At 59.6% G+C, this 115,343-nt stretch carries 81 protein-coding genes and 3 tRNA genes (2 of these 84 only partly in view); 52 read left to right on the top strand and 32 right to left on the bottom strand.

What is annotated here, in order from left to right; genetic code table 11:
- The 21 genes from BLW03_RS19185 to BLW03_RS19285 all read left to right on the top strand — a co-directional run.
- Positions 1 to 305 carry the 3' end of a P-loop NTPase family protein gene (locus tag BLW03_RS19185; protein WP_074655575.1) on the top strand. 916 nt of this gene lie to the left of the window's left edge, so the window shows 305 of its 1,221 coding nt (coding positions 917-1,221); its start codon lies off the left edge, out of view; the stop codon is at positions 303 to 305.
- Positions 305 to 1,828: a DNA polymerase Y family protein gene (locus tag BLW03_RS19190; protein WP_074656172.1), complete on the top strand. Its 1,524-nt coding sequence runs from the start codon at positions 305 to 307 to the stop codon at positions 1,826 to 1,828. The genes BLW03_RS19185 and BLW03_RS19190 overlap by 1 nt, the downstream gene beginning before the upstream one ends.
- The gene (locus BLW03_RS19195) at positions 1,821 to 5,039 is read left to right on the top strand and encodes a DNA polymerase III subunit alpha (protein WP_074655576.1); all 3,219 of its coding nucleotides are present in this window, start codon (positions 1,821 to 1,823) and stop codon (positions 5,037 to 5,039) included. Before BLW03_RS19190 ends, BLW03_RS19195 begins: the two co-directional genes overlap by 8 nt.
- A gap of 248 nt (positions 5,040 to 5,287) precedes the next feature.
- The gene (locus BLW03_RS19200; RefSeq protein ID WP_074655577.1) at positions 5,288 to 7,693 is read left to right on the top strand and encodes a zinc-dependent metalloprotease; all 2,406 of its coding nucleotides are present in this window, start codon (positions 5,288 to 5,290) and stop codon (positions 7,691 to 7,693) included.
- Between the two features lie 168 nt (positions 7,694 to 7,861).
- Entirely contained in the window at positions 7,862 to 11,113 is a 3,252-nt protein-coding gene (locus tag BLW03_RS19205) for an efflux RND transporter permease subunit (RefSeq protein ID WP_074655578.1), read from the top strand.
- Between the two features lie 15 nt (positions 11,114 to 11,128).
- Positions 11,129 to 12,829, top strand: coding sequence for an efflux RND transporter periplasmic adaptor subunit (locus tag BLW03_RS19210; RefSeq protein ID WP_074655579.1), 1,701 nt, complete (start codon positions 11,129 to 11,131; stop codon positions 12,827 to 12,829).
- A 68-nt stretch (positions 12,830 to 12,897) separates the two neighbouring features.
- The gene (locus BLW03_RS19215) at positions 12,898 to 15,003 is read left to right on the top strand and encodes a TolC family protein (protein WP_244502172.1); all 2,106 of its coding nucleotides are present in this window, start codon (positions 12,898 to 12,900) and stop codon (positions 15,001 to 15,003) included.
- A gap of 211 nt (positions 15,004 to 15,214) precedes the next feature.
- Entirely contained in the window at positions 15,215 to 15,958 is a 744-nt protein-coding gene (locus BLW03_RS19220; protein ID WP_074655581.1) for a class I SAM-dependent methyltransferase, read from the top strand.
- Positions 15,951 to 16,727, top strand: a complete 777-nt coding sequence (locus BLW03_RS19225) for a TIGR04282 family arsenosugar biosynthesis glycosyltransferase (protein WP_074655582.1) — start codon at positions 15,951 to 15,953, stop codon at positions 16,725 to 16,727. Before BLW03_RS19220 ends, BLW03_RS19225 begins: the two co-directional genes overlap by 8 nt.
- On the top strand, positions 16,709 to 18,106 hold the full coding sequence (locus BLW03_RS19230) for a glycosyltransferase family 87 protein (RefSeq protein WP_083350665.1): 1,398 nt from the start codon (positions 16,709 to 16,711) through the stop codon (positions 18,104 to 18,106). Before BLW03_RS19225 ends, BLW03_RS19230 begins: the two co-directional genes overlap by 19 nt.
- Positions 18,107 to 18,814 carry a glycosyltransferase family 2 protein gene (locus BLW03_RS19235; RefSeq protein WP_074655583.1) on the top strand — a complete coding sequence of 236 codons (708 nt, stop codon included), beginning with the start codon at positions 18,107 to 18,109 and terminating at the stop codon, positions 18,812 to 18,814.
- A gap of 169 nt (positions 18,815 to 18,983) precedes the next feature.
- Positions 18,984 to 20,513 carry a BON domain-containing protein gene (locus BLW03_RS19240; RefSeq protein WP_212733239.1) on the top strand — a complete coding sequence of 510 codons (1,530 nt, stop codon included), beginning with the start codon at positions 18,984 to 18,986 and terminating at the stop codon, positions 20,511 to 20,513.
- 196 nt (positions 20,514 to 20,709) lie between these two features.
- The gene (locus tag BLW03_RS19245; RefSeq protein WP_074655585.1) at positions 20,710 to 22,701 is read left to right on the top strand and encodes a peptidylprolyl isomerase; all 1,992 of its coding nucleotides are present in this window, start codon (positions 20,710 to 20,712) and stop codon (positions 22,699 to 22,701) included.
- A gap of 66 nt (positions 22,702 to 22,767) precedes the next feature.
- Complete coding sequence (gene malQ, locus BLW03_RS19250; RefSeq protein ID WP_074655586.1) at positions 22,768 to 24,444, top strand: 4-alpha-glucanotransferase; 1,677 nt, start codon at positions 22,768 to 22,770, stop codon at positions 24,442 to 24,444.
- Between the two features lie 75 nt (positions 24,445 to 24,519).
- Positions 24,520 to 25,113 carry a Dps family protein gene (locus BLW03_RS19255; RefSeq protein ID WP_074655587.1) on the top strand — a complete coding sequence of 198 codons (594 nt, stop codon included), beginning with the start codon at positions 24,520 to 24,522 and terminating at the stop codon, positions 25,111 to 25,113.
- A gap of 144 nt (positions 25,114 to 25,257) precedes the next feature.
- Positions 25,258 to 26,259, top strand: a complete 1,002-nt coding sequence (locus BLW03_RS19260) for a VTT domain-containing protein (RefSeq protein ID WP_074655588.1) — start codon at positions 25,258 to 25,260, stop codon at positions 26,257 to 26,259.
- An 88-nt stretch (positions 26,260 to 26,347) separates the two neighbouring features.
- Positions 26,348 to 28,393 carry a M1 family metallopeptidase gene (locus tag BLW03_RS19265; protein WP_074655589.1) on the top strand — a complete coding sequence of 682 codons (2,046 nt, stop codon included), beginning with the start codon at positions 26,348 to 26,350 and terminating at the stop codon, positions 28,391 to 28,393.
- A gap of 228 nt (positions 28,394 to 28,621) precedes the next feature.
- A complete protein-coding gene (locus BLW03_RS19270; protein ID WP_170835088.1) occupies positions 28,622 to 29,122 on the top strand; it encodes a cupin domain-containing protein in 501 nt (166 codons plus the stop codon).
- A gap of 60 nt (positions 29,123 to 29,182) precedes the next feature.
- A complete protein-coding gene (locus tag BLW03_RS19275; RefSeq protein ID WP_074655591.1) occupies positions 29,183 to 29,863 on the top strand; it encodes an MBL fold metallo-hydrolase in 681 nt (226 codons plus the stop codon).
- 198 nt (positions 29,864 to 30,061) lie between these two features.
- Complete coding sequence (locus BLW03_RS19280) at positions 30,062 to 32,308, top strand: transferrin receptor-like dimerization domain-containing protein (protein ID WP_074655592.1); 2,247 nt, start codon at positions 30,062 to 30,064, stop codon at positions 32,306 to 32,308.
- A 95-nt stretch (positions 32,309 to 32,403) separates the two neighbouring features.
- Positions 32,404 to 32,922 (top strand): superoxide dismutase family protein, encoded by a 519-nt coding sequence (locus BLW03_RS19285; RefSeq protein WP_074655593.1) that lies wholly within the window; start codon positions 32,404 to 32,406, stop codon positions 32,920 to 32,922.
- A gap of 52 nt (positions 32,923 to 32,974) precedes the next feature.
- On the opposite strand, the gene BLW03_RS19290 is transcribed toward BLW03_RS19285, so the two are convergent.
- Positions 32,975 to 34,297, bottom strand: a complete 1,323-nt coding sequence (locus BLW03_RS19290) for a hypothetical protein (protein WP_074655594.1) — start codon at positions 34,295 to 34,297, stop codon at positions 32,975 to 32,977.
- Positions 34,298 to 34,353: 56 nt separating this feature from the next.
- Positions 34,354 to 35,787, bottom strand: a complete 1,434-nt coding sequence (locus BLW03_RS19295; protein WP_074655595.1) for a phytoene desaturase family protein — start codon at positions 35,785 to 35,787, stop codon at positions 34,354 to 34,356.
- A 79-nt stretch (positions 35,788 to 35,866) separates the two neighbouring features.
- Between BLW03_RS19295 and BLW03_RS19300 the strand changes: the two genes are divergently transcribed.
- The gene (locus BLW03_RS19300; protein WP_074655596.1) at positions 35,867 to 36,697 is read left to right on the top strand and encodes an ABC transporter ATP-binding protein; all 831 of its coding nucleotides are present in this window, start codon (positions 35,867 to 35,869) and stop codon (positions 36,695 to 36,697) included.
- Positions 36,698 to 36,760: 63 nt separating this feature from the next.
- Here the strand turns inward: BLW03_RS19300 and BLW03_RS19305 are convergent, their stop codons facing one another.
- The 8 genes from BLW03_RS19305 to BLW03_RS19340 all read right to left on the bottom strand — a co-directional run bounded on the left by BLW03_RS19305 (position 36,761) and on the right by BLW03_RS19340 (position 44,894).
- Entirely contained in the window at positions 36,761 to 37,315 is a 555-nt protein-coding gene (locus BLW03_RS19305; protein ID WP_074655597.1) for a GNAT family N-acetyltransferase, read from the bottom strand.
- Positions 37,302 to 38,750, bottom strand: coding sequence for an argininosuccinate lyase (argH, locus tag BLW03_RS19310; protein ID WP_074655598.1), 1,449 nt, complete (start codon positions 38,748 to 38,750; stop codon positions 37,302 to 37,304). Before argH ends, BLW03_RS19305 begins: the two co-directional genes overlap by 14 nt.
- Before the next feature lie 2 nt (positions 38,751 to 38,752).
- On the bottom strand, positions 38,753 to 40,084 hold the full coding sequence (argG, locus tag BLW03_RS19315) for an argininosuccinate synthase (RefSeq protein ID WP_074655599.1): 1,332 nt from the start codon (positions 40,082 to 40,084) through the stop codon (positions 38,753 to 38,755).
- A 96-nt stretch (positions 40,085 to 40,180) separates the two neighbouring features.
- Entirely contained in the window at positions 40,181 to 41,275 is a 1,095-nt protein-coding gene (gene argF, locus BLW03_RS19320; RefSeq protein ID WP_074655600.1) for an ornithine carbamoyltransferase, read from the bottom strand.
- Positions 41,268 to 42,572: an aspartate aminotransferase family protein gene (locus BLW03_RS19325; RefSeq protein ID WP_083350667.1), complete on the bottom strand. Its 1,305-nt coding sequence runs from the start codon at positions 42,570 to 42,572 to the stop codon at positions 41,268 to 41,270. The genes argF and BLW03_RS19325 overlap by 8 nt, the downstream gene beginning before the upstream one ends.
- On the bottom strand, positions 42,569 to 43,351 hold the full coding sequence (gene argB, locus BLW03_RS19330; protein WP_074655601.1) for an acetylglutamate kinase: 783 nt from the start codon (positions 43,349 to 43,351) through the stop codon (positions 42,569 to 42,571). Before argB ends, BLW03_RS19325 begins: the two co-directional genes overlap by 4 nt.
- Positions 43,348 to 44,460, bottom strand: coding sequence for an N-acetyl-gamma-glutamyl-phosphate reductase (gene argC / locus BLW03_RS19335; protein WP_083350668.1), 1,113 nt, complete (start codon positions 44,458 to 44,460; stop codon positions 43,348 to 43,350). Before argC ends, argB begins: the two co-directional genes overlap by 4 nt.
- Positions 44,457 to 44,894: an arginine repressor gene (locus BLW03_RS19340; RefSeq protein ID WP_074655602.1), complete on the bottom strand. Its 438-nt coding sequence runs from the start codon at positions 44,892 to 44,894 to the stop codon at positions 44,457 to 44,459. The genes argC and BLW03_RS19340 overlap by 4 nt, the downstream gene beginning before the upstream one ends.
- A 271-nt stretch (positions 44,895 to 45,165) precedes the next feature.
- Between BLW03_RS19340 and BLW03_RS19345 the strand changes: the two genes are divergently transcribed.
- From BLW03_RS19345 to BLW03_RS19360, 4 genes are all read left to right on the top strand, one after another.
- The gene (locus BLW03_RS19345) at positions 45,166 to 49,695 is read left to right on the top strand and encodes a glutamate synthase-related protein (RefSeq protein WP_074655603.1); all 4,530 of its coding nucleotides are present in this window, start codon (positions 45,166 to 45,168) and stop codon (positions 49,693 to 49,695) included.
- Between the two features lie 284 nt (positions 49,696 to 49,979).
- Positions 49,980 to 51,740, top strand: a complete 1,761-nt coding sequence (locus BLW03_RS19350; RefSeq protein WP_074655604.1) for an AMP-dependent synthetase/ligase — start codon at positions 49,980 to 49,982, stop codon at positions 51,738 to 51,740.
- Positions 51,737 to 52,534, top strand: a complete 798-nt coding sequence (locus tag BLW03_RS19355; protein ID WP_074655605.1) for an HAD family acid phosphatase — start codon at positions 51,737 to 51,739, stop codon at positions 52,532 to 52,534. Before BLW03_RS19350 ends, BLW03_RS19355 begins: the two co-directional genes overlap by 4 nt.
- Positions 52,535 to 52,673: 139 nt before the next feature.
- Complete coding sequence (locus BLW03_RS19360) at positions 52,674 to 52,931, top strand: helix-turn-helix domain-containing protein (RefSeq protein WP_074655606.1); 258 nt, start codon at positions 52,674 to 52,676, stop codon at positions 52,929 to 52,931.
- Positions 52,932 to 53,184: 253 nt separating this feature from the next.
- On the opposite strand, the gene BLW03_RS19365 is transcribed toward BLW03_RS19360, so the two are convergent.
- Positions 53,185 to 54,048 (bottom strand): metallophosphoesterase, encoded by an 864-nt coding sequence (locus BLW03_RS19365; protein ID WP_074655607.1) that lies wholly within the window; start codon positions 54,046 to 54,048, stop codon positions 53,185 to 53,187.
- A gap of 62 nt (positions 54,049 to 54,110) precedes the next feature.
- Between BLW03_RS19365 and BLW03_RS19370 the strand changes: the two genes are divergently transcribed.
- The 4 genes from BLW03_RS19370 to thiE are packed head-to-tail and all read left to right on the top strand — an operon-like array spanning position 54,111 to position 57,843.
- The gene (locus BLW03_RS19370; protein WP_074655608.1) at positions 54,111 to 55,238 is read left to right on the top strand and encodes a M24 family metallopeptidase; all 1,128 of its coding nucleotides are present in this window, start codon (positions 54,111 to 54,113) and stop codon (positions 55,236 to 55,238) included.
- A 40-nt stretch (positions 55,239 to 55,278) separates the two neighbouring features.
- Positions 55,279 to 55,773 (top strand): acetyl-CoA carboxylase biotin carboxyl carrier protein, encoded by a 495-nt coding sequence (accB, locus tag BLW03_RS19375; protein WP_074655609.1) that lies wholly within the window; start codon positions 55,279 to 55,281, stop codon positions 55,771 to 55,773.
- A 2-nt stretch (positions 55,774 to 55,775) separates the two neighbouring features.
- Positions 55,776 to 57,167, top strand: a complete 1,392-nt coding sequence (gene accC / locus BLW03_RS19380) for an acetyl-CoA carboxylase biotin carboxylase subunit (RefSeq protein WP_074655610.1) — start codon at positions 55,776 to 55,778, stop codon at positions 57,165 to 57,167.
- Complete coding sequence (thiE, locus tag BLW03_RS19385) at positions 57,148 to 57,843, top strand: thiamine phosphate synthase (protein ID WP_170835089.1); 696 nt, start codon at positions 57,148 to 57,150, stop codon at positions 57,841 to 57,843. Before accC ends, thiE begins: the two co-directional genes overlap by 20 nt.
- Here the strand turns inward: thiE and BLW03_RS19390 are convergent.
- Complete coding sequence (locus BLW03_RS19390; protein ID WP_074655611.1) at positions 57,827 to 59,176, bottom strand: acetamidase/formamidase family protein; 1,350 nt, start codon at positions 59,174 to 59,176, stop codon at positions 57,827 to 57,829. The genes thiE and BLW03_RS19390 overlap by 17 nt on opposite strands.
- Positions 59,177 to 59,294: 118 nt before the next feature.
- Here BLW03_RS19390 and BLW03_RS19395 point away from each other — a divergent pair, with 118 nt between their 5' ends.
- Together BLW03_RS19395 and BLW03_RS19400 are read left to right on the top strand one after the other, a co-directional pair.
- Complete coding sequence (locus tag BLW03_RS19395; protein ID WP_074656177.1) at positions 59,295 to 60,839, top strand: APC family permease; 1,545 nt, start codon at positions 59,295 to 59,297, stop codon at positions 60,837 to 60,839.
- Positions 60,840 to 60,890: 51 nt separating this feature from the next.
- Positions 60,891 to 62,510 carry an amino acid permease gene (locus BLW03_RS19400; RefSeq protein WP_074655612.1) on the top strand — a complete coding sequence of 540 codons (1,620 nt, stop codon included), beginning with the start codon at positions 60,891 to 60,893 and terminating at the stop codon, positions 62,508 to 62,510.
- A gap of 69 nt (positions 62,511 to 62,579) precedes the next feature.
- Here the strand turns inward: BLW03_RS19400 and BLW03_RS19405 are convergent, their stop codons facing one another.
- The 3 genes from BLW03_RS19405 to BLW03_RS19415 are packed head-to-tail and all read right to left on the bottom strand — an operon-like array spanning position 62,580 to position 67,649.
- Entirely contained in the window at positions 62,580 to 65,381 is a 2,802-nt protein-coding gene (locus BLW03_RS19405; RefSeq protein ID WP_074655613.1) for a hypothetical protein, read from the bottom strand.
- Positions 65,382 to 65,437: 56 nt separating this feature from the next.
- Positions 65,438 to 66,193, bottom strand: coding sequence for an ABC transporter ATP-binding protein (locus tag BLW03_RS19410; RefSeq protein WP_074655614.1), 756 nt, complete (start codon positions 66,191 to 66,193; stop codon positions 65,438 to 65,440).
- 55 nt (positions 66,194 to 66,248) lie between these two features.
- Positions 66,249 to 67,649, bottom strand: coding sequence for an efflux RND transporter periplasmic adaptor subunit (locus BLW03_RS19415; protein ID WP_074655615.1), 1,401 nt, complete (start codon positions 67,647 to 67,649; stop codon positions 66,249 to 66,251).
- A 292-nt stretch (positions 67,650 to 67,941) separates the two neighbouring features.
- On the opposite strand from BLW03_RS19415, the gene BLW03_RS19420 reads away from it, so the two are divergent.
- The 6 genes from BLW03_RS19420 to BLW03_RS19445 all read left to right on the top strand — a co-directional run bounded on the left by BLW03_RS19420 (position 67,942) and on the right by BLW03_RS19445 (position 75,571).
- Positions 67,942 to 69,702, top strand: coding sequence for a GWxTD domain-containing protein (locus BLW03_RS19420; RefSeq protein ID WP_074655616.1), 1,761 nt, complete (start codon positions 67,942 to 67,944; stop codon positions 69,700 to 69,702).
- A 165-nt stretch (positions 69,703 to 69,867) separates the two neighbouring features.
- Entirely contained in the window at positions 69,868 to 71,646 is a 1,779-nt protein-coding gene (locus tag BLW03_RS19425) for a carboxypeptidase-like regulatory domain-containing protein (protein ID WP_074655617.1), read from the top strand.
- Between the two features lie 157 nt (positions 71,647 to 71,803).
- A tRNA-Lys gene (locus BLW03_RS19430) sits at positions 71,804 to 71,879 on the top strand.
- Between the two features lie 326 nt (positions 71,880 to 72,205).
- Positions 72,206 to 73,636: a sensor histidine kinase gene (locus tag BLW03_RS19435; protein ID WP_074655618.1), complete on the top strand. Its 1,431-nt coding sequence runs from the start codon at positions 72,206 to 72,208 to the stop codon at positions 73,634 to 73,636.
- Between the two features lie 4 nt (positions 73,637 to 73,640).
- Positions 73,641 to 74,066 carry a response regulator gene (locus BLW03_RS19440; RefSeq protein ID WP_074655619.1) on the top strand — a complete coding sequence of 142 codons (426 nt, stop codon included), beginning with the start codon at positions 73,641 to 73,643 and terminating at the stop codon, positions 74,064 to 74,066.
- Complete coding sequence (locus BLW03_RS19445; protein ID WP_074655620.1) at positions 74,048 to 75,571, top strand: hybrid sensor histidine kinase/response regulator; 1,524 nt, start codon at positions 74,048 to 74,050, stop codon at positions 75,569 to 75,571. Before BLW03_RS19440 ends, BLW03_RS19445 begins: the two co-directional genes overlap by 19 nt.
- 14 nt (positions 75,572 to 75,585) lie before the next feature.
- On the opposite strand, the gene BLW03_RS19450 is transcribed toward BLW03_RS19445, so the two are convergent.
- From BLW03_RS19450 to BLW03_RS19460, 3 genes are read right to left on the bottom strand one after another with little or no spacing between them, the layout of a single operon-like run.
- Positions 75,586 to 76,446 carry a copper resistance D family protein gene (locus BLW03_RS19450; protein ID WP_074655621.1) on the bottom strand — a complete coding sequence of 287 codons (861 nt, stop codon included), beginning with the start codon at positions 76,444 to 76,446 and terminating at the stop codon, positions 75,586 to 75,588.
- A gap of 5 nt (positions 76,447 to 76,451) precedes the next feature.
- Positions 76,452 to 76,808: a copper resistance protein CopC gene (locus BLW03_RS19455; protein ID WP_074655622.1), complete on the bottom strand. Its 357-nt coding sequence runs from the start codon at positions 76,806 to 76,808 to the stop codon at positions 76,452 to 76,454.
- A gap of 45 nt (positions 76,809 to 76,853) precedes the next feature.
- A complete protein-coding gene (locus BLW03_RS19460; protein ID WP_074655623.1) occupies positions 76,854 to 77,711 on the bottom strand; it encodes a hypothetical protein in 858 nt (285 codons plus the stop codon).
- Positions 77,712 to 78,071: 360 nt separating this feature from the next.
- Here BLW03_RS19460 and BLW03_RS19470 point away from each other — a divergent pair, with 360 nt between their 5' ends.
- The 6 genes from BLW03_RS19470 to BLW03_RS19495 all read left to right on the top strand — a co-directional run bounded on the left by BLW03_RS19470 (position 78,072) and on the right by BLW03_RS19495 (position 86,837).
- Positions 78,072 to 79,778, top strand: coding sequence for a M20/M25/M40 family metallo-hydrolase (locus BLW03_RS19470; RefSeq protein WP_170835090.1), 1,707 nt, complete (start codon positions 78,072 to 78,074; stop codon positions 79,776 to 79,778).
- A gap of 99 nt (positions 79,779 to 79,877) precedes the next feature.
- Positions 79,878 to 80,633 carry an ABC transporter ATP-binding protein gene (locus BLW03_RS19475; protein ID WP_074655626.1) on the top strand — a complete coding sequence of 252 codons (756 nt, stop codon included), beginning with the start codon at positions 79,878 to 79,880 and terminating at the stop codon, positions 80,631 to 80,633.
- Entirely contained in the window at positions 80,630 to 82,141 is a 1,512-nt protein-coding gene (locus tag BLW03_RS19480) for an ABC transporter permease (protein WP_074655627.1), read from the top strand. Before BLW03_RS19475 ends, BLW03_RS19480 begins: the two co-directional genes overlap by 4 nt.
- On the top strand, positions 82,141 to 83,496 hold the full coding sequence (locus tag BLW03_RS20925; protein ID WP_074655628.1) for an ABC transporter permease: 1,356 nt from the start codon (positions 82,141 to 82,143) through the stop codon (positions 83,494 to 83,496). The genes BLW03_RS19480 and BLW03_RS20925 overlap by 1 nt, the downstream gene beginning before the upstream one ends.
- Positions 83,497 to 83,595: 99 nt before the next feature.
- Positions 83,596 to 85,035, top strand: coding sequence for an ABC transporter permease (locus tag BLW03_RS19490; protein WP_074655629.1), 1,440 nt, complete (start codon positions 83,596 to 83,598; stop codon positions 85,033 to 85,035).
- 92 nt (positions 85,036 to 85,127) lie between these two features.
- A complete protein-coding gene (locus BLW03_RS19495; RefSeq protein ID WP_074655630.1) occupies positions 85,128 to 86,837 on the top strand; it encodes a M20/M25/M40 family metallo-hydrolase in 1,710 nt (569 codons plus the stop codon).
- A gap of 211 nt (positions 86,838 to 87,048) precedes the next feature.
- Here the strand turns inward: BLW03_RS19495 and BLW03_RS19500 are convergent, their stop codons facing one another.
- Positions 87,049 to 90,411, bottom strand: coding sequence for a TonB-dependent receptor (locus tag BLW03_RS19500; protein WP_074655631.1), 3,363 nt, complete (start codon positions 90,409 to 90,411; stop codon positions 87,049 to 87,051).
- 514 nt (positions 90,412 to 90,925) lie between these two features.
- Between BLW03_RS19500 and BLW03_RS19505 the strand changes: the two genes are divergently transcribed.
- Together BLW03_RS19505 and BLW03_RS19510 are read left to right on the top strand one after the other, a co-directional pair.
- The gene (locus tag BLW03_RS19505) at positions 90,926 to 92,152 is read left to right on the top strand and encodes a hypothetical protein (protein WP_074655632.1); all 1,227 of its coding nucleotides are present in this window, start codon (positions 90,926 to 90,928) and stop codon (positions 92,150 to 92,152) included.
- Between the two features lie 109 nt (positions 92,153 to 92,261).
- Complete coding sequence (locus tag BLW03_RS19510; RefSeq protein ID WP_074655633.1) at positions 92,262 to 93,173, top strand: LysR family transcriptional regulator; 912 nt, start codon at positions 92,262 to 92,264, stop codon at positions 93,171 to 93,173.
- A 179-nt stretch (positions 93,174 to 93,352) separates the two neighbouring features.
- Here the strand turns inward: BLW03_RS19510 and BLW03_RS19515 are convergent.
- The 6 genes from BLW03_RS19515 to BLW03_RS19545 all read right to left on the bottom strand — a co-directional run bounded on the left by BLW03_RS19515 (position 93,353) and on the right by BLW03_RS19545 (position 97,462).
- Positions 93,353 to 93,427 (bottom strand) — tRNA-Cys (locus BLW03_RS19515).
- 73 nt (positions 93,428 to 93,500) lie between these two features.
- Positions 93,501 to 93,575: transfer RNA gene (locus BLW03_RS19520), tRNA-Gly, on the bottom strand.
- Between the two features lie 173 nt (positions 93,576 to 93,748).
- Positions 93,749 to 95,623, bottom strand: a complete 1,875-nt coding sequence (locus BLW03_RS19530; protein WP_074655635.1) for a type II secretion system protein GspD — start codon at positions 95,621 to 95,623, stop codon at positions 93,749 to 93,751.
- 35 nt (positions 95,624 to 95,658) lie between these two features.
- Positions 95,659 to 95,949 carry a helix-turn-helix domain-containing protein gene (locus BLW03_RS19535; RefSeq protein WP_074655636.1) on the bottom strand — a complete coding sequence of 97 codons (291 nt, stop codon included), beginning with the start codon at positions 95,947 to 95,949 and terminating at the stop codon, positions 95,659 to 95,661.
- 11 nt (positions 95,950 to 95,960) lie between these two features.
- Positions 95,961 to 96,563: a CvpA family protein gene (locus tag BLW03_RS19540; protein ID WP_074655637.1), complete on the bottom strand. Its 603-nt coding sequence runs from the start codon at positions 96,561 to 96,563 to the stop codon at positions 95,961 to 95,963.
- A gap of 5 nt (positions 96,564 to 96,568) precedes the next feature.
- Complete coding sequence (locus BLW03_RS19545) at positions 96,569 to 97,462, bottom strand: phosphoribosylaminoimidazolesuccinocarboxamide synthase (RefSeq protein WP_074655638.1); 894 nt, start codon at positions 97,460 to 97,462, stop codon at positions 96,569 to 96,571.
- Between the two features lie 169 nt (positions 97,463 to 97,631).
- Between BLW03_RS19545 and fucP the strand changes: the two genes are divergently transcribed.
- Entirely contained in the window at positions 97,632 to 98,960 is a 1,329-nt protein-coding gene (gene fucP, locus BLW03_RS19550; RefSeq protein ID WP_074655639.1) for an L-fucose:H+ symporter permease, read from the top strand.
- Between the two features lie 74 nt (positions 98,961 to 99,034).
- Here fucP and smc read toward each other — a convergent pair whose 3' ends face one another.
- Positions 99,035 to 102,907, bottom strand: coding sequence for a chromosome segregation protein SMC (gene smc, locus BLW03_RS19555; RefSeq protein ID WP_074655640.1), 3,873 nt, complete (start codon positions 102,905 to 102,907; stop codon positions 99,035 to 99,037).
- Between the two features lie 475 nt (positions 102,908 to 103,382).
- On the opposite strand from smc, the gene BLW03_RS19560 reads away from it, so the two are divergent.
- Both BLW03_RS19560 and BLW03_RS19565 read left to right on the top strand, forming a co-directional pair.
- Positions 103,383 to 104,711: a hypothetical protein gene (locus BLW03_RS19560; RefSeq protein ID WP_074655641.1), complete on the top strand. Its 1,329-nt coding sequence runs from the start codon at positions 103,383 to 103,385 to the stop codon at positions 104,709 to 104,711.
- 67 nt (positions 104,712 to 104,778) lie between these two features.
- Positions 104,779 to 105,114, top strand: a complete 336-nt coding sequence (locus BLW03_RS19565) for a hypothetical protein (protein ID WP_074655642.1) — start codon at positions 104,779 to 104,781, stop codon at positions 105,112 to 105,114.
- Positions 105,115 to 105,117: 3 nt separating this feature from the next.
- On the opposite strand, the gene BLW03_RS19570 is transcribed toward BLW03_RS19565, so the two are convergent.
- From BLW03_RS19570 to purB, 3 genes are all read right to left on the bottom strand, one after another.
- Positions 105,118 to 105,912 (bottom strand): TIGR00282 family metallophosphoesterase, encoded by a 795-nt coding sequence (locus BLW03_RS19570; protein ID WP_074655643.1) that lies wholly within the window; start codon positions 105,910 to 105,912, stop codon positions 105,118 to 105,120.
- A gap of 49 nt (positions 105,913 to 105,961) precedes the next feature.
- Complete coding sequence (locus tag BLW03_RS19575) at positions 105,962 to 106,573, bottom strand: YkgJ family cysteine cluster protein (RefSeq protein WP_074655644.1); 612 nt, start codon at positions 106,571 to 106,573, stop codon at positions 105,962 to 105,964.
- 177 nt (positions 106,574 to 106,750) lie between these two features.
- Entirely contained in the window at positions 106,751 to 108,070 is a 1,320-nt protein-coding gene (gene purB / locus BLW03_RS19580) for an adenylosuccinate lyase (RefSeq protein WP_074655645.1), read from the bottom strand.
- Between the two features lie 64 nt (positions 108,071 to 108,134).
- On the opposite strand from purB, the gene BLW03_RS20930 reads away from it, so the two are divergent.
- Together BLW03_RS20930 and BLW03_RS19590 are read left to right on the top strand one after the other, a co-directional pair.
- A complete protein-coding gene (locus tag BLW03_RS20930; RefSeq protein ID WP_074655646.1) occupies positions 108,135 to 109,313 on the top strand; it encodes a tetratricopeptide repeat protein in 1,179 nt (392 codons plus the stop codon).
- Positions 109,310 to 111,055: a chloride channel protein gene (locus BLW03_RS19590; protein ID WP_074655647.1), complete on the top strand. Its 1,746-nt coding sequence runs from the start codon at positions 109,310 to 109,312 to the stop codon at positions 111,053 to 111,055. Before BLW03_RS20930 ends, BLW03_RS19590 begins: the two co-directional genes overlap by 4 nt.
- 590 nt (positions 111,056 to 111,645) lie before the next feature.
- On the opposite strand, the gene BLW03_RS19595 is transcribed toward BLW03_RS19590, so the two are convergent.
- From BLW03_RS19595 to BLW03_RS19605, 3 genes are all read right to left on the bottom strand, one after another.
- Positions 111,646 to 111,903 (bottom strand): glutaredoxin family protein, encoded by a 258-nt coding sequence (locus BLW03_RS19595; RefSeq protein ID WP_074655648.1) that lies wholly within the window; start codon positions 111,901 to 111,903, stop codon positions 111,646 to 111,648.
- Positions 111,904 to 111,925: 22 nt separating this feature from the next.
- Positions 111,926 to 112,702, bottom strand: coding sequence for an SDR family NAD(P)-dependent oxidoreductase (locus BLW03_RS19600; RefSeq protein WP_074655649.1), 777 nt, complete (start codon positions 112,700 to 112,702; stop codon positions 111,926 to 111,928).
- Positions 112,703 to 112,801: 99 nt separating this feature from the next.
- Entirely contained in the window at positions 112,802 to 114,232 is a 1,431-nt protein-coding gene (locus BLW03_RS19605) for a glutamine synthetase family protein (protein WP_074655650.1), read from the bottom strand.
- Between the two features lie 277 nt (positions 114,233 to 114,509).
- Here BLW03_RS19605 and BLW03_RS19610 point away from each other — a divergent pair, with 277 nt between their 5' ends.
- Positions 114,510 to 115,343 carry the 5' portion of a threonine aldolase family protein gene (locus BLW03_RS19610; RefSeq protein ID WP_074655651.1) on the top strand. 213 nt of this gene lie beyond the right edge of the window, so 834 of the gene's 1,047 nt are visible here — the first part of the coding sequence; the start codon lies at positions 114,510 to 114,512; the stop codon falls past the right edge of the window.

A 115,343-nucleotide genomic window follows, 5' to 3' on the forward strand; every position in this document is an offset into this window, starting at 1 on the left:
AAATGGCATGGCGAGTACCCATGGCTACATGGTTTCGATTCCGCGCTGCATGCGAGCGCTCGCGCGTCAGTGTACTGCTACTCACACAGCATCCCTGCGCACGCAGCAGTGCGGAGCTTGTGGTTCGAATGGAGGCAGGTGACTTCCAGCATATGGGTGCGGTGATGACCGGTATTGCTTATCGCGGAGAACTGGATCGTCAACGCCAGCATCGGCCTGAGAGCAATGTTGTCTCGATCCGCAAAGAAGCTAAACCTGATCGATATGCAGCATGGTCGGCGCGCGCGACTTGGGCGAGAGCTTGATGGTATCTCCTGTTTACCTGGCGGTGCATGTGCCTGAGTTCTCGGCTCAGGCTCTTCTTCGGCTGCGGCCGGAACTGCGTCGTAAACCCGTTGCAGTTGTGAAGGGAGTTCCTCCTCTCCAACAGGTTTGTAGCGCCAATCCTGAGGCCCGTGCCATGGGCGTAGAGAACGGCATCACGCGAGCGCAGCTGGATGCGTTTGATGGTCTTAGCATCTTTCCCGCATCCAGTGCGGAGTATGCCTGCGCGCGCTCTGCGTTGCTGGAAACTGCGTCGGTGTTCACGCCACGAATCCAGGTGCAACCCGAGTCCGATGCAGCGTTCGCCATACTGCTGGACATGACAGGCACCACATGGATGTGGGGCGAGGCCGCATCCATGGTCCAGCATGTTGCTCATGCCATACGAAGCATTCGCCTCTCAGCCCGGTTTGTTACCAGCAGTAATGCGCATACAGCATTGTGTCTTGCATCGGTGGCACGTCGGGGACCATTGGTTGTGCGTGCGGGAGAAGAAGCAAAAGCACTAGCGCAACTTCCCATGTCCTCGTTACCGCTCACGGCAGAGCAAGCCGAGGCGCTTTCTCTCTGGGGACTGGGCACGCTGGGGGATCTGGCATCATTGTCCGTCCATGCAGTCACGGCAAGGTTAGGCCAGGCAGGGAAGCGTCTGCATGCCATTGCATCCGGATCAGAGCCGCATTTCTTCGTGCCGCAGGAAGCCGAGTTCTTATTGCAGGAGAGTATGGAATTCGATGAGCCGGTCGAATTGCTTGACTCGATCCTGTTCGTGCTCAGTCCTATGCTCCTCCAATTGATCGGGCGCGCCGCCAATCGATCGTATGCACTGGCAAGTGTCACGACGCAACTGAAGTTAGAGGGCGGAGGCGAACATACCCGGGTCCTCCAGCCTGCTCTGCCATCTTCTGAGCGAACTGCTTTACTCAAGCTACTGCATCTTGATCTGCAGGCTCACCCGCCAGCTGCGGGTGTTATTGGCGTCTGTCTGTCAGCACAGCCGGGAGATAGAGGCCAGGTGCAGGCAGGCCTGTTTGCTCCGCAGCTTCCTGAGGCGATGCCTCTAGAGGTGACACTGGCACGCATTGCAGCCATGGTGGGAGAAGAGCATGTTGGTCGTGCAAGACTACTGGACACCCATGCGGATACGACATTTGCCATGGAGAGATTTGTAGCGCCGAAGGTTTCGCATGCCTCAAAAGGCCGGTCGTGTGCATCTGCTGCAATGGCTCTGCGGCGTTGTAGACCCCCTCAAACGCTTCAGGTCGTTACGCGCGACAGGCGTTATTCTCCACGGCCCTTGTCGTTCTACTTTGGCGGCAGGTACTACGTGGTGGTGCAGGCATATGGTCCGTGGCGACGGAGTGGCGACTGGTGGTCCGCGGAAGTGTGGTCCTGCGAAGAGTGGGACGTTTGCGCCCGTTGCGATGGTGCCGATGCATTGTTGTGTGTGCTGAAACATAACCGCCTCAGCAAAGAGTGGACCATGGATGCACTCTATGACTAAGCGCGATGAGGGCTTTGTAGAACTGCATGCCAACAGCGCTTTCAGCTTTCTGGAGGGAGCTTCGCATCCCGAACACTTGATTGACACTGCAGAAGAGCACGGCATGCCAGCAATGGCTTTGCTGGATCGAAATGGACTCTATGGCGCAGCTCGATTTCACCTGCGCGCCAAGGAAAAGGGTATCCAGGCTCACATCGGTGCAGAGATTGCCGCAGACGGCTTCGGGCCAGGGTGTGCTTCTTCGCTGCGCATGGTGCATCAGCAAAAGGAATATCTTCCGCGACTGCCTTTGCTGTGTGCTTCGCAGGAAGGCTATGCCAATCTTTGCCAATTGATTACGCGCTACAAGATGCGGCAGCCAGGCAAGGCTGAAGGCTTTGCCCGTAAAGACGATCTGCAGGAGTATTCCCGCGGCCTTGTTTGCCTTACGGGAGGCGATGAAGGTCTGTTGGCCGCTGCATTGCAGCGTGGCGGCAAGAAGGAAGGCCGCGTGATTCTCCAAGAGCTACAGAGGATCTACGGTTCCGAGAACGTCTATGTCGAGTTGCAACGTCACGGTCTGCGTGAGGAAGAATGGCGCAACCAGGCAGCGGTGGAGCTCGCGGCTTCACTGAAGTTGCCGCTGATTGCGACCAATGGCGTTCGATACGCCACGCAGTACGAGCGTGAGATTCTTGACGTCTTTACCTCGATTCGCAATGGAACCGATCTGCAGCATGCCGGCCGTCTGTTGCAGATCAATTCTCAGCGCCATCTTCGTTGTGCAGCGGCGATGCGCAATCTGTTTGCAGATATACCGGAAGCAATCCAGAACACAGTGCTTCTCTCGCAGCGCTTGGAGTTTACGCTGGAAGATCCTGGTTATGTTTTTCCCGGCTACTCCGTACCTGACGAAGAGAGTATGGAAAGTTTTCTTAGAAAACGAGTGGAAGAAGGGATTTGTGCTCGTTACCGTCCGAAGCGCAGTGCAACGCTTCTCCGCAAAGCCCGGCTTCAGGCAGCGAAAGAACTTGCCTTAATTGAGAAGCTTGGCTTTTGCGGTTATTTTCTGATCGTCTGGAACATCGTCCGGCACTGCAAAGAGAACGACATTCTGATTCAAGGCCGTGGCAGCGCAGCGAACTCTGTCGTTTGCTATGCGCTTGGCATTACTGCGGTTGACCCCGTTGGAATGGAACTCTTGTTCGAGCGGTTCCTGAATGAAAACCGCAGCGAATATCCGGACATCGATCTTGATCTGCCCTCCGGCGATAAGCGAGAGCAGGTAATCCAGTATGTCTATCGGCAGTATGGCGAACTCGGAGCAGCCATGACAGCCAACGTAATTTCCTATCGCGGCAAATCTGCATCACGAGAGGTCGGCAAAGCGCTCGGATTCGATGAAGAGACGACGGGGCGCCTCTCATCGTTGGTCGGCCAATGGGAGTGGCGGCGCAAGGATGAGACGCTGGCAGACAATTTTCGACATGCAGGGTTTGATCTTAGTCATCGCCGTATTGCAAAGTACGTTGAACTATGCCAGCGGCTGCAGGATCTGCCGCGGCATCTTGGGCAGCACTCCGGTGGCATGGTTATCTGCAAGGGGTCGCTGAACAAGGTAGTGCCGCTGGAGCGTGCCTCCATGCCAGGCCGTACGGTGGTGCAATGGGACAAGGATGATTGCAGCCAGATGGGCATGGTGAAGGTGGACCTGCTGGGGCTTGGCATGATGGCGGTGATGAAGGACTGCCTGGACCTGATCCCCGCACACTACGGCGATGCGATCGACCTGGCTCAATTGCCTCAGGACGATGAGGTCTACAAAGTGTTGCAGAGGGCCGACACTGTGGGCATGTTTCAGGTGGAAAGCCGTGCGCAGATGGCCTCGCTGCCGCGCAACAAGCCAAGCGTTTTCTACGACATCGTCGTGCAGGTCGCCATCATTCGGCCAGGCCCCATCGTCGGCAAGATGATGCATCCGTACATGCGAAGACGGCAGGGACTTGAGAAACCCGATCCAGTGGTGCCGGAGTTATATGACACTCTGAAACGAACCTTGGGTGTCCCGCTGTTTCAGGAGCAGTTATTACGCATGGCCATGGTGGTGGGAGACTTCAGCGGCACAGAGGCTGAGGAGTTGCGTAAGGCAGTCGGCATGCGCCGGTCGCGCGATCGGATGAATGTGCTGATGGTGAAGCTTCGCGATGGCATGACGCGCAAGGGATACAGCGAAGAGACACAGAACGACATTGTGCAGAGCATCGAATCGTTTGCACTGTATGGCTTTCCTGAGTCGCATGCGGCCAGCTTTGCGTTGATCGCGTATGCCTCGGCTTACTTCAAGGTGAAGTATCTTGCAGCGTTTCTCTGCGCCATGTTGAACAACCAGCCCATGGGCTTTTATACGCCGGCAGTGCTGGTGAAGGATGCGCAGAGGCATGGGTTACGCGTGCGGCCGATGGATGTGCAGGTATCGCAACGCAAATGCACTGTCGAGCATGACGAACATGGAGTTCTTTCTGTTCGGATGGGTTTGATGTACGTGCGCGGGTTGCATGCGCGGATGGCGGATGCTCTTGTTGCGGAACGTGAGCGTGGTGGTCTGTTCTGTGGCTCGGAGGATCTTGCGCGCCGCGTGTCCTCGTTGAATCGGAGGGACATGGCACAGCTTGCACGTGTTGGCGCGCTGAATTGGATGGATGGCGTACAGCACCGGCGTGATGCCATCTGGCAGGCAGAGCAGTGCAGCCGGCCGGCCGGGCCTCTGTTGCAGGACGCTGGTACCGACGAGATCGAAGCATCCCCATTGAAGCAAATGACGGATGAAGAGCGTCTGGTCGCAGACTACAGCGGTACGGGCCTTACGACGGGTCGTCATCCCATGGCGTTTCGCCGTGCTGAGATGCGGCGTGCCGGCATTCTCTCGGCCATGGATCTACGGAATGCACAGGATGGTGTGTGGGTCCATGCGGCGGGCGCCATCATCGCGCGGCAGCGGCCCGGTACGGCATTGGGCTTCATCTTTCTGTCCATGGAAGATGAGACTGGTATTGCAAACGTCATCATTCATCCGGAACTCTATGAGCGGGACCGTCTGCTGATTAGCCGCGGCAAATTTCTGCATGTGGAGGGGAAGCTGCAGAATCAGGATGGTGTGGTCCATGTGAAGGCCGAACGCGTGAAGCTGCTGGATTTAAGCTCGGCAGACATCCGCTCGCACGACTTTCATTGAGGCATGCTGGATGTGTGCGCCGCAGTGCGCCATGTCAATAGTTAGTTTGCTTGATCAACGAAAGACCGCTACAGTAGCCACAACACCAGCACAATCGAATATCTTCCCTGAGGACATTGATGACCCGGTCTCGCTCCCTGTCTTGCTGCTTTGCGGCTGCCTTGCTCTTGTCTTCATGCTGCGTTGTGACAGCGCAAACACAGCGCCGGCCCGGTGGGGCCGCAAATGGTGATACACCGGCAGCCTCTATGCAGACCATCGCACAGCGCACGGCATCGCTCCAGAAGATGGACGGTTTCTTCCCGGTCTACATGGACACAAAGACCGCGCACCTGTACTTGGAGATCAACGGCTGGAACAAGCAGTTCCTGTACCTGCGGCATACGGAAACCGGCAACGGAGCGGGTGTGAATCGTGGTGCGGTGGCGCAGCCGCTGCTGGTGCATTTCTCACGCATTGGGCCGAAGGTCCTGCTGACTGCAGAAAACACCGCATGGCGTACCACGACAGGGGAGCCGGCACAGGAAGCCGCAGCGCGCGAGAGTTTCGCGCAATCTATCGTGGGCGGTTTCACCGTCTCGGCTGAGGATGCGGACGATCATGTGCTGATCGATGCAACCGACTTTCTGCTACGTGACGTGGTCAACTTTGCTGGTCGACTCGGCGCAGGCTATCGTCTTGATCCGACGCGCAGCACCATTGTGCCGGAGCGTACGAAGAACTTCCCGAAGAACACAGAGATTGAGACAATGCTGACCTTCGCCCGAGAGGGCGGTGGTGCGGCGGGTGGTCCTGGTGGCTTCGGCGGTGCGGCGGGAGGCCCTGTTGCGCCGGACATCTCGTCGATTACGCTGGGTGCGAAACAGTCGTTGATTGAACTGCCGGATAACAACTACAAGCCGCGCCTGTGGGATCAGCGCGCAGGCAATCTGCAAAACACGAGTTACTCAGACTGGTCGAAACCGTTGGGAGACATGCGTGAGACACGCTTCGTCAATCGCTTCCGCCTGATCAAGAAGAATCCGAACGCCGCTGTGTCGGATCCGGTTGAACCGATCCGTTACTACATCGATCGGGGCGCGCCCGAGCCTGTGCGGACGGCATTGCTGGAGGGCACACGCTGGTGGTCTGACGCATTCCTCGCTGCTGGTTTCTCAAATGCCTTCAAGGTCGAAATTCTGCCCGAGGGCGCGGATCCGTACGACATTCGTTACAACATGATTCTGTGGGTTGAGGGTGAGAACCGTGCCTTCTCCAATGGCCTGGATGTCGTTGATCCGCGCACAGGCGAGGTCATCAAGGGCGAGGTGACTCTGACTGCCGGCCGCGAGCGGCAGGACTACCTGATCACCGAAGCTCTGCTGTCGCCTTACAAAAACAGCGACAAGCCTGACCCTGCGCAGTTAGCACTGGTGATGCAGCGAATCCGCCACCTGGCAGCACATGAGACGGGGCATACGCTGGGGCTGGGACACAATCACGCCGCAAGTGCGTTTGGTCTTGGATCCTCAGTGGACGACTATCCTTTCCCGAATATCCAGATCGACAAGAACGGCAAGCTGGATCTGTCGCACGCCTATGAGCCGGGCCTTGGCGAATGGGACAAGCTAGCAATCAAGCACACCTACATGGAGCTGCCACCCGACACCTCTCCTGCACAGGAAAAGGCAGCGCTGGATAAGTTGATCGAAGACGGCATCAAGAAGGGTATGTACTTCATTACCGACTCGGGCGCATCGACCGTGCATCCACACTCGTCGCAGTGGGACAATGGCCCTGACTCTGCAGTGGAACTCGAGCACATACTAAAGGTGCGAGAAGTGGCGATGAAGAACTTCTCAGAGGCGGCCATCAAGCCCGGCACGCCGATGGTGCTATTGCAGGACACTCTTGTGCCGGTGTACCTATTGCATCGCTATCAGGTGGAAGCCGCGGTTCAGTCCATAGCCGGCGAAGACTATCGCTACGCCGTTCGGGGTGATGGTCAGCAAATTGCGCCGATGGTACCTGCAGCGCAGCAGAAAGCTGCTCTGACGGCTGTTCTCAAGACACTCGATCCGCGGATGCTGACGCTGCCGGAGTCGCTGATCCTGAAGTTCCCGCCGCGGCCACCTTCGCTGTCGCGGACGCGTGAGTCTTTCCAGGGAGAGGCTGGCGATGCTTTTGATCCCATGGCTCCCGTCCATGCTGCTGTGAGCATTACGCTCTCCGCGCTGTTCGAGCCCACGCGGGCCAATCGGTTGATTGAATTTCACGCACGCGACGCAAGCATGCCGACGCTATCCGATGTGATCGATGCCACGTTACAGGCCACGTGGATGGCGCCAGCACAGCAAGGCCTGGCGCAGGAGTCAAAGCTGACGATTGATCGCGTAGTGCTTGATGAATTGCAGACGCTGGTTACCAGTCCGCAGGCGTCGGCAATGACTAAAGGTGTGGTGCGTGCGGAACTCGCGAAGTTGCGCAGCTATGCGATGGAGCGATCGAAGGACATGGCACTGGATGCAGACAGCCGAGCCTTCTACGGCAGTGCCTTCGACGCCGCGGGCAGTGGCGGGGCGCCCAGCCGCGGCGGAGCCGTCGCACCGGCTGCTGCAGCACCAGCACGCCGCGGTGGCGATACGGATGCTATTCCCGCCGGCGCACCGATCTAAATTGCCCGCACGACAAACTATGGGGCGGGCGCTCGGTGTCCGCCCTGTTTGCTTTCAGCGCGTGCACATTGACCGACTGACTTTCCAGTCATCGAACGCAGCTTTGCGACACGGAATTCTTTTGCATCGAAAGACGCATCCTAACCTTCACCCGAGGTTAGGACTGGGATGTGGATTGTTCGGCTGGCATTACGCCGCCCGTATACGTTTGTCGTGGTGTCTCTGCTCATGCTGTTGCTGGGCATCGGTACCGCCGTGGAAGCACCGAAGGATATCTACCCGTACATCAACATCCCTGTTGTCACCATCGTGTGGAGCTACGGCGGCCTGCCGCCGTCCGAGATGGAAGGCCGTATCGTAACCGTCTGCGAGCGGGCACTGACAACGACCGTCAATGACATCGAGCACACCAGTTCCGAAAGCTACCAGGGCGTCTCAGTCATTCGCGTCTACTTCCAACCGAATGTGAAGGTTGAGCTGGCGATGTCGCAGATCACGGCTGTGGTCCAGACCATTCTGCGTACTCTCCCGCCCGGAACCTTTCCGCCGAACATCCTCAAGTACGACGCCAGCTCCGTGCCCATTGTGCAGCTTGCACTTGCGGGACAGGGAATCAAAGAAGAAGACCTTTACGACCTTGGGCAAGCCTTCATACGACCGCGGCTTGCAAACGTGAAGGGTGCATCCATTCCGCTACCCTATGGAGGCAAGGTGCGGCAGGTGCAGGTGGATGCCGACCCGAACCTGATGTACTCGCACCATCTTTCAGCTACCGATATCTCCACAGCGTTTAATCAGCAGAACTTGATCTTGCCTGCTGGTGTGGCGCGCATGGGAGATCGTGAATTTATTGTCAAGCTGAACTCATCGCCAACGCAGGTTTCCGCTCTGAACGACTTGCCGATCCGAGCGGCCAATGGTGCGATTGTCTCCGTCAAGGACGTCGCGCAGGTGCGGTTGGGTTACGCGCCGCAAGTCAATGTGGTTCGTCAGGACGGCAAGCGTGCAGCGCTCCTGACCGTTCTTAAAAATGGTGAGACCTCGACGCTCGATATTGTGAAAGGCGTGAAGGATCTCCTACCGCAGGTAAAGGCTGGTCTTCCTTCTGCGCTTACGATCACACCCCTCTTTGATCAATCGGTCTTCGTCTCCGAATCTATCAGTGAGGTAGTGCGTGAAGCCGTCATCGCTGCGGCACTAACTGCATTGATGATCCTGCTGTTCCTGGGGTCATGGCGTTCGACGCTCATCGTCTGCGTGTCGATCCCTCTATCGATCGCGACATCACTCGTGATCCTGGGGGCACTAGGCGAAACCATCAATGTGATGACGCTCGGTGGACTGGCTCTGGCCGTCGGCATCCTGGTTGACGATGCGACCGTTGAGATCGAGAACACTCATCGCAATATGAGTGAAAAGAAACCGCTGGTCCGCGCGATCCTTGATAGCGCCCAGCAGGTTGCTGCGCCGGCTTTTGTCTCAACGCTGTCGATCTGCCTGGTGTTTACACCAGTCGCGCTGCTCAGTGGTCCTGCAAAATATCTCTTCACCCCACTGGCGCTCGCGGTGGTCTTCGCGATGATGGCGTCCTACTTCCTGTCTCGAACGCTGATCCCGACGATGATGCACTTCCTGCTCGACGCGGAGATTGGTCTGTACCAGGATCCCGAAGCTGCCGAGAAGGAGAAGAAAGAGAACTTCATTTGGCGCTGGCACTCACGGTTCGACGAATGGTTTGAGCGTCGTCGTGAGAGTTACAAGAAACTGTTGGAGCATACGCTGGAGGCCCGGGGCCTTACCATCGCCATCTTCGGCCTATTCGTTCTGCTGTCCCTGCCGCTCGTCTTCCTCATCGGCGAAGACTTCTTTCCCTATGTCGATTCTGGCCAGATGCGTCTGCACGTTTATCCGCCTTCCGGTATGCGCCCCGAAGACTCCGAACAGTACTTTGCAGCCATCGAACGAGAGATCCGCAAGGTCATTCCGGTTGAGCAGACTAAGCTGATCCTCGACAACATCGGCCTACCGAATGGTGGTATCAATCTTGCGTTCGGGGATAGCACTGTCATCTCTGATACGGATGGAGATATTTACATCTCGCTGCAGCCGGGCAAGCGCGACACGCAGATGTATATGCGGCAGCTTCGGGTTGATCTGCACAACAAGTTTCCGGACGGTGTCTTTTTCTTCACGCCGGCGAACATTACGAATCAGATCCTTGACTTCGGCCTGCCTGCGCCGATTGATCTGCAGATCTCCGGTCGCAGCCCGCAGAACTACGCAACGGCGCAGCAGATGTTGAAAGAGGTACAGGCAATTCCGGGTGTCGCCGATGCGCACATTCATCAGCTGATTTCTCAACCCACAGTCAACGTGAATGTCGACCGGCTGAAAGCGCGCCAGATTGGACTGACGCAGCAGGACGTTGCGCAGAGTATGCTCATCTCGCTCACAGGCACTGGTCAGACGGCGCCGAACGAGTGGCTGAATACCCAAACAGGCGTGAACTACCAGGTGGTTGTTCAAACGCCGCAATACCGCATCGACAGCCTGCAGGCGCTCTCGCGCACGCCGGTCACATCGCCCGCAGGCAATGCAAGTCAGTTGCTGGGCAATGTTGCTAACTTCGAGCGTGACGTGACACCCGCCATCATCGACCACTACAACATCCAACCGGTCTACGACATTTACGCGGATGTAGACCAGCGTGATCTCGGCGGAGTTGCCAGCGATATTCGTAAGATCATGGCGAAGCACAAGCCGGACCTGGCAGTCGGCTCGCAACTGGCGCTCCGCGGCGAAGTGCAGACGATGAGCGACTCGTTTACACGGCTCGGCATCGGCATCATCTTCGCCATCATCATGGTCTACCTGCTGATGGCGATCAACTTCCAGTCATGGCTCGATCCATTGATCATTCTCATGTCGTTGCCGGTGGCCTTCTCCGGCATCTTGTGGATGCTGTACCTCACGCACACCACATTAAACGTGCCATCGCTGATGGGCGCCATCATGACCATTGGCGTCGCTACGGCTAACAGCATCCTGATGGTGGTCTTCGCGAATGATGAGCGAGCAGCAGGAAAGAGCAGCGTGGAAGCCGCCCTCAGCGCGGGCTTCACTCGGCTTCGCCCCGTCTGCATGACGGCATTGGCAATGATCATCGGCATGTTGCCCATGGCGCTCGCGTTGGGTGAAGGAGGCGAGCAGAATGCGCCCCTGGGTCGTGCCGTGATCGGCGGTCTGCTCCTGGCGACGCTAGGCACTCTTTTTGTGGTTCCCATCATGTACTCGTGGCTGCGTACGGCTGCTCCTCGCGATATGGATAAAGAAATCGATGAGGCGTATCACGAGGGTGAAGACAAGAATCAGCAGGGCAACAAGCAAGGCAACAGCGGCGGACAGCAGCAGCCGGCATAACGAGGCATAGGATCCATGAGCGACGATCTGCAACAACGCGTATACCCCGAAGACGAGCGCCTCCGCAACGTGCAGGAAGACCCTGACCGCCGGATGACGCGCGACGAATGGGAGCGCGAAGAGTCGCTGGCGCGTCAGGCCGCCCACAAGCGTCACGAGAACGTGAAGCATGATCGTGAGGTCCAGGAAGAGTACGACCGCAAGCACCGTGCCCAACATCGCAACTGGGGAAAGATCCTGCTGTGGATTGGCGTTGGCGTCGCTGTGCTGCTGCTCATCTTCCTTGTTGGCTACCTGCCGCATCATGCCGAAGCGAAGAAGGCCGCTGCTGCAGCGCGCGAGCGCGAACAGGACGAGCCACAGGTACCTGTCATTGAGGTCAAGCGGAGTACCAAGCCCGGTCAACTGACCGTGCCTGGCACGACTGCACCCATCACCGAGGCATACATCTATGCACGTGCCAATGGATACCTGAAGAAGCGCTATGTCGATATCGGCGATCGTGTGAAGAAGGGGCAATTGCTCGGTCTGATTGATGCTCCCGATCTTGATCAGAATGTCGAGATGGCTCGACAGCAGTTACACCAGGCTGAGGCGGATGAGGCCCAGCAACAGGCGCAATTGGACTTGAAGCGCGTGACATGGGAGCGCTGGCGCACACTGGTTGCGAAGGGCGTCTTCTCACGGCAGGATGGCGACCAGCGTGAGACGGACTACCGCGCGCAGCTTGCACTTGTGGCATCGTCGCAGAGGAACGTGGAAAGCTTCCGCGCAAACCTTAATCGGGCCATTGCGCTTCAAAGCTATGAGCGTGTGACATCTCCTTTCGATGGGATAGTCACGCAGCGCAACACGGACGTCGGCGCCCTGGTGGGTGCGGGTGGGAGTTCGACACCGCCACCCATGAACTCCGCCAACTCGGGCACCGGTGGCTCGGCGAGCGCGAGCAGTTCCAACACGAGCGGTACCAGCGGCAACGGCAGCAGTACCGCGACACCCTCGACAGGGCAGGCCAGCGGAGGCGCACTCTTTGCGGTCGCACAAGTAGACAAGCTTCGTATCCTCGTAGCCGTGCCCGAGGGCTATTCCACCAGTATCGCAACGGGCATGCAGGCGCAGGTGTTTCTGCAAGAGCGAACGGGTAAGCCAATCTATGGGACCGTAACGCGCACCACGCACTCCATCGACGCGAACACGCGCACCATGCTGACAGAGGTCGATTTTGATAACCGCGACGGCAGCCTCAATCCCGGTATGTATACGGTCGTCACCTTCATTCAGGTTCGCGGTACACCGCCTTTGACTGTGCCCGGCGACGCAGTAATCGTTCGCCAGGACAAGACGATGGTCGCAATCGTGCGTGACATGAAGGTGCAGCTTGTCCCGGTGGAGATCGGGCGTGATTATGGTCCATCCGTCGAGATCCTAAGCGGCTTGCATGTGGGGGACCACGTGATCACAACGGTGACGGATGGTGTGCGGCAGGGCGCCAAGGTGCGGCCCATGCAACAGGGTGGTGAAAACGGCGAAGACGCCAGCGGTAATGGCGGCCAGCAGACCAACCGGGTACCCAACGCCGGTCCGAATGAGTATGGCGATCAGTCCATCGTGAACCAGAAGTCGGAAAGCACAAACAATCAAGGCAAGAAGGGTGGCGGCGGCGGGCAGCAGGGCAGCGGTGGGAAGCAATCGAATTCACAGGATAATAGCAAGTGAAGCTACTCCCTTCAACCCGAATGACAGCGTCTGCAGTGACTGCGCTTGCGTGCATGGGTAGTCTGGTCATGAGCGACGCTGTCGCCCAGCAGGGGCAGCAGCCGCCACCTTACACTGCGCAGCAGCCCGTCCTACCCAGCGTGCAATCACCGTCTGGCCAGCAGGCTATCCCGGAATCGCAACGTCCCACTGCTACTCCCGACGCGCCCCTACCGCAGCCGAATGGCAGCACCATCGACCTTCGCGATGTGAAGCCGTTAAGCGTTCAGCCGACGCGGCCAGCGGAACGTTCAACCATGCAGCAACATGCTCAGGACGATGCGACCAAGCCGAGGGCTGAGGGACTTTCGCCGCTGAAGACTGGGCTGTTTCATATCATCGGCGCATACCATCCAGCGCGTGTCGCGGAGTTGCCGGCAGGCGACACCTCACGGCTTGCCTCGCTCGTGCGCGATGGCAAGCTTTACCTTTCGCTGCATGATGCGTTGGCGCTCGCCATCGAAAACAATTTGGACGTTGAAGTGGGCCGCTACAGTCTTGGCCTTGCGGACACTGACCTGACTCGCGCAAAGGGAGGCGGCACGCTGCGTGGCCTGGATTACACGGTGACGCAGACGGCGCCAGGAGTGGGAGCCGCGACCACCCCGCTGCTGATCACGACCACCACCCAGAATGGCTCGCCAACCAACGCCTCGGTGACGGACCTCTCTCAGGTTACGCAGACCGGCAATACTTCGCAGCAGTCGTTGAGTGAGAGCGGGACGGATACCTACGCACAGGGGCCATCGATCCCTGTCTTCGATCCGACTCTGATCGGCGAGGCGGGGTATCTGAGGCGTTCCAACCAGACGTCATTGATCGAGACGAGCACGACCGGCACCGGCGCGGGCACCGGACCGCTCTCCTTCGTGAGCGCAGGGCTTGACTATCAACAGGGGTTCTCGCCGGGGACGCAGGTCGAGGCGTTCGTAAGCAATGCTCCCTCGGTCCTCTATGGACCTCAGCCGCAGTACGATCCATTCAAGTCGCCAAGCACCTCGCTGACCGTGACCCAGCCACTCCTGCGCGGACGCGGGCGTGCGGTGAATCTCCGCTTTGTGCGGATCGCACAGATCAACCAGAGGGTTTCGCGACTGTTGTTTGAACAGCAAGTGCTGGAGACGGTCTACGGTGTCTCGCGCCTCTACTACGACCTGGTTTCTCTTGGCGAAAACATCGGCGTTAAGGAGCAGTCACTGGCCGCGGCTCAGCGGCTGCTGGACGACGACCGCAATCAGGTCTCTGAGGGGACTCTGGCGCCGATGGAACTCACGCGCGCGCAGGCCCTGGTGTCTTCGTCACGACTCGACTTGATCCAGGCTCGCGGTCAGTATCGTCAGCAGGAGGTCATTCTTCGGCAGCAACTGGTACGCGACATGGCTGACCCCGGCGCGCAAATCCTCTCGATCGTAGCGACCGATAAAATTACCGTGCCGGATGCCGCACCGCAGCTTGATGTCAATGCACTCACTTCAGACGCGCTGGCAAACAGGCCTGACCTTGCGCAGGCCGGATTGCAGGTTCAGGCAAATGAAGCCGCAGCTCGTGGCACCAGCAATGGTGTGAAGCCGCTCCTGAATTTGTATGCGAATGTTCAGACGCGCGGCTCGTCACTGGTGCCATACCAGACATTGGGATCGACTGGAACAGGCCTGGTCCAGGTGCCGACTGCCCTCACGACCGGAGGTCTCCGGCTTTCGACGATCTACCAGGCGGGGATTCAACTGAACCTGCCTCTCCGAAATCGGATCGCACAAGCCGATGCGGCGCGGGATGAAATCCAGCTGCGTCGCGCGCAGGGCCGCACGGCGAAGCTGGAGAACGATATCCGGCAACAGATCGAAAATGCGTCAGTTGCACTTGAAAATGCTCATGAGGCGTACACTGCCGCTGTGGAAAGCCGCGACTACCAGCAGCAGCTGCTGACGGCGGAGATTGATAAGTTCGCCGTAGGTGCGAGCACGAACTACATGATCATCCAGGATCAGGCATACCTGGCTCAGGCGCGGTCCACGGAAGTCGCAGCCCGGTCAGACTGGATGAAGGCCGAGATGGCGCTGGATCGTGCGCTCGGCGACCTGCTGGAGAAGAACCGGATCGAGCTGGATGATGCGATCCGTGCCGATGTCCGGTGAGCGAGGTTGTTCACGTCATTTACAACTTCGCTGCACTGATACATGTGTTGATGTAACTGCGTGTCTTTGCGGGTAACACAGCCGCTTTTCGTTGCGAGCTGTGACACGACGCCGGTATGCTGCGAGGCATCGTATAGGTTGACTTCATCTCTGCGCTTGCGCAGGGGTTGGACCACGCGGCCCAGCCGCCTCACCCCCAACGAGGAACGGTATGGCGATCGAGCAGCAGGCAGCAGACGGATTCGGCGGTTGTTGTCTTTCTGACAGTCTCTTTGAGCGGTACAGCTGGTTCTACGCGCTCTGTCGCGAACATCTTTTCCACGATCACACGTACGACATCTCCCATGCCCTCTGGGATGGGGCCACGCCCGAAGACGGAACGCATGTGGTGGAGTTGGGCTGCGGACCCGGCTTTTACGCCTGCAGATTTGCAGAAGAGTTCCCGCAGATTCGCACGACTGGCGTGGATTTGTCGCATAACCTTTTGACCCGTGCCCGTCGTCGCGCCGCACGCAGGAACCTGGCCAACTGCACGTTTTATAACGCGGATGTTCACGCGCTGCCGGCGGCCATGGAACCGGTCCACGACATCGTCGTGTCGCGACTGTTCCTGATCGTTCCAAACCGCGAGGATGTATTACGCGAAATCTTCCGGGTCCTGCGGCCGGGTGGTCGATGTTTCATCGCGGAGCCAGTCAGCGCCATGCGTACGCAGCTACCACTCTCTGCCATGTGGTTGCTCGCAAAGATCACATCGTTCGGTCGCGTGCCGTATATTGAGCCTCACAAGGTAAAAACGATGTCTGCTCCGGAATTTGAAGCACTGCTGCATACGGAACCGTGGGAAAGCGTGAAGATCACACGCCGTGGCCGCTACCAATTTGGCGTTTGCACCAAACCCCTGACCGATCAGAGCTCCGAAGCACGGGCTTCTGCGGAGATCACCGTTGCCTGATTCGTACCCGATCCTGTCTCCTGACAAACCTTCTGCCGCGAACGCTGGCAAATGCGCACTGGCTGTGATGGCAAAGGCTCCACGACCAGGGAAGGTCAAAACGCGTCTCGCTCCTCCATTGACCCTTGAACAGTCCGCCGCGTTGAACACATGCTTCCTACGCGACACCTTCACGAATATCGATTCGGTTGAAGACGCCCAGGGCATCATCTGTTACACGCCGGTGGGCGACGAGGCGATGTTCGACGGCCTGGCGCCCAAAAGCTTTGCATTGATTGCCCAGCGGGGAGATGGCTTCGGCGACCGTCTATACCTGGCGGCGACCGACCTGCTGGCGTGCGGCTTCAGTTCCGTGTGCCTTATTGACTCTGACAGCCCCACGATTCCGTATGCTGCCTTGCAACAGGCCGTCCAAGCATTGGCACAGCCGGGCGATCGCGTCGTTCTGGGTGGTTCGGACGATGGCGGGTACTACCTGATCGGCCTGAAAGCGGCACATGCTGCAGTCTTCGAGCGCATTACGTGGAGCACAGCTTCTGTCTTTGCCGAGACCGTTGAACGCGCCGCTGAAGCAGACTTGGAATTAGTCGAGCTGCCGGTCTGGTACGACGTGGATGACGGCGCAACCCTCCGTATTCTGGCGGCAGAACTACTGGAAGGGAAGCGGCCATTCTTCGCCGAGACCGACGGTTTTGACGCCGTCCGCACACGAGAGTTTCTGCAGTCACTCGCTGAGGGTGGATCGCCGCCATGGCATACCGCGGGTTGAAGCCAGCAGCAGGCGGAGCTTCGTTCTGGCCCGCCAGCGCGCTCGGTACCAATCTGGCTCTGACGCTGCTCGGCTGCCTGATGCTCTGGCTCTCACGTCACCTGGCGTTCGAGTTCAGACACATCGTCTTCGACTACTCGGAGACATCACTCAGCGCCCTCATCACCTTCCTGGGTGCGGCCCTGCTGGTTACGCGGCAACCGGTGAACCGTGCAACCATACCAATCATCCTGGCGTTTGCACTGCTGTGCAGGCTGGTCTTTCTTCTGCCGCCACCGCATCTGTCCAGCGACATCTACCGATACGTCTGGGATGGGATGATGCAGCATCACGGGATCAACCCCTATCGCTACTATCCCGCCGACCCGCACATCGCGGCCTTTCGCGATAGTTCGATCTACCCGCACATTAATCGAAAAGAATACGCCGTCACGATCTACCCGCCTGTGGCGCAGATGTTCTACTTCATTGCCACAGCCTTCTCGGCGAGTCTGACCGCTATGAAGTTGACCATGTATGCCTCTGAGGCCATCACGGTCTATGCGCTCACCCGCATGCTGACGCTCCTTGGGAGCCGACGGGAGCAAGTCCTCCTCTATGCGTGGAGTCCGTTGCTAATCTGGGAGGTTGGTTCCAGCGGGCATCTTGACGCTTTCCTGACTGCGCTGCTGGCGCTGGCCCTGCTCTTCCGTATGCGCAATCAGCCTGTGTTAACTGGGCTGGCACTTGGGGCGGCAGTGATGACGAAGTTTTACCCGCTCATACTGCTGCCGGCACTCTGGCGTCGGCGCGACTGGCGGATGCCGTTGACTGTGGCCGGCGTGATCGCAGCCAGCTACCTGCCGTATCTTTCCGTCGGAAAGAGAGTCTTTGGTTTCGCGGGCGGTTATGTGCAGGAAGAGGGCATCAGCAGCGGATCGCGGTACTTTCTACTGGAACTGGCACACCATCTGCCAGGCCTGTCGGATCTGCCGGCTGTTGCATACTACGCATTTTGCGTTCTGTGCTTCGTGCCGTTGCTCTGGTGGTGCTGGCGTGTCGGCGATTCCGGGGATGGAGTTGCGTTCCTGCGTCCGGCCGCCGCGCTTGGTTTCGCACTGATGCTGCTGTTTTCGCCGCACTATCCCTGGTACGTCCTATGGCTGGTGCCATTCGTTGTTCTGAGTCCTGGCCTCACGATGGGTGTCTACCTCTGCGTGATCTTCTACGGTTTCACGACCATGTGGGCCGAACCTGGAGCGCACATGTACTTCCTGAGCAAGTGGATGTATGGCACCGTCGCGCTTGCTGCGATCCTTGAAGCGGCCTATAAGGGGTGGCTGCATCGCTTCTTTGCTCCGGGGCGGTTCTGGGCCGTTGCGCAGGAGGGTGGGGCGTAGATGCGAGTTTCTGTGATCATCCCCGCGCTGAACGAGGCAGAGTCTATAGGTTTCGTGGTGGGCGAGATGCCCTGGAGTCTGATCGACGAGTGCATCGTCGTTGACAACGGATCGACGGACGATACGGCAGCTATCGCCATCGCCGCCGGTGCTCGCGTTATCACTGCGCCCCGCGGCTACGGTGCGGCCTGTATGGACGGTGCATCGGCTGCTTTGCAGACAAGCGATGTGCTGGTCTTCCTCGACGGCGATGGAGCGGACATTGCAGCGCATATCCCCGACTTGCTCGCGCCCATCGCGCGGGGCGAAATGGATCTGGTGCTCGGGACGCGACTTGGACCACGCCCCGCGACCCTCAAACGGGAGAAGGGTTCAATGCTTGCCTCGCAGATCTTTGCCGGGTGGTTCGTCGGCACATTGCTGCGTCTGCGTTTTCCTCGAAAGCATCGCTACACGGACATGTGTGCCTTTCGCGCAATTCGACGTACCGCGCTGAACTCCCTGGGAATGAAGGAGCGCACCTATGGATGGAACTTGGAGATGCAGATACGCGCGCTGCAGAAGGGACTCCGGATCACCGAAATCCCCGTCGGATACCGCGCTCGCTACGGCGGTATCTCCAAAGTTTCGGGTGACTTCCGGGCAAGTCTGAAAGCTGCACAACGCATACTTGAAGTGCTCCTCAGGGTCACCGCAGAAAAGGTATAAGGAGCCCTCGGCGAACTGCGGTTCTGCCGCCGCATCTTCGCCCCATCGCACCACAACTTCCCGGACAGGATCGCGTCTTATGGAGTACGGGCCGGCCGCACACGACGATCGGCCAGCTTCCTGGACCGGACTACAGTCAAAGGAGCCGAGGCCCGACGGAGTCATGACGATGCAGTCAACGTTTGGATCGCGCCCCCCTGCTGTTTCTCGATTTGCCGGTTCGCTCGCGCTGGCAGCCATACTGCTTGTTCCGGTCGCGTCTGGATTCGCTCAGTCGACCCAGAAGGGGCCCAGCGACGCTCAGGTTGAAGCCAATGTCCTGAAGGCGTTCGCCTCGGACGGAAAGTTGGCAAACCAGCCCATCAATACCTCCACTGTCTTCGGCACCGTTACGCTCTCCGGCTCGGTGAGTGACGAAGCCGCGCGCGACGCTGCCGAGCAGATTGCCTCGCGCACAGAGGGAGTGAAGAAGGTCATCGACCAGCTCACCGTAGGTGCACCGCAGCAGGCGGACAACGATCCTGCAACTGCGAACAGCCTGCCCAATGGAGCTTCCATGCCAGCCTCTCAGGGGGGGCAGATGGTCGCACGTAATCCTCAGGGCAACGCAGATAATGGCAACATGGGACCGGATGCCCAGGCCGTGCAGCAGGGGCAGGCCGCTCTTCAGGACGGTGGTAGCCAGTACGAGCAACAGCCTGGCTACCCGCAGCAGGGGCAGCCCCAGTATTCGCAACAGCAGCCTGGTTATGGTCAACAGCCGGCATATGGCCAGCAGGGCTACCCCCAACAGCAGGGCGGCTACCCACAGACTGGTTATCCAGCTCAGCAGGGCGCACCGCAGTACGGTGACCCGCAGGCAACTGGCGGTTACTCTCCTTCACTGCAGCAACAAGGACGCCTGTACCACCGCGATTATGAGCGCCAGATGGCGGCTCAGCAGGCCGAGCAGCAGGGATACGGCCAGCAACCGCAGGGCTATGCGGCGCCACAGGGCCAGCCCGGTGGTCAGCCTGTCGTGATTCCACAGGGTACGGACGTCGCAGTGCGCATCAATCGCTGGATCTCGAGCGGCGATGCAGGTCCCGGCTCGACCTTCTCCGCTCTGGTCTCGAATGACGTACTGGCAGGCGGCGCGATTGCTATCCCGCGGGGCGCCACCGTCCAGGGAACCGTAATCGACGCCAAGGGGGCGGGTGCACTCAAGGGACGAGGGGGACTGACACTTGCCTTAACCATGTTGGAGCTTGGCGGGCAGCAGATTCCTTTACAGAGCGAACCATTCACCGTCACCGGTCGCGATAAAGCAGCGCAGTCTGTTGGCTCAACGATTGTTGGCGCGGGTGTCGGGGCACTCATCGGTGCCGCCATCGGTCGTGGGACCGGTGCAGCCATTGGAGCCGGAGTGGGTGGAGCAGCTGGTCTCGGTGCATCCGCTGCTTCAGGCGGTGGCCAGGCAACACTGCCGCCAGAGGCACTGCTTCATTTCCGCCTGACGACGCCGGTGCAGGTCGTGACGGTTTCTGAGGCGGAGATGCAGCGTCTTGGCGGCTATGCAGGTCCGGCCAATGCCTACCGCGGTGGTGGCCCCGTACCGTATCCTGTGCGGCCCTATCCGGCAGTCGTGGGTGTTGGCGTCTATGGATATCCAGCACCGTACTACCGCCGTGGCTATTATCGTGGCGGTTACTGGTACTAACCGAAAGTCAGAGTAAAAGGGAGGCCGTGGCGAATCTGCCGCGGCCTTTCTGCGTTCGCCGTTTCGCCGCTCATTTATACTGAGGGGCAGCGCCGCGCTCTGTGCGCTCGCATGGTTGCGCGCTTCGCGTAGTTCATGCGTGTCATGCACGCGCTGGATCGCACTGAGTTCTCTGAAGGGTCTCCGCAAAAAAGCAATGATTCGTGCTCTGCAAAAGGACAACCGTGTAACAAAGGCGATCTTCGCCGTCATCATCGGCGTGGCTACGCTTTCCATGGTGCTGTATCTCGTCCCCGGTCTGTATGACGGCGTGGTCGGAGCATCGACGCCTCCCGGCGTCTACGCCACGGTAAAGACGCCCGGGCTCGTGGGGCGCCTCTTCGGTGAGACCACCGACATCAAGACGACGGAAGTCACGCAGCTGGCACAGTCTCTGGCGCAGCGGCAGAACCTGCCCGCGCAGTACCTGCCCTTCCTGATGCCACGTTTTGAGCAGCAGGCTCAGCAGGTGCTCATCGCTTCGGCGATTGAGATCCGCGAGGCTGCACGCCTCGGGCTGTCCGCGACCGACGCGGACGTACGCCAGGAGCTGCAGACCGGCCAGCTTGGCCAGTTCTTCTTTCCGGACGGTAAGTTCATCGGCGATGACAAGTACAAGGCATTTGTCACAACCCAGCTCCAGTTCCCCAGCGTTGCCGAGTTCGAAGGCAAGGTGAAGGAAGAGATCACGACTCGTCGCCTGCAGCAGTTTGTTGTTGCTGGCGCGACCGTCAGTGACAATGCGGTTCGCGAGATGGTCCGTAAGCAGGGCGTGAAGGTGAAGTTCGACTACGCGCTGATCTCTGCTGCGGATATCGCGAAGACGGTCAACCCGATTGACAGCGATCTTGAATCCTTCTTCAAGAAGAACGCTCCTCGTTACGCCACGGCCGTGCCGGAAAAGCGCAAGATCACTTACGTCCCAGTCACCCTGGCGAACCTTCCCGGCGGCAAGCCGCAGGTAAGTGATGCAGACCTGCAGGCGTACTACAACGCTCACAAGGCGGACTATCACGTCGACCAGCAGGTAAAAGTTCGTCACATCCTGATCGCTTCCTCGAGCCCCGCGACCGACGCTGCCGCGAAGGCCAAGGCTCAGGACCTGCTGACCAAGATCCGCGCTGGTGGCGACTTTGCTGCACTCGCGAAGGCGAACTCAGACGATCCCGGCTCCAAGGGTTCTGGTGGTGAACTCGGTTACGTGAAGGCAAACGGCGCCATGGTGCCCGAGTTCCAGGCGGCTGCGATGAAGCTGAAGGCCGGCGAGACATCGGACCTCGTCAAGACCAGCTTCGGATATCACATCATCAACGCTGAAGCCCGCGACGAAGCGCATGACAAGTCGCTCGCAGAAGTGTCAGGCGAGATCCGTCCGCTGCTCGAGCAGCAGAACGGTGCCAAGGCTCTTGGCGCGCTTGCGCAGCAGGTTGCACAGGAAGCCGCGAAGAGCGGCATCGACAAGGCAGCGGCCGACCACAATCTGAAGGCGATTACGACTGACTATCTGACCAGCACGGACACCGTTGCGGCTCTCCCGGACAGCGCGCAGATGGTGCAGGCAGCCTTCACCGGCAAGAAAGGTGATGCTGCTCGTTTTGCACCCGCGGGTCAGGGAACGATGGTCGTCTATCAGACGGCTGATGTCCAGCCTGCGCATGCACCTACCTTCGCCGAGTGGAAGGACCACGTTCTGGAGGACTACCGCACTGAGCAGGTGCCTGCGATGTTGCAGGCCAAGCTGGTGAAGCTGTCCGACCGCGCGAAGCAGCTAGGCGATCTGCACAAGGCAGCCGCAGAGATGAACGTGCCGGTAAAGACCTCGGATCTAGTCGACCGCACTGGTAATGTGCCGGAGGTTGGCGCGATGAGCGGAGCTGCTTCCGCAGCATTCGATTTGCCGAAGGGTGGCATCAGCACCGCTCTGAACAATGGTCAGAACGGCGAAGTCTTGCAGATCGTCGACAAGCAGGAACCCTCTGCCGAAGAGATCGCGAAGAACTTCACCACGCAGCGCACGGCTCTGTTGGAACAGCAGCGCGGTCAGGTCTTCGGCGTCTACATGCAGACGCTGATTGATGAATATACGAAGAAGGGTGCAGTCCGCGTCATGGCAAAGCCCGCTCCGCAGACGCTGCCCATGGGCAGCTAACGCTGGCTTCTTCAGACTGCAGTAGAGAACTCTGGCCGGGCGCATTTTGCGTTCGGCCTTTCTCTTTTGAATACCGAGCAAAGACCGCCGCTCCATTGCATCGTGTTTGCGCATCACACATTCGACATGATCTCTGAGCGGCTCTCCGGCGTACTACTTCACGTGACCTCGCTGCCTTCGAATGGCGGCATTGGTGACTTTGGCCCTGCGGCCTATGCCTTTGTGGACTACCTTGCGCAGGCCGATCAGCGTCTTTGGCAGGTGTTGCCGCTGAACCCGGTGGGTTATGGCAACTCGCCTTACTCTGCACTGTCCGCGTTCGCGGGTAACCCGCTGCTTATCAGCCTGGAAGAGCTGCAGAAAGCAGGCTGGCTCTATGCGGGCGAGGCCGATGGGCTCGCCGGGCCCAATGGTCCCGTGGATTTCGGCCGCGCCATCACCGAGAAGATTCCGCTGATCCAGCGCGCCGCGCGCCGCTTCCTAAAAGGCAGTACCAGCCAGCAGTGCCAAGCCTTCGAAAAATTCCGTGAAGCCAGCAAATCGTGGCTGGTGGACTACGCACGCTTCATCATCCTGCGCAGGCAAAACAACTACGTTCATTGGAACGAGTGGCCGACCGAGCTCGCTGCGCACGATCCGGAAGCACTGGCGCAATTCGATGCAGAGCATAGTGAAGACCTCGAGATCGAGTACGCTACGCAGTTTTTCTTTACAGAACAGTGGACCGCACTCCGCGCTTTCTGCACCACGCGTGACATCCGGGTCATGGGCGACATGGCAATCTTTGTCTCGTACGATTCGGCAGACGTCTGGGCCAACAAGGAAATCTTCGATCTCGACGAGAACTACAAACCCATCGCGGTTTCGGGCGTGCCGCCGGATTATTTCTCGGCTACCGGACAGCGTTGGGGCAATCCGCTCTATCGCTGGCGCTACCTTGAGCAGCATGGGTTCGACTGGTGGGTCGATCGTGTGAAGCGGCAGCTCGAGCTCTACGACCTGTTGCGTCTCGATCATTTCCGCGGCTTTGAGGCCTACTGGCGGATTCCCGCGGAAGAGGAAACCGCGATGAACGGGGAGTGGGTTGAGGCTCCGGGCTTCGCGCTCTTCGACCGGCTCAAGTCGGTTCTCGGCGGCTCGCTACCCTTTATCGCGGAAGACCTTGGAGTCATCACGGATAAGGTCGACAAGCTCCGCTGCGACTTCAGCATGCCGGGCATGCGCGTATTGCAGTTCGGATTCTCCGGTCGTGGTGCGCACCTTCACTTGCCGCATAAATACGACCGGAATACCGTCTGCTACACCGGAACGCACGACAACGACACGACCCTGGGTTGGTGGCAAAACGCTGGCGAGGCTGATCGCAAGAATTTACTGACTTACCTTGGTCCGCTTGCTCATCCGAATGACGTGGTGTGGGCGATGATTCGGTGTGCGGAGCGCTCCGTCGCGTCGATCTGCATTATTCCTTTACAGGACCTGCTGCACCTGGGGCCGGAAGGTCGCATGAACACGCCCGGTGCGCCTGAGAATAACTGGACCTGGCGCTTCCATCCTGAAGCTCTGCATCCGGATATCAGCACGCAGCTGCGTCACATTACGGAAGAGTGCGATCGCGACGCCTACATCCCGGAGTCAGCCGCACAGGAGATCGCCGCGATGCCGTCGCCACCGGAGGCACTCGCGGACCAGACCGGCGAGCAGCAGGGAACGAGCGCGGAAACGATTACGTCGGCGGCTTGATGCAGTGGGTTGACGAAAGAAACCAGCCTGCAACACCGGGCATCTCATGCTTCACAGGAACAAGGAGAAAACACGATGGCAGTCGCAATCAAGAAGCCCGACACGAAGGACATGAGCACACCGCATTGGCACGAGAAGGCAAACGAGATCCAGAAATACGGCACGGTGACTCAGGATTTGCCGCTCGGCCTCAGCGCAGAGGTTCGCGCGAAGTCCTGCAAGGCCCTGAATCAGCTTCTGGCGGACTCCATCGCCCTGCGCGATATGTATAAGAAGCACCACTGGCAGGTTGCCGGTCCTACCTTCTACCAGCTTCACCTGCTGTTCGATAAGCACTTTGAGGAGCAGGTCGAAATCGTCGACACGATCGCAGAGCGTGTTCAACTCCTGGGCGGCGTCACCATCGCTATGGGCGGCGACGTTGCGGAAGTGACGCAGATTCCGCGTCCTCCCCGCGGCAAGGAAGAGGTTCCGGTACAGATCTCGCGCCTGCTGGAAGCGCACAAGATCATCATCAACGATTGCCACAAGATCGCGAAGGAAGCAGACGACAATGGTGACGACGGCACGAACGATCTCGCCGTGTCGGATGTTCTTCGGGCGAACGAACTGCAGGCCTGGTTCATCATGCAGCATCTGGTCGACATGCCGCTGGTTCACGCCAGCTAAGCAGGGATCAAGCAGAAAAGCAGGCCCGCCGTTCTCGGCGGGCCTTTGCTTTGTAAGGCGGGCGGACTCCAGGCCTGTCCAAAAATGCTCGCAAAATGAAGCGAAACCAGTTACTAATTCATCTACAGAGCAGAGTCCCTCGCTATGCCTATCGCCCTCGACTTTTTCGTGCATTATGCCTATGGCATCCTCTTTCTCTGGGTGCTTGTGGAGCAGCTTGGGGTGCCCGTTCCCTCGGTGCCGTTGCTGATTGCGGCGGGAACATTGACGGCGACACACCGAATCCACGCTATCCCTGCCATGTTTGCCATACTTCTGGCGTGCGCTGTCTCGGATTCTGTCTGGTATTTCGCTGGAGTCCGTTACGGGGCAAGAGTGGTGAAGCTGGTGTGCCGGCTTTCGATGGAGGCTTCCGCCTGCGTCAAGAAGACGGAGAGTTCCTTTGGCAAGCATGGCTCAACCACTTTATTGTTCGCGAAATTCATCCCCGGCCTGTCGACCGTAGCGCCGCCCATCGCGGGACAGACCGGCATGAGCTACGGCCGCTTCCTGTTCTTCGATCTCGTGGGCTCCCTGATTTGGTCTTCGGCGTACGTTTTTGGCGGCCGTTTCTTTGGTGACATCGCCAAGCGCTACTCGCCTTTCTTCCACTTCCTTGGGCACTTCGGCGTCTTGCTCTTCGCTGCGGCGATTGTCTTCTTTGTGCTCCGCCGGATCTGGCGGCAGCGTGAGTTCCTGAAGAATCTGAAGGATGCGGGTATCACCGGGCCTGAACTGAACGAGATGCTCCTGGCGTCCGAGGAGAACCACACGCGCGCGCCGTTCATCGTAGATTTGCGCCACCCGCTGGACTATCTCCCCGATCCCCGCGTGCTCCCGGGCGCCATTCGCATCAGCCCCACGGAGCTCGAAAAGCATTGCGATCTTCTGCCGCGCGATACGGACGTCATTCTCTACTGCACCTGCCCGAACGATGAGACGAGCGGGACCCTGGCACAGCGCTTGCAAAAGCTGGGCGTCCATCGTGTCCGTCCACTTCGCGGTGGCTTCGAGGGATGGCGCGACGCCGGCTTGCCGCTGGTCGAATACGACGCGACCAAGCCACACGAGACCGCTCCCGAACTGGTGGAAGCCGCCGCAGCATAAGGCGCTGTCGCCTCATGCTGATGGAGTGACTTGCTAAGTTGCTGGCTCGCTGCTCTAGTAGAGACACACCTCTGCTTCAGGAGCTTTCATGCCACACCCGTGTGCCGTGCGCCGCGCGCTTTTCGCCGCTGCCGCCTTTGCTCTTTCTGCAACTTTTGCAATCGCACAGCCCCCTGCTGGGCAGCCGCGCCGTCCCCAGCTTCCGGATACCGGCGGACGTTCCGCCACTTACGATCCGCTCAAAACCTTTGCGCCCTTCACCATGCCGGACGGAGCCAATAGCTACCGCAGCGGCAACGGCGCTCCTGGCCCCGCCTTCTGGGCCAACCAGGCGGACTACGAGATGCACGCGTCCATCGACGCGGCAACGCAGACGCTGACCAACGATGAGGTCATCACGTATACCAACAACAGCCCGGACACGCTGAACAGTCTCTGGCTGCAGGTGGAACAGAACACCTACCGTACGGACAGCCGCGCACGTTCCTTCGCAGGTGGCAGTCGTCGTCCCGGTGCGGACCAGTCCTCGGAAGGCACGATCTTCGAGTTAATGGAATTGATGGGATCCGGGAAGAACGCAAAGGCAGAGAAGGCCACGTACGTCCTCAGTGACACACGAGCCAGGATCGATCTGCCCGCAGGTCTGCCGCATGGCGCCCAGATTAAGGTCCACATCAAGTATCACTACAAGGTTCCGGGGCCATGGGGAGGCCGCACTTCCGTCGGCAAGTCCAAGGATGGCTACGAGATCTACGACATCGCCCAGTGGTACCCGCGTATGTGCGTCTATGACGACATCCGCGGATGGGACACGCAGCCGTTCCTGGGCAACGAGTTTTACACAGAGTTTGGCAATTACGACAACTACATCACGGTGCCGGCGAACATGCTCGTGGCTGGCTCCGGTGTCCTGGTCAACGAGAAGGATGTCCTGACCAAGGCCGAGATCGATCGCCTGGCACAGGCTCGTACCAGCGATAAGACCGTCATGATTCGCACCGTTGCAGAGATCAAGGACCCGGCAAGCCGTCCGAAGCAGGACGGCACACTAACGTGGCACTACCACATGGACCACACGCGCGATGCCGTCTTCTCGGCTTCGGCGGGGTTCGTCTGGGACGGTGCAAAGATCAATCTGCCCGGTGGCAAGACGGCTCTCTCCCTCAGCTTCTATCCGGCAGAGTCCGCAGGCGAGGAAGGCTGGGGCCGCACCACCGAGTACGCCAAGGACACCATCGAGAACATGTCGCATGACTGGTACAGCTACCCCTGGCCCGTCATGACGAATGTCGCCGGCTTCTCGTCTGGCATGGAGTACCCGGCGATGGTCTTTGACGGGATCAACTCGAAGAACAAGGGCCTGTTCGTCGTCACGGCGCACGAAGTCGGACACACGTGGTTCCCCATGATCGTGCAGTCGAACGAGCGTCGCGATGCGTGGATGGACGAGGGCTTCAATACCTTCATCGACATCTACGAGAGCGATCAATTCCAGAAGGGTATCTGGGGACCGAAGCGTGACGGCGAGTACGCACCGGGCGGCGGCTATCCTGCCGACGAGATCGCAAAGGTCATCGCCGACCCCGAAGCGCCGGTCATGCTGAGCCGCGCAGACGCCATCCGCGAGAAGTACCGCCACCCCATCACCTACTTCAAGTCCGCAGAGGGACTGTACATTCTGCGGGAGGAGATTATGGGCCACGAGGTTTTCGACCGCGCCTTCCGCAAGTACATCAAGGACTGGGCCTTCAAGCACCCCACGCCCAGCGACTTCTTCCGTGCCATGGCAAGCGAAGGCGGGGAAGACCTGGATTACTTCTGGCGCGGTTGGTACGCCAACAACTGGACAATGGACATGGCAGCCAAGAACCTGAAGTGGGTTGACGCAGCCGATACATCCAAGGGTTCGGTCGTGACCATTGTGCAGAACGGCCAGCTCGTCATCCCGACATGGGTTGAGGTGAAGTTCGAAGACGGTACATCGATGAAGACCAAGCTGCCTGCTGAAACGTGGATGCAGAAGGCGACTTATGACATGGCCATTACGTCGCCAAAGAAGGTCGCATCCGTCGTCATCGACCCTGATCACCGCGTTCCCGACACGGACCGGAGCAACAATGAAACAAGGCAGTAACTGCCTTCAGTCCGACGAGCCAGACGCAGCGGTCATACCAGCCGCTGCGTTTTGCTTTCTGCTACTCGAGTGGCAGCTGGCCGAATGCATCGGCAATCCCCACTCTAAGGAAAAAGAAACAAAAACATCACGTCATATTCCCCTTGGCATGGCTAAGCTGTTCGCACATCAAGCAGCGGCCACCACCGGGAGATCAAAATGCAGCGACGGGATTTTGTGAAGTTGAGTATGCTTTCTGCACCATCGCTCATGCTGGCGCAGTCCACACCGACAACGAGCGATGTGCGTACCGTTTCGGCGGGCGCAGACATCCTGGGCGAAGCCCATTCCCTGGGCTTCAGCAAGATCTTCTTCAAGGCGACCGCCGCGGAGACTGACGGCGGCATGTTCGTGATGGAGCACAACAACCTTGCCAAGGGCGGACCCTTCCGGCATGTGCATCCGGCTCAGGATGAATGGCTGTATGCGATGGAAGGGGAATTCCGCGTCGAGATCGGGACGCAGAAGTTCACGTTGCATCCTGGCGACTCGATCCTGATGCCGCGCAAGATTCCCCACGTCTGGGCCCAGACCGGTGACTCGCCCGGCAAGCTGCTGATTGCCTTTACGCCAGCCGGAAACATGGAGGCCTTCTTCCGCGAGTTCGGGAAAACCGGCAAACTCCCTACCGATGCATCCGTGCTGAGCCAGTATGGCCTGGAGCGACTAGGCCCGCCACTCAGCATCTAGCGCCATCGCGCGGAACGATGCGGTCCAATATCGAATCCAGAGAGAAGTACACTGCACTGCATGAGGATCACACGCGTCGGCGAACACGGCCTGCAACTCACCCGTCTTGGCTTCGTCAACTGCTACCTGGTCCGTGAGGACGCTGGCTACACGCTCATTGATGCGAGCCTGAAAGGCTCGGCGGATGAGATCCTCAAGGCCACAGGCACTATGCCCATCAAGCGCATCCTGCTGACGCATCCGCACGTCGATCATGTGGGCAGCGTCGATGCGCTGATCGCAAAGATGCCGGACGTTCCGCTGGGGGGCAGTGAGAGGATCGTCCCATTGCTGCACCAACCGCCGGACAAGTCTCTGCGTCCGGGAGAGACGGGTCCTGCGCGCGGTGGTCTGCCGGGTATCGCATCGAAGCTAAGCTTCTTCGTGGAAGATGGAGACCGGGTGGGTTCTTTGCTGGCGATCAGCACGCCCGGCCATATCCATGGGCACTTGGCTTTTCTGGACGAGCGTGACGGCACACTCTATGCCGGTGATGAACTCGCGACCATCGGCGGGCTACGCATCACCGGATGGGCACCTTGGTGGTTCCCGATGAAGGCCTTCTCAGACCGGGCCACGGCAAAGCAGACCGCAGTCAAGCTTCTCAACTACGACGTTCGACGCTACGCCTGCGGACATGGCTCGGTGGTCGAAGGCGATCTCGCGGTGCTGCAGCAGGCGATCGCCGAGGCGAACCTTTAGACCTTGCAGGGAAGCCCACAGCAAGGCATACCCTGACAGCCAACCCTCATGCCTTGGTACATTGGTTGTGTCACCTGCAACTCAATCGTGTGTGCCTGTCCTGCAAGGGGAGTGCCTGATCGACGATGGACCCGTCCGGGCCGTCGCGTCGGACACCGTCCCTTAGTCTCTGCCGTCGCTGTCTAAGGAGTCCGTTTCATGCGTCGTATTGCTGCAGCATCCCTAGCCCTTCTTCTGCCCATCTCCGCCATTACCCAGCAGGCACAGAAACCGCTTCTAGGCTTCACACCGCAGACGGAAGCGACGGAACGCACGTGGGAGAAGAAGTTTCTCGCGATCCCTACTTCGAAAAACATCGTCGACAACATGCATCGCCTCGCCGCACACCCGCACAACGTAGGTTCTGCCGCGCAACGTGCGAATGCCGAATGGATGGTGGCACAGTACAAGTCGTGGGGATGGGACGCAAAGATCGAGCAGTTCGATGTGCTGTATCCCACGCCCAAGGTCCGCGTCCTTGAGCTGCTGGGCAGCAAGCCGTACAAGGCGAAACTTGAAGAGCCGGTAGTCGCCGAAGATCCGTACACGCAGGACAAGAGCCCGGCGATTCCGCCGTATAACATCTATGCCCTGGATGGCGATGTCACCGCACCTCTGGTTTACGTGAACAACGGCATGCTCTCGGACTACGAAGAGCTCGAGCGCAATGGCATCAGTGTGAAGGGTGCCATCGTCATCGCGCGCTACGGTGGCGGCTGGCGTGGTCTGAAGCCCAAGCTGGCGTATGAGCACGGTGCCGTCGGTTGCATCATCTACTCCGATCCCGCTGACGATGGGTATGGCCAGGGAGAGTCCATCCCCGCAGGTCCCATGCGGCCGGAGTGGGGTGTGCAGCGCGGCTCTGTTGCAGACACCACCATCTACGCCGGAGATCCGCTGACGCCGGGCGAGCCCTCCATTCCCGGCACCAAGCGCCTCGACATCAAGGACAGCAAGGTCATTGTGCAGATCCCGACAATCCCCGTCTCGTGGGGTGATGCGAAGCCGCTGCTGGAACAGCTTGGCGGCCGCACGGTTCCGGCGGCATGGCGCGGCGGTCTGCCCATGACTTACAAGTTCGGTCCCACCGCAGCGAAGGTTCACCTGAAGATCCAGTCGGATTGGGGTACCAAGCCCGTGTTGGACGTCATCGCCACCCTGAAGGGCAGTGAAGAGCCTGAGACGTGGGTCGTCCGCGGCAATCACTACGACGGCTGGGTCAATGGCGCCGACGATCCCATCAGCGGCCAGTCGGCCCTGCTGGAGGAGGCGCGCGCCCTGGGCGAACTGCACAAGCAGGGATGGTCGCCCAAGCGCACACTCGTCTATGCAGCGTGGGATGGTGAGGAGCCAGGTCTGCTGGGATCGACCGAGTGGGCAGAGATGCATGCGGACCAACTCACCAAGCATGGCGCTGTGTACATCAACAGCGACGAGAACGGTCGCGGCTACTTCGGCGGCAGCGGATCCCAGAGCCTTGAGCTGATGGTGAATGATGTTGCGCACGAGATGACCGATCCTGAGACGGGCAAGTCCGTCTGGGATCGCCAGAAGGCAGCGCAGAGTGTCGGACGGGGACGTGGCGCGGCCGCGAAGGAAGGCACAGCGGAGCGCGCAACCATCGAGTTCGGACCTGCTGGCAGCGGTTCCGATTTCGCAGGCTTCATCGACCACCTGGGTGTTGCTTCCGTCAACATCGGCTTCGGTGGCGAGGATCGCGGCGGTACCTACCACTCCGCGTATGACACTCCCTGGCACTGGGACCACTTCGCCGATAAGGAAGAGGTCTACGGCAAGCTGTTCGCGCAGACCGCCGGCACCATCGTCATGCGCATCGCCGATGCGGACGTGATGCCATATAACTTTACGGAACTGTCATTAACTGTCAACGGTTACGTCGCAAGCTTGAAGTCCGAGGTGAAGTCGCTGCAGGCGGCATCGACCGCACGGACGCACGCGCTGAAGAGCGGTGCCTACACGCTTGCAAACGACCCTAAGAACCCCGTCTCCGCACCGCCTGCGCTGTCAATGCCTCCCAGCATGGACTTCACGGCGCTGGACGCCGCGGTGGCAAAGCTGAGCGCCGCCTCTGCTCGCTACCAATCGATGGAGGCGAAGGCTGCAACGCTGTCGCCCGCGAAACGTAAGGCGCTAAACGACGGCCTGGCCGTCAGCGAGCGTAAGCTGATCAGCGAAGCCGGCCTGCCGGGCCGTCCGTGGACGAAGCATCTAATCTACGCCCCGGGCACCTTCACCGGCTACGGCGCAAGCACGCTGCCGGGTGTGCGTGAGGCCGTTGAGGCTGGCCGTTACGAAGAGGCCACCCAACAACTCGGTGTTCTGGTGCAGTCGTTGAATGATGAGGCGACCTTCATCGATTCGCTTTCCGCTATGGTTGGTCAGTAGGCAGCCGCAATGGCCGCACGAAAACTGGGAAGCCGGGCATCCGACGGCTTCCCGTTCTTGTCTTATCTCGTGAACACAGCATCTGGAGGAAGTACATGCGCAAGCAGTGGATTGCAACTCTTTGTCTGATCGGCGGCTGCACCGTCGCGATGGCAGCACCGAAGAAGGCCCTGACCGTTCCCATGAAGGATTCCAAGGGCGCGGAGGTTGGCGAGATTGAGATTACGGAGAAAGCCAAGACCGTAACGCTGAACGTCATGCTGCACGGCCTGCCTGCCGGCCAGCACGGCATCCACGTTCACGCGGGTGGATCCTGTACGGCTCCGGACTTCACGGATGCCGGTGGCCATCTGAACCCGGATTCCAAGAAGCATGGCTTCAAAAATCCCATGGGTCATCACGCCGGCGACTTTCCGAGCAGCATCACCATCATGGATGACGGCCACGGCTCCTTCAAGCTGACCAGCACCGACGTCACGCTGAAGCCGGGCGAACCGAACTCCATTTATGGCAAGGCGATCGTGGTCCACGAGTCTGCCGACGATGAAATGACTGATCCCGCAGGTGCTTCTGGCAAGCGCATCGCTTGTGGTGTTGTACCCGCATCGATGTAACCAATACGATGACGAGCCCCTGCATGCTCGAAGCATGTAGGGGCCTTGTCGCTCAGCGTGTCGGAGTGCGCCGCTGCGACCGCGGAGCAGGTGCTGGCACGACCCGCTGTGCCGCAGGCAGAACCACCACGGTAGGCGCGTCGTCGATGGCCAGGTTCATCTTTCTGCTCCGCTCCACTGCTGACGGCTTCAGGAGCCCGTTCGCTGCAAAGTGCAGCACCGATGGCATCGTATTCCCTTCGACGGTCACTGTTACGGACTCCGGCGTCACCGGCAACACCTTCTTCGTTGCAACGTCATAGCTGGGGACCTCCCGCCACAGCAGCAGAATCGTGTCGCCGTTTGCCTTCCGCAGAGCCAGGTGATGCAGCGCGGCATCGCCACCATTCACCGTCCACGTCACCGGCACAACGTCCTGCGCCGCTGCGTCTGCCTCACTGGCAACGGCAACGCTTGTCTCCTGCAGCAGCTTCATCAAGGCGCTTACTGCAGTGTATGCGGGCCGTGGCGAGAAGTCCGCGCGCATCAGGCCGTCGTGGTCCCGGATGCCACGGTCCGGCACGTCCATGTCGATTAGCTCGTAGAGGTAAGTTCGCCGAATGCCATGCCGAAACTGCTCCAGCAGTAACCGCACCGTGTACTTGCCCGCGACGTCTTCTGGGATTCCATTCGCCATCCCGGGGTCCGCGATGTAGCCGCTCTCTGTCGTCATGAGCGGTTGCGAACCGAAGGCGGTCTGCGCCAGGTCTAACGTCCACGGATACGATCCCGTGCCGGCATCATCGCGGCCAGCGGTGCCGGGATTTCGACCACCGAAGTAGTTGTGCAGATTGCCGAAGGTGCAACCACAAGGCTGAGTGCCGAACTCTCCGAACGATGCGCGCCGCGTCAGCGATGGTCCAACGGTGAACAGCTGTGTTCCGCTGGTAGCCTGCGTGATCTGTTGCTGCGCCTCGCGAACTTCCTTCAGCCAGCTATCGCTCGCGGCATCCAGTTCGTTCGGTGCCTCGATTCCTTCAAGGGATCCAGGGACGCGCGATGGGAAGGCGCGCAACATCTGGGATGTCTGGGAGAGATCCGTGTACAGCAGGGAATGAACACCGTCGCGCGCCAGCAGCGTCAGGCCCGTGTAGTAGTCCTCCACGTTGGAGTTCAACAGGCCATCGCGCACATGCTTTACACCCAGCTGCTTTATTGCCGTACGAACACGCAGGAGGTCGCCATAGGCCGAATCCTGCGAGGCAAGGTGTACGTTGACGCCGACACTATCCCGGAAGCTGCTCGCAGGCATCGTCTCCTGCGCGTACATCGCCAAAGGAGCGAGAACACATGCGGCAAGCGCGACCCGCAGGCCGGCGCAGATTTCTCGAAGCATCCACGCTCCTTCTACGGGTAACTCTAATGGATGGACGAAGTCACGTGTGCTCCGGCTCATCGTGGCAGGGAAGGCAGTGAGATTCCCATGTGCTTTGCCGCGGCTGCGGCTGCGAACCATCCGCACATGCCGTGGACGCCACCGCCAGGGGGTGTTGCAGAGGAACAAAGGTATACGCCCTGAACGGGGGTGCCATACGGCGGCAGCGTGGGACGGCGAAACATCTGCGACAGCGTCATGGCACCCCCGCTGATGTCACCGCCGCTAAGGTTCGCGTTCCAGGACTCCATGGCCGGAGCCGCTCGCGTGTGACGCGCGAGGATCGTGGCGCCGAAGCCCGGCGCAACCAGCTCGACCTGGGCTTCGATGCGTGCGGTGTAATCTGCCGCGCTGCCGTGGGGAACATGGCAATAGGCCCATGCGGTGTGCCTGCCGGCAGGTGCGCGCGTACAGTCGAACAGGCTTGGCTGGGAGAGCAGCACATACGGACGATCGCATTCATGGCCCTCCCACGCGCTAACCTCCGAGGACGCGATCTCATCGAAGCTGGCCCCGAGATGTACCGTTCCAGCACGTCGAGCAAGATCCGCACGCCAGGGGATCGGCGCGGAGAGCGCCCAATCCAACTTGAAGACTCCGGGACTCAATCGCACATGCTGATAAGGTTCGCGCTGCTTCGCTGACAGGCTGTCGCCAGCTATCCGTAGAAACTGTCGCGACGTGATGTCGAGTAGTACTGCGTCATGCTTCGGCAGGTCGCGCAGCGTCTCGACGGGGCTGCCAGTGTGGACGACGCCGCCCATGGAACGCAGTAACGATGCGAGGGCGTCGGTAATAGATTGCGCTCCGCCGCGCGCGATGGGCCATCCTGTCGCGTGGGCTGCGGCTGCCAACACCAGTGCCGGCGCAGCGCTCGCAGAAAAATGCAGCGGCACATTCGAGTGTCCGGCAAGACCCGCGAACATCGTTCGTACGCGTTCCGTCTTGAAGTGGGTGCTTGCCGCTCGAGTCGCCGACTGCAGCGCCGTCAATCCGAAGCGAGCCATCAGAAATGGATGCGCGGGCACATGGAGCAGCGGCGCGAGGCCATCGCTCACCAGGCCGGGCCATGCCTTGACCAATGGAGCCATTAGCGAACGCCAGGCATCGCCATCCGTTCCCAACAGCGCCGCAGTCTCATTGAGATCATGCATCTGTCCTACGCAATCGCCGTCCGGTAGCGGGTGCGCCAGCGGCACGTCCGGTTCGATCCACTGCAAGCCATGCTCCTGGAGCGGCAGCGTTCGTAGAAAGGGAGAGGCGACGCCAAGAGGGAAGACGGCTGCTCCGGCATCATGCAGAAAGCCGGGCAGCGTCAGCACCTCGGTGCGAACGGCGCCGCCAATGGTCTCTGCTGCCTCAAGCACCGTGACACGCACGCCGGCACGCGCCAGTGCGACTCCTGCGCTCAGTCCATTTGGCCCGCTGCCGACGATGATGGCGTGCTTCATCCCTCTTCTGATGCGCCCTCTCGCACGCGTTGATCATTACACTGAAAGAAAGCGAGCGGGTTCGCGCATCGGGCGCAACATGCGATTCGCCGGAGCAAGCAACTTGTCTCAAACCGATGCAGCGACCTTCCTGTCGCTCCAGCATGTCTCCATCGCACGCGGCAACGCCACTGTGCTGCACGACGTCAGCCTCTCCATCCGCCGCGGCGAACGCGTCGCTATCCTTGGTCCGAATGGCTGCGGCAAGTCGACACTCATCAAGACGATGACATGCGAAATCTATCCGCTGATCACGCCCGGTATGCACATCGAGATCTTCGGCCGTGCCCGCTGGGATTTAACCGAGCTGCGCCGAAGACTTGGCGTCGTCACTTGCGAGCCCCCCAGCAAGAGCGCGCTCCACACCACGTCTTTCGATGCGGTCCTCACAGGCTTCTTCTCATCCGCCACGTTGTGGCCCAACCTCATCGTCACAGATGCCATGCGGGAGACTGCCGCAATCGCTCTGAAGCAGGTCGGCGCCGAGGCTTTCGCTGATCGACCGCTCGGTCAACTTTCCGCGGGACAGCAGAAGCGAGTCCTCATCGCACGTGCTCTCGTTGGTAGCGGTCCCGTCGCCAGCGAACGCATGTTGCTGCTTGACGAGCCATCCAACGCACTCGACCTGGCCGCGCAGGCGGAGTTGCGCCAGACGATGCGGCACCTGGCACAGGATGGGACTGGCATCATCCTGGTCACACATCACATCGCAGACATCGTCCCCGAGATCGATCGTGTCCTGTTCATGCGTGACGGCCGCATCGTCGGCGACGGCTCACGCACAGACATGCTGACCGAAGAGAGACTCTTTGATCTCTTTGGCGTGCGCGTGAACCTTGCAGAACGCGATGGCTTTCTTCACGCCTGGTAATTCTTCGAACATAACTGACAAAGGCCCGGATCGCTCCGGGCCTTTGTCAGTTGCAATCGTTGCTTAGTGGTCCGCGCCGGTAAAAGCAATCTGCAGCGGTACCAGCTCCGGCTGATTGATCTTCGCAGGTCCGAGTACGGCAACACGCGGGACCGGTCCGCGCAGCATCGCGACTTCGTCACATGCATGCAGCCTCGGGCACTTCTGGCAGTCCTTGTAGATCTTGTCCGGCAGCGCCGTGCGGTCCATCGTTGTCCGGAAACCGTAGCGGAAGAAGAAGTCCGGGATGCGCGTGAACAGACAGACCGTCTGGATGCCATGCTCCTCGGCCTCATCGAGCAGTGCCTTGATCAGCAGGCCACCCGCGCCCTGTCCCTTTGCTTCCGGCTTCATCACGATCGAACGAACCTCAGCCAGGTGCGGACCATACAGATGCAGCGCCCCGCAGCCGAGGAAGATGCCGGCCTCACTCTCAGCGACGTGAAAGTCACGCACGTTCTCGCAGATCTCGGCGTACTGACGGCGCAGCAGTGTGCCGTCGCCGGAGAGCGAGTTGACGAGTTCAAAGATGTTCGCGGCATCCTGCAGCCGCGCCTTACGGACGCTAGAGGAGGGCATGTTCGACCTTCTCCAAGGATACCGCTTCGGCTGGCGCTTCCTGAAGTGCGGCTACACGAGCGCGTGCCTGAGCCAGCGCCTCTTGCACACGATGGACGGCGGTGCCACCGATGACATCGTGGCAATCCAGCGTCGCCTTCAGCGTAATGGCCGCATGGAAGTCGTCACCGAACTCATCGCCGAACTGTTTCAGCTCTGCGACGGAAAGCTCATCCAGTTCGCGCCCGGTATCCAGGCCGAAGCGAACCGCATTCCCGATCTTCTCGTGCGCCGTCCGGAAGGGAACACCCTTGTACACCAGGTAGGTCGCAGCGGCCATGGCGTTCAGGTAGCCCGACTGCGCAGCCGCCTCCATGCGATCGAAACGGAAGCGCAGGGCCGCAGTGAACGGCGCTATCAGCGGCAGCATACCGGCAAGCGTTTCGGCCACTTCAAACGTCGCTTCCTGGGTCTCCTGCATGTCCTTGTTGTAAGCCAGCGGTAAGCCCTTCAGGATGGTGGCAAACGTCGTCGCTGCACCCAGTAGGCGTCCGCTCTTGCCACGAACAAGCTCCGTGAGGTCGGGGTTCTTCTTCTGCGGCATGGCGGACGAACCGGTACTGAAGGCTTCTGGCAGATCGACAAAGCCGAACTCAGCCGTGGCGTGCAGCGTGATCTCTTCCGCAAAGCGGGACAGATGCAGGCCGATGGTCGCGGCCACCTGCGCAAACTCCAGCGCGAAGTCGCGATCGCTCGTGGCATCCATGCTATTCGGCGTCGGCGCGGTAAACCCAAGCTCACGAGCAGCAATCGTGCGATCCAGCGCAAGAGTTGCGCCCGCGATTGGACCAGAGCCAAGCGGACAGAAGTTCATGCGCGCGCGAGCATCCTGGAAGCGCGAGATGTCGCGCATCGCCATCTCGAAGTACGCCATCAACCAATGCGAAACGAGTACCGGTTCCGCTCGCTGCAGATGCGTGTAGCTCGGCATCGCGTGCTCGCCCGTGGTGTTCGCAAGGTCCAGCAACGCAGCGGCCCACGACGTCAGATCCTGAATGGCACGGTCGATCGCATCCCGCGCATACAGCCGAAGATCGGTCGCGATCTGCTCATTGCGCGAGCGGCCGGTATGCAGCTTCAGCGCTACTGTGCCAACACGCTTCTGAAGTTCAAGCTCAAGGAAGTGGTGCACATCTTCTGGCACATCAGAAGCGGTGTTCAGCTTTCCTGCTGCGAAGTCGTCACCAATCGCACGCAGTCCGTCGACGATCTGCGTGAGTTCCCCCGGTGTAAGAATTGCCGCAGCCGCGATGGTCTTGGCATGCGCGGTGCTTGCAGCGACCTCTTGAGGAATCAGGCGCCAGTCAAACGGAAACGACCGCTGCCACCGCTCGAAGGCCTTGTTCAACGGCTCGCGAAAGCGGCCGGACCACATCTTGGTGGGTTCGTTCGACATGTCTATTCCGAACCTTTGAGCTGTGGCATCTCGGAGCCCTTACTTAGATTGATCAAACCCGATGCCGCGTACGTCTGCAACTTGGCGCGTGTGTCCGTGATGTCGAGATTGCGCATGGTCAGCTGGCCGATGCGATCGCGCGGCGAGAAATTCGACTCGGTCTTCTCCATCGAGAGGCGTTCTGCGGCGAAGGTCAGGTTCGGACTCTCCGTATTCAGAACGGAGTAGTCGTTGCCACGGCGCAGTTCCAGTGTCACCTCGCCCGTGACGGGACGCGCAACCCAGCGCTGCGACGCTTCGCGAAGCATCAGCGCCTGCGGATCGAACCAGCGGCCCTGGTACAGCAGTCGGCCCAGCTTGCGACCGTTCTCGCGGTACTGCTCGATGGTGTCTTCGTTGTGAATGCCGGTGATCAGGCGCTCATACGCGATGAACAACAGCGTGAGGCCAGGAGCCTCATAGATGCCGCGACTCTTCGCCTCGATGATGCGGTTCTCAATCTGGTCGCTCATACCAAGGCCATGACGGCCGCCGATGCGATTCGCTTCCAACATCAATTCGACGGGGTCGCTGTACTCCGTTCCATTCAGTGAAACGGGAACGCCTTCTTCAAAGCGGACCGTCACTTCTTCCGCCTTGATGACCACATCGTCGCGCCAGAAGGCCTTACCCATGATGGGCGAGACGATCTTCATGGAGCTATTCAGGTATTCAAGATCCTTGGCCTCATGCGTTGCGCCCAGGATGTTCGAATCCGTCGAGTAAGCCTTCTCGGTCGACATTTTGTAGTCGAAGCCCGAGCGGATGAGGAACTCCGACATCTCCTTGCGGCCGCCGAGCTCGTCAATGAACGCAGCATCCAGCCATGGCTTGTAGACCTTCAGGTTCGGATTCACCAGCAGGCCGTAGCGATAGAAACGCTCAATGTCGTTGCCCTTGTAGGTCGAGCCGTCACCCCAGATATTGACGTCATCCTCTTTCATCGCCGTCACAAGCATTGTGCCGGTTACAGCACGTCCGATGGGCGTGGTGTTGAAGTACGTTACGCCTGCCGTGGTGATATGGAACGCACCTGCCTGCAGCGCTGCGATGCCTTCGCGTACAAGCTGCGCGCGGCAATCGATCAGGCGAGCCGCCTCTGCGCCGTACTCCAGCGCCTTCCGGGGAATCGCGTCATAGTCGGTCTCATCGGGCTGGCCGAGGTTGGCGGTGTAGGCGTATGGGACGGCGCCCTTCTGCTTCATCCAGTGGAGTGCGGCTGACGTGTCCAGGCCGCCGGAGAAGGCGATGCCGACCTTCTGGCCAGTGGGAAGCGTTTCGAGGATGACGGACATTCGGTGGAGCCTTCCTAAGCGTGCTGCAGTCCGGCGCGCCATCGTTGCGCACGCCGGACTGGGTTGATTCAAGACTTTCAGTGTATGCGAAAGCGCTTAGGCGAGCGTGCGACGGCGCTTGCCGTTCACGCCGCGATCGCGCGGGATCCGCTTCGCTCCACCCAGCAGCATCAGCAACAATGCCTTCTGTGCGTGCAGGCGATTCTCCGCCTGGTCGAAGACCACCGACTGCTCGCCATCCATGACCGCATCCGTCACCTCCTGTCCGCGATGCGCGGGCAGGCAGTGCATGAAGACAGCGTGGCTGGCCGCATGCGACATCAGCGACTCATTGACCTGATAGGGCTTGAAGATGGGCGTGCGCCGCATCGTCTCGTTCTCCTGGCCCATGGAGATCCAGGCGTCCGTGTAGATCGCGTCCGCGCCTTCTACAGCCTTCACGGCGTCGTGCGTTAGGGTCAGCGTGCTGCCCGTCTCTTCTGCAATCGCCATGGTCTTGTGGATAATGTCCAGCTTCGGCTCATAACCCTTCGGCGTTGCAATGGTGATGTGCGCACCCAGCAGGGCGCCGCACAGCATGAGCGAGTGGCAGACGTTGTTGCCGTCCCCGACATAAGTGAACTTGATGCCCTCGGCCGATCCGAAACGCTCCTCGATGGTGAGGAAGTCGGTGATGGCCTGGCAGGGATGCTCATAGTCACTCAGTGCGTTGATCACTGGCACCTTGCTGATCTCGGCGATCTCCGTCACGGTATCGTGCGCATAAGTCCGCAGCACGATCACGTTCATCCAGCGCTCGAGATTATGCGCCACATCTGCGAGGGACTCACGCTCGCCAAGCGGTGAAGCTGTCTGATCGACGAAGAGCGCATTGCCGCCCAGGGTATTGATCGCAGCTTCAAAGGTCAGGCGCGTGCGCAGCGATGCCTTCTCGAAGATCATGACCATCTGCTTGGCTTCCAGCGCATGGCGGAAGTCTTCCGGATGCGCCTTGACCGCGTGTGCCAGCTCCATCAGCGCTGCCAGTTCATGAACCGTGAGGTCGCTCATGGAACAGAGATCGCGTCCGCGAAGCGTCTTGGCCGCTTCCGTGAATACAGCGTCCGACTGAATACCAAGTGCGATCTTCGGCTTCGGCATGTCGAGCAGATCTGTGCCGCTCGGACTCATCACAACAGTCTTGCTATCCATGTACTTGTTCTCCGGCAAGGACGGTCTGCGCCGCGCTTGCTTCCTGCAGAAGGCTGCCCAGAGCAGCAATGGTTTCGTCGACGTGCTCTTTCGTGATCAGGAAGGGCGGCAGAAAGCGCAGAACCGTTTCACTGGTACGGTTCAGAATGATGTGGCGCTCGAACATCATGCGATCCGCCAACTCCTTCGCCAACTCCGCCGACTGAATCTCGACACCGATCATGAAGCCCGTTCCACGGACCTCGACGATGGAGTCGTGCTCCTTCGCCAGACCACGCAATTCTTCGACGAAGTACGAGCCCAGTTCGCTCACGTGAGCAAGCAGGTTGGCGCGGTTGATCTCGTCGATGACGGCGATGGCAACGGCGCAGACCAGCGGTCCGCCGCCAAACGTGGTGCCGTGCATGCCTGGAGTGATGGCGCGCGCGGCTTCCTCGGTACAGAGCATTGCTCCCATCGGCAGACCGCCCGCCAGGGGCTTCGCCAGCGTCGTCACATCTGGCTGGATACCGTAGTGCTGGTACGACATCCACTTGCCAGTGCGTCCCATGCCGCTCTGGATCTCGTCGCAGAGGAGCAGGGCACCGGTGGAGTCGCAGAGTTCACGGGCGGCTGCCAGGAACTCCTGCGAGACGGGATGAATGCCACCTTCGCCCTGCAGGCACTCCAATGCAATGGCGCACACATCGTCTGTGAAGGCAGCGCGAAGTGCATCAACTTCGTTGAACGGAACGAAGATCACATCCGGCATCACGGGCGCAAAGGGCTCGCGATACTTCAGCTTGTGTGTGGTCGCGACCGAACCCATGGTGCGGCCGTGGAAGCTGTGCTCCATAGCTATAAAGCGGGTGCCGATGGTTTTACCCTCAGCGCGCAGAAGGCCCGCATGGGCGCGTGCCAGCTTCAGCGCGGCCTCCCATGCTTCGGTACCGCTGTTGCAGAAGAAGACGCGATCCATGCCGGTCAGTTCCGTCAGCTTTACAGCAAGCGTTGCAGTGCCATCGTGGTAGAAGAGGTTCGACGTGTGCAGCAGCGTTGCAGCCTGCGCCGTCATGGCCCTGGTGATTGCGGCGTGACCATAACCGAGCGCCGAGACGCCGATACCGCTGAGCAGGTCAAGATACTTGTTGCCCGCATCGTCAAACAGGTGCACACCTTCGCCGCGCGTAAGCAGAATCGGGTGGCGATCATAGGTTTGCAACAGCAGCTTCTGCTCCGCAGCCTGGGTTGCGACAAGCTTCATGTCCGCTCCGCCTCCAATGGTTGTTTCGTCCTGTTTTATGTTCTCGATCTTCATGCGACCATGACCTCCGTTCCGTCGTTGACCCGTGAACTGATCAGGTCGGGTAATACCGTTGCAGACTCTGCTGGTAAGATGCGCACACGCTTCACGCCGGACAGCAGGGCATCGCGGCAGGCATTTAATTTCGGCAACATACCGCCGCTGATCACAGCCTGCTTTTCGAGCTGCGGAATCTCCTTCAGGGTCAGCCATCGCATCACCTGGCCGTCCGCACCCTTGACGCCGGGGACGTCCGTCAGGAAGACAAGTGCATCGGCCTTCGTTGCGATTGCCGTCGCGGCTGCCATCTCGTCTGCGTTGATGTTGTAGTACTCACTGTCAAAGCCAAGCGCCATGGAACTGATGACCGGGACCGCACCCATCTTCCAGATGGCGTCCAGCCAGCGCGGATCGGTCGCGGCAATCTCACCCACAAACCCGAGGTCGGGCGTGGTCTTCTTCTTACGCGCGCGGAAAACGTGTCCATCACCGCCGCAGATGCCGACGGCCGCCTGTCCCTGCTGTCCAAGCGATGCCACCAGAGACTTATTCACGCGACCTGCCAGCACCATCAGCGCGGCATCGCGCGTCTCTGCATCGGTCACGCGCAGACCACTGATGAACTCGCTCACCTTGCCCATCGCCTTCAACGTCTTCGTCAACTGCACACCGCCGCCATGGACGATGGCTACCTGATGACCATCCGCAACCAGGTCTGCGATGGCCTTGCCAATGGCGTGCAGCAGTTCCGGCTTTTCCAGCGCGGCACCCCCGAGCTTCACGACATACTTCAAAGGAGTCCCTCCGATTCTTTCCAACCACACATCACGTTCATGTTCTGTACCGCCTGGCCCGAAGCACCCTTAAGGAGGTTGTCGAGGCACGAAACCAGTACCAATCGCTTGCCGTCCGGCGCCAGCTCAAATCCGATATCGCAGAAGCTGGTTCGCACGACATTCTGTATCTGCGGCAGATCGCCAGATCGGTGCACACGCACCATGGGGCTGCCGGTATAGAAATTGCGCAACGTCTGTTCGACGGTCACCGCATCAGTCTTGCTGCGCAGGCGGACATAGATCGTCGAAAGAATGCCGCGGGGAACGGGCAGCAGGTGCGGCGTGAACTGGATCTGGTCGCTCGTAAGTCCAAGCTGCTCCAGCAGTTCGCCCGTGTGCCGGTGCCCGAAGACCGCATAGGCCGAGAGATTATCCGCCGCATACATGTAGTGCGTCTTCGCCGACGGCGCCTTACCCGCGCCGCTGACACCGCTCTTCGAGTCGCAGATGATGCCGTGCTCCACGTCAACCACACCGGCTCGGACCAGTGGCGCCAGCGCGAGGATGATGGAGGTGGAGTAGCACCCTGGATTTGCGACCAGGTCGGCTCCCGCAATCTCGTCCCGGTGAAGCTCGGGGCAGCCGAACACCGCCCGGTTCTGGATGGCTTCGGCGAGTGCAGGGTCAGCATCTGTGAGCTTGTAGACGGTCGCATTCGCGGGATTATGCAGTCTCCATGCACCCGACAGGTCGATTACACGCAGGCCCGCAGCAAGCGCATGCGGGACATACTCCCGCGACTGCTCGTGCGGCAATGCGAGAAAGAGAATCTCTGTGCCATTTTTGCGCAAAGTTTCCCACGCGAAAGGAACCACCGGCGGCGCGGGCTTGCCATCGTTCTTCGCGATCTGCGGATGCAGGTCATAGATGGTCGTGCCATCCGGTTCAGCGCCCATGCGGCCGAGGAAGACCGGCTGCGTCTCGTTCAAACGCGGATGATTCAACAACAGGCGCGCAAGTTCCGCGCCGGCATAGCCTGTCACCCCGGCAACAGCCGTCCGTGCGTGGGGCTTCGGTAGTTTTGCGAGGGTCGCCAACGGCTCACTCGCCACGGCAAAGTGGCTCACCCGATCAAACCTTCCATCCGCGACTTCAGCACCGCGGCCTGCTTTGCATCCGCGCAGATCACCAGCACGGTGTCATCTCCGGCGATGGTGCCCATCATCTCCGGCCAATCTTCGTAGTCCAGGGCGGCCGCAACGGGCTGGGCCGAGCCTGTCGTCGTAATCACCACCAGCAGATTTTGAGCCTGCTTTACTTCCAGGCCATAGTTGCGGAGCGTCTCAGCAATACCGGGAGAATCGTCGTCCTCTTCCATATTGCCCGGCAGCGCATATCCATTCGGTCCTTTATAAACATGAAGCTCATGAATATCGCGTGACAGCGTGGCTTGCGTGACGGTAAATCCACGCTTCGCCAGCTTCTTTCGCAACTCGTCCTGGCTGAGGACGGTGGTGGTCACCAGCAGGTCACGAATGGCGGTATGTCGTTGCTGTTTCATGCGGAAAGGGTCTGCCCAGGGTTGGTGCCGCCGTTTACCTTTGGTGAGGGGCGGAAGCGAAAAGTTTAGAGCCGATTAACGGCTGGAAATACGATGCGCGGCGCGAATCTGCCGATGCATAACTATACATTAAGTTGTATAAATATACAGAACCCTCCGTCAAGCAGCAGTACCCGCTGTCATCCAGCAAACACTGGGAACAGTTAGGAATCCTTACAGAAAGACCGTCGCGTCAGCGTGAAACAGCGCCCGTCGCGCAGTAGAATGAGCTATGGACACGTGTTTATCGACCTCCCGATCCGAAGGTGTGAGCGCCCGTAAGCCGGTGCGCTCCCTTGTGGATTCCCGCTTCGACCGCGACTCCTGTGGCGTGGGCTTTGTCGCGGACTCCGGCAATGTTGCCTCGCATAAAGTTCTTACGGACGCGCTGACCGCACTCGCTCGCCTAGCCCATCGCGGCGCTGTGGCTGCGGATGGGAAGAGCTCCGACGGTGTCGGCATTATGTCTGCCGTGCCGCGAGCGCTGCTGCTGGCCGAGACAGGTGTGACGCTGGACGATGCCCAGCCGCTCGGCGTCGGCGTTGTCTTCGTGCGCGAGAAGGATGCGAACACCTGCGTCGTGCTCGATGATTGCCTCGCAGAGCAGGGAATCACCGTCCTGAAGTGGCGCGACGTGCCGGTTAAGCCCGAAATCCTCGGCGAGATCGCGCTGGGCACCATGCCCGAGATTCAGCACGTTCTGGTCACAGGAGCTCCGGAAGACTTCGAACGCAAGCTGTACCTCGCTCGCAAGACCTTCGAGCGCAGGCTGGAAGCTGGTGAGGTCACTGGCTATGTTGCGTCGCTTTCGTCGAAGACCATGGTCTATAAGTCCATGTGTAGCGGCCGTCTGCTGCCTGAGTTCTATCCGGACCTGCAGAACGAAAGTTTCACCACGTCCTTCGCCCTCTTTCACCAGCGCTACGCAACAAACACCACTCCCGCCTGGCACCGCGCACAGCCCGGTCGCACGCTGGCGCACAACGGCGAGATCAACACCGTGTGGGGCAACCGCGCACGGATGGAAGCACGCTACTCCACGCTGCCGGCGGAGTGCCAGCCCATCCTGACGAAGGACGGCACAGACTCCACTTCACTCGACGAAACCGTTGAGCTGCTGCTGCACAACGGCCGCACGGTCGCTGAAGCGATTCGCGTGCTTCTGCCGCCCGCCGTGGCTGGCCGGGAGTCAGCCTTCCTGAAGTACCACATGGACACCATGGAGCCGTGGGACGGGCCCGCCGCGCTTGGCTTTACTGACGGCCGTTACGTCGGCGCCGCGTTGGACCGGAACGGCCTGCGTCCCTGCCGCTTCGCCATCACCACGGATGGCCTCGTCGTCGCCGGCTCAGAAGCAGGCCTCGTCGACCTTGATCCGGAGACAGTCATTCACAGTGGCCGACTTGGACCGGGCCAGATGATCGTCGTCGATCTGCAGGAAAAGAAGATCTACGAGAACGAACAACTGCTCGATCTCTTTGACGCAGACGGTAGCTACGCCGCCCTCATCGACGACACCACCATTAGTGCCGAGTGGGTCGACCTTCCCCCCACGGACTTCGAAGCCATCGCCAAGTCGCAGCGTAACTTTGGCTACACCAAGGAAGACGTGCGGATGGTTCTGACCCCCATGGCGACCGACGGCAAGGACGCCGTGTGGTCCATGGGCGATGACACGCCGCTGGCCTACCTTGCAAAAACGCCGCGCCCCGTCTATGGCTACTTCCGTCAGCGCTTTGCGCAGGTGACTAATCCCGCCATCGATCCCTTGCGTGAGGCGATCGTTGTCTCGCTGCACACACGCCTTGGCCCTTGGTCGCACATGCTCAACAAGCAGGCATCGCTGCGCGGCATGGCACTGGCATCCCCGTTCCTCTCCATCGGCAAGCTGGAATCGCTGCGCCAGGGCAAGTACCCTCACAGCGACACGCTGCGCATGCGTGAGCTGAAGTGTGTCTTCTCCTCGCGCTTCTCGCTCGAAGTGGGCGTCGAGGCACTCTGTAACAACGCGGTCGAACTGGTCAGAGAGGGCGTTGAAATCCTCCTGCTCAGTGATCGCAATGCTGACGCTGAACTCCTGCCGATCCCCATGGCGATCGCAGTTAGCGTGGTGCATCACGCACTGGTGAAGGCTGGCCTCCGTACTGCAACCGGCATCGCTGTAGAAGCGGGCGATGTGCGCGATGTGCATCACGCCGCTGTCCTCATTGGCTACGGTGCGGGCGCCGTCTGTCCATGGCTCGCGTTGGAGACAGCACGTGCAACTGCCGGTCCTGACGGCGATGCGAAGGTACCCGAAACGAAGATGCTGAAGGCCTTCGATGCGGGCCTCGCGAAGATCATGTCGAAGATGGGTGTCAGTGTCGTCGACAGCTATCGCGGCGCGTATCCGTTCGACATTCTCGGACTCTCCAATGAAGTCGTCGATCGCTGCTTCCCGAACACCCCCGCACCGCTCGGCGGCGCAGGCTTTGCCGAGATCGAGCATGGCATCCGCACTCTGTGGGGTGCGCCTGTTTCACCCGACCTGCAGGCGAAGATCGACCTCCCGGACTACGGCTGGGTCAAGTTCCGCAAGGCCGACGTCGCTGAGCCGCACGCCTGGCAGCCTTCGAATGTAAAGGCACTGCAGTCCGTCGTGGGGTCCGCCCGCAACGTCGCGTTACCCGAGGACCAGTCAAAAGCCTTCCAGATCTACTCCAACGCGGTCGGCACTAAGGAATCGCCAACCGTTCTGCGTGAACTGCTGGAGATTCGTCCGGCAGGGCCTGAACTGGATCTCGAAAAGGTGGAAGCGCCGCGCTCCATGATGAAGCGCTTCATCGCTTCGGCCATGTCACTCGGTTCGCTGAGCCCCGAAGCGCACACGACCATCACGATCGCCATGAACACCATTGGCGGCAAATCGAACACGGGCGAGGGTGGCGAGGACTCGGATGTCTACCGTCCGCACCCCGGCAACCGTCGTGTGCCGCAGCCGGGCGAGGCATCCGTCTTCGTCAGCAAGCCCTCTGCAGGTGGCGTCGCTGTCGCTGAGCCGATGGTGGAAGCTCCGGCTGTCCACTCATTCCTGAACAACAAGATCAAGCAGGTTGCCAGCGGCCGCTTTGGAGTCACCGCCGAATACCTCGCACACGCCGAAGAGATCGAGATCAAGGTTGCGCAGGGCGCAAAGCCCGGCGAGGGTGGTCAGCTGCCCGGACACAAGGTCACCGGCCTCATCGCCCGTCTGCGCCACGCGCAGCCCGGCGTGCCGCTGATCTCGCCTCCGCCGCACCATGACATCTACTCCATCGAAGATCTGGCGGAGTTGATCCACGATCTGAAGCGTGTGAACCCTCGGGCTGCCGTGGGCGTCAAGCTGGTTTCCAGCTGCGGCGTCGGCACGGTCGCCGCGGGTGTAGCAAAAGCGTATGCGGACTACGTCGTTATTGCCGGCAACGTCGGCGGTACCGGCGCGGCTGCGCTGTCCTCGATTAAGTACGCGGGCAATCCGTGGGAACTGGGCCTTGCCGAAGCGCACCAGACGCTGATGGCGAACGGCATGCGCGGACGCGTCCGCCTGCGTACGGACGGCGGTCTCTCCACCGCTCGCGACGTGCTGATCGCAGCGTTGCTTGGTGCGGATGAATACGCCTTTGGCACCGCAGTCCTCGTCGTGCTTGGTTGCGACATGGCGCGTCAGTGCCACCTGAACACCTGTCCGACGGGCATCGCGACGCAGAAGCCTGAGCTTCGCGCACGCTTCCGTGGCAAGCCCGAACACGTCGTTCGCTTCTTCGAACAGCTCTCCGGCGACCTGCAGGCCATGCTTGCGCGTTATGGCCTGGCCTCCATCGAAGATGCCATCGGCCGTGTCGACCTGCTGGAGCAGGTACGCTTCGACGGCGGCCTGGACCTGTCGCCCATGCTGGTGCAGGAGGGCAACGGCCCGCGCAAGTGGGACGGCATCCGTAACGATCGTCCTGAGATGGAACCTGCTCTGGATGATGAATGGGTCGCACCTGCCGTCGCTGCTTTCGAGAAAGGCGAGTCCTACACGGTCACCGGCAACATCTCCAATAAGGATCGTGCCGTCGGTGCGCGGATTGCAGGCGAGATCTCTCTCGTGCAGGCCAGGGCAGAATCGCCCATGCCGGTGCCGGATGTGACCATCCAGCTCACCGGTACGGCTGGCCAGAGCTTCGGTGCTTTCGCCCTGGAAGGCATGAAGCTGCAACTGACGGGCGAAGCGAATGACTTCGTCGGCAAGGGCCTCAGCGGCGGCGAGATCGCCATCCGTGCACGTGGTCTCGCAAAGACGCAGAGCGGAGCGCACGTCCTTCTCGGCAATGTCGCACTGTACGGCGCAACGGCCGGAAGGCTGTTCGCTGCAGGGCAGGCTGGTGAGCGCTTTGCCGTTCGGAACTCCGGCGCAACCGCCGTCGTTGCTGCTGTGGGCGATCACGGGTGCGAGTACATGACGGGCGGTACCGTCGTCGTGCTCGGACCTATCGGTCTCAACTTCGGTGCCGGCATGACCGGTGGTATCGCGTGGCTCTATGACGTGGATGGCACCGTACTCTCGGAGACGCGGTACCACGCCGACTTCCTGCAGGCCATACCCTTCGGCGAAACCGACGAAGCAGCACAGGCGGAACTTAAAGCGTTGCTGGAAGAACATGGCGCTAAGAGCGAAAGCACACGCGCCGCCCGCTTCCTCGGCGACTGGGAGAACCACTCGAAGAAGTTCCTTCGCATGGTTCCCATCCCGCAGGTGTAGAAGAACAAAACTCCCACCAGGTGCCCCATTCTTTGCGAAGCAAAGGGTGGGGTATGGCCGTTCGGCAGAGACCATAATTCACATTACGTGCGAATACCCCATTCTTTCGCGATGAAGCGCGAGAGAATGGGGTACCCGATCTTGTTGCCGGCCGCGAAGGATAAGCGCCCAGCTCTGCCGTGACAAGCTCCCGAGGATGTCACGCCCCCCCCAGCGTTTTCCCTCAAGCAACACCACCGATGTAGCATGGCCCGTGGGCGATCAACATCGCCGCAGGGGAGTTCATGCAGCTGCGTACGTTGAACGATGTCTTTCGGAATGCCACCTCGCGTGGCGAGTCTCGCGCAATTCTTACGCCCAGCGGCGACCAGTGGTTACCCATCTCCTGCAACGCGTTGTACTGGCGCACACGACGCCTGGCGGCCTGGCTGCTTGCACATGGCATTCACAAAGGAGATCGCGTCGCGCTGATCGCAGAGAACCGATGGGAGTGGCCCGTGACGGACTTTGCCTGTCTCGCCATTGGCGCCATCGATGTTCCCATGTTCCCGACGCTTACGTCCGATCAGACAGCCGCACAGCTTCGCGACAGCGGGGCTAAGATCGTCTTTGTTTCAACGCCTGACCTCGCCACCAAGGTACTGAAGGCGGATCTTGATGTGACTGTCGTCGTCATGGAAGCGAACGGGCAGCACATTGCCTTCGCAGACCTGGTCGCGGGCGATGAGCCGGGAACGCGTGATGCAGAGTTCGATGCCACGCTGAATGCCATCGAGCCCTCTGACATTGCAACCATCATCTACACCTCCGGGACCACCGGCGATGCCAAGGGCGTTGTCCTGACACACGGAAACATCGCATCGAACCTCACGGAGACCACAGACCTTTTCCGCTTCGGTGCAGACGACCTCATGGTTTCGTTTCTGCCGTTGTCGCATGTCACCGCGCGGCACATCGACTATCTCTTTTACGCAGAGAACGTCACGCTCGCGTATGTCAGCCGACCGGAACGCGTACTGCCAGCGATGGCCGCGGTAAAGCCCACCATTTTTGTCGCGGTGCCACGAGTCTATGAGCGAGTGCGGCAGTCGGCCGAGGGCAAGGCTCTCAAGGCCGGTGGTCTGAAAGCGAAGATCTTTGCCTGGGCGATCAAGACGGGCGGCGAGCATCGCAACAAGGTGGCGCAGGCGCAGGGCGATCCGTCCTCCATCGCCTGGAAGATCGCCAGCAAGCTCGTCTACAGCAAGCTGCGTGAGGCCTTTGGTGGCCGCGTAAAGGTCTTCGTTGCAGGCGGCGCTCCGCTGGGCATCGACTTGGCACGCTGGTTCGCGGATGCAGGCATTCCGATCTTCGAAGGCTATGGCCTCACGGAAACATCGCCAGTGATCGCGGTCAACCTGCCCGGCAAAAACAAGCTCGGCACCATTGGCCCGAAGTTGAAGAATCTCGACGTCCGTTTCGCAGAGGACGGCGAACTGGAAGTTCGCGGTCCCAGCGTCTTCCAGGGGTACTGGCAGAAACCCGAGCAGACCGCGGCCGTGATGGATGGCGAGTGGTTCAGGACGGGCGACATTGGCGCCGTGGATTCAGAGGGCTTCCTCTCCATCACGGACCGCAAGCGCGAACTCATCAAGACGGTCAGCGGCAAGTTCATTGCACCGCAGCCCATTGAGAACAAGTTAAAGGTCTCTCCGCTGATCGGCTTCGCCGCGCTGCAGGGAGACACCCGCAAGTACGTCACGGCCATCGTCTCGCCGAACCTTGTGGCGCTGGATGAGTGGGCCAGGGAGCAGGGAATCAGTACCGCTGATCGTGCTGCGCTCGTGCGTGAGCCAAAGGTCATTGCCCGATACCAGCAGGAGTTCGATCGCGTGAACGCCGATGCTTCGCCGTGGGAGAAGGTGAAGCGATTCCGCCTTGTACCCGATGAGTGGACTGTGGATTCAGGCGAGATGACGCCCAGCCTCAAGTTGAAACGCCGTATCGTCGCCGCGAAGTATGCCTCGGAGATCGATGCGCTCTACACGGGTGCGGAGGCTGAATGAGACGGTCACTCACAGGTGTGCTTACGCTAGCGATGATCTGGAGCTCGGTAGCCCATGCGCAGGCTGCGGGGCATCCGCCGACCTGCCCGAATCTTCGCAGGGCACCAACTCATCCCACTGCATCCCAGATGCTCGCGGTCCAGGAGCAGGCTGCGGCAGATCCCACCGTAATCCTCGCGCCGGAGCCACTGGGCAACATCGGCGTACTTCGCTACGCACTCCGCGACTATGCGGATTGCACGGGTGACGCGGGCTGCTACTGGACGGATCTTGACGCGCAGACGAAGCGGGCGCTCAACGCTCTGGAGGACGGTGTCAAGGCATCGCCAAGGGGAGCGAAGCTCGCGCTGGTGCTCGATATCGATGAGACATCGCTCTCCAGCTATTGTGAGGCGGTCGCCGAGGATTTCGGCTACATTCCCGACAGATGGGAAAAATGGATCGTCTCAAACGAGGCCGTGATCCCCATCGCAGGAACCGTTCGGCTGGCAAAACGGGCGCAGGAGCTGGGTGTCTCGGTGTTCTTCATCACGGGTAGGCCGGAGGCACAGCGGGCGGCGACGGAAGCAAATCTGACCGCCGCCGGCTACGCCGGGTGGAAGCATCTGTCGCTCAAGCAGCCCGGCATCGTCTATGCGTCGACAGGCGCTTACAAGGCGGCGGAGCGGGCGAGAATCAAAGCAGACGGCTATACCTTGTTGCTGAACATGGGCGACCAGTGGAACGATCTGCAGGGCGAACCGATGGCGCTGCACAGCGTGAAACTTCCAAATCCCTTCTACTACCTTCCGTGAAAAGATCAGGGTTCGAAGTTCGTGCTGTCCTCTCTCGCGACAATTTCTCTTGTCTTGGCTGCCATAAAAGGGGTACAAGTATGGGGCTGGGCAGGACTTGACCTTCCCCGCCCTAACCCCGCGTCAGAAAGCCAACCCAATGCGTAGCTCCGCTGAGACAGTTTTGCGAGAGGTCATGGATATCCGGCAGGCTGCTGGTTATCTGGGGATCAGCAGTGACACGCTGTACCGTTACGCGTCGGAGGGGTTTGTACCGGCTTTCAAACTGGGAAATCGCTGGCGCTTCAAAAAGAGCCTGCTGGATTCCTGGATGGATCGTCAGTCAGGCGCCTCCGCCACTCCTGCACTCACTGAAGTGAAACCACGAGAGAAGAAGCCCGCCCGGGCAGCGATGTAAACTCGTCGCACAAGACACCCATGAAGAGGTAAATCGTGTAAGTTGCCTCTTATGAGCGATTTGAGGGTGGCACGAATCACTCGCGTAAGTGTTATTTAGAAGTCTCCATCTTTGACCGCGACTGCGGCGACCGCGGCAGCCAAGTCCTTTGTTATCTAGTTTTGCGTGTAAGGCAATGGAATCTAATTTTTAGCGTCCCCCTCTGCTAGCCCTTTGTTATCTAGTTTAGAAAATAGCGGGGGGAGGCTGCTGGCTACGCTGGTTGAAGTGTCAGCAAGGTGAGTTCTGGCGGGCAGTTAAATCGGAATGGCAGGTGCATGCAGCCAAGCCCTCGATTCACATAAACCTGCGTCCCGGCTGCGACCTTGAAGAGCCCCTCGACGTACTTATCGCCCATCGCTGGCAACAGAAGAGCGGGCAAGAGTGGAATGCGCACCTGGCCGCCGTGTGTATGTCCCGCGAGCATCAGGTCCACCGGTGCAGTTGCCGCTACCGTGTCCACGAAGTCAGGTTCGTGTCCGAGCAGGACGATTGGTTCCCCTGCCTTCCGTTTTGGCACTGCGGTGGATAGGTTGGGCAGGTCAAAGTAGGCGTCTGCGATGCCTGCAATCCAGAGTCGGTCGCCACGGACGTCGATCGCGGTGTACTCGTTATCCAGGGGCGTCAGGCCATGCAGTTTTAGCGCCTCGCGGATCTGCGGGCCAAGAAGAGCGTCGTGATTCCCCAGGGAGCAGTAGCGCAGAGGGCATTCGACGCCGGACAGGATTGCTGCACAGCCGTCCGCATCCGCCAGGTTCCGTGCGATCCCACGATGCGACGTGATGTAATCGCCCGTGACTGCCAGCAGGTCTGGTTTCAGGCGGTTGACGGCACGCACTGCGTGCTCGACAAAGTACGGCTCATCGAACTCATGAAAGTGGATGTCGCTCAGTTGTGCGATCCGGAAGCCATGGAACGCCGTCGGCAGGTCCTTAATGTAGACCGTATGTTGTACGGTCATCAGCGCATGCCGCTCGATCTCGCCGGAATAGAGAGCAAGGGACGCCGCTGTGATGGCCGCACCGGTAAGAAAGCGTCTGCGAGTGAGAACGCGCTGTGCGAGCTGAAACGACGACATACGTCATGATACCGGGCGGAGGTCGCCAGAATCGCGGCACTTAGCCGTCGTATGATCGCGGAATGGATCAACGAGCCAGATTGCGCGCCTTGGCGCCCCGAATGGCAGCCAAAGCACTTCCGGCGATGCTCATCACCCATCTGCCGGATGTTCGGTATCTGACGGGCTTCACTGGGTCGAACGCTGCGCTCGTCGTTGTGCGGGAACCGCGTCTGTCGGCTCGTCTGTTCACCGACGGCCGATATACCGCGCAAGCTAAGGAAGAGGTTGCTGGGGCTACTGTACGGATCGCGCCCAAATCGGCTCTCGCCGAGGCCTGTGCCTACGCTGCCACGCACGCCGGCCGTTGTGGATTCGACCGGACGCAAACAACGGTCGCAACGCTGGTATCAATGCGCACGGCTGCTCGGAAGGCAGGCGCCAGGCCAGGCTTCTTCGCTCCCTTCGACGGTTCCATCGCGACGCTGCGGGCGGTAAAGGACGACGCGGAGGCGAAAGTCATGCGCCGGGCTGCCGCGCTGACCTGCGACCTGTACGAAGGCCTCCTGTCGTGGGTGGAAGCGGGCATGCGCGAGCGCGACATCGCGGCGGAACTGGAGCATCGGGCACGGCTGGCGGGCGCTCAAGGCATGAGTTTCGAGACGATCGTCGCTGCCGGCGAACGCAGCAGTCATCCGCATGCGCACGCGACAGACGCGATTCTACAACCGGGCGACCTGGTGACACTCGACTTCGGCATCGTACTCGACGGTTACTGCTCCGATATGACACGCACCTTCGCTGTGGGATTCGGTGAGAGTCGAGTCCCGGCGAAGCTTAGGTCGCGCTGGGCGGAGCAGCGCGACGTCTTCGAAGCGGTCTTGGCCGCACAGGTGGCCGCTGTCCGTGCGGTCCGAACGGGTGTCACCTGCGGTGACGTCGACGAGGCCGCACGCTCGGTTCTGACCGAGTCGGGCTGGGGTAAGTTCTTTACGCACTCCACCGGACACGGTGTCGGATTGGAGATTCATGAGGGGCCCCGAGTCGCGAAAGGCCAGACCCAGCGACTCGAAGCTGGAATGGTGATTACAATCGAACCCGGGGTCTATCTGCCCGGCCGCTTCGGCGTGCGCATCGAAGATACCGTGCGGGTCACGGGCGAAGGCGCCGAGGTGTTGACGCCCGTGCACAAGGGCTGGTTAGAACTCTGAGGGTAAGGCGGCCAGACATGGCCGATGGCAAAGGAAGATGATGGAAGAGAAAGATTTGCAGGAACTTCGGGATCTGGTTGGGTTTCTGAAGGACAACGGGATCGCCGAATTCGATCTGCATCGCGGCGAACAGCATGTGCGCATCAAGTTCGCACAGGCAGCAGTCGCCCCGGCGTTTGACGCGGCACAGTTGCAGCAATTCGCGGCAGCATCCGCAGCGGCACATGCTCCGGCTGTCCACGCAGCGCCGATTGCGGCAGCGCCAGCCGCTGCGCCGGTTGTCGTGGAAGAAAAGCTGCACGAGGTGAAATCACCGATCGTTGGCACCTTCTACGAGAGCTCGGCACCAGGTGTTGCACCTTTCATCAAGGTGGGCGATGTGGTTGAGGTTGGCCAGGTGCTTTGCATTGTGGAAGCCATGAAGCTGATGAATGAGATCGAAAGCGATGTGGCGGGCGAAGTCGTCAAGATCATTGCGAAGAACGGCCAGCCGGTCGAGTATGGTCTACCGCTGTTCGCTGTGAGGCCGCGGTAAGCATGTTTAAGAAAGTCCTGATTGCAAATCGTGGAGAGATCGCGCTGCGCGTGATCTCGGCCTGCCGGGAACTCGGCATTCGCACGGTTGCCGTGTACTCCGAGGCAGATCGCAACAGCTTGCACGTGCGCTTCGCAGATGAGGCTATCTGCATCGGGCCGCCGCGCTCGGCTGAGAGCTATCTCAACGTCCCGGCAGTGATCTCGGCTGCGGAGATTGCGGATGTCGACGCGATTCATCCCGGCTACGGACTGCTGAGTGAGAATGCGAACTTCGCCGAAGTCTGTCGCGCAAGCAACATCAAGTTCATCGGACCGCGCCCGGAAGTGACGCGCATGATGGGCGAGAAGTCCACGGCACGCCAGACCATGAAGGCTGCGAATGTACCCATCCTGCCCGGGTCCGATGGCGTCATCGCGTCCGTAGAAGACGCGCTGGAATGGGCCAGGCAGGTTCGCTTCCCGGTCATTCTGAAGGCAGTCGCCGGTGGCGGCGGACGCGGCATGCGTATTTGCCGCACAGCGGAAGAACTGCCGAGTCTCTTCAATCAGGCATCGCAAGAGGCTCTGAACGCCTTCGGCAACGGCGACCTGTACATGGAGAAGTTCATTGAACGGCCCCGCCACATCGAGTTCCAGGTGCTGGCCGATGAGCACGGCAACGTGATGTCGCTGGGCGAGCGCGAGTGCTCCATTCAACGCCGTCATCAGAAGCTGATCGAAGAGGCGCCATCGCTGCAGGTAACGCCAGAGATCCGCGCACGGCTTGGTGGCGTCATCGAGCGCAGCCTTCGCGAGATTGGCTACTGGAACGCCGGCACGATTGAGTTCCTCATGGATGAAGATGGCGAGATCTACTTCATCGAGATGAATACCCGCATTCAGGTCGAACACCCGGTGACTGAGGCAGTAACCGGCGTCGATCTGGTGAAGGCGCAGCTGCTGATTGCGAGTGGGGAGAAGCTCTCGAATATTGTTCCTGAGCGTCCTGTCATTCGCGGCCACGCAATCGAATGCCGTATCAATGCGGAGCATCCGGAGAAGTTCACACCGTCCGCTGGTAAGATCACGGCCTTCAACCTGCCCGGTGGTAATGGCGTTCGCGTTGACACCGCGCAGTATCAGGAAGGTGTTGTGCCGCCGTACTATGACAGCATGATCGCCAAGGTCATCTGCCATGGTCGCGACCGCGAAGAGGCGATGAACCGCATGCAGCGGGCCCTGAGCCAGTTTGTAGTTGAGGGCATCTACACGACCATTCCACTGCAGCAGAAGATCTTCGCCGATGCGGACTTCCGCCGCGGCGACTTTGACACCAAGTTCATGGAACGCTTCTTCGAGCGCGAAGCCGAGCGCAAGAAGGCTGAAGCAGCAAATGAGCCGGTTGGCGTCTAGTCCGCACGAAGACTTTCAGCGTCGCATCGCCACGGGTGATGCGACGCTTCGTCTTTATGGCATCCTCGACGCAGAATCTTGTGCGCGGCGTGGCCTGCCGCTCCTCTCTGTGGCAGAAGCGTGGCGCGATGCAGGCATCCGGCTGGTGCAGTACCGCGACAAGCAGGGAAGCGACGACGTTGTCCTGAGAAATGCCCTTAGCGTTCGAGCGATCTTCGGGGATGCGGATACGGTCCTCATCTTGAATGATCGTGTGCACCTGTTCGCAGCGAGCGGCTTTCACGGCATCCATGTCGGGCAGACGGACACCAGCATTCAGTTCACGCGCGACGCCATCGGACACGACGCGATCCTCGGTGTGTCGACTCACAACCCTGCGCAGCTTTCGGGCGCCGACGCGGCGGACGTCACCTACGTCGCGATTGGGCCCGTCTACGGCACGCAGACCAAGCTGGATGCGGATCCCGTGGTTGGTCTGGAAGGCGTCCGCGTAGCCCGAAGCGTAACCGGTAAGCCGCTGGTCGCCATTGGCGGCATCACCGCCAGCACTGCGATCCAGGTGCGTGAGGCCGGTGCCGATGCCATCGCGGTGATCTCTGCTCTGCTGCCGGCGGCTGGCCAGTTGCTTCAGGAACCGGCAAAGACGTTCGCCCGCGTCCTTACCGGGCGATTGTAGGGGTGGACGGATCGGGCTGGCCGGGTGATGCCGGCCTGGTCAACGTGTCGAGTTTACTCTTGGCCATCTTCAGGACAACCCCTGCATTGCGATCGGCAGCCTCGCTCACCTTGTACTCGGCCGCCGTGCCGAGTACCATGGCAAACTCCGTCGGCGTCAGCTTGTAAGCGCGGGCGAGATAGTTCTCCATGCGCTCGGTAGCGTCCTGAAATGCAGCATCAATGGAGCCATCCAGGCCGATCGCCATCAGGTGGGTCGGCGTCTCCAGAAACGGCCCACGAACCGGGACGTCGTGCACGACCTCGACAGTCACTGTGACATCCATGGAAGTCTCAAGCGCGTCGCCCGTTGTCTCTCCGTCGCCCTGCACCGCGTGGCCATCGCCGAAGTAGAGCAGCGCTCCCGGAACGCGCACCGGCAGGTAGAGCGTCGCGCCTTCGGTGACCTCGTTGAAGTCCATGTTGCCGCCGAAGTTGCCGGAGTCACCAGTGCGTGGCGCGGGTCCGCTGGGGTCCGTGGCGACCGCAACGCAGCCAAGCATCGGCTTCACCGGCACGCTGTAGTGGGCCATGTGCGGCCCCGGCTTCTCGGGGCTTGCGAGGCCTTTTTCAAGGTCAAGATGCCAGCGAACCTGCCCGGCCTTATCGCCAAGCCGGCCTGCGATTCCGGGCGGGTTTGCCCGATCGACGATGCCGTTGGTGCTGATCGCCCAGTCGCGGTTGAGCTTCAAGCGGCGGATATGAATCGCAAGGACGTCGCCGGGCGCCGCACCGTTGATCAGAAACGGGCCAGTCTGCGGATTGCCTCCCAGGGACTTTGGCGTGCCCGTGGAGTCGTAACCACCGGCGTCGACTGTCCAGGTATGGATGGTGTCGCCCGAGTTGACCGTCAGCACGGGTTCATACGCGGATGAGAACTGGCGGCGGAAGACTGTGGGCGTGAACTCATGTGTCCTCGGCGGCGCGGTGGGACCACCCGCTGGAACGACCCGCGTCGCTGTGAAGGTATGAGTCGTGGGATGAGTGACCGAAGCGTTCTGTGCCCAGACAAGAGAACCCATAATTCGATTTCCGGAGACGGTGGCCGTAACGTCCTCGTAGCCACCCTGCGGGTCGCTCGCGTGGAACTGGAGTTTGCCGTCCTTGAATGTGCCCTCTACTTTGTCGCCGCCGAGTTCGCCGGAGATTTGGCCGCCCTTCTGGACGATTGTGAGGTTCCAGTTCGTCGGCGTGCCAAAGGTGTCGATATTCGTAGTCCACTTGCCCGCCAGGTTGGGCTGCTGAGCAGCTGCGGCAATGGCAGCAAGGAACAGGGCAGCGCTGAGGATCTTCATGGTGGCTCCGTCGGATCGTAATCAGGTGCATGTTGATGTACGCGAGATCAGGCTGCTTTTGCTACGGAATCTTTCATCATTGGCTGATGCGCTGCGGAACTGGTACAACAAAGCACACGTGTCCAACGAAACGCTCTCACCAGATCCGACCCAGCCGGAGTTCGTCAAAGGCCTTGGTCTCTTTTCCGCCACGGCCATCGTCATGGGATCCATGGTCGGCTCGGGCATCTTCATCGTCTCGGCCGATATGTCGCGGACGTTGGAATCGCCCGCGCTCCTGATTGCCGCCTGGCTCGTTACCGCGATTATGACGGTCGTCGCCGCGCTCAGCTATGGCGAACTTGCCGCGATGATGCCAAAAGCCGGTGGACAGTATGTCTACCTGCGCGAGGGGCTCGGCCCAGTCTGGGGATTTCTTTACGGCTGGACGCTCTTCCTTGTCATTCAAAGCGGCACCATCGCAGCCGTTGGCGTGGCGTTTGGCAAGTTCCTCGGTGTCTTTGTACCGTCCGTGTCGGCGAGCCACTGGATCTGGCATATCGCACATGTTCCGGCGCTGAATGTCGGACCCATGGTGCTTGGCAACATGGACGTCGGTCTGAGCACGGCGAATCTGACGGCCATCCTGATCATCACGCTCCTCACCGTGCTGAACACGCTGGGAGTGAAGCTCGGCGCGCTGATCCAGAACGTCTTCACCTCGGCCAAGATCGTCGCGCTGCTGATGGTTGTCGGACTGGGTCTCCTGGCAAAAAATGCAACCGCCATTGCAGCGAACTTCAGTGGGGGCAATTTCTGGCAGGGCGCGGGGCTTCACTCCTTGCACCCGGTCACCGTTGGTGCGGGCGGCCCGACGGCAATGGTTGGCTTCCTTACCGTGATTGCCGTTGTCCAGGTCGGCTCGCTGTTCTCAAGCGACGCCTGGAACAACGTGACCTTTACCGCAGGCGAGATCACGCATCCCAAACGGAATTTGCCCCTGTCACTGGCGCTCGGCACCGGCGTTGTGCTGGCGCTCTACATCGCGTGCAACTTCATATACCTTGCAGTGCTGCCGCTGCACGGCTCGCCCGAAGGCACCAGCATCATGGCGCGCGGCATCCAGTTCGCTAGCGAAGATCGTGTCGCGACCGCAGTCATGGAACAGGCCTTCGCGGGCTATGGCGCGAGGATCATGGCGCTTGCCGTGATGATCAGCACCTTCGGCTGCGCCAATGGCATGTTGCTGAGCGGCGCGCGCGTGTACTACACGATGAGCCAGGACGGGCTGTTCTTCAAGGCTGCCGGCAAGCTCTCGCCGAAGTCGAAGACGCCCGTCGTGAGCCTGTGGGTGCAGTGGGCCTGGACCTGCTTCCTTTGCCTGTCCGGCTCGTATGGACAGCTGCTGGACTATGTCGTAGTCGCCGTTCTGATCTTCTATATCCTGACGATCGTCGCGCTCTTCGTCCTGCGCCGCACACGCCCCGACGCCGATCGGCCCTACCGGGCGATAGGCTACCCGGTGCTGCCAGGCCTCTACATCGTGATGGCTACCTTCGTCTGTGTTGTACTCTTACGCTATAAACCGCAATACACGTGGCCGGGAATCCTCATTGTGCTGCTAGGGCTTCCCGTTTACTTCCTCTGGCAAGGGAAGACCGGCCGTCCTGCGGAATCCCAGTAATCGCGAACGTCTGTAGTAAGCACCACCAAGATCAAGGAGTACCCCAAACGCATGGCTGATTTGTTCGCCAAAAAAACAATGGAATCGCTGATGACGGAGGCGCACGAAGAGGGAACACACTCTCTTCAGCGGTCCCTCGGTCCGGTTTCGCTTACGATGCTCGGCATTGGTGCCGTGATCGGCGCTGGCATCTTCGTCTTGTCTGGCCTGGGAGCGCACTCCGCTGGACCATCGTTGATGCTGGCATTTGTTCTGTCGGGACTTGGCTGCGCGTTTGCGGGTCTCTGCTATGCAGAATTCGCCGCGATGATTCCTTTGGCTGGCTCGGCTTACACCTATGCGTATGCGACTCTCGGTGAGTTGTTCGCCTGGATCATCGGTTGGGATCTCACGCTGGAATACGCCATGGGTGCCAGCACCGTGTCGTCTGGTTGGTCGAATAATTTCGTCGAGTTTCTCAACATCTTCGGCCTGAAGTTTCCGCTGTGGCTGGCCTACGATCACTGGACTGGTCTGCGTACCGCCCTTGAGCGCGTGGCACGTGCTTCGCTTGCTGCCCAGAGGCCTGACCTGCATCCTGGCACCATGCCGTTCGCGGACGCTCTTTCAGCGATCATGGCGCATCCGTCTGCAGCCCTTTCGGCACAGGCACACGCGTTGCTGAATGCGCCGCATGTCTTCGGCGTGGAGATTGGTTTCAATCTTCCGGCCTTCATCATCGCGCTGCTGATTACAACCATCCTTGTGATCGGTATCCAGGAGTCTGCGAAGTTCAACTCTGGCATCGTGGTCATGAAGCTGGCGATCGTTCTGTTCGTCATCGGTTTCGGATCACACTACGTCAACCGTGCCAACTGGGGTACGGACTGGCACAGCTTTGCACCCTTCGGCGTGGGCGGTATCGGCCTGGCTGCTGGACTCGTATTCTTCAGCTACATTGGCTTCGACGCCGTCTCCACCACGGCTCAGGAAGCGATCAATCCGCAACGCGATATGCCCATCGGCATCATCGTCTCGCTGTCGCTCTGCACAATCCTCTACATAGGTGTCGCCGCTGTATTGACTGGCATGGTGCCGTGGCAGTCTATCAACATCGAAGCGCCGATCGTTCGCGCCTTCCTGGAATACAAGGTTGGCTGGGCTGCTGACGTTGTGACCATTGGTTCCATCGCCGGCCTTACCTCGGTCATGCTGGTCATGCTTCTCGGCCAGTCGCGCGTGCTGTACGCGATGGCGAAGGATGGCCTGCTGCCGCGGAAGTTTTTCGGCGACATTCACCCGCGCTTCCGTACACCCTGGAAGGGCACGATTCTTGCAGGGCTTCTTGCTGCCATCGTTGGTTCCGTCACCCCTATCGACGACATCGGCAAGATGGTGAACATTGGAACGCTGCTGGCGTTTGTGATCGTCTGTGTTGCGGTTGTAATGTTGCGTCGCACGGATCCGGACCGCCCGCGCCCCTTCCGCGCACCGCTGGTCTGGCCGATTCCGGTTGTGCCGGTGCTGGGTGTTTTGTTCAACGGCTACATGATGTTCAAGCTGGGACCAGCCAACTGGATCCGTCTGGTCGTGTGGCTCGTGATTGGCCTGGTCGTGTACTTCACCTACAGCCGGAGACACAGCCGCGTGCAGCATGGCCTGCTTCCTGTAAAACCGGTTGACCACCTGTAGATTCAATGAAACGGAATGACGAAGGCCGCCAGCGATGGCGGCCTTCGTCGTTCGGGAATGGTAATGAGCTCAGTGCGAATTGCCCCCTGCCGGTGATTCCGTGGGCGCCACTGCGCTAGGCGGGTTGCCGCTTGTGGCCGCCGGCGCGAGAGCAGAAGCTACGTGGCGGGAACCGCCCGCCAGTGCCGATCCTGCCACCACGGTGGTGACCGCTGACGGGTTATCTCTGAGTTTCAGAAAGAGCGTGTGGTTGTCTACGGGCCGCGGCACCGGCAAGCTCTCGCCAGCGAAGCCGAGCGGTACCTCTGCCGGCGCGGTGAAGGTGCTGTCAGCAGCAACGGAGTCAACAAGGAACAGGTCGCTCCCCGTCATCTGGCAGCCCGAGTCGACGAGTGGTGCCTCCTCCGTGGCATGTTCCACCTGCTTTTCGGCGGAACGCTCTGCCGCACGCTCCGACACCCGAGGGGCTGGCTTTGTGCAGCTGATGCTGGTGATGGTGGGCGTACGCACGAGCGTTCCCAAAGGTATCCAGTCGCCGACGGTACCGTCATCTGAGAGTGCACGGAGTTGCAGGGGACCAAATGCGGATGTGCCGAAGGCCTTCGCCGGCGATAGAAACGCCAGAGCCGTGTGATTGTCCTGCAGCACCAGCGAGCCGTCGTTCAGCGAAAGCGTGGTCTTGAGGGAGCCATCTTCCAGTGCAACCTCTACCTTTTCCGACCTGGGAAAGCGTGCGGGGAAGTCAGAGCGAAGGGCGATCGTAATCTTCGCATTCAAGGGCAGATCATCTTTGCTGCCTAGGGCGAGCGGCAGCCCCGACTGACTCTCTGGCTTGATGGATTTGCTGAGCAAATTCAAGGATGGCCGCGCGGCATCGACCGTGAAGGGGACGGGAAGGATGCGGCCGTCGGCAAGGAAGACATCGGCAGTACCGCTCTCGCCGACGGTGGACAGTGGCGTCTTGGCCTTGGAAGCCTTGCTGGTGGCCAAACGCAGATCTTTGCCATTCGCAGGCTGCTCTTCCGTTGGCTTGTACTCAGCACCTGCCAGGTGGACTGTCTTCACTTCGCCTAGACCGCTGCCGGAGAGCATGGCATAGTTATCACCCGCGTGGATGTGCAACGCCTGCGGCCGAGTAGCGTCAGAGTACGCGGTGACCGCTACTTTCTCGACCTTGGAAGTACCGAACTGGTGAACGAGAAGGGATACATTGCCCGGCGCTGATTTCTCAAGCGGCAGCTTGACTTCAAGCCCCTGCGGCCCCGCAGCGTCGTGTCGGCTGTTCTGCTTCCACTGGAGCGGAGTACCGTGGCCCGCCTGATCAAGATCGACTGCTGACGCGCATGCGGTACCATCTGCCCGCAACGTCAACTGGTTCGATCGGCCGGCAAACAGGTCGTTGTGCGTCGCCGCGTTCCAGCCACCGCCGACACGTCTCTGCAGGGGCACGGTAACGCCCGTGAAACTGTCAAAGCCCCACGCGCCGCGGAGCGTGCCGGTGATCTGAAGATCCCCGGTCGTGTCGCTGGCCACTGTCTCAAGCGCAGCAGGTGCGTGTACGGAGTTTTCTGCGGCAGCTCTGTTGGCGGCGGCAGCGGGCATCCCAGTAGGATTCTCAGCTGAATCGCGTGCCTCGGGAGCAGCGACTGCCAGCGGTTTACGTTCGTGACCATTCGTGAGGATCAGGCCGCCTTCAAAGGCATCGGGAGCGAGCGGCAAGTCCGTCTTGCCATTGAACGTAGCACCGTTGTTGAGGTGCAGAACCAGGTCGTGCGCGAAGCCTGTTGCGAAGACGAGCGGCGCGCCCTCAAGCGGTAGGACCATAGACGGCTGTAAAAGGCAGGACACATGCGCGGCGTCCTGCAGACGCAGCGGCGGCGCTACGGAGGGCTGGATCGCAGGGAGCGCGACGACGATAACAGACTTGGGATTGTGAAACGACGGCGGCGTGTTCAGACGCAGATTGAGAGTCTCGCCATCGGGAAAGGCAATTGCAGGAATGTACTGAAATTGGGCAGTGTGGATCCCGTTCATCAGTCGTACAAGATCGATGACGGTACCAACATACGCGGAATACAGGCCTGCGCCACCGGAATTCGCGACTGGTGAAGCGGCCATGGCACCGATCAGGTTGGCGGAGTCGCCGTTCGTCAGCAGTGAAGCCAGTGTTTGCCCGTGACCATCGTCCATCAGGAGCTGCGTGCCGGTCTGCCGCAGGCATGCCATCTGCTGGTCCGGTTCTTTCTTGAAGCAGTCCTCGTTCGGCTTCAGGTTGAGCGTTGCAGCCAGTTTGTGAGAGTGGTCCGATAGCTCCGCAGGAGAGCCGACCGGAACGCGACGGATTGCCTGCAAGTAACGTTCGATACGCGCCTGCTCAAACGAGGCCTCGATGAGGTCCTGTGCCGCGCGGACAAAGAGCCCCGGGCGACCGGTCACCGCGGACTTCAGCGTGGAGTAGTCTCCGCCTGTCTCCGGCGCAAGAAAAATCAGAGCCTGCTGCGCCTCAGCCGGGACAGTGATGGTCACCCCTTCGGCTGAGGTTTTCTTGTCCCACGTGTTGACGCGGGTGAACCAGTTCTCTGGAGGGGGATTGGTGCTGCCACGCAGAAATGCGATGACCATGACCAACTTCACAGATTGTGTGGACGGAAGGTTGGCGTGGATCGTAAGTTTGTCGCCCGCCTGCAGATTCGGCACCATGGCGATCGGCAGCGACTGGTCGCCGCGCTGTACATGCACGTCGATCTTCGGACCTGTCAGATCGAATCGTCCACCAGCACCAACCTGCGCAGAACCGGGAATGCTGAGGTACGCAGACGCCGCGAGTCCGAGGATCAGCGTTCGAAGCGTGTTGTTGGTCACTACAGCCATCGTTCCAAGTTTAGACGTTTGCGAAGGGGCAGTCGTCGCTTGGCGGAAAGATCGAGCTAAACAGCAACAGCGGAGGCGCGGGGCGAAGGATGATCACTGGCGATCACGCCATCACGAATGGTGACGACGCGGTTTGCATGTTCTGCGATATCCGGCTCGTGCGTGACCAGGACGATGGTATTGCCTTGACGATGCAGATCCTCGAAGAGCGCCATGATCTCAACGCCCGTCTTGGAGTCGAGATTGCCAGTTGGCTCATCGGCGAGGATGATCGACGGCGAGTTGACCAGGGCTCGGGCAATGGCAACACGCTGGCGCTGGCCGCCCGACATTTCGTTCGGCTTGTGATCCATGCGCGACCCCAGGCCGACCGACTCCAGGACAGCCTTAGCGCGAATGATGCGGTCTGTGGCATTCGTGCCGTTGTAAATGAGCGGCAATTCGACGTTATGGAGCGCGGTCGCACGCGCCAGCAGGTTGAACGTCTGAAAGACGAAGCCGATCTCCTTGTTTCGGATACGCGCAAGTTCGTCGTCAGACAGGCGCGATACATCATGCCCGTTAAGGCAGTAGCTGCCCTGCGTCGGCGAATCGAGGCAACCGATCAGGTTCATCAAGGTGCTCTTACCGCTGCCTGACGGGCCCATGATGGCGACGTACTCATTGCGGCGTATACGGAGATTGACCCCACGCAAAGCGTGTACCTCCTGCTCGCCCATCACGTAGGTCTTCCACAGATTGTCTGTGACGATGACCTCGCCGGGCTCGCAGAAGACGTTGTTGCCGGTCACGGTACTGGTTGCTGTCGCCATACTCACCTTTGCAGTCTACTGCGCGGTCCGCGCTTCACGCGATTGCCCGTTGCCGTTACGAGGAGGTCTCGGTCGTCTCGGGTGTGGTGTCACGTTTGATGGTGGTGCCGCTGGCAAGGGAGCGAAGGATTTTGTAGCGCCCGGTGACAACCTCGTCGCCGGCCTGAAGGCCGCCCGTCACCTGGATATCGGTTGACCCGGTGATGCCGGTCGTTACCGGCCGAAAGTAGGCGCGCAGCTTACCGTTTTCGTTCTTCACCACGTAGACGCCCTGCTGTTTGTTCGCGTTCTTGTTGCTGGTCGCGGCGGAAGCAATGTCACCCTCTGGCGGCTTGCCGTGGTTTTTTGCAAGAATGGCCTCTGCTGCTGGATCGCGTGTGACCAGCGCCTGCAAGGGTAGGATTACTGCGTCCTTCACCGATGCCGTGCGGATCTTCGCGGTGGCAGACAAGCCGGGACGCAACAGGTCGTTGTTCTGGCCGTTCACGTTGTCGAGTGTGACGACGACTTTGAAGTCCTTCGCCTCTTCCGTGCCGGTCGTGGACTGTGAAGTCGCAATACCGGTGGTGCGCAGCAACGCCTGGTCGCCAACCTCGGTGACATGACCGTGAAAGGTCCGGCCGGGAAGGGCATCGACCGTTACATCAACAGCCTGGTCCATCTTTACGTTGATCACATCGGTCTCATCGACCTTCACCTCTGCGGTGATGACGGACATGTCCGCAACGGTCATGAGCGTGGAACCCTGTGCATTCTGAATGCCGGTGACCATCGTCTCTCCCTCGCGGACTGGAACGTTCGTGACGAGGCCGTCATAAGGAGCGCGCGAGATGGTTTTATCCAATGCGTCGAAGTTCACGCGCTGCGAAGCGACCTGCTGATTGACGTGGGCACGAGCGGAGTCCGTCTGTGCCTTGGCCTGAGCAAGTGCAGCCTCTCGCTGCTGCACAGTCGCTGCACTCACGTCGAAGGCTGCTTTCTTCGAGTCATAATCCTGCTTGGCGACAAGCTTCTCGTTGTAAAGAGCCCGATAGCGATCGATGTCAAACTTTTTCTGCTCCAGGTCGGCCTTCGCTTGGGACAGGTTCGCATCGGCTGTTTTTTCCGCGGCAAGATAGCTGCTCACGTCCGTTTTCATCGAGGCAATGTTGGCCGACTGGGCAGACACCGTTGCTGCGGGTTGCACGCTTTCCAGCGTTGCCAGAACCTGCCCCTGTTTTACGTGGTCACCCTCTTTGGCATACAGGTGCGTGATGCGACCGAAGGCGGTGGCGCCGATGTTGACGTAGGTTTTGGGCTTGATCTGTCCTGTACCCGTCACGACGGAGGTGAGGTCTTCACGCTGGATCTTCGCCGTGGTCACGGCGATCACGCCGGCGCGGCTGTGAAAGATCGTTCCACCCACAATAGCGGCCAGAACCAGAACTCCTGCCACAATCAGCAACACTTTTTTCATAAGTCGCTATACCTGTTTGCCGCAAACGGCGTTCGTCGAGTGAGCCCAGCGGTGCGTAGCCTAGTACGCGGAGCGCCCCCAGAATGTTCCACGATGCAAATTGCATCGCTTCAGGAAATCTTTGGCACTCGATTTCGCCTGCACTTCGTCCAAGATGATAGCAGCGCAAATTGGCGTGGTGGTGAGCATTCGGGAACGCTGGGAATCTAATCGTCTCCAACGCTTGCTCGCCCGTTTACCGGACTTTACAATACAGTGACCCGGGCTACGGCCCGCGTGGAGTTGCAGGGCGATGAGCAGAGCAGTTTGGCAGGGTTGGATCGGCGCCGCGGCGTTGATGTTGGGTGGAATTTCCGCGGTGGGCCACGCCCGCGCACAGGCGTCAAACGTTACGCCGACGCCCACGGGGGAGACCACGCCGACCGTCAACAAGTCTGCACCGCCTGAAGAGCGTCCCGACCCGATGAAGCGCCGATTGAGCGATCGCGAGCGCATTCAGCAGCAGAAGTACCTCAAGAACGAATTGAAGCCGGACGGGACTTTCAAGAAGTGGCTGGAGCAGGACGTCGTCTGGATCATCTCCGACGAAGAAATCTCTGCTTTTAAGTCGCTGAAGAATGATGAAGAACGCGAGAACTTCATTGAAAACTTCTGGCTGCGCCGTAATCCCAATCCGGATTCGCCAGACAACGAGTTCCGTGAGCAGCACTACGCGCGCATCGCTTACGCGAATGAGCACTTCGCGGCTGGCAAGCCTGGCTGGAAGACCGATCGTGGTCACATCTATATCGCGTACGGCAAGCCCGATTCCATCGACTCTCACCCGAGCGGCGGATCGTATGACCGTCCGATGGAAGAGGGTGGCGGCACGACCTCGACCTTCCCGTTTGAGACATGGCACTACCGTTACTTGGAAGGCATCGGCGACAACATTGATCTGGAATTTGTCGACACCTGCCAGTGCAACGACTACCACCTGACCATCGATCGCTCCGAGAAGGACGCGTTGAAGTATGTCGCCGGCGCCGGTCAGACTCTGTACGAGCAGACCGGGCAGGCAAGTCGCGCTGACCGTATGAACGGTGGACTCGAGCAGCTCGGTAAGGGGCCGATGTCGAGCTCGCAGCAGTCGAAGCAGTTCGATCGCATTTCTCTGTTCGCCAAAATTCTTGCCGCGCCGCCCATCAAGTTCAAGGATATGGAGCAGTACATCACCTCGTCACAGATCTTGAAGGGGCCGCCGTTTCTCTTCGATGTACGCACCGATTACGTCAAGGTGACGAATGACACCGTGTTGGTGCCGGTCACCCTGCAGATCCAGAACAAGGACATCACCTTCCAGACCAAGGACAGCGTATCGACTGGTACGGTCAATATCCTTGGGCAGGTGTCCAACATCAATCACCGTATTGTGCAGACGTTCGAAGACACCGTGAACGTTCAGGTGCCCTCGGAGTTCCTGGCGAAGACGCAGGCCAACAAGAATATGTACTGGAAGGCGCTGCCGTTGCGTCCCGGCATGTACAAAGTGGACATCGTCATCAAAGATGTCAACAATCCGGAGCACATCGGTACCTGGCGCCGGTCTGTCAACGTGCCCAAGTATGACGATGATCGTCTCTCGGCATCTTCCTTGATTCTTGCCTCCAGCATGGCCCGTGTGCCGTCCAAGGAGATTGGCGCGGGTTCCTTCGTCATCGGCAATACCAAGGTAATCCCAAGCGTTTCAGCGAATCCGGCGTTACCGGTGATCTTCAAGAAGAACAGCAGTCTGAACTTCTGGATGCAGGTCTATAACCTGGGCATCGATGAGAAGAGCAAGCAAAACAACGCGGAGATTCAGTACCAGGTCACCGATCTGGCGACGAACAAGTTCGTTCTGGACACGACTGAGTCCACGGCGAAGACGAACCCGAATGCTGACCAGGTGACGCTCGAAAAGAGCCTGCCGCTGGGCAGCCTGCAACCGGGCAAATATTCGCTGGCCATCAAGATCAACGATGGTGTTTCAAAGCAGCAGATTTCGCAGACGGCCCCCTTCGTAGTTGAGTAGTTTGTGGAGTAGACTGCAGGGGCAAGGCGGTAAGGGTACGGTACGTTCCGGGAAGAGGGCTGGCGCACGACACCACAGCGCGGCTCCTTCTGGTTTGGTTTTCCCAGGTTCGGCAAGGTTGAACCTTTTGGGCGAGGCTGAGACGCGAAGAAGGTACATCCAGCAGTGAAGCAGTTGACCTTGCAACACGGTGTTTATCTCACGCTCACAGCGCTGGCCTCCGTTTGTGCCGTCGCGGGCGCTGAGGCACAGGTGTCGCGTAGCGCAGATATATTTGGAGCCAGCACCGTAAGCGGCATCATTCGCGATGCCGATGGTGTTCCTCAGATGGGCGCCCTTGTTGAGGCGCTGCTCCCGGACACCACGATCGGTGCCAGTGCGGTCACGGACGCGCGTGGCCGCTACCACCTCAGTCTTCGGCCGGGAAGCTATCGGATTCAGGCGACAGCCGCGCTCTTTCTGCCCGCCATTCGCGATCGGCTTCAGGTGCTGCGTGGCGGCCGGACCGTCGTTAACCTGACAATGTCGACTTTGCTCGCACCGGGCGGCTGGTTACCTGTGACACGTCGCACGACCAGCGAACCAAGTGACGACTGGATCTGGACGCTTCGGTCCTCTGCAAGCCGGCCAATCCTGCGATTTGAAGATCAAGGCACGAGCTCCTCTCAACGGGATGACGAAGAGAGCGAAGGTCCTCTTGCGGTCTCTTCGAGTCGTCAGGAGACTCGTCGCGGTGCCTCCGGTGGCAGCGTCACGGTGAAGAATAGCCAGGGTGGATTCGCGCGCGGCGGTAGTCACAATATTCTTGTCCTGACGCGTGTAAATGAGGATGGCAGTGGAGCTGTCGTACGCGCGGATCTTTCGGGCACGCGTTCGCCCTACCCAGTAGCCCCCTCGGCAGAAGTCAGCATTGGCACGCAGCGCCGAACACCGCTGAATGGATTTACGCGCGCCGTGCTGACCTATTCCAACCATCCGGAACTTACCGCAGGCCGAGGCATGACGGGAATGCAGGGTGCAACGCTGCGTTCGGCTCAGCGCGTTGATGTGGGTGACCTTATGCGGGTCGACGCTGGCAGCGTGATGCGTGAGAGTAATCTGGGCGGCAATGCGTTGATTGTGGAGCCATTTCTGCGCGTTTCAGCGCACGGTCCGGCGAGCCTGGTGCTTGCCTACAGCATGACCCGTTCCCGCGGAACACAAAGCCTTGACGATCTTGATCGCGTCAGTGCACCGACCCCTGTTGCCGTGATGCGCAGCGGTCACATGCGACTCGAGACGGGAAGCCATCATGAGCTTTCTGCGGCTGGCCAAATCCCCGGGGGAGGCATCGTCGAAGTAGCCATCTACCATGATGCATTCAACAATCCGCTGATCGCTGGCGTTGGTACGCTTGCCGCCGCCGATATACCGGCCGAGGGACTGGTTGCTGACCCCACGACGGAGACCTATCGCGTTGCGGGCCGTAACTACAGCAGCGCAGGCGTTCGGGCATCCATTCGCCAACCGGTCACCAAGTCAATGAACGTTGGTGCGGAAGTCGCTACGGGCCAGAGCTTGAAGGCAGAGCACTTGTCGAACGCATCCATGACTGAAGTTCTTGGTGGTCTGACTCCCTCGCAGGTCTATGCGGCCACGGCTTACGCGGACGGCAAAATTCTCCATACTGGTACGACTGTACGCGCGAGCTATCGCTGGCAGCCTCTCCGCGCACTGACCGCTGTGGACGCATACCGGGTCGGCGATGATGGGGCATACCTGTCCTGCTCTATCCGTCAGTCCCTCGGCCACACGCGGCTATTGCCGCAGGGCCTCGAAGCCGTAGTGGATGTGCAAAACCTTCTGGCGCAGGGATACCAGCCATTCCTTTCCAGCGATGGCACGACCATGTATCTGGCGCAAACACCGCGTAGTATCCAAGCGGGGCTGTCGTTCACTTTCTAACAGCGGTCTGCTCTGGTTTGACCCTCTTCCTGTGCTATATTTATCTAGTCGCGCAACTGCGCGGCATGCTGTGAACAGGGCTAAATAACCCGTCGAAGGCGCCCGCCTTCGAGCCGTATCGACCCGTTCGGGTCTCCTGCTGGCTCACACCAAACCTGGACGCGTAGCTCAACTGGCAGAGCATTCGACTCTTAATCGACAGGTTGTAGGTTCGATTCCTACCGCGTCCACCAATCTCCTTATCAACGAAGCGCATGTGCGATGTCCCGGCGACGGGACGCAACGCCTACCTGTCCTTTCGTACTTCATCCGGTCTCTCACGGTGCGATGCACTCGGGTCAGGTAAGGGGTAGCAAACGCAGATACGGTGCCCCTTCGTGGCCGCTAAAGGTTCCTGTGGTGCTTCGAGGCAGTGCTTCTAACGTGGTCAGCAAGCACGGGAACGTTTGAAACGCGTCCATCAACCTGCGCATCCTGTGAAGTCAATCAAGATGCTCTCTCGATTTTGGCGTTCTTTCGTGCCGATGCTGCCGTGCGGGGTCGCCTACAATGTCGGAATATGCCTGCCCGGTCTTCCCGTTCTGTGGTTCCATTGGCGCTTTTTGCGGCAGTGCTTGTTGTAGCGATGAATACCTGGTTCGCCGTCTCCGCGGTGCGATCGCTGCTGGATAGCGAAGCATGGCTTGCACACACATGGGAGGTCATCGGCCAGGAAGAGCGATTGATGCTCAGTGTGACCAACGCAGAGACTTCAGCCCGTGCGTTTGTGATCACGGGGCAGGAGCCTTTTCTTGCACCGTTCCTGGAGGCAGAGCGCACGCTTCCGGCTGACGTGCAACAGTTCAAGGATTTAACCCTCGACAATCCCATTCAGCAGAGCACCATTGCCGAGGTGAAGGCGTCCATCGAACGGCGTATGACCATGCTGCGCCAGAGTACCGAGAACAGGCGCGATGGCGGTTTCGATGCGGCCGCAGCTCTCGTCTCAAACGGACGCGGCACCGAGGAGATGCAACGTCTCCGCATGCTCGTGGCTCAGATGGATGCTGAAGAGCGCCGGCTGCTGGCGAACCGCGCGGATGAGGCTCGACATAATGGATCACGAACAATGTTCGCCATCGGGCTTGCGTGCGTCCTTGATCTGATGATGATCGGTTTCGTGACCTGGTATTTCTGGCAGGAACGCTCGTTGCGTCTTGCGTCTGAGCTGGCGAATGAGCGGCTGGGACTGGCACGGGCGGAGGCGGAGCGATCCGCAGAAGAAGTCCGGGTGTTGAACCTGGAGCTGGAGCAGAGAGTCCGGGAGCGAACGGCAGAGTTGGAAACTACAAATCGAGAACTTGAGGCGTTCAGCTATTCCGTGTCGCATGACCTCCGGGCGCCTCTGCGTACGATTGACGGCTTCAGTCTGGCGCTGATGGAGGACTATGCCGACGTGGTGGACGACACGGGCCGCGACTACATCGCGCGCGTCCGCACCGGCGTTCAACGAATGGGCCAGTTGATCGACGCTCTGCTGCAACTCTCGCGCATTACACGAGCTGATGTGACGCGAGAGCTGATTAACCCCTCAGAGATTGCTGACCTCGTCGTTGCGCAATTGCGCGAAGATAATCCCGACCGCAAGATCGCTTTCACGGTCACACCCGGGCCGCAGGAAAATGCTGATCCGAAGCTTGTACAGGTTGCGCTCGAAAACTTGTTAGGGAACGCCGTCAAATTCTCCGCTCGACGGGAAGATGCTGAGATTTCATTCGGTTGGGATGAAGAGCAGAAGGCTTGGCGTGTGAAGGATAATGGCGCGGGCTTCGATATGCACTATAAGGACAAGCTGTTCAACGCATTCAATCGCTTGCACGGGGATAAAGACTTCAAGGGCTCGGGTATCGGTCTGGCCACCGTAGCACGTGTTATCCGCAGACATCATGGGCGCATCTGGGCCGATAGTGAGGTCGATCATGGCGCGACGTTCTGGTTTACGCTAGGATGACGGCATGGCTGAGGCTACACGTTTGATCCTGCTTGTTGAAGACGATCCTGACCACGAACTGTTGACGATACGTGCGTTGAAGAAAAGCAACATCGCCAATGAAGTAAAAGTGGCGCGTGACGGGGAAGAAGCTCTCGGAGCTCTCTTCGGGCCAGATGCTGTGCGCCCGCAGCTGGTACTGCTGGACCTGAAGCTACCAAAGGTGGAAGGTCTTGAGGTCCTTCGCCGGATCCGTGAAGACGACACGACCCGCATGCTGCCGGTGGTGGTTCTGACCTCCTCAGACGAAGAACGCGATGTGGTTCGAAGCTACAAGCTGGGCGTAAACAGCTACATCCGTAAGCCTGTGAACTTTACGGACTTCGCGGAAGCGACACGTCAGCTTGGAATGTACTGGCTGGTGCTGAACGAATGTCCGCCGATGAGCTAGTTCCACGGCGGCAGCTTCTGTTGCTGTTGGTCGAGGACAATCAGGATGATGCAGCTCTGCTGGAACGGCATCTTCGCCGAAACGGCTTTGCGCCTTCTATCACGCGCGTGGAGACCGCCGCGGAGATGGTTGCTGCCATTGCGGCGGGGCCGCCGGATCTGGTGATTGCCGACTACAACCTGCCAAATTTTAGTGGTCCTGCGGCGCTCAGCATCGCCCGGCAAAGCGGTTATGACCTTCCGTTCATCATGATGTCCGGTGCCATCTCGGAAGAGACGGCCGTGGAGAGCATGCGTGCGGGAGCGCAGGACTATGTCACCAAGCAGAATGTTGCGCGGTTGATTCCTGTCGTCGAGCGCGAACTGCGCGAGGCTGCTGCGCGTAAGTCACGCCTGATGGCAGAGCGCGCCCTCGCTGTCAGTGAGGCGCGTTTCCACCACCTTGTGGATGCGATGCCGCTGGGATTGCTGATCAGTCAGAGTTCAGGCCTCATCACCTACGCAAACGCCGCAGCGGAGCGACTGCTTGGCTTTCCGCCAGAGCAGGTGTTGCGCGGCAGCATCACGCTGGGCTCGTTATGCGGCGCGCTGGACGCACCATTCGCCGAACTGGAACACCGCGCTACCCAGGAGCCGTTTGAGGCGACCTGCACCACATCCGCGGGCATCGCGGTGGATGTGCTGGTGGGCATCGCGTTTCTTGATCGTGAGCAAGAGGCAGGGCAGCGCGAACTCGCCGTGTTCATTGCCGATTTGAGTCACCAGAAGCGCAGCGAAGAGGTCCTTCGCCGGACGGAAAAACTGGCGGTGGCGGGGCGGCTTGCGGCCTCCATCGCACACGAGATCAATAATCCGCTGGCAGCAATAACGAACTGTCTTTACTTGGTGCAACAGACGGAACTCAGTGATTTGGGACGCTCTTATTTGGAGATCGCGCAGAAAGAATTGGATCGTGTTGCGCAGATCACGGTGCAGACCTTGCGCTTCCATCGCCAGTCCAGCCGGCCCATGCCGACAGAGACCAGCGAATTGATCGAGACCGTTCTGGCGCTGTTCGAGTCGCGAATTCGTCGACAGGGAATCCAGATTCACCGGCGCTATCGCCAGACATCGCCGATCTTCGCATATGAGGGCGAGGTGCGACAGGTGATTGTGAACCTTCTCGGCAATGCGATCGATGCGATGCCGGGAGGTGGTCACATCACGGTTCGTACAGCCGAAACACATCATCCGGTCACCGAAGCGCGGGGGCTCGCTTTGACCGTATGCGATAGCGGCAGCGGTATGGGCGAAGAAACTATCGCGCATCTGTTTGAGCCGTTCTATTCCACCAAAGGCATCACCGGTACGGGCCTCGGTCTGTGGGTGTCCAAGGAGATTGTTGATCGCCACCACGGCAACATCAGGGTTCGCAGCCGCAAGAGCGTGGATGGCAACCCGGGCAGAACCACCTTCCGCGTGTTTCTGCCGATTGATGCATTCCCATCCCAGTCGGCGAGTCAGTAGCGCCAGGCGCTTGCTCATTCCCCCGGCGGGGGAAGGTTTGCGAGTGCCGCTGAAGCGACGAGTATGATCGTCATCGCGATGGCTTCAGCGCGCAGGATCGTCATGGACTGCCTGGATTTTGAGATCGTAGCTCGGTTCGGACGAGATAGCGCAAGGCGATTTAGGTAACCCAGTATCAGCGCGACCCCTACACCAAAGATCTTCACTCCCAGCACAAGACCCCATCTCGTCCCCAGCGTCTGCGGGATGATGCCGCTCGTGGCGAGATACGCCTTGACAACCCCGGTCACTGCAACGAAGCCGACCGCACAGGTGCTCCACCAGGAGAGGGCGGTTAGATAGAGAGCACTGCTTTTGTCATCGGCTACCAGTTGCGGTATGACGAGAAAGCCCGAGAGCATCACGCCACCACTCCAGATCGCCATGGATGCGAGATGGAGAAATTGCAAGGCCTGCGCGAGACTAACAACATTTTCCGTTGCTGCATGGCCTGAGCCCGAGCGAAAAAGCAGACAGCAGAGGAACGCCGCAACTGCAGCGCTGTCTCGGGATCGCACAAGCCTTGAGACTAGCAACAGGAGAAGAGCTGTCCCAAGCGTCAGGCAGAGCACAGAGCCGGCATGTGTCCTAACGATGTCCGGTAGAGAGGAGAGCAGCGCCCTCAACCCGGTCTTACCGGTGAATGTTGCCGCGAGGCAAAGCAGTTGAAGTGCCAGCGCAAAGACCAGGCTGGCTGCAGGAGCCGTCAACGGGATCAGCGCGGGGCCGTTCGGTACCCTGCGCAGCCATCGCCTTGCCAGCAGCAGGCCTGCAAGGGCAGCGAGGCTGAAGTCGATGAGCACGGACGCAAGGAAGCGAACGAGGAAGGAATCCACCGCTACTACTTTACTTTGAAGGAATAGTCGCCATCCATGCGATGGCCGTCTACCGCGGCACTGACCCAATGAACGTAATAAGTTCCGGGGGCAAGCTTTGGCAGGGGGAGACTGAGGTGCATGTGGTTTGCCGGGTCAGCGATGGTCTTGGCCTTCGAGAGGACCGTGCCCTTCTCGTCGGTAAGCGCCAGGGAACTGAACTTCGGGTCGAGTGCTTCGCTGAAGATGACCGAGAGTTCGGTCGGGGCCTCGACCGTTGAGTTCGCCGCTGGTTCCATGATCTTCGGCTTGGAGTGAGCAAATGCCGGAATGCTGAAGACGCTGGCCAGAGAAATCAGGGCGACAGTGCGGAGACGGAACATAGTATTTCCCCTTCGTTGGTGCGACGCCTCTACGACTGGCGTGCATTAGATCGCGGTAATGGTGAACTCAGCCACATACAGTTGTGTCCCGCCACGAAACTGTAACCAGAGCTTATAGCTCCCGGCTTCACGCAGCGCCAGGTGCAGCATCATCTCCGAGGGTGACGGACCGTTTTCTGGCATGGGTGGGGGCTCCTTGGTCATGTCCATGGAGTCACCGGCCATCGGGTGAACGTGAACGTAACTGAGGTCGCCTGCGTTCAGGAAGACTGCGTGACCGGGCACGCCCAGGTAGGGGTGGAGGTCTGTTGCTGGTTTGCCATCTTTCAAAATTGCGACATCCAGCATGCTCATGGTGCCGGCATGCAGGCGAACGCTGCTTAGATCGACCTCATACGGCCCGACCTGTACGCCCATGCCGGTCGGCGCAAGCGTTCGCGCTGGCGCGGATGCAGCTCCCACATCGAACTGGAAGCGTGATACCTGGTGGTTCATCTCGTTCGGCAGGCCGTCCGCATACACCAGATAAGTGCCCGCCGTGGGAAATGCCTGAGTCAGCACAAGATGACCGTCCGGGCGTAACGTCGGATGTTCGTGCAGGAACACCTTGAAGTCGTTCCGCACGATGATCATGTGAAGCTTCTTCGTCATCTCCACCTGGTAGCTCTGGATGGGCGCGGTTTTGCCTGGCAACGTCAGCCATAAGTCCAGTGACTTAGTGAGTGGCTTTCCCGCAACCGGCGACACCTTCAGGTGGCTATCCGTCAGCGGCTGTTGCCCTTGGAGGGCAAACTGCCCATGCAGGACCTGCGGTGCGTCGGACGTTGCTCTTTGCTGAGCCGTGTTGCCCAGAGCACATGCTGCGCCGAGCCAGAGCACAGACAGAAGCTTGATCTGCTTCAACGAGGAACTCCTGGGTTGGCTGCGATAGGTCGAACCAATGCGGGCCCGAGCATCCGCTCCAACTCTGCGCTCAGAATAATGACGAACGGTCATTGGGTCTGCCGGTATTTTTGAAACGTATCCGCTCCATAGATAGAACGTATGACGACCTTCGAGGGTCGCAGCCACATGCTAGGCTGAGCGCAATCGTAATCAATCACTGTTCCTATCTCCACGAGACTGAACATCCCTGCGGACCGCTCGCTGCGGTTCACACCGGTTTTTAGCCGGGAAGTGTCTGGTCTGTCTTCGTGAGTCCACTTCGCAGCATCCCCAAAACCGTCCCACTCTGAACTTGAAAGGAACAGCATGCAGCGACACTTGAGCGCATCTTTTCTGGCATTGGCCTTGCTCGGCACCACCGGCTGTAAAACGGATAAGCCCAAAGAGCGAAGCGCAAATACGCCCGCGAAGGAAACACTTGCCATCAAGCCAAATGGGGCGAGCGGAGTTGCACCGAAGGTGACGGGCGCACCGCCAGAGTTGCAGAAGGTGTTCGACTACATCGACACCCACATGGATGAGCACGTCGGTAACCTGCAGAAGTGGATCCAGCAGCCAAGCATCTCGAATAGCGGCGAAGGCATTCCCGAATCTGCAGAGATGGTGAAGGGCTTCTTCGACAAGCTCGGCTGCCAGACGACCCGTGTCTATGACGTGGGCATCACGGAGTACGGAACGCCCGGTAATCCCGTCGTGTACGCGAAGTGCGATGAGGGCGCGCCGAAGACTGTCGCCATCTATTGGCAGTACGACACCATGCCTGTGACGCAGCCGGACGCGTGGGTTGCACCGCCCTTTGAGGGGCGCGTAGTGGCCGGTTCCACGGCCGGTTTGCCAGACATTCCTCGCGTGCTCGTAGGACGTGGCGCCACCAATTCCAAAGGACCGGAGATGGCCCAGCTCAATGCGTTGATGGCGTATAAGGCTGTCAACGGCAAGCTTCCCGTCAACCTGATCTTCATCGCAGAAGGCGACGAAGAGCGCATGGATATCGGTCTTCGTAAGTTCATCAAAGACCACTCGGACTTGTTGGCAGAAGCAGACGCACTCTACGTAGGTGGACCTTCTGAAGGTTGCGTTTACGTTGAGCTGACCACGAGCGGCAAAGCCTGGGGCCGGGGACCGACGGACTCGGACGTGCACGGCGTGATGAAGCGCACCACGGACAGCCCGGCATGGCGTCACATCCAGATGCTTGCTTCACTCACCTCGAAGGATGGCAACACGCCCCAGATCAAAGGTTGGGACGATGGTCGCGAGTATCCGACGCCGGAACAGATGAAGCAGCTCGAAGACCGCGCCGCCAAGACTGACCTGGTGAAGATGGCAAAAGCACAAGGCGTGGCACGTTACATCGGCGATACACCGCTTGAAGTTCTAAAGGCCGGCCGGTATGGCGTCAGCTTTAACCTTGACGGCATCTGGGGCGGCAACATGTACGCTGGCGGCGCTGGCGCGATCCTGCCGAACAAGATCACGTCGAAACATGCATTCCGCTATGTGCCAAAGATGGACGGCTTGCACATTGTGCAGATGCTGCGTGAGCAGCTGGACCGTAATGGCTACAAGGACGTACAGATGAAGCTGATCGGCGATGTGCCATGGTCGCGTGGCTCTTCTCCGACGTCCGACATCTCCGTTGCGCATAAAAAGGCTGCCGAGATGCTTGGTCTGGGCGGCGATCAGGGCATGTTCCAGATGGCGTCTGCAGACCACTACGAGCAGAATGGCAAGACTCTGCCGCTGGGTGTGAACCAGTCCGAACCGACCGGTGGTTACTGGCCGAGCTACCTGTTCAGCGATGGCCCGGTTGGTCAGAAGGTCGGTAGTGTCTCGATACCTATGGGCATCGGTGCGCGTGGTGGTCAGGGTGGACGTGCGCATGCCGCGAACGAATACTACGCAGTGGAAGGCTCGCGTTGGGACAACGGTATGGCTGGCGCCGAGAAGATCGTCGCCGCTGCCATATGGGAGTTCTCGCAGACCACAACGACAGCCCCCAAGCCCAAAACCCACGCAAAGTAAACCTGAGCAGCGCGGTCCGGCCATCTCAGCCGGACCGCGCTGAATCTCTCGCGACATCGGACATCTGCACCGCAAGCAATGAAGAGGAGACGAAACTTCATGGGCATGGTCATCTCGGTTCGAGATCTGACGAAGACCTATCAACTGGGGGAACATCAGGTACACGCCCTGCGTTCCATCACGCTTGATGTTGAGGCTGGCGAGTTCGTCTCCGTGATCGGACCTTCTGGTTCCGGCAAGTCAACGCTGATGCACATCCTTGGCTGTCTCGATCAGCCAACGAGCGGGCAGTACGTCCTCGACGGAAAAGATGTTTCGCGTCTCACCGACGATGAAATCTCCCTTGTTCGCAATGAGCGGATCGGCTTCGTCTTCCAGGGATTCAACCTGCTCACGCGAACCTCCGCTCTTGAGAATGTTGAGCTGCCTCTGCTCTACGGCAAGAGCGATCTCAGTGCGGCCGAGCGGAAGCGCCGGGCCATGGCAGCGTTGGCGGCCGTTGGTCTTGAGAGCCGTTGGGAGCACCACACGAATCAGTTGTCCGGCGGTCAGCAGCAGCGCGTCGCGATCGCACGAGCCCTCCTGAACAATCCTGCGATTCTGCTCGCCGATGAACCAACCGGAAACCTCGACACCAAGACCAGTCTCGAAGTGATGGAGATCTTCCAGAAGCTGCAGCGCGAACGTGGCATCACGATCGTGCTCATCACGCATGAGATGGATGTCGCGCAGTTCGGCACGCGCATCATCACCTTCCGCGACGGCAAGATCGTGTCCGACCGTCCAAATGATCAGCGGGTACCTTCAGCAGAAGCCGCACTGCATGCGACAGCGGCGCCGGCGAGTCTCCTATGAGCCGTCTCCGCAAAACATTTACGATCTCAGTCAACGCACTCAAGCGGAACAAGCTTCAGTCGGTCTTGACGATGCTTGGCATGGCGATTGGTGTCGCAACCGTCCTCGCCATGATTGCCCTCGGTACAGGCGCTCAGCAAGCTATTACCGATCAGGTGCGTGCAGCCGGCATGAACATGCTGATCGTGAAGGCCGGTAACTTTCAGGCACAACGCGAAGCACCACCCGCCGACGCAATCGAGATGGGAAGGTTGAACCGTGTCGATCCCATGGAAGACCGCTCGCAGGGGCATTTGGAAACCGCTGCCTGGCACGGCGAAGCACGTCTTCATCTAGCGTACTTCCACCCGGAAGACGATCCCTTCGCAATTCACGATCATCCCACCGCGCGACAGCGCCTCGGTGACTCGGAAGCAGGTCTGGGGTCTGCCGCGACACTGACGATCGCGGACGCCAACGAGATCCGGAAGATGAAGGGTGTTCAGTATGTCTCGGAGGGCATTCATGAGAACGTGCATGCGGTGAACGACAGCGGTGTCCGCTGGTTTACGCGCGTCCATGGCGACGACACGGCCATGCCCGAAATCCGGCGCTCGTGGGTCTTTCCCCAGGGCCGCTTCTTCACAGGCAGGGAAGAGTCGAATGCGGAACAGGTTGTTGTGCTCGGCACCATCGTCGCAAAGCAGCTCTTCGGAGACAAGGATCCGATCGGTGGAACCGTCGATCTTTGGAAGCAAAAGTTCAAGGTGGTTGGAGTAGTAGGCAGCTCCAGTTGGCTATCCACGCCACAGGCGGGTGACGACCAGTTCGACGCGGTGTACGTACCCGTGACCACCATGCAGAAGCTGCTGAATCTGTCCAAGTTGAACGACATTACGGTGACCACAGTCTCTACGGGTGATGTTTCGAAGGTGGAGAAGGGAATCGTCACCCTGCTGCGCCAGCGGCACAGCATCACCGCGAACAAACCTGATGACTTTACTGTATCCAGCCAGGCGAGTAAGGCTCTGACCAGCGGCAGCATGCGGCCAGAGGTCGCACATGCCGTGACCGGCAACGTCGCCGGCCTGGAAAAGATCACGCTGGATCAGCTCGGTAAGAGTCTCGAGCGCTCCAGCCGCACCATGACCGCGCTGCTTGTCAGCATCGCAACCGTCAGTCTCATCGTCGGTGGCATCGGCATCATGAACATCATGCTGCTCAGCGTCACCGAGCGTACCCGCGAGATCGGCATTCGCCGTGCCGTAGGTGCGCAGGAAAAGGAAGTCCTCAGCCAGTTCCTGATGGAGTCCGTTTTCCTGAGTGTAATGGGCGGATTGGCAGGCGTTCTCATCGGAACGATCGCCGCCATCTCCATCTCCCGCAGCGCGCACTGGTCGACCAGCGTGCCGTTCTCTGCCATTGCACTATCGTTCGGGATCTCAACCGTGGTCGGGGTCTTCTTCGGCTACTATCCTGCGCGTGAAGCCTCTCAAGTGCCTCCGCTGAATGCCCTGAGGTATGAATAATGCTGAAGAAAAGCCTTCGTATCGCAATGGCGGCGTTGAAGAAGAACAAGCTGCGCACTGGCCTTGCACTGCTGGGTATGACCATTGGTGTAGCAGCGGTCCTGACCATGTTCGCGCTCGGCACAGGCGCGCAACAGAATGTCTCCAGTGAAGTGAAGTCGGCGGGAACCACGCTGCTGTTTGTGCGTGCCGGCAACTTCACCAAGGGTGGAGAAGAAGCAAAGATCGCCACAGGCATGGGATCCGCTTCCACACTTACTCCTGACGATGCCGTCGCCATCAGCAACGTGGATGGCGTCGCGCATGTCTCCAGTGTGGTGCGGGCCCGCAGCTGGATCTCGCACAATCAGGACAAGCAATTCGCCGAAGTGTATGGGACGGACTTCGATTACCCGAAGATGTTCGACTGGACGTTTGAGAAGGGCAAGTTCTTCAAGAGCGGGAGCGTGCAGGCTTCCGAAAACGTGGTCGTGATCGGCTCCACGCTGCGGGATCAGCTGTTTCCGGACGAGAATCCTGTCGGCCAGCAGATCGAAATTCATGGCACACCCTTCACGGTCAAAGGCTGGTTCAGCTCAAACGACGAAGACCAGGCTGCCATGGCTGTGGTTCCCTACACAGCGCTCCAGAAGCTGACGAACACTCACTCCCTCAGCCAGATCACGCTCACCGCAGCCGAGGCGGGACAGGCCTCGCAGATCGCCAAAGACATTGTGCCGCTGCTACGCCAGCGTCATCATCTGGACCAAGCAAAAAATACCTCGGCGACTGCAGGCGCTCTAGGTGGCTTTCAGGGCGCAGGCGCAAACAGCGCTACACCGGATGACTTCACCGTCAAGACACAGGCATCGGAGGCACTTACCAAGGGGCTGAATACATCGGTCGCGGCGTTCATCCTTGCAAACATGCCACAGATGGACCAGGTGAACCTGCAGGAGATGTCTGGCACATTGAGTCGCGCCGGTCAGACCATGACCGCGCTACTTGCCGCTATTGCAACGATCTCGTTGATTGTTGGCGGCATCGGCATCATGAACATCATGCTGATGAGCGTGACAGAACGCACGCGTGAGATTGGCATCCGCCGTGCCGTTGGTGCACGTTCGCGGGATGTCCTGATGCAGTTCCTGGTAGAGGCGATGACGCTGGGCCTTGCCGGTGGTGTCTTCGGAATTCTGCTAGGCTTCCTTGCGTCCTTTGTCATTACCACCGTCCTGCGATGGCCTGCAGAAGTTTCTATTGGAGCCATTGCCCTCTCCCTCGGCGTCTCCGTGGCAACGGGCGTGTTCTTTGGGTTTTACCCGGCGCGCCGTGCTTCCATGTTGAACCCCATCGACGCTCTGCGCTTCGAATAACGAACACCGTGGTATGGCACTTACGGTTCTAAGGGAGGACGTTGCGTGGCTGCTTCCAAAAGCCTTGTCATCGCGCTTCGGTCACTAAGACGGAATCGCATGCAGACAGCGCTTACAGTGCTGGGCTTGATGATCGGCGTTGCAACTGTCCTTGTCATGATCGCCGTCGGCAGCGGTGCCCAACGGTCCATCACAGGGCAGGTCAGGGCCGCGGGTATGAACGTCATCCTGGTGAGCAGTGGCAACTACAAGATGCCGCAGCAATGGACCAGCCAGGGAGAAGCGGAGGAGCCAGCCGCCTGGCATCCGCAAATCAGCAAGCACCTTCGCTTCGACGATGCGGTCTACTACGGTCGCCGCCCCCTTTCTCTAAGCCGAATGCAAAACAGCCCAGCGACAAATCCTTTCCACGACTTTGCCAGAGGTGGCGAGAACGCCGGGGGCCTCGGGGCAGCAACAACACTTACAACGGAAGATGCCGCCGCGATTCGAGAGCTGCCGGGTGTGCAGGCGAGTTCGGGTGGCATGCATGAGAACGGCAACGTCTCTGCTCCTGGCGAAACGCAGAAGCATGTCCTGACACAGATCCGTGGAGAGCAGGTCTGGCTGCCATCGATTCGGCGCGCGTGGATTATGAAGCAGGGCCGCTTCCTGAATGAAGCGGAAGATTCGCAAGCTCAGAAGGTGGCCGTACTCGGCAGTGTCGTCAGCAACGAACTCTTCGCGGATCGCAATCCCGTGGGCGAGCAGATCGATCTTCCCGGCGGATCGTTTCGCGTCATCGGTGTCATCGCCTCCGGTAGCTGGATGGTTCCAAGCTCTGCGGGCGATGGGCAGTTTGACGCGGTCTACATACCGCTTCGCACGGCGCAGCAACTCCTGGGGCGCAGCAATCTCGACACCGTAACCGTCGCGACCGAATCCACTGGCGATGTCTCGCGACTGGTTAAGACGATCAGCGCGGAGTTACGGCGACGCCATGGGCTTGCGTCCGCGGCGCCAGACGATTTCACCGTGGCAAGTCAGGCCCGCGCAGCGATCGCACGCGGCGGAATGCGGACGGACATCTCACGCGCGATGATGGGCAACGCCAACAACCTCGATAAAGTCACGCTCGCTCAGCTTGGTAAGACGCTCGACCAGGCGAGTCGAACCATGTCTGCTCTATTGGCCGCCACCGCTGCCGTCAGCCTGATTGTGGGCGGTATCGGCATCATGAACATCATGCTGTTGAGTGTGACGGAACGCACACGGGAGATCGGCATTCGTCGCGCTGTCGGAGCGCAGGCGGACGAGTTGATGGAGCAGTTCCTCATTGAAGCGGTCTTGCTGAGTGGTGGCGGTGGCCTGTTAGGAATCGCACTCGGCCTTGCGGCTTCCATCGCCATTGCGCGCACGGTGCAGTGGTCTGTCCAGCTTTCGTGGGTTGCCATCTGTCTATCCTTCGGCATCTCCGCAGCCATCGGCATTGTCTTCGGTTACTATCCCGCCCGGCAGGCTTCGCGGGTAAGTCCCATGACCTCTCTGCGCTACGAGTAAATGCAGCGAACGCGTCACGAAGGTATTCCTGACGTTGCTTCAAGTTCCAGCACCAAGGGAAACGAAACTGTTCCGAGAAGGAGTATGCCCAGATGAATCGCACATCGTTGCCACTGTCCTTACTAACCCTCGTCACCTGTCTTACAACCATCTCCTGTAAGCATCCGGCTACTCCTCCCGCAACAAAGCAGGCTTCGCTGAGTAATGCGGCCGTTCACATACGGCCTCGTGGTGATGAGACCATCGCCCCCGATCTTTCCAAAACGCCGCCCGACCTGAAGAAGGTCTACGATTACATCGACGCACACATCGATGATCACGTTGTCGACTTTCAGAAGTGGATTCAGCAGCCCAGCATCTCGAACAGCGGCGAAGGCATCCCGGAATCTGCGGAGATGGTGAAGGGTTTCTTTGACAAACTCGGTTGTCAGACGACGCGTGTCTACGACGTCGGTATCACCGAGTACGGTACGCCGGGTAACCCGGTCGTCTATGCAAAGTGCGATGAGGGCGCGCCGCGCACGCTCGTTCTGTACTGGATGTACGACACCATGCCGGTCACGCAGGCCGATGCTTGGATCGCACCCCCGTTCGAAGGCCGCATCGTTGATGGCAAGACCGCCGGCATCGACCCCATGTACAAGAAAGTGCTCATTGGCCGAGGTGCGACGAATTCCAAGGGACCGCAGCTCGCACAACTCGAAGCCCTCATGTCCATGCGCGCCACGATGGGGAAGTTGCCGGTCAATATCATCGTTGTGGCTGAGGGGGATGAAGAGCGGATGGACATCGGTCTCCGCAAGTTCGTCAAGGATCACCCCGAGTTGTTCAAGGGCGCTGACGCGATGCTGCGTTTTAACTTCCAGGGTGCCGGAGGTACGGCGAATATGTCCGGCGGCAGCGAAGGTTGCGTTTATGTGGAACTGACGACCAGCGGCAAGGCCTGGGGCAAGGGCCCAACGGTATCCGATATCCATGGTTCATGGAAGCGCTCCGTGGACAGCCCGGCATGGCGTCATATCAAGATGCTCGGGACGCTTGTTTCCGACGACGGCAACACACCGAAGATCGCTGGCTTCTTCGATAACATGCAGCCTCTCTCTCCGACGGAGACAGCCGGATTGCGACAGGCGAGCCAGAAGCTTGACCTAAAAAAGGCGGCTGACAATCTCGGCGTCGGTCGCTACATCTCGGATGATCCCTTCACCATGCTGAAGATGTCACGCTACGGAACCAGCTTCAACCTGGACGGCATCTGGGGCGGCAATATGTATGCCGGTGGTGCCGGCGCCATCCTGCCTAATAAGATCACCTCAAAACATAACTTTCGCTACATCCCCAACATGAACGGCCTTGATCTTGTGAAGAAGCTGCGAGCTCAGTTGGATAAGAATGGGTACAAGGACGTCGATATGAAACTCATCGGCGATGTGCCCTGGGCCAAGATGCGCTACGACACGGATATCGCAGCTGCCGTCGCCGCAACCTTCGACGAGTTTGGTATCCAGTACCAGACCCCGACGTCTGAAGAGACGATCCTTGGTGGCTACTGGCCAGCGTACCTTTTCGCCAGTTCAGAAGTTGGACAGCGTGTCGCACCCGTCACGATGCCGATTGCAGCCGGTGAACTTGGCTCTGGAGGCCGTGCCCACGCGGCCAATGAGTATTACATCCTGGAAGGTGCAGGGAAGACCTATGGGCTGGCCGGTGCGGAGAAGTCGACCGCCTCGATCATCTATAACTTCGGGCACGGTGTGAGACCAAAGACGATGCCCACACCTCCGGCGGCGCCCACAAAGTAAGCTCCCAATACACGATCGCAAGCGTAAAGGGTCGGAGCGATACGCTCCGGCCTTTTCGTTCGCTCTGATCATCTGTGAGTTCAGATAGGACATGAGGCGAGGCGTGAAGGAGGCGCACTGGATGTCCCACGAGTGAGTCAGGACGCACCCAGGTAACGACGAAGGACCGGAGCATAAGCCCCGGCCCTTCGTCGTTGCGATTGACTTAGTACTAGTAAAGGATGCGCAATGAGAACTGCAGATCGCGCGGATTGTTTGCCTGAGTGATCGTTCCGAAGGAACTCGTGCTTGTCGTAGTCGGGACATATTGCACACCTGTTCCAAGAGGATTGAGGAAGTTGGGGTGATTCAATAGGTTGAATGACTCAACGCGGAACTGGCCGTTAACCCGTTCAACAATCGGGAAGGTGCGTGATAGCGTCAGGTCCAGATCCGTATACTTCGGCCCCGTGACCTGGTTGCGACCGGCAGTTCCGAACTGTCCAACTTGGGTTACAACCCCGTTGACCACTACGAAGGCAGCTGGGTTGGAATACGCCGCAGTGTTAAACCACTGTGCTACCGTGTGCGTTTTCGTTCCGTTCGCGGTGTTCACTGCGGCATTTGGATTCGCTACAAGATTCGGGCGATCGGCGTTACCAAAGTATCCGCTGTTGTTGCTTGATGAGTTCGTAATCGTGAAGGGGCGACCGGTCTGGAAGGTGAAGATACCAGAGAGCTGGAAGCCACCAAAGAGTGCTGAGGAAAGGCCATGGTTGAGGTACGCCTTGCCTTTGCCGAAGGGCAGCTCTGCCACCGGGCTGAAGACGATGCGATGACGAACATCGAAGTCCGACAGACCGCGCTCTGCCCTCAGGTTGTAGGGGTTCTGCGCCGTGCCGGAAGAGTTGGAGCCAGAACCGATACCACCGCCACCGTCGATGGACTTAGCAAAGGTGTAGGCGAGCAGGAAGGTGACGCCATTGCGATTGGTCTGCTTCAGGCTGTTCTGCCAGGAGTGAAACTCAGAGTTCGCTCGTGTTCCTTGGCTGCTTACAGTAGAGAAGTTGGGGAAGGGACGATCCGACTGCCGCGGCACGCGGCTATTGACGGTGTAAGTCGAAGGATTGATCACATTCGCCGAAATGGATAGTGGCAGCCTGGTGCCCTTCGAACCGAAGTAGGTCGTTTCGAAGACCATGCTGCTCGTGATCTGCTGCTCCACGCCCAGGCTCCATTCCGTGATGTACGGCGTGCGATAGCCGCGGTCGATGCTCAACGGTGAAAGCGATGCAGAGCAGCCAGTCTGGGCGCCCGTTGTGCACGAAGGGAGAGGTGTGCTGTTTGGAACCGAGAACGGTGAGTCCAGGGAGATCGTGTTGACAGTCCGAGTTGCTGCCACACTCTGCGTCGAGGTGAAAGTACTCACATTACGGAATGGCGATTGTGTTCCGGTAGTGAGGAACTGATTGTAAAGCAGCGGTGTGTTGTAGAAGACACCGGTCGCACCCTTCACGACAGTCTTTGCCTGATCGTAGGGCTGCCAAGAGAAACCGAACCGGGGTGCGAAGTTGTTGTAGTCCGGATCGTAGATGCTCGTAGGATTGCTGCCGCCGGCGGCAAGGAACTGTTGCTGAGACAGGCTGAAGTTTGATGTCGTGTTATGTGGGGAGTAGACGGGCTTGTCGTACTCATAACGGAGACCGAAATTCAAGGTCAGATTTGGCTTGATCTTCCAGTCATCCTGAACGAAGTAGTCCTGGCCCTGAAAGTTCAGGTATACCGTTCCGGCTGTGGCTCCGATGGTGGATGTGTAAGTCAGTCCCAGCAGGAAATCGGCTACTGAATCGCCCGTATAACCTACGTGATTCCCGGTGCCGGCGAGTGTGGCGATCGAAGCATCGTTGACGACGAACGCTCCGCGACCAGAACTGGTGATCACGTTGGTCGATTTTGCCAGAAGCAGATCCGCACCCAGTTTGAAGGTGTGGGCTCCGTGGGTCCAGGTGAATGTGTCGGCCACTTGGTAGTGGTTATCCCAGCGATTCTGCGGCAGATTCGTAGCGCCGCCGATCGTTGCGTAGCCACTGATTGCTGTGTTCGGCAGTCCAAGGTTATTTGCGTAATTGGCCTGGTTGAAGTAGGGACCGCCGGGCAGACCCGTGTAAGCGGCACCGATGGCGGTGTTATCTTCCTGTACGCGCGGCTGCTGCAAGCGCTGGAAGCCAAGGCGAAGGTCATTCACCATGCTGGCCGTCAGCACGCGGTCATAGGTCGCGTTGACCAACGTTGAAATCTGATTGGTATAGCAGCCAAACTTCGGTACGACGTACGAAGAGCAAAGTGAATTCGATGGCTCAAACGCGGGATCTTTGAAGAGATTGAAGCTCCCGTTGATCGAGTCCTTTTCGCTGAAGCGGTGATCCACCCGGGATGTGAACTCGTTCATGTTTTCTGTACGAGTTTCCTGAAAGTTGTAATTATTCGAAGTTCCCGCTGCATTCGGAGCCGGGAAACCCAGGCGGGCAATCGTCTGACCTGCAATAGCGCCGGTGGAACCGTAATGATATTTCGAGGTGCCAGCCATAGCTGTGGCCAGGTTGTAGCTGTTGGTTGTACCAGCAAGGGGCGTCATGGGCAAACCCGTGGAAGGATCGTAGAGAGTCTTCCCCGTGAACAAGCCATTCAGCATAGCGGTTGTCGGTACAGTCGCAAGTGCCGTTACAGCCTGACGGATACGCTGCCCTTCATAACCAAAGAAGAAGAACGTCTTGTCCTTCCAGATGGGCCCGCCGATCGTCGCGCCGAAGGTGTTCTGCTTGAACGAAGGAGTCTTTGCGCCCGATGCGGTGAAGTATGGCTTCGCGTCGGTGTACTCATTGCGGATGAACTCGTAAGCCGAACCATGGAATGCATTCGATCCGCTCTTGGTGATAATGACGACCTGGCCGCCGGACATGCGGCCGTATTCTGCGGGATACACACCGGTCAGAAGGCGGAACTCCTGGATGACTTCAACGGAGGGCCGGAACGACGGCTGTGCCACGCCCATATCGTTGTCGTAAATGCCATTAACCGTGAACTGGTTGCTGATCTCTGATGCGCCGGCGATGTTGATACCACCGCGGAAACCAAGCGTCGAATTCTGTGCGGGCTGATACGCGGCAGGCGACAGCAGGGCAAGCGAATAGAACTGGCGGTTTGCCAACGGCAGTTCAACGACCTGCTTGTTGTCGATGACCGTGGCGTTGGACGAGGTATCCGTCTGCAGGAGAGTATCTGCGGCGGTCACGCTTACGCTCTCAGCCGTGCTGCCTGCGTCCACGTGCAGGTCCAGACGCTCTACGTCGCCGACATTCAGGGTGATGTTGTTGAACGTCTTCGTCGAGAAGCCTGTGGCCTCCACAACAACGACGTATACGCCGGGCTGCAGGTTCGCAAGATTGTAGCGACCCTGATCATCCACACTGAGTGTCCGGGTAAAGCCGATAGCCTTATTCGTCACGGTCACCTTTGCAGAAGACACCACTGCATCTGTGGAGTCCAGAACGGTGCCGGCCAGCGTCGCTGTTACAGTCTGGGCGTGGAGAAGCATCGGACCAGCCGTGAGGCTAACAAGAGCCGCACCCTGAAGTAGAGAGACATGACGATTGAATCGAGAGAACAATCCGACCTCCTTGGACCTGACCCGTACCCCAGCAGCGCCACACGTCACAGGACGGCGGCGTCACGTTTGGCCACGCGACGTTCAATTAGTTGGCGATAGACATGAAGCGCTCAGTGCTTCAATGCAAAGAGAAGAAGTAATTGGGTGAAGTAAGCAAGTTTTAACAGTGGGTCGTACAGAGGTAAAGCGAAGTGTGGCATCTTCTATCGCGCCCATAGAGAAGACGGTGGGTAGCTCTGCGAATGCTGCGTTTGAAGTGAAGGCGCCGAACAGGTATAGCTGATCTATGGAAGACATCTCCAATCCGCGCAGGTGGGTGAGTCGCTCTGTTGCCGTCGTTTTGACTTGTTTCGCGCTCGCGCTGGCTGGCTGCACATCTTCTCGAAGTGCAGACGGCAAAGCCGATCCATGGGAGACGATTGCAGGAAGATATGTTCGTCTTGTGGTCGCACTCGGAGAACGGGATCCGGATTCGCTTGACTTCGCCGTTGTCTCACAGGGGTTGCGTGTAGAGGTTCACGCGGCCTATCCAAACCTGGGCCAGATCGGTAGGGAAGCGAAGGCATTGCGAGCGCAGGTGCACGAGCTTCGCATCGCAGACAGAACGCCTGTAGATAAAGGGTTAGTCGAGAGAGGCGCCTTACTCGAGGCTCAACTCGTCGCGATCGAGAGGCGTGTCGAGATGCTGCAAGGACAACGGTTTCCTTTCGATGACGAAGCGCGTTTTCTTTTTGCCACGACACGGCTGACCGACAGGAGCGTTGCGGAACGGAGCAGAGCAAGGAGCAGCATCGAATCGCTGCTGCCACCGGAGAGGAGAGCGACTCATCAGTCATCATCGGAACGTTATGCGGCCTATGACTCAGGCTTCGCCGTCCCTGCGGAGCGTCTCCAGCCGGTGATGGTCGCTGCACTGGCGGCATGCAGGGAACGCACGGCGGCGCATGTATCTCTTCCTGCGAATGAGTCGATCGAACTGGCATTCGTCCGAAACCGACCTTGGAGCGCCTTCAGCCGCTACCTGGGATCGGCGCACAGTCTTATCCAGGTCAACCTCGACTTTCCCTTAACAGTGGATGAGGCGCTCGAATTGGCGTGTCACGAGGGATACCCCGGACACCATGTCTTCAACACCCTTCACGAAGCGGCTTTCGTGCAGCAGAAGCGCTGGATGGAAGCGAGCGTTCAACCCACGTTCAGTCCAGAATCGTTCCTCTCTGAGGCTGCCGCAGCTTACGCACCCCGCATGGTTCTTTCCGACGCTGAACGTGCCTATGTGGAGCGAGTGATTCTTTTCCCGTTGGCGGGACTGCCTGCGAGCAAAGCGGATCTCTACGTGAAGATCAGTACTCTCGTACGTTCCTTGAAGTCTGCGGAACCTTCGATTGCGCAGCGATATGTTGATGGCGATCTGGAATTTGTGAGAGCCGGAAGCGCCCTCGGGGCAGAGGCTTTCATGGCCCACCCCGATGCGACTCTTCTATACCTGAATGAATACCGCTCGTACATGCTGGCCTATACGGATGGGGAGGAGCGGGTCTCTCGGTGGGTTGACGGGGGCGCGGAATCCGGCGGCGCAGCCAGAACTCGAAGTCTGGAAGACCGCTGGAGTCGCTATCGGGAGTTGGCGATCACACCCGGCGCCCAACATTTCTTGAGCGCCGAATAGACCTTTCTCAGCGGTCTCGCCTATGCTTGACTCATCGGAACATTCATAAAGTTAGTTAAGCAAACGACCCCGGACCGCGGTTGTGTTCGGCAATGCCAGTAGGAGAATCGTGGACTTTAATCAGCTTCGAACGTTTCTGGAGGTCTCTCGGAACAAGAGCTTCTCCAAGGCGGCAGACAAGCTACACCTTACCCAGCCCTCCATCTCGGCGCAGGTGCGGTCTTTGGAGAAGTCCCTTGGCCATCGTCTGTTCGAGCGTGGCGGCGGTAAGGTCACGCTGACGGCGGCCGGCCGCGTCTTTGAGCCGTACGTTGAAGACTGCCTCTCGCGTCACAACCACATCAAGCTTGTTCTGGATGATCTCTCTCGTTCGCCCAGAGGTTCGCTCACAGTAAGCGCGAACGACTCGACAGCGCTCTACGTGCTGCCTCATCTATTCAGCAGATTCAAGAAACAGCACCCGCGGGTCGCTCTGACGGTGAATCGCACGGAACGTGTCCGTACGGTCGAACTCGTCCTGAATCGAGAGGTGGACTTCGGCGTTGTCTCCTTGCCATTGACAGAACCGCGACTCAAGACCGAGATCATCCATGAAGATGAGCTTGTTCTGGTGGCCTCACCTCGTCACCCCCTCGTCACCGGCGCCACCATCACGCTTGAAGCGGTGTCGAAGCATAGCTTGCTGCTGCCCGTGAGAAGTCGTCGCAGAGAGATGCTGGACCGGCTCTTTTCGGAGCGAAATCTCATCCCTCGGATCGGTATGGAGCTCGATTCCAACGAACTTTTGAAACGTCTCATCATGGCCGACGCCGGAGTCGGTTTTCTGCCCCTGGTGAACGTCGCAGCCGAAGTTCGTTCGAGGCAGCTTATGGTGCTTAAGGTCAAAGATGTCCATATTCCACGGAAACTGGCACTCATCTGGCACAAGGATCGCGACCTGCCCGTAGCATGCCAGATGTTCTTCAAAGTAGCGACCGGGTCCTGGCTTTCCGAATCGCTGCTGGCATACGGACTGGCATAGATCGTGAATCTCAGGGGCTCCGTCGCTCCTAAAGGACGCGAAGCTCGTCCTAGGCCTACGATATGTGGCGCCGCGAACTCATCTCAGGGTTTCTGTACGAAACGGAAGCACGGCAGGGAGCCCAACGCCGTCGTGTGTCGACATCTGCAGAGCAAGTTGCTTTGTAGGGACTGGAAGTTTGGAGGCGCGGGTCGGGATCGAACCGACGCATAAAGGTTTTGCAGACCTCTCCCTTACCACTTGGGTACCGCGCCATTGCGCATCCGGGGTGAACGCGCTTCTTCAGAAAGCCGACTGAAGCATCTCAGGAAGGGAAAAAGGCTTTATTGGAGCGGGAGACGGGATTTGAACCCGCGACATCTTCCTTGGCAAGGAAGCACTCTACCACTGAGCTACTCCCGCTCAACAAGATTAAGTATATCGGGCCTTTCCACTTAGGTCAACGCATGGGGTCAACCTTGAAACAACCAGTGTTCATGCAGGTTTTGATCCGGGTAGTCCAAAGACATGTGGAAGACTTTGCGGAAACGACACGGCCTGCGTAAGTGCCATTCGGGTGCGCGTCCAACTTGTTGCTAGTCGTCGTCGGGCCGCTGCGGAAGCGCAATGTATGGGCCTGCGGGATTGCGGTGACCATACCGCACGATGTGCGGTGTCAGCATCAACACGAGGTCTCCTGTGGTTCGCGTGCCATTGCGATTTGTAGTGCTCTGGAAACCTGGCAATTCGCTCAGGCCGGGCGTACCGGTAACGGCAGTGGTCTCTGCGCTGTTGGTATTGCTGATCATCATGGCAGTCTCGCCATCAGCCATCGTCAGATCCGACGTGAACTGGCGACTGGACAGGATCGGAATCCCGTTCAGTGAATTGCCGGAGAGCGCACTGACCTTCACCTCCAGGTGCATGCTGACATCGCCCGTGCGCAGGATGCGAGGCACCGCCGTTATGACCAGTCCCAGGTCCTCATACTGCACCTGCGGAATGACGCCGGTACTGCCCGTCGAGCTGGTTCCGAGGTACTGCGCCAGCAGGCTAGCAAGGCTTACACCGTTCACCGTCGTGTTGGTGGTGCTTGTCGAGGCGATGTCGCTGAAAAGCGACGTCTGAATGGGATAGCGAGTGCCCGCCTTGAAGATGATCGTCTGCCGATCGCTGCCGCGCAGTTGCACATCCTCCAAGGAACGCGCATCACTCTGCGACAGCGCAAGATTGATGGTGGGGCTGTTGCCCGTCGACAACACGGACGTAGTCGCACCACCACCGAAGATGAGGAAGCTGTTCGCCAGCAGGGAACTGGAACCTCCGACACCGGCGACGAAGACCAGGTAAGCCGCAATCTCGTACACGCTGGTGGTGGAAGGTATCACTCCGCTGGCGATGAGTTGTGTCACCAGCGACTGGTTTGCAGCCACGATGCTCTGCGCCTGGGATGCGAGGCTGAAGGCGCTGAGCGATGCCGGCAGAATAATGCCAAGGTTTTGTGTGCGCGACTTATCGACGGCGTAAAGCTTCATATCGATGACGACATCGCTGTTGCCTGTCAGCAGGTCATTGAAGATCTTGTCTGCAGCGTCCACCAGTTCTGCCGGACCTCGCACCACCAGTGACCCCTCAACCGGCTGTACGCTCACCTGCTTCAAAGTCAGCAGGTTCTGCGCGATGCTCACGAAATCCTTCAGTTGATCTGCGGAGAAGCCCGGCAGGTAGTAGACGGCTTCCACCAGGCGCTCGTAGCGCTGTCGATTTGGTGTTGTGTCGGTCGCGAAAATGAGTGTGTGTTCGTCCAGCGGCACCGACATTGTATTCGTGAGAACGGCAAAGACGCTCATCACCTCGTCGTAGCTGGCATCATCCACGTCAATGCGGTACGACTTCGCGGGGATTTCCGGGTCGAGCACAGCCTTCAGTCCGTAATCGGCTGCTATGTGTGACGCGAGCGTGCGGATGTCACTGCGCTCGTGGTAGCTGTGAAGGCCGTTGGTATGCAGCAGAACAACGCCGCCGGCAACATCCATCCGCCGCACCGGCTTCACGACAGGAGGCGTATTGTGCTGCGTGACACGCGGATTGTCCCGGTCCAGAACCCGAGCCTGCTCCACCAAGGCATCTGCTGCAGAGGCGTCCGTGGGACGTTTTGCAGCGGCCTGCTGCAGCAGATTCGTCACACGGTGTTCGCGCGAAAGCACCAGCGCCTGCACGTATTCAGCATGTGTGGGATCGGCGGAGACGGCCCGCGCGAAGTCTCGTTCCGCAGGCAAAAACTCACTCTTGCTGAGGTGCTTCGCCCCGGAAAGATAAGCGTCTTCCGCTGTGGCGCGCTGTTTCGCAGAAGGAGGGAGCGGGCTCTTGGGATCGGGCGCAGTCGATTGAGCGCTTGCAGCGGGCGCAACGAGAAGCGCAGCAATGCATGCCAGGGATAGTCCGCGGCGATGGGTCAGAGAAGCAGTCATGCCTGCAGCATTAGACGTTCGAGAGGCGACAAACTCTAGCGGACACGTGCGAGCGTCTGAAGACGGGGTGTTCCCGCGGCGCGATCGCTGCGTGCCGGCCGCTTCAGGCCATTGCGGATCTGTGCCGTGTCCATTTCCAATTCGGCAAGCGTCCGGCTCAGCGTGTTGCGGTGCATGCCGAGTTCTTCAGCACTTTTGCACTGATTGCCGCGATGGCTCAGAAGAACCTGCAGAAGGTAGCGCCGTTTGAATTCACGCACAGCTTCTTCGTACGAAACGCCGTCCGCATGCATCTGCGCCACCAGGATGTCCATTTCCCGCTTCACTCGTACTCACCTCAGTCTGATGGCGTCGTGCGTATCTTGATCGTCGCAGGCTCACCGGCGGCGCTTCTGGCATGTGACCACCAGAGGCTGGCCGGGAGGCGCTTTCCAAAGTCGCGCGGCACAACGAAGGATATCCCATGCGCGGCCGGAAGCAAATAGGGCAAAAGCACTGAAGTTTTCGCAGCGGCAAAATCGCGCAGAAAAGGGGCCATCGGCAGGATCAGCGCAGCAAGAAGAAGCACGCCGCGAGCGAACCCAAAACAGGCGCCCCCAAGGCGATTCAGGAAGCCAAGCCCAATGGCGCCGGCCGCACTGTGCAGCAACCGTCCCAGCAGCGCCGCAACGACGTAAACCGCGGCCAGGATCAGCACAAACGCCACGATCTCCGCAAAGGCGTAGGGCGTAAGCCACCGCGCCAGGTAGGCTGCCCCTTGGGGTGCGTACCAGCATGCGGCAAAGATGCCGATCAACAGACCGGCAAGCGAGACCAGGGAACGGATCAGGCCGCGCATGAATGCCGTGACGGTCGAGATGGCGAGCACGAGCGCAATCGTCCAGTCGAGCGGATTCATGCCGTTCAGGCCGATTGTGACGCCGTGCAGGGCATTGTTCATGGCGATTATTCCGGCAGCTCCTGCTTGCCAGTGAGCAGCGTGAAGGCCTGCAGGTACTTGGCCCGCGTCTCCTCAACCACTTCGTCGGGCAGCGCGGGTGCAGGCAACTGCTTGTTCCAATGGATGCGCTCCAGATAGTCCCGCACAAACTGCTTGTCGAACGACGGCTGCGCGCCGCCGGGCGCGTAGCCGCTGGCGAGCCAGTAGCGGGATGAGTCCGGAGTCAATACTTCGTCGGCCAGCACCAGCAGATCGCTGCCATCCTTTGCGGGAACAAAGCCGAACTCAAACTTGGTGTCCGCGAGAATGAGGCCCTTGCTCTCGGCATATTTCGAGGCCGTTGAGTAAATGGACAGTGTCAGCATTCGAAGCTCTTCGGCCAGTTCCTCACCGACTGCATCGACGACGTGATCGAAGCCCACGTTCTCGTCATGTCCGGTGTGGTTCTTCGCTGCGGGCGTAAAGATCGGTTGGGGCAGGCGGTCGCTCTCGCGGAGACCGCTTGGCAGCTCGATGCCGCACACCGCGCCAGTCTGCTGGTAATCCTTCCATCCCGATCCAGAGAGGTAGCCGCGCGCGACGCACTCCACCTGCACCATCCGAGCACGCTGCACAATCATGCTGCGGCCGCGCAGATCGTCACTGAATGCCTGCAAATCTGCGGGATAGTCGCGGACGTCCGCCGTGATCAGGTGGTTTGGAACCAGATTCCGCAGGAAATCAAACCAGAAGAGGGATAGTTGCGTCAGCACCTTGCCTTTATCGGGCACCAGGCTACCCAGCACATGGTCGAAGGCAGAGATGCGGTCACTTGCCACAAACAGCAGACGGTCCGTGCCGACCTCGTACAGGTCGCGCACCTTGCCAGTCAGGATCGGTTTCAGGTCGCTAAAGCTCATCCTCTTGATTTCACCACTTTTTCCCGAGTACGTGCGGATTCATGCGGTAAGGCACCGGTTCGGTTACCCGCGTCTGTCAGACGCAGGCAACAAATCGTGCACTTTCTGCGATAGGCTGGCGTTTCTGCAATCGGCGTCGAAAGTGACGAGCCGTTTTCAAGGAGTCCTCATGCACGGCGCCCCGCCCGCAACCACCACGAGACAACAGCTTCACGAAGCACCTGATCCAAACATTCCGTTGTTCAGTGCGAGCCATCGCACCGCCTTCTTCGTAGTGACTGCGCTCTTCTTCCTTTGGGCGCTGCCAAACAACCTGAATGATGTGCTGATCCGGCAATTTATGAAGGCGTTCCAGATATCGCGTCTGCAGGCGGGTCTGGTGCAGTCTGCGTTCTACTTTGGCTACTTCTGTATCTCGATGCCCGCAGCCTACGTGCTGCGGCGCTGGGGATACCGGGTTGGCCTGGTTGCAGGCGTGCTGCTGTATGGCGTGGGCTGCCTCCTGTTCTGGCCGGCCGCCCTGGCGAACCAATATAGCTTTTTCCTGGTGGCGTTGTTTGTTATTGCGGCAGGACTCGCGTTCCTTGAGACGGGCGGCGCATCGTTCATCACGTTGCTCGGCGATCCTTCGACCTCAGAACGACGATTGAACTTTGCACAAGCCTTCAATCCTCCCGGCACGATTGCAGGCGCGCTCATCGGGACGGTCTTCATCTTTTCCGGTATCGAACCCAGTGCTGCCGAGACAGCGCAGATGAAAGCCGCAGGCACATACGCTGCATTTCTGCATCGCGAAACGCTGCGCGTGACCACGCCGTACCTCGTCCTGGCACTCGTTGTGTTTCTGTTTGCCGTCTTGCTGATGCGCGTGAAATTTCCTGCACGCACGTTGAGTCAGGACCAGTTTCCCTTCGAAGAGCGCGGCACGACAGCCAGCCTCATTCACGTGCCACACTTCGTTTGGGCGGTTATCTCGCAGTTCTTCTACGTAGGTGCGCAGGTCGCTTCGTGGAGCTTCCTGATCCAGTACGCGCATGACTATGCGCACCAGCCCGAGAAGATCGCGGGCTATTTTCTAAGCGGCAGTCTGGCGATCTTTTCCGTTGGCCGCTTTGCTGCGACAGCGCTCATGAAGTATGTCCGGCCAAATGTCTTGATGGGCGTCTTCGCACTGGTGAACGTGGCTTTGCTGGTGTTAGTGATCACGCTTCCAGGTTGGGTCGGTCTCTGGGCGCTTATGCTGACTAGCTTCTTCATGTCGCTGATGTATCCCACCAACTTTGCACTTGGCTTGAAGGGGCTTGGGGCAAACACGACGCTGGGCGCAAGTGTGCTGGTTATGGCGATCATCGGCGGCGCTGTTGCAACGCCCGTTGTCGGTTGGGTGGCGGAACGCACCGGCAGCATGGCGATGTCGTTCGTGGTGCCGCTGTGTTGCTATCTGGTAGTTGCCTACTTCGCCTTCATCGGGTCGAAGGTACGCACAAAGACTGATTGATTGCGCGTGAGGTATAGACAGAAGAGGGCATAGCTTCGCGCCTTGCCCTCTTCTGCCTGTCTTAATCCCTTTGACTACGCGACGCGTCTTGGCTCGGCCTTGTTCAGGTTGACGCTGACAATCTTGCTCACGCCGGGCTCCTGCATGGTCACGCCATAGATCACATCTGCCTCCGTCATCGTCCGCTTATGGTGGGTGATGACAACGAACTGCGTGTCCTTGCTCATTTCATGAACCAGACGGGCAAAGCGACCCACGTTGGTCTCGTCAAGCGGTGCATCGACTTCGTCCAAGACGCAGAAGGGGCTGGGCTGGAACTCAAAGATGCCGACGAGCAGTGAGAGGGCAGTGAGCGCCTTCTCACCACCGGAGAGCAGCAGTACATTCTGCATCTTCTTACCGGGCGGCGACGCGACCAGGTCGATGCCGCTCTCTGCAGAGTTCGACTCGTCCGTCAACTTCATGGTCGCCTGCCCACCACCGAAGAGCTTCACGAAGGTATCCGAGAAATTTTTGTTGATGATGGCGAACGCATCGTCGAACTTGATCTTGCTGATCTCGTCGATTTCCTTGATGGCGCCCTGCGTGTTAGCGATGGAATCCAGCAGATCCTTGCGCTGCGTCTCCAGGAAGCTGTGACGCTGCTCGGCCTCTGCGAACTCTTCCAACGCCATCATGTTGACGGGGCCCATTGCCTCCAGCTTGCCCTTCATCGTCCGTGTCTCTTCGTCGGCAGCGTCCAGCGCCTCTGCAGTGATGGGCTCGATGCTGGTATCCGCACGCAGCTCTTCAGCAGGCATGTTCAGGTCGTTCAGTGACTGCGCCTCGAGATGTTCGATCTCGCTGGACAGGCGGGCGATCTTCGTCTGCAGTGTGGCACGTTGCTCGCGAAGGCCTTCGATCTCCGTGCGCATGGTGCGCAGTAAGGAGTTCTTCTCGGCGATCGTCGCCCGAAGGGCGGTCGCTTCGGCGCTCAGGCGGTGTGCTTCGGCGGTCAACTGTTCACGCTGAGCGGTCAATTCCGCCTGCTGTTCCGTCAGCTGGATCGTCTCCTCTTCGCGGCGTGTGCGCTCAGCGGCAGCGCCCGCGATCTGACCTTCCAAGTGAACGATGCGCTGCTGCGTGGTGTTGCGCATGCGCTCGTTCTGCTCGAAGTTGGCAGAGGCATTACGGCGTCGTTCTTCGAGCCCCGCGAGGGCTGCAGCAGCCGCTGCTGCCGCTGCTTGCACCTCCTCGCGCTGTAGGCGGAGATCTTCTATGCGCAGCACCGCTTCGTTTACGCGAGCATCGATAGCTTCCCGCTCGACGCTCAACTGTGCTGCCTCAGTCTGCTTGCGCTCGATCAGGTCTTGCTTCTGCGCACGCGCATCGCGATTCCGTTCGGAGTGCAGAGACCAGTCGGCAAGACGCTTCTCGATGCGCGCGGCCTCCGAGTCCATCTGGCGGAGAGCAGCACCGCTGTTTGCGGCTTCACGCTCGGCATCGCGCCGCTCGTTGCCCTTGGCTTCGATGGCATGCTGCATCTCCTGGATCTGCTTCGTCAGGCCAGCAACACCAAGCTCGCTCTGTGAAAGATCTGCCTGCACGGCCTCCAGTTTTGCTTGGATCTCACGCAGTTCACTCTTGAGAGCGAGCGGACCTCCTGAGCGCGCTTTGCCGCCCGTCACCGTCACATTGTGATAGGTTTCGCCAGAGGGCGACAGGAAGAATGCCTCTGGATTCTCAAGCGCCAGCGTGCGCGCGGTCTCGCTGTCCGGGGCAATGAAGCCCTCACGCAGCTTGGGAAGGACTACCTCAAGAGACCTCCCAAATCCATTGAGTATCCGGATGCAGTCCTTCAGCGGACGCGCGCCCCGCAGTTCGCCCACAGACCGGCTCGCCATGCCGTCTCCATACGCAGGCGCTGATTCACTGTGAACCAGGAACGTGGCGCGGCCGTCAACATTGCCCTTCAGAAGCCCGATGCCAGCGTCCGCGGAGTTCCAATCCTTCACGACGACGTAATTCAGCTCTTCCTTCAGGAACTCATCGACGACTGCTCCGTGCTCATCATCCACTTCCAGAAAGTCCGCTAGTGTTCCAACCGGGGCCACGCTTGTCCCAATGCCATTCGCCTTGAAGAGCTTCCGCACCGTCTCACTGGAGTAGCTATGGTCGCGGATGAGCGCTTCCAACGAGTTCTTGCGGCCCGTCAGCGTCGCTGCCTCCGCCCGCAGATGATCGCCCCGACGCCGCGTCTCCATCTCCTCGCGGCGCTTGGCGTCCAGGTCCAGGCGCAGTTGGGCTATCTCCGCCTCCAGCCGCTTCAGGCGATCGGTCACGGACTCGAAGGTCATCGAGACCTGCCCACGCTGCTTGCCCAGAGCTTCTAATTCGACCTTGGCTTGTTCGGATTCGCCAACCAGCCGCTGCGCGTCGCGCTCAAGACCTGCGAGCGATTCGGCCGCCTGTGCCTCCTCGCGATGCACGTTGCTGATGCGCTGCATCAACTGCATGGACTGATGGCGACCGTTGCCGGCTTCACGGTCGGCGTTGTTTACCTGCGACTGCGCCTCGCTGGCCTCGCGCTGCTTCGTCTGGGCCTCTTGACGCGCGCCTTCAGTGTCCGCGGTTGCCGTCTCCAGGAAGAGCCGCAAACCGTCGCGATCCGCTGAGAGTGCTTCTATCTGATGCTTCAGCTGCGCCAGCTCATCTGTACCGCTGGCGACGCGTGCTGCGAGGTCGTTGACGCGGTCATTGTTGGAGTGAATACGGGCTGTCGCACGCTCCAACTCAACACGCGTCTCGTTGATGCGGCTCTGTGCTGCACGAATCTCTTCATCCAATTCGTACCCGCGCGCGACACCCGCCGTGTGATCTGCATCGAGCGCCTCCAGCGAAGTCGCTTGCTCATCAATGGAAGTGGTGAGTTTGTTCACCGACTCTTCTGACGTAGACCGATCCGCATCGTGCTGCGACAAGCGGCTGCGCAGGACAACACGCAGTTTGGCGCGCAGCTCGTCGCGCATCTGGCCATAGCGCTCAGCCTTTGACGCCTGCCGCTTGAGGCTGCCCATCTGCCGTGTCACTTCGTCGAAGATGTCATCGACACGCGCAAGGTTTTGTTTCGCGGCCTCGAGTCGAAGCTCAGCAAGACGCTTCTTCGTCTTGAAGCGCGTGATCCCGGCCGCCTCTTCGATGATGGATCGGCGATCCAACGGCTTCGAGGACAACAGTTGGCCAATGCGCTCCTGGCCGATGATCGCGTAGTTCTCGCCGGACAGGCCGGTGCCAAAAAAGATGTCCTGAATATCGCGCAGGCGGCAGATCTTGCCATTCAGCAGGTACTCCGACTCGCCCGAGCGGAAGAGCCGGCGCGTGACGGTGATCTCACCAGCGCGGACAGGGGCACGGTTGAACTTGCGGCGACGAATCTTCAGCACGAGGGGCGTGGGAGCAGTCGTCCCGGCTTCGGCAGCAGCCTGCTCAGCATTGGGATCGATCGGAGCATCGACTTCGATCTCTTCCGACTCTTCGTCCGGAGGGATGGGCCCGGGCTGAGCCTCTGCCACGGCGGCCAGTGTGGCCTCGGCGCTCATGTTGCGCTCAGCGGTCTCGTCCCAGTCGTTGATCTCGGCCGGTTTGGATGTCACCGAACCCATGTTGATCGTTTCGCCTGCATCGCTGGCGTCATAGACGTCTGGGTCGACCAGCGTCAGGGAGACCTCGGCCATGCCGGTGGGCTTGCGGTCGCGCGTCCCGGCGAAGATCACGTCTTCCATCTTCACGCCGCGCAGGCTCTTCGCACTCTGCTCACCCAGCACCCATGTAATAGCGTCCGAGATGTTCGACTTGCCACAGCCATTCGGGCCGACAATGGCTGCGATGCCGCTGCCGCTAAGCTGCACATCCGTGCGGTCGCAGAAAGACTTAAAGCCGAGAATCTGAACACGCTTGAGCTTGAGCAAGTGAAAGAGACCTCCACACCGAATGTCGCCCTGCAGAACCGGGCGGCGACAGTGTTCTTGTATGACTTGAGGCTAGTCCGCCACTGGAGCGGAATCAAGCGGGATACGTGGCAGATATTGTGGATAATCCGGTGCGAAACACTAGGTGTGGGGAGTGGTTTACGGATTCTTTCTCAAGTCTCGGCTGTTTGCGAGGACTCAGTAGATTAAAGGGCTGTCCGCCATTGCCTATTCCTCTGTCTCCAGGCACGCACAGGTCGCTGCCTCGGTCTGCCTGTCGATGAAGTCGATCTTGCTGCGATAATCGGCTGGGAAACGTCCAATAAGCGAAGGGAATCAGGTGCTGCTGCATGGTGTGTTTTGCGTTGGAGCTACACCTGATACATTGCTTGCATCTATTGAAATCTGTGACTCGTACAAGCACAGCGTTCTGCTCTGACTAGTGCAGAGATTGAATAAGAACAGGGAGAGTTCGATGAAGAAGGCTTTTCTCGCCTCGATGCTGGCGGCCGCGTGCGTCTCCGCAACGTACGCCGTGGCACAAACACCGGTAACCACGAACAATGGGGCGGCAGCGCAGGGACCACAGCTTTCGGCGGATGAGTACACGGCATACCAAGCCGTGATTACCGCCACCGACCCGGCGGCGAAAGCCACCGCAGCTGAGGCTTTCCTGACGAAGTTTCCGCAGTCGTCCGTGAAGAGCACCGTTCTGGAGCAGCTTGTTGCCGGTTACGCCGGATCCAACAACGTGCCGAAGACGCTTGAGTCCGCGGACAAGTTGTTACAGGTTGACCCCAACAACATCCGTGCTTTGGCGCTGGAGACCAGCCTGCTGAAGGCTCAGGGCGATTCTGCAACCGATCCTGCTGCAAAGCAGTCCGCGTATGACAAGGCGGCCGATGCCGCGAGCCGCGGTTTGAAGGCCACCAAGCCGACCGCAGTTGCCGATGCGGACTGGGCAGCCATTCAGAAGCAGGTCACGCCTTACTTTTATTCAGCGATTGGTATCGATGCGCTCACCAAGAAGGATTCGGCCGGCGCCATCGCGGCTTATACCTCTGAGCTGAAGGCTGTAGACGTGGCAGCGACAACGCAGCCCGGTCCTGTTCTGCAGGACACCTACTTCCTCGGCCAGGCGTATTACACCGCAACGCCTCCTGATTACCTGAACTGCACCTTCTTCGCAACGCGTACAGCGATTTACGCGCCGGATCAGTTCAAGGCTACCTTCCAGCCGCTGGCGACCTACTGCTATAAGAAGTTCCACGGCGCTGAAGATGGTTACGACGCCGTCAAGGCTTCTGCAAAGGACAACCTCTTCCCGCCTGCAGACTTTGCAGGCAGCGTGAAGCCGGCGCCGACCCCCGCAGATCAGGCTACGACTGTGTTCGAAGCTGACAAGAAGGAAGATCCGACGCTGGCGAAAACCAACATCGCGGATCGTGAATTCGTGATTACCAACGGAACGACGGAGCAGGCAGAGGCCGAATTCGCGCCGATCAAGGACAAGGAAGTGAAGCTGACCGGCAAGGTCGTCAGTATCGCGGATACCGCCTTGACTCTGGCAGTTTCGGATGATGCCAAGCAGGCGAGCCCGATGGTTGCAGATGTCAGCGTCACGCTCACGGAAGCACCTAAGACCGCACCGGTCGTTGGCGCGGATGTAACGGTCGTGGGCACCATGGCTTCCTACACCCAGAAGCCACTGATGCTCACCATGACCGGCGGCGCCATCGAAACCAAGGCTGCTGCCAAGCCGGCTGCTGCAACGCATCGTGCGGCACCTGCACGCAAGCGGTAAGCACGGATCATCAATAGCAAGAGGCAGCCTGCGGGCTGCCTCTTACTGTTTTCAGGGGAAGTCATACATGTTTAAGTCCACTCAATTGACGAACGCACTCCTCGCGTTAATCGCGGTCGCACTGATTGCGATCGCGATTCGCCCGTACCTGTCGCCCGTGCCTGTGGTTGCGCAGTCCGGTAACGCCGACCCCATCTATGTTGAGCCGGGTGTCTTCATGCTGCGGCAGCCGGAAGGTGGCCAGGTCCTCGGCAAAGTGACCGTAAACCTGCGTACTGGTAGTGTATGGGGCTTTCCTACTGGTAGTCCCGACCCCTACCCGATGTCGCAGATGGACAGTAAACCACAGGTTTCCCACGCGATTCCGATGGGGCGGTTCGCACTCGGTGAGGTAGGGAAGTAACGGCTATTCACCCAGCATGATGCGCTTGATGCGATAGGCACGGCCGGTAGCTCCATCGCACTCAATGACTGCGGCGCACATCTTGGGATTGCCCTTGGCTGCTTCGAACTTAGTAGGCTGCCCGGTCAGGAAACGCTCCAGGACGGCTTCTTTCTCGACTCCGATGACGGAGTCATAAGGGCCGCTCATACCCACATCGGTCTGGAACGCAGTGCCGCCGGGCAGCACACGCTCATCAGCCGTAGGAATGTGCGTATGCGTTCCCAGAACAGCCGTCACGCGACCGTCCAAATACCAGCCCATCGCCACCTTTTCGCTCGATGCCTCCGCGTGGAAGTCGACAAGTATCACCTTCGCCTTGATGGACGAGAGGATTTCATCCGCCTTCCGGAAGGGGTCGTCGTTTTGCTGCATGAAGACCCGCCCCTGAAGATTCACCACGGCGTAAGTCTGGCCCGTGGGAAGCTCACTCTCGAAGAAGCCGAATCCCGGCGTCTTCGGAGCGAAGTTCGCTGGTCGCAGGATACGCCGCGGCCGCCCGGTCGAGTCGGCAGGAACCTTTAGGTAGTCCAGCAGTTCTTTCTTGTCCCAGAAGTGGTTGCCGGTAGTAATGACGTCCGCGCCGAGGTCGAAGATGTCATCCGCGATGGACGGCGTGATTCCAAAGCCGCCTGCGGCGTTCTCGCCATTGATGACGCAGAGGTCGATGTGGTTGGACTCAAGAACATGGCCGATGTGCTCGGCAACGATGCGACGGCCGGCCGATCCAAAGATGTCGCCGACGAAAAGAATATTCACTGTTCTAGGGTAACAAGCGGGAGGGGCACCGACGCCGTGAGACGGCGACTTAGTGTTGCTCGCTATCCTGCTTCTCCGTGAGAGCGAATGCGACGATGGTGGTTCCGGCTAAGCCTATCTCGTCATCCAGCGCGGATTCGAGCAGAGGATCGGGCAGATGGAGTTCCGCGGCCGCGACAGCTTCCTTGGGTGCGCCGACAAAACAAAGCTCGCAGACACCGTACACCCCGTCTGCCGTCTGTACCGGCGGACCAAAGGTGCGGCAAGTCATCGGCCGATATGCGTACAAATCACACGTGCCGGTTGCTGGATCCAGAACGGGGCACACTTCGTCATTGGCGAAGTCTTCGAAACGTTCAAGGGAGTCTTCATCCTCGAAGATAATGCCTGTCTCCGAGTCTCCCGGAAAATCAGCCGAAAGTCTTGCGACGCTCTCTCGGACACGAGCGCGAAGCACCGCGGCCTTTTCCGGATTGGATCTGGTGAGTGATTTAAGGCCCTCACGCAGTCGCTCGGTGTCGAGTGGAGCAATGCGGAAGACGCCAGAACAGCACTGATCGCAGCCAGGTCGGCATGCGAGCCAGTGCCCGCTTCGTACCGCCGCATCTGCAAGCGCGGCGTCCATGATCTTTACGAGTTCGCGGTCGCCGTCTGGGAGCATCTTGATCGAGGGTAGCAAGGTTGCGCGTCTGCGCAATGCGACGGCGCTTTGCGCTTAGTCCTTTTACCAAGACAGGGCGGCATGGACGGAGGCCCAATTCGTGGTGTCGCTGCACGGGGTGGACCACTCATGCACTCTCTCCGCGCATGAGTGGGACATTCCCGAAGCTCGACCGGACTAGTTTGCGCGCAGTTCGTCGAGCGGTTTTCCAAAGACACGCTCAAAAATCGCGGGCACATTCTCAAGACGGCGGTTTACATCGAAGGCACGCACAATGCGCTCGGGCGGCAGCAGCGCCGTGATGTGCGGGTCGGAGGCGACAAGATCTTTGAAGACCAGGTCTTCCTTCCACGCCTTCATCGCCAGAGTCTGCACGGTCTTGTAGGCATCCTCACGGGACATCCCGGCCTCGGCCAGGTCAAGAAGCAACTGGCCACTGAACACAAGTCCGCCGGTCAGATTCAGGTTCTTGAGCATGCGCTCCGGGTAGACCATCAGCTTGTCGATAAGATTGGTCGTCTTCGAGAGCATGTAGTCCGCAAGCGTAGTCGTGTCGGGCAGGATAACGCGCTCCGCCGAAGAGTGCGAGATGTCACGCTCATGCCACAGGGCTACGTCTTCAAGTGCCACTTGAGAGTTTGCGCGCATCACGCGCGCCAAGCCGCAGATGTTTTCGCATGTGATCGGGTTGCGCTTGTGAGGCATAGCGCTGGAACCCTTCTGCTTCTCGCTGAAGAACTCCTCCGCCTCGCGAACTTCGGTACGCTGCAGATGACGGACCTCCGTGGCAATGCGGTCCAGCGAAGACGCCATGACCGAAAGCGCACCGATATAGGCGGCGTGGCGATCACGCTGCAGAACCTGCGTGCTGACCAGCGCGGTATCGATACCCAGGCGTTTGCAGATCTCCTCTTCCAGCGCGGGCGTCACGGTGCCGTAGCTACCCACAGCGCCGGAGAGCTTGCCCACATTCATGCCTGCAGCGGCGGCATCGAAGCGGACAATGTTCCGTTCACACTCGGTGTGCCATAGCAAGAGCTTCAGGCCGAAGGTCGTCGGTTCTGCGTGCACGCCGTGGGTACGGCCGATGCAGGGCGTGAGCGCGAACTCGATGGCGCGGCGCTTCAGGACCGCCGAGAGCGCGTGCAAACCGTCGCGGATCATGCTGGACGCCTCACGCAGCAGCAGTGCCTGCGCTGTGTCCACTACGTCAGTCGACGTCAGACCGAAGTGCAGCCAGCGGGCTTCCGGGCCGACCTTCTCGGCGACTGCGGTGGTGAAGGCGATGACGTCATGACGCGTCTGCTGCTCAATCTCGAGGATGCGTGCAATGTCGAAATCACCCCGCGCGCGAATGGCTTTTGCGGCGTCCTGCGGCACGATGCCGGCGTCTGCAAGCACCTCACTGGCAGTAGCTTCCACTTCAAGCCAGGCACGGAATTTCGACTCGTCGGACCATAGCTTGCGCATGGCTGGGCGTGTGTAGCGATCGATCAAGGTAACGTCTCCAGGAGTGCGCACGGCGAGGTAGGACTGCAGTGACGCGATAGACTTAAGTCTAATGGAAGCTGGAAGTAGCCAAGCCGCCGCATCGCTGCCGCCGACGCCGGCACAGGCTTCGCGGCGCAGATTGATGATTCGCGACGGCCTGAAGTTCCTCATGCTGACGCTGGTTGCCGTTGCCCTGAGCGGAGTTACGACCTTCCTCTTCCGTTCCTTCGAATCGCGCCGTGAACAACTCGCTACGCGATGGGCGCAGCGGGGGCGCGACGCCATGCAACACGGGCATGCGGAGCAGGCCGTGACCGCACTTCGTGTCTCGCTCTCCTACCGTCCGGATGACTATGAGAATCAGCTTGCGCTGGCCGATGCACTCGCTGCGGGCGGGCATGTGAACGAGGCGGAGACCTACTTCCTGAATCTGTGGCAGTCGCGTCCGGGCGATGGCCCGATCAACCTTCAATTGGCGCGCTTGGAGCGGTCGCGAGGCCGCGCTCTGCAGGCGATCGACTACTACCGTGCGGCGGTCTTCGGGACATGGGCAGGGGATGCGCCGGCAAGGCGGAGGGACACGCGCCTGGAGATGTCGCGCTATCTGGTGGAGCACGGTGAGCCATTGGCAGCACAGGCTGAGTTGCTGATAGCCGCCGGCAATAATCCAGACCCGGCCACCCAGCTTTCGATTGCTGAGGTCCTTGAGTCCGCCGGTGATAACAAGGATGCGCTGACTGCTTATCGCAACGCTGAGGCGGGGGATCTGGGGGCGACGGCCCAGGCGAAGGCCGGTGAGCTCTGCTTCCGGGCCGGAGACTACGCGTGTGCCGAGGAGTCGTTGGAGAAGGCCTTGCGGTCAAAGAACTGGACCTCGGAGCAGCACGATCGGCTAAGTGGTCTGCACGAGGATGCGGCACGACTTGTGGAACTTGCTTTTTCGCCCGATGCCGCGCCAACTCTGCGCGTTTCGCACCTTTTGAGCGATGTCAGGATCGCTATGAATCGATTCAAAATGTGCGCCGATCCGAGTTTGCCCCCTTTGCAGGCGCAATGGAAGTCACTCGACACGGTCCACAACCGGGCTGCACTGCGTCATGACGACGACCTGCAGGCCCAATACGGGAATCTGATCTTTCAGACCGAGACGGCTACCGCAAAAGCCTGTGGCGCGCCCAAGGGTGATGACGCGCTGCTGCTCCACTTGCTGGACCATCCCTTGACCCGCATTGGAGCCCCTCAGGGATGAGTCACACCCCCGCACTAATTTCGAACAACACGGAGACACGGGCCGAATCTTCTCCCATGCGTGAGGAGCGGCTTTTCCTTCTGCTGTCGATCTTTATTGGCATCATCTCCGGCCTGGTCGTCGTTTCGTTTCGCATGGCCATTGAGTGGCTTACGGTACTGCTTCAGGGTTCGGCGCCTGCGGCACATCAATTGCGACTGGTCATCGTTCCGGGCGTGGTCGGGATCGTCCTCGGCGTCATGATTCGCTACGTCTTTCCGGACGTGCGCGGATCGGGTGTGAACCAGACGAAGGCCGCGCTGTACATCCACAACGGCTATATCTCCACCAAGACGATGATCGGTAAATTCCTGCTGGCCGCGCTGTCCATCGGCTCCGGACAGTCACTCGGGCCGGAGGATCCTTCGCTGCACTTTGGTGCTGGCGTTGCTTCGCGGATCGGTCGCTATATGGGCTTGTCGCGCGAACGGATGCGGCTCTTCGCGCCGGTGGGTGCTGCTGCGGGACTTGCTGCTGCGTTTAATGCGCCCATCTCTGCTGTTCTGCTGGTCATTGAGGAGGTTATCGGACAGTGGACGGCGGCGATCCTAGGATCGATCGTGCTCTCGGCGGTGTCCGCGGTTGTTGTGGCGCGGTGGTTCTGGGGACCGCAGCCCATGTTCCGCATTCCGCCCGTGACGCTGCGCGATCCGCGAGAGCTGCTGGCGTACGCAGTGCTTGGCGTTGTCGGTGGGTTCGCATCGCTGGCACTGACCAAGGCACTGGCTTACCTTCGTCCACGGCTTCGGGGCCAGTCCGCGAACCGCCAGATGTTCATGCCCGCGCTGGCCGGATTATTTGTCGGCGGAATCGCGTATTTCGGTGTGCCGCAGGTCCTGGGCGTGGGCTACGGCGCAATGGACGCGGCGATGCATGCGCAGTACACCATCGGCTTCCTGCTCCTGCTGGCCGGATTGAAGCTGGTGGCTTCAACGGTCTCGTTTTCCTCCGGCGCCCCCGGAGGTCTGTTCGCGACTGCGCTGTTCCTTGGTGCCATGCTGGGCTCCGTGGTTGGCACCATTGAGCATGGTCTCTTCCCGTCGCTGACGGGTTCCGTCGGTTCCTATGCTCTCGTGGGCATGGGCGTGTTCTTCGCGGCGTTCATTCGGGTGCCGCTGACGTCGGTCTTCATGATCCTGGAGATGAGCGGGAACTATTCGGTCATTCTGCCGGTGATTCTTGCAAACACCATCGCCTATCTCATTTCACGGTCGCTGCAACCGGTGCCGATCCTCGAACTCTTCACGCACCAGGACGGCCTCTACCTGCCATCGATGGAAGAGGAACGCGAGGACTCGCAGCTGCACTTCGAAGACGCTTTGAGGCCTTCGAATGCGCCCATTCTGCCCGGTGGAGAAAAGCTCTACGAGCTGGCGAAGACGATTCAAAACAATCGCGAGATTGGCGAAGCAGCGGCGGTGCTGATCCAGTGCAGCGATGGCTGGTATGCGGCAACCCAGGCAGAACTCCAGCAGATGCTGACGAACGCGGCAGGGGACCGGGAAGGCGCAGGGGAAAAGACGCTGGAGCAGAGTGTTGGGTCGGCGCGGACACCGCTCCTGTTTCCGGACCAGCCACTCTCCAACGCTTTGCCGTTCTTCAATGCCTGGCCGCTGCTGCCCATCTCAAATCGCGCCATTCGCGGGGTCATCGAGGGCGTTTTGACGTTGGACGATGTTCTCAATCGGTATCAACGGAGTTAGTCGGCGATTTAAAGGGCGGGAAGGTTTTCGACCAGTGCCGGCGCCATACGGCAGCACACGACAAAGTGCACCATTTCCGGTAGTGCGGCGAGCCAAAGGTCCGCGCCTTCCTAGCCCTGGGCGAAGCCTGGGTTTTGAATGTGTGAACCATGGTGGGCTGAAGACCCGCGACAAAGTGCTCTGCACAATGCAGGATCCCGAGGCGTCTGACATTTAGTCGCGGGCCTACAGCCCGCAGCATCGGAATGCCACGTTAACCCAGGGCGTTGCCCTGGGCTAGGAAGTCGCGGGCTTTCAGCCCGCCTCGTTGAACGCGAGTTATGACATCAGACGTTTTAGGAAGTCGCGGGCCTTCAGCCCGCCTTGCCTGGAGCCGGAGCCCAAACCGGGGGATTGTCTACAAAGTGAGGCGGGCCTTCAGCCCGCCTCGTTGAACCCGGGTTACGACCTCAACGTTCTGGGAAGTCGCGGGTCTGGATCAGCGATCAAGACATCGGACAGATTTCTCTCAGACGTGCGAAAGAGGCACCCGCGACGGGGTGCCTCCTGGCTGGTAGAAGCGTCGGATCCCGACAGTCTGGATTCGCCGATTACGTGGTTGCGACGCCAAGCAGGGCGGACATTTCCTCGTAGAGGAAGCCCTGGCCGGGCTTGTAGGGCTGGACCCACTTGCCGTCGATGACGAATTGCGGGATGGCCTTCTTGCCGACGTTCTGCAGCAGGGCATCGACCGCACCGGGTGTCTTCTCGATGTCGACTTCGGTGAACGGAATGCTGTGCTGTTGGAGAAAGCGCTTTGCGACGAAACAGTCGCGGCACCATGAGGCGGTATAGACCTTCAAATCCATGGTTCTATTCTACCTTTCCGGACTATTGCTCGTGATAGTTGCGGATCAGGCCGCCGTCGACGAAGTAGGTCGAGCCGGTCACGTAGGCGGCATCGTCGCTCGCCAGGAAGCAGGCCAATGCCGCAACATCGTCCACTGTGCCCATCCGTCCCAGCGGGATGTTGGCGAGCAGGGGATCAAGCTTCGCCTTGTCATCCAGCAGGGACTTGTTTATGGGCGTGATGATTGCGCCGGGTGCGATGTTGTTGACGGTGATGTTTTTGGGGCCGAGCTCGACAGCCAGGTCGCGCATCAGCATCCGGATCCCGCCCTTGGAGGCACAGTAGCTGGCAAAGTGGGGAAAGACCATGTCTTCGTGCACAGAGGAGATGTTCAGGACGCGACCGGGCAGCTTGGCATCCAGCAGGTGTTTCACGAAGGCCTGCGTGGTGAAGAACGGCCCTTTCAGGTTGATGTCGAGCACCAGGTCGTAGTCGGCTTCGGTGACATCGACGAACTCCGAGCCCTTCTCGACGCCCGCGTTGTTCACCAGGATGTCGACCTTGCCCAATTGGTCCCAGCCGGCCTGCACCACCGCCTGGCAGTCGGCGACCTTTGAAACGTCTGCGTGGACGATGATCGCTTTGCGGCCCAGAGCCTGAATCTGGCTCTGGGTCTCCTGCGCGCCCTCGATGTGGCCGCTGTAGTTGACGACGACGTCCGCGCCGTCCTTCGCCATGCGGATCGCGATGCCCTGGCCGATGCCGGACGAAGAACCTGTAACGAGTGCTACTTTTCCTGCGAGTTTACCGTCGCTCATGCTGAGGTGAGATGCAGGAATGGGAAGGGCGTTGCGAGCCGCAAAAGAGGATGGGCACCCGAAGGTGCCCATCCTGCCCTGATTCGCTAAAGCGGAGACCTAGAACTGGCCCCACAGGAGCTGGTTGTAGATCTCGTGGTGGAACTGAACTTCCGGTCCCTTGACCACAGTTCCCAGCAGGCGCGGGCAGCGGTCGGCCGAAGCCTGCTTCAGTTCTGCGAAGCGCTCCTTGACGTCCGCACCCAGCAGCGTGGTGGTCCACTCTGCGCTGCGGAAATTCTCGATGGCCGTGTAGACGTTGTCCGGCAGGTAACGCGACGCCTGGCGCAGGTTGTCGATCTGACCAACCTGACCGTCGATACCGGTCTTGAAGACCGAGTACAACACGGCGTAGGGGTTCGCATCGGGACCGACGGAACGGACCTCAACACGGGCCGACTTCTCATTGCCGATGGGAATACGAACCATCGAGCCACGATCGGTGGCCGAAGCCTTGATCTGGTTCGGTGCTTCGAAGTGCGGGTCGAGACGGCGGTACGCGTTGACCGACGAGTTCAGCAGCAGGCAGATGTCGTTCCCGTGCGTCAGGATCTTGTCGATGAAGCTCCATGCCAGGGGCGACATGCCTTCCTCGCCGGACTTGTCGTAGAAGAGGTTTTTCTTGTCCTTGGTGATCGACACGTTGGTGTGCATGCCGCTGCCGTTGACGCCCGTAACGGGCTTGGGCAGGAAGCTGGCGGTCATGCCCATCTGCGTGGCCACCTGGCGACAGATCAGCTTGTAGAGCTGGATCTGGTCAGCCGCCGAGACGACGTCGCCGTACGTGTAGTTGATCTCGAACTGCGAGGGAGCAACTTCCGGATGGTCCTTCTCGTTCTCGAAGCCCATGGCGCGCTGCACTTCGGCAGCGGTGTCGATGAACTCGCGGAGTGGATCGCCGGGCAGGGAATTGTAATAGCCACCGCCGTTGACGTACTCGAACGAACCGGTCTTGTGGAACGAGCGCTCAGCGTCAACGCCTTCGAAGAGGAAGCCTTCGACTTCGTTCGCGGCGTTCAGGGTGTAGCCCTTCTCGTCGTACTGCTTGTTGGCGTACTGCTTCAGGATGCCGCGAAGATCGGCGCTGTAGGGGCCGCCGGTTTTGTCGATGACTTCACCGAAGATCATGACCTTGCCGGAGCCGAAGACGTCTGCAGGTGTCCAGTAGAAGGCGTTCCAGTCCAGCCCCAGGCGCAGATCGGATTCCTTCTGTGCTGTAAAGCCGCGGATGGACGAGCCGTCAAAGGTCAGGTTGTCATAGCTGTTGACCAGGAACTTCTTGTCATAGTCCAGCATGTGCATGCGGCCTTCGAGATCGCTGAAGACTACGGTGACGGCCTTGATGCCCTTGGTGTCGGTCAGGTACTTCAACCGCTCTTCCTGGATCTTGCCGATGGCCACGCGCTGCTTGCGCTGGTCCTTTGCGGCGAGGTTCAGATCTTCGAGCTCTTCATACGACAGTTCGAGAAAATCGCGGTAATTGCCTGACATACGACTCCTTAGCGGGTACGACGCGGCGCTGCACGGCAGCCTGCGCGGGTATCAAACCTGGATTTTGAGAAAGCAGTGAGAAGCGGATCGAGGCGGCGGCCCATGGCCATGCCTCCCCTAAAAAATATCAGAAAATTGGCATGGAACCGCCTTCAGCTTTCGGCCGAAGCATTTCGCGCGGATAGCGGACGGGCGTGGCAGCGACTGGCGTCCAGTCAAAGCTAAGATGGAGTGTGGGAGAAGCGTCGCTGCTCCTGAAACATCCAATCAGGAAGCAATGACTCACATCAGCACAGACAATTCGCAACAGTTCGCCAGCGACAACTACTCCGGCATCTGCCCGGAGGCCTGGGCAGCAATGGCGGAAGCCAATCAGGGCCATGCAACCGCCTACGGAGATGATCCGTGGACGCAGCGTGCGTCGGACCTGTTCCGCGACCTCTTTGAAACGGAGTGCGAGGTCTTTTTCGCCTTCAATGGCACCGCAGCGAATTCGCTGTCGCTGGCGGCGCTCTGCCAGAGCTACCACTCGGTTATCTGTGCGCAGTCTGCACACGTTGAGACCGACGAGTGCGGTGCACCCGAGTTCTTCTCCAACGGCAGCAAGCTGCTGACGGCCCCGACAGTCGACGGCAAGATGACGTCAGAGGCGATCCGCACGATGGCGACTTCGCGCAATGACATCCACTTTCCGAAGCCGAAGGCAGTCACCATCACGCAGTCCACGGAGACGGGGCGCGTGTACTCCGTTGAGGAGCTGTCTGCGCTGAGCGCGACGTGCCGTGAATTGAAACTGCACCTGCACATGGATGGCGCACGTTTCGCGAATGCCGTGGCGGCAGTAGGCTGCACGCCGGCCGAGATGACGTGGAAGGCCGGCATCGAGGTGCTGTGCTTTGGTGGGACGAAGAACGGCATGGCGATCGGCGAGGCCATTGTCTTTTTCGACCACACACTGGCGCAGGACTTCGATTACCGCTGCAAGCAGGCAGGGCAGCTTGCCAGCAAGATGCGCTTTCTATCCTCGCCGTGGGTAGGCATGCTGGAGAGTGGCGCCTGGCAGCGGAACGCTCAACACGCAAACGCCTGTGCGAAGCGACTGCGCGACGGC

Origin of the sequence: Terriglobus roseus, from assembly GCF_900105625.1 — a bacterium.
GTDB lineage: Bacteria > Acidobacteriota > Terriglobia > Terriglobales > Acidobacteriaceae > Terriglobus > Terriglobus roseus_B.

Excerpts from the sequence above, each read along its gene's own strand:
- BLW03_RS19190 (WP_074656172.1), top strand. The coding sequence starts at position 305 with ATGGTATCTCCTGTTTACCTGGCGGTGCATGTGCCTGAGTTCTCGGCT.
- BLW03_RS19195 (WP_074655576.1), top strand. The coding sequence starts at position 1,821 with ATGACTAAGCGCGATGAGGGCTTTGTAGAACTGCATGCCAACAGCGCT.
- BLW03_RS19200 (WP_074655577.1), top strand. The coding sequence starts at position 5,288 with ATGCAGACCATCGCACAGCGCACGGCATCGCTCCAGAAGATGGACGGT.
- BLW03_RS19205 (WP_074655578.1), top strand. The coding sequence starts at position 7,862 with ATGTGGATTGTTCGGCTGGCATTACGCCGCCCGTATACGTTTGTCGTG.
- BLW03_RS19210 (WP_074655579.1), top strand. The coding sequence starts at position 11,129 with ATGAGCGACGATCTGCAACAACGCGTATACCCCGAAGACGAGCGCCTC.
- BLW03_RS19215 (WP_244502172.1), top strand. The coding sequence starts at position 12,898 with ATGAGCGACGCTGTCGCCCAGCAGGGGCAGCAGCCGCCACCTTACACT.
- BLW03_RS19220 (WP_074655581.1), top strand. The coding sequence starts at position 15,215 with ATGGCGATCGAGCAGCAGGCAGCAGACGGATTCGGCGGTTGTTGTCTT.
- BLW03_RS19230 (WP_083350665.1), top strand. The coding sequence starts at position 16,709 with ATGGCATACCGCGGGTTGAAGCCAGCAGCAGGCGGAGCTTCGTTCTGG.
- BLW03_RS19235 (WP_074655583.1), top strand. The coding sequence starts at position 18,107 with ATGCGAGTTTCTGTGATCATCCCCGCGCTGAACGAGGCAGAGTCTATA.
- BLW03_RS19240 (WP_212733239.1), top strand. The coding sequence starts at position 18,984 with ATGCAGTCAACGTTTGGATCGCGCCCCCCTGCTGTTTCTCGATTTGCC.
- BLW03_RS19245 (WP_074655585.1), top strand. The coding sequence starts at position 20,710 with ATGATTCGTGCTCTGCAAAAGGACAACCGTGTAACAAAGGCGATCTTC.
- BLW03_RS19255 (WP_074655587.1), top strand. The coding sequence starts at position 24,520 with ATGGCAGTCGCAATCAAGAAGCCCGACACGAAGGACATGAGCACACCG.
- BLW03_RS19260 (WP_074655588.1), top strand. The coding sequence starts at position 25,258 with ATGCCTATCGCCCTCGACTTTTTCGTGCATTATGCCTATGGCATCCTC.
- BLW03_RS19265 (WP_074655589.1), top strand. The coding sequence starts at position 26,348 with ATGCCACACCCGTGTGCCGTGCGCCGCGCGCTTTTCGCCGCTGCCGCC.
- BLW03_RS19270 (WP_170835088.1), top strand. The coding sequence starts at position 28,622 with ATGCTTTCTGCACCATCGCTCATGCTGGCGCAGTCCACACCGACAACG.
- BLW03_RS19275 (WP_074655591.1), top strand. The coding sequence starts at position 29,183 with ATGAGGATCACACGCGTCGGCGAACACGGCCTGCAACTCACCCGTCTT.
- BLW03_RS19280 (WP_074655592.1), top strand. The coding sequence starts at position 30,062 with ATGCGTCGTATTGCTGCAGCATCCCTAGCCCTTCTTCTGCCCATCTCC.
- BLW03_RS19285 (WP_074655593.1), top strand. The coding sequence starts at position 32,404 with ATGCGCAAGCAGTGGATTGCAACTCTTTGTCTGATCGGCGGCTGCACC.
- BLW03_RS19290 (WP_074655594.1), bottom strand. The coding sequence starts at position 34,297 with ATGCTTCGAGAAATCTGCGCCGGCCTGCGGGTCGCGCTTGCCGCATGT.
- BLW03_RS19295 (WP_074655595.1), bottom strand. The coding sequence starts at position 35,787 with ATGAAGCACGCCATCATCGTCGGCAGCGGGCCAAATGGACTGAGCGCA.
- BLW03_RS19300 (WP_074655596.1), top strand. The coding sequence starts at position 35,867 with ATGCGATTCGCCGGAGCAAGCAACTTGTCTCAAACCGATGCAGCGACC.
- BLW03_RS19305 (WP_074655597.1), bottom strand. The coding sequence starts at position 37,315 with ATGCCCTCCTCTAGCGTCCGTAAGGCGCGGCTGCAGGATGCCGCGAAC.
- argH (WP_074655598.1), bottom strand. The coding sequence starts at position 38,750 with ATGTCGAACGAACCCACCAAGATGTGGTCCGGCCGCTTTCGCGAGCCG.
- argG (WP_074655599.1), bottom strand. The coding sequence starts at position 40,084 with ATGTCCGTCATCCTCGAAACGCTTCCCACTGGCCAGAAGGTCGGCATC.
- argF (WP_074655600.1), bottom strand. The coding sequence starts at position 41,275 with ATGGATAGCAAGACTGTTGTGATGAGTCCGAGCGGCACAGATCTGCTC.
- BLW03_RS19325 (WP_083350667.1), bottom strand. The coding sequence starts at position 42,572 with ATGAAGATCGAGAACATAAAACAGGACGAAACAACCATTGGAGGCGGA.
- BLW03_RS19340 (WP_074655602.1), bottom strand. The coding sequence starts at position 44,894 with ATGAAACAGCAACGACATACCGCCATTCGTGACCTGCTGGTGACCACC.
- BLW03_RS19345 (WP_074655603.1), top strand. The coding sequence starts at position 45,166 with ATGGACACGTGTTTATCGACCTCCCGATCCGAAGGTGTGAGCGCCCGT.
- BLW03_RS19350 (WP_074655604.1), top strand. The coding sequence starts at position 49,980 with ATGCAGCTGCGTACGTTGAACGATGTCTTTCGGAATGCCACCTCGCGT.
- BLW03_RS19355 (WP_074655605.1), top strand. The coding sequence starts at position 51,737 with ATGAGACGGTCACTCACAGGTGTGCTTACGCTAGCGATGATCTGGAGC.
- BLW03_RS19360 (WP_074655606.1), top strand. The coding sequence starts at position 52,674 with ATGCGTAGCTCCGCTGAGACAGTTTTGCGAGAGGTCATGGATATCCGG.
- BLW03_RS19365 (WP_074655607.1), bottom strand. The coding sequence starts at position 54,048 with ATGTCGTCGTTTCAGCTCGCACAGCGCGTTCTCACTCGCAGACGCTTT.
- BLW03_RS19370 (WP_074655608.1), top strand. The coding sequence starts at position 54,111 with ATGGATCAACGAGCCAGATTGCGCGCCTTGGCGCCCCGAATGGCAGCC.
- accB (WP_074655609.1), top strand. The coding sequence starts at position 55,279 with ATGGAAGAGAAAGATTTGCAGGAACTTCGGGATCTGGTTGGGTTTCTG.
- accC (WP_074655610.1), top strand. The coding sequence starts at position 55,776 with ATGTTTAAGAAAGTCCTGATTGCAAATCGTGGAGAGATCGCGCTGCGC.
- thiE (WP_170835089.1), top strand. The coding sequence starts at position 57,148 with ATGAGCCGGTTGGCGTCTAGTCCGCACGAAGACTTTCAGCGTCGCATC.
- BLW03_RS19390 (WP_074655611.1), bottom strand. The coding sequence starts at position 59,176 with ATGAAGATCCTCAGCGCTGCCCTGTTCCTTGCTGCCATTGCCGCAGCT.
- BLW03_RS19400 (WP_074655612.1), top strand. The coding sequence starts at position 60,891 with ATGGCTGATTTGTTCGCCAAAAAAACAATGGAATCGCTGATGACGGAG.
- BLW03_RS19405 (WP_074655613.1), bottom strand. The coding sequence starts at position 65,381 with ATGGCTGTAGTGACCAACAACACGCTTCGAACGCTGATCCTCGGACTC.
- BLW03_RS19410 (WP_074655614.1), bottom strand. The coding sequence starts at position 66,193 with ATGGCGACAGCAACCAGTACCGTGACCGGCAACAACGTCTTCTGCGAG.
- BLW03_RS19415 (WP_074655615.1), bottom strand. The coding sequence starts at position 67,649 with ATGAAAAAAGTGTTGCTGATTGTGGCAGGAGTTCTGGTTCTGGCCGCT.
- BLW03_RS19420 (WP_074655616.1), top strand. The coding sequence starts at position 67,942 with ATGAGCAGAGCAGTTTGGCAGGGTTGGATCGGCGCCGCGGCGTTGATG.
- BLW03_RS19435 (WP_074655618.1), top strand. The coding sequence starts at position 72,206 with ATGCCTGCCCGGTCTTCCCGTTCTGTGGTTCCATTGGCGCTTTTTGCG.
- BLW03_RS19440 (WP_074655619.1), top strand. The coding sequence starts at position 73,641 with ATGGCTGAGGCTACACGTTTGATCCTGCTTGTTGAAGACGATCCTGAC.
- BLW03_RS19445 (WP_074655620.1), top strand. The coding sequence starts at position 74,048 with ATGTCCGCCGATGAGCTAGTTCCACGGCGGCAGCTTCTGTTGCTGTTG.
- BLW03_RS19455 (WP_074655622.1), bottom strand. The coding sequence starts at position 76,808 with ATGTTCCGTCTCCGCACTGTCGCCCTGATTTCTCTGGCCAGCGTCTTC.
- BLW03_RS19475 (WP_074655626.1), top strand. The coding sequence starts at position 79,878 with ATGGGCATGGTCATCTCGGTTCGAGATCTGACGAAGACCTATCAACTG.
- BLW03_RS19480 (WP_074655627.1), top strand. The coding sequence starts at position 80,630 with ATGAGCCGTCTCCGCAAAACATTTACGATCTCAGTCAACGCACTCAAG.
- BLW03_RS20925 (WP_074655628.1), top strand. The coding sequence starts at position 82,141 with ATGCTGAAGAAAAGCCTTCGTATCGCAATGGCGGCGTTGAAGAAGAAC.
- BLW03_RS19490 (WP_074655629.1), top strand. The coding sequence starts at position 83,596 with ATGCAGACAGCGCTTACAGTGCTGGGCTTGATGATCGGCGTTGCAACT.
- BLW03_RS19495 (WP_074655630.1), top strand. The coding sequence starts at position 85,128 with ATGAATCGCACATCGTTGCCACTGTCCTTACTAACCCTCGTCACCTGT.
- BLW03_RS19500 (WP_074655631.1), bottom strand. The coding sequence starts at position 90,411 with ATGCTTCTCCACGCCCAGACTGTAACAGCGACGCTGGCCGGCACCGTT.
- BLW03_RS19530 (WP_074655635.1), bottom strand. The coding sequence starts at position 95,623 with ATGACTGCTTCTCTGACCCATCGCCGCGGACTATCCCTGGCATGCATT.
- BLW03_RS19540 (WP_074655637.1), bottom strand. The coding sequence starts at position 96,563 with ATGAACAATGCCCTGCACGGCGTCACAATCGGCCTGAACGGCATGAAT.
- BLW03_RS19545 (WP_074655638.1), bottom strand. The coding sequence starts at position 97,462 with ATGAGCTTTAGCGACCTGAAACCGATCCTGACTGGCAAGGTGCGCGAC.
- fucP (WP_074655639.1), top strand. The coding sequence starts at position 97,632 with ATGCACGGCGCCCCGCCCGCAACCACCACGAGACAACAGCTTCACGAA.
- BLW03_RS19560 (WP_074655641.1), top strand. The coding sequence starts at position 103,383 with ATGAAGAAGGCTTTTCTCGCCTCGATGCTGGCGGCCGCGTGCGTCTCC.
- BLW03_RS19565 (WP_074655642.1), top strand. The coding sequence starts at position 104,779 with ATGTTTAAGTCCACTCAATTGACGAACGCACTCCTCGCGTTAATCGCG.
- BLW03_RS19575 (WP_074655644.1), bottom strand. The coding sequence starts at position 106,573 with ATGCTCCCAGACGGCGACCGCGAACTCGTAAAGATCATGGACGCCGCG.
- BLW03_RS20930 (WP_074655646.1), top strand. The coding sequence starts at position 108,135 with ATGGAAGCTGGAAGTAGCCAAGCCGCCGCATCGCTGCCGCCGACGCCG.
- BLW03_RS19590 (WP_074655647.1), top strand. The coding sequence starts at position 109,310 with ATGAGTCACACCCCCGCACTAATTTCGAACAACACGGAGACACGGGCC.
- BLW03_RS19595 (WP_074655648.1), bottom strand. The coding sequence starts at position 111,903 with ATGGATTTGAAGGTCTATACCGCCTCATGGTGCCGCGACTGTTTCGTC.
- BLW03_RS19600 (WP_074655649.1), bottom strand. The coding sequence starts at position 112,702 with ATGAGCGACGGTAAACTCGCAGGAAAAGTAGCACTCGTTACAGGTTCT.
- BLW03_RS19605 (WP_074655650.1), bottom strand. The coding sequence starts at position 114,232 with ATGTCAGGCAATTACCGCGATTTTCTCGAACTGTCGTATGAAGAGCTC.